Here is a 115,343-nt window from a genome sequence, read left to right on the forward strand (position 1 = left end):
CGTTGCCCCCATCATGGCTACGGTGGCGGAGCCAACCGCAGCATGCAGAATCAAGGCCACCAACCACGCTAATAAAATCGGATGCATGTCCAGATTCGATAAAATCACCGCCAACGCATCGGCTAACCCGCTGGCTTTTAATATTCCGTTAAATGCGCCACCAGCCCCGATAATTAACAGGATATTGGCAATAGAAGAAAAGCTCTCTTCTGTTTTCGCCAGTAGCGTACTCATTCCCATATTTTGCCGGATACCCAGCGTGTAATAGGCAACAAATGCGGCAATAAACATGGCGGTAATAGGGTTACCGATAAACTCTAATAGTAAATAGAGGGTGGTGCCCTTCTCCATATTCAGTTCTGCGGTGGTTTTTGCCAGCATCAGAATAATCGGCAGTAGCACAGTAAATAAGGTTGCTCCCAATGAGGGTAATTCATCCTCATTACGTACTTTGATTTCAGAGAATGCTTCCGGTACGGTTTTAAATGGCAGGCGTTTACCCACAATACGCAGGAACAATGGCCCACCAATTAATGATGCCGCTAACCCGACGAGTAATCCGTAAACAATCACTTTGCCAATATCAGCACCCAATGCATTGGTGACATACATAGCCGCCGGATGCGGTGGAACCACGCAATGGACCGCCATCAACGCAGTACACAGTGGGATAGCTAATTTCAGCAAAGAAGTATTGGTTTTTTTGGCAATAGAAAATGCCAACGGAATCAATAAGACAACACCAACTTCAACAAAAAGAGTGATACCGCAAATTAACCCGACCAACACCATAGTGACATCCGGTGATAGCCAGCGACAGCGCTGTAAGGTAATACCGATGCGCTCTGCAGCACCGGATATTTCCATCATTTTACCTAAGATTGTCCCCAACCCAATGACGGCGGCCAAGAAGCCTAATGTTCCGCCAATCCCACCTTCAATGGAATTCACCATTTCCAGCGGATTCATGCCCATTAATAATCCGACATAGAAACTGGCTAATAACAGTGCCAGAAAGGGATGTATTTTCAGTTTTACAATGGTGAAAATAATAATAATGATGCTCGTTAATAACGTCCCCACTACCCATATTTGTGAGTCCATAGCCAACCTCTTCTAATAATAAGTTCTGCCCTCATTGAATAAGAATTGGTCGGTACTGACAAATGATAAAAAACCCCTTTCAGATGAGCTGGATTGAATCAAAAGTGCAATATTGGTCAAAGTTTTACTGTTAACTCCGATTTGCATCACATTAGATAACCCTAAATGTCGTATCCGCCCATCATTGCGGTATACTATTTCAACAAAAAAGATTGCCTGAGAAGCCATATGTACCCAGAAAAAAGCTATATCACCCGCAATAAATTGCTAAATGGCTACCAGCTATCGAAACTCTATACTTTTGAAGTTGCCGCACGGCACAGCTCATTTGCGCTAGCGGCTGAGGAGTTATCTATCAGCCCTAGTGCGGTCAGTCACCGGATTAACAGTTTGGAAGAAGAATTAGGCTTTAAACTGTTCCAGCGTTTTCACCGTAAAGTAGAACTCACCACTGAGGGAGAACGAGTATTTTGGGTACTGAAATCGTCATTGGAGTATCTAAATCAGGAAATCTTGGAAATAAAAAATCAGGAGCTGTCTGGCACACTCACCCTCTATTCTCGCCCTTCCATTGCCCAGTGCTGGTTAGTCCCCAAATTGGCCGATTTTGCCCAGCATTACCCCGCCATCAGCTTGAATATTTTGACCGGCAATGAGAATGTCAATTTCCAAGGCGGCGGTATTGATTTAGCGATTTATTTTGATGATAAAACGCCAGAGAAACTCTCTTATCAGCATTTGATGGATGAATCGATGGTTCCGGTCTGTAGCCCAGAATATGCAGAAAAACATCAGCTTAATGGCAACCTCGTCAATCTGCGGCAATGCACCTTGCTGCATGACCGGCAAGCCTGGAGCTATGATTCGGATATTAGTGAATGGAATACTTGGGGCCAACAAGTGGGCTTTGATATTGATCCGACACAACGCAGCATGGGTTTTGACCGCTCAGATTTGGCGATTATCGCAGCTATGAATCATGTCGGTGTTGCCATGGGCCGAAAGAAACTGGTCACCAAACGGCTGGAAAACCAAGAGCTTATTATGCCGTTCCCGGATCTGGAAGTGAGGTGTGAACAGCGCTATTACATCTCAACGCTATCTGACCGACAGTGGCCGAAGATTAATGCCTTTATCCAGTGGCTAAAAAAGAGGGCGGATGAGTCCTAACCAACAGGCGCTTATCTCGTATAAGCGCCTAGAATTGCTGACAAACCCCGTGATTAGGCATAGCCCCCGCGATGCGGCTATGCCCGAATATCTCAGGCGACAAGACCTCGTTGTAAACGACCGCCTGAGAGGATTATGACATTGCGGCGGCTTTTTGCGCCAAGTCACGGCTATACTGACGGCTGGCATCCACCAACATATTTGTATAGGCGGTTTTTTCGCAATCGGTGGTGAGATCTTCGGTATTCAGGGTTTCCAGTATTCTGCCATGTTGCATCACTGCCACGCGGTGACATAGGTGCGCAATGACCCCCAAATCGTGAGTGACCATCAGATAAGTGAGTTTCTCCCGCTGTTGTAACTCTGCCAACAAATTTAGAATTTCTGCTTGCACCGACACATCCAGTGCCGAAGTGGGTTCATCGAGCAGCAAGACACGCGGCTCCAGAATTAGCGCCCGAGCAATTGCCACCCGCTGGCGCTGTCCCCCTGAAAGCTGGTGTGGGTATCGCTGACGAAATAGCCGGTTGAGGCCCACTTTTTCCAAAATGCTGTCAATACGCTGGTCGCGATCCCCCATGCCATGGATGATCAATGGCTCGGAGAGAATATATTCAATCGTATGACGTGGATGCAGTGATCCATAAGGGTCTTGGAACACCATCTGCACATGACGGCAGCGATCGCGTTCAATCCGGTGCGCCAGCGGTATTTGATTCAGCGTGAGTTGCCCACTCCAGTGGTTAAACAGCCCCGCCAGACATTTCAGCACCGTGGTTTTACCTGAACCCGACTCCCCGACTAAACCAAAAATCTCACCGTTGTTAACGGCCAGATTCACATCAAACAGTACCTGATTCTGCTGGCTACCCTCGCCAAAAATAAGGTTAAGGTTATTAATTTCAATCATTGCATTTGCAGACATAGCAAGCTCCTTAACCATTCATCCAAGCCGGGTCTCGCACCATTACTGGCAGACGGTCACGGCGATTATTCAGATCAGGAAGTGCATTGAGTAAGCCGCGAGTATAGGGATGCTGCGCACTCTCAAGATCGCAAGCGGCAATGGATTCCACCACGCGCCCGGCATACATCACCAGCACTCTATCGCAGAAACTGCGCACCAGATTGATATCATGACTGATAAAAATCAGCCCCAAGCCGCGTTCTTGAACTAAATCATCCAGCATCGCCAAGACCTGTAACCGCACAGACACATCCAGTGCCGAGGTGGGTTCATCGGCGATCACCATTTCTGGCCCGGTGATAAGCATCATGGCTATCATAATTCGCTGCCCCTGACCGCCAGATACTTCATGTGGATACAGGCTATACACCCGCTGTGGCTGGCGAATACGTACCACTTCAAACATGGATAGCACCCGCTCCCGTGCCTCCTGACGCGACACTTTATGATGTGCCAGATAGGCTTCCGCTACCTGATCGCCGACACAAACTACCGGGTTTAATGAGTATTTCGGGTCCTGCATAATCATCGACATCCGCTTACCACGCACCTCGCGCATTTTGGCTTCACTGGCGCGCAGTAAATCCACTTCAGCAAAACGCAGAGTGTTGGCATGGATTTGCGCACTGGCAGGATGTAATTTCAGCAGCGCACGTCCTACTGTGGATTTGCCGGAGCCGGACTCACCAACAATTGCCAGTTTTTCTTTGCCCAACGAAAATGAAACGCCGCGTACCGCGTCAGTCACCTGTTTGCCATTAACGAAGCTCACCCGCAGGTCATCTACTTCCAGCAAAGGCACTGATTTATTCTGTTCTGGGATCGAGAATGTCACGTAGGCCATCTCCTAAGAAGTTAAACGCCAGACTGTTCAGCAGGATTGCCAGACCAGGGATAGTCACTAGCCACCAGCACTCCATCATGTAACGACGGCCACTGGAAATCATTGCTCCCCACTCTGGGTCAGGTGGTTGAGCACCCAGACCAAGGAAGCCCAGCCCTGCAGCGGTTAAAATAATACCGGCCATATTCATCGTGATACGGATAATGACTGATGGCAGGCACAGCGGCACAATGTGGCGCAGCAAAATGCGTAGGGGTGATGCGCCCTGCAATTTCACTGCCGAGACAAAATCGGCATTGCGAAGCGAGAGCGTTTCGGCCCGCGCCAAGCGAGCAATCGGCGGCCACGCGGTCAGTGTTATCGCGATAACCACATGCTCTAGACCGGGGCCTAAAGCTGCGACAAATGCCAGCGCCAACACCAAACTGGGGAATGAAATAAAAATGTCGGTAATACGCATCAGGATACTATCGACCTTACCACCGAAATAACCGGCGACCACGCCAAGTAACAACCCGATAGGACCAACCGTTACGGATACCAGAGCCACTATGTACAACGTGGTGCGCGCACCATAAATCAAGCGGCTGTATTGATCCCGGCCAAACTCATCCGTACCAAACCAATGCTGGCTACCGGGAGCCTGTAATGCATTACCGAGGTCCTGTGCCAGCGGGTCATGCGTCGCCAGCCAAGGCGCAAAAAAAGCCACCACTAACAATAATCCAATAATGGAGACACCAATAGCCGTCAGCGGATTTCTCATTAAAGCGTGGAAGAAGTTAAGTACCCGCCGTAGCCCGCGCTTCCAGCCCTGATTTTGCATTTCAGGACGAGCCACAACATTATCGGGTTCAGAGGAAAGCATCATTGATTCGTCCTCGGGTCGAAGATCTGATAGAGCATGTCAGACAGTAAATTCAGTGAGACGAAGATCAGGCCAACCAACAACACGCAGCCCATCACCGCATTCATATCACCGAGTAATAAGCTGCCGGTCAGATAGGAACCAAAACCGGGCCAGGAGAAGACCGTCTCGATCAATACCGCGCCTTCTAATAAGGAACCATATGCGAGCGCGACCACCGTCAGTAATTGCACCAGAATGTTGCGGAACGCATGGCCCCATAACACCTGAAACTCGGACAAACCTTTCACTTTGGCGGTGATGATGTATTCCTGCGACAACTGCGCCAACATAAAACTACGAGTCATACGGCTGATATAAGCCAAAGAGTGAAAACCGAGAATGGTTGCAGGCAGCAGCAAGTGATTAACCGCACTGCGGAACACCTCCCACTCACCGGCCAGCGCCGAGTCAATCAGCAATAAACCAGTACGTCTGTCCACCAAACCGTCATAGGCCATATCAACCCGACCGGCGCCGCCCACCCAGTTTAGCCAAGCATAGAACACTAGCAGCCCCATCATCCCGACCCAGAAAATCGGCGTTGAGTAGCCCGCTAAACTAATGAAACGCACCGCATAATCGGCAAATTTGCCACGGCGTGCCGCCGCCATCACACCCAGTGGAATACCCAGACCGGCCCCCACGATAATGGCCATCGTGGCCAGTTCAATGGTGGCAGGGAACACACGGATAATGTCATCCACCACCGGGCGGCCCGTCAGCAAAGCATTGCCGAGATCACCGTGGATAAGTGAGTTAAAGTAGATAAAGAACTGTGTCCAGAGCGGTTTATCTAGCCCCAGTTGCAGGTATACCTGTTGGTAGGTACTTTGATCCGCATCTTGACCAACTATCGCCAAAACCGGGTCAATCGGCATCACCCGACCAATAATGAACGTCAGGATCAATAAACCGAATAAGGTCACAGCAACCTGTAAAAGGCGCTTTGATAAACGCCGTGCAATACCGTGCGGTGCAAACCAGTCTGAAACCTTCATGCTATCCTCCCGAAACGGGCAAAGCACACTGACACTTTGCCCGGGGTTAGGTTGCGTGCAGTGAGTTATCGCTGCTTATACACCTGTAGCAGGCGGGTAGTGGTTGATGGATGCGGAACGTAATCAACCACGTCTTTGCGCACCACGACAGAATCCACCATTTGTGAGATAGGCAAGATAGCCGGGAATAGCGCGTCATAGCGCTCTTGCACTTCCACGTACATTTGCTTTTGTTTGGCCGGGTCTTTCTCGATTAACGCGTTATCAATTAAGTCATTCAGTTGTTTATCGTAGAAAGAGGTGCGCCAGCCTTGGAAGTTGGTCAATTTAGCGGCATCACTGTTATCCGGGTTATAGGCAACCGAGCGCAGACTGGAGTGAGGATGTGGGTCTACACCGCCACCACCACGGCCCACCAACATGTCGAACTGGCGATCACGCATTGCACCATAGACCTGATTACCCGTGCCGGTTAGGATTTTGGCTTGGATCCCAGCTTGGGCCAATGTGGATTGAACGGACGTGGCAACGTTGATAAAGGGTGGATCAGACAGCACTCGCAATGTGGTGGTGAAACCGTCCGGATAACCGGCCTCTGTGAGCAGCGCTTTGGCTTTCGCTACATCGAGTTTATAGCCGGGATCAGGCAGTGTGACATCCATTCCCTTTTGGATTGGGCGTTGGTGGTAAATACCGTAACCCGGCATGATAGTTTGGTTAATTCCGTCATAATCAATTAAATACCTTACGGCCTCGCGCACTTTAGGATTAGCAAAATGCGGTTCTTTCAGGCTCATGGCAACATAATAAAGGGTGCCACGCTGGACTTCGTCGACTTTAATTTCCGGGCTATTTTTCAGTGCATTGATGTCGGGCACCGACATACCGCTGGCAATATCAATATCCCCTTTTTCAATCATTAACCGCAGTGCTTGTGACTCCGTCATATGGCGGAAGATCACCCGCTTCATTTTGGCGTCACCCTGCCAGTAATTATCCACCCGGCTGATACGCAGCACATCTTTTGCCTGCCACACATCCAGCTTAAACGGGCCTGATCCCGCCTCATTGGTAGTCAACCAGCCATTACCCCAGTCACCGTTTTTCTCGTGTTGCATCACGGTAGCGCGATCAAGAATCGAACCACTGCCCAAGGTTGCCAGTGAATAAATCACCAGTTTGGGGTCGGTTGGTTTAGGTAGTTCAATCTCTACCGTGAGGGGATCTTTGGCACGGATCAATTGCTCGACGTTATCGGCAGTGAAACCGTAAGACTTCCACGTGGTGGCCTGCGCCAAATTCAGATGCATCAGGCGATTCATCGACCAGGTAAAATCGGCGGCAGTCACCGGATTACCAGAGTGGAATTTCATACCGTCACGCAAGGTAAAGGTGATTAACTTGCCGTCATCACTGATTTTCCACTCCGTGGCCGCACCGGGTAAGACTTTACTTGGGGTGTGCGGATCCAGTTCCACCAGCGAGTCATACATATTCACAATGATAGAAACGGCATCATTGCCGGTCATCGCCGCTGGATCAAGTGACAGCAGGTTGTTCATATTCATGCCAACAATCAGTTGGTCATCGGGTGTTTTAGCCATACTGACGCCAGTCGACGTCAGAGTGATCAGTAGGGTAAGGAGGAGTGTTCTTACTATTATTATCGCGTTCATGGACCATCTCCGGTAAGAAAAGGCTAGATCTGAATGCTTGTTTTTATAGGTCGAGTTAATTTTTTAAATCGCGTAGAGAATACCTAAAGTCATTGACGCTACAGGATGGCTATCTGCTCGCACTCACCCAAATCACTGACTCGAGGAATGAGTTAGCGAGCAGTCAACCTGCAACGTCAAGAACGCAAGGTATTAGCTTCGATATAGTCGAAATTAATATCCTCGCCTAATCCCGGCCGGGTGGGTAACGAGACATAACCGTCGCTGTCCATCGGGTCGATGATGCTATTGAGGTAAGCGGCTGGTTCATCATAATCAAGGAATGGATGCAACAACCCACGCTCATACCAGCGGCAGTTACGAATAGCACCGACAACGGCCAGATTTGGTGCACCGTTACCGTGAATTTCACAATCCATGCCAAAAGACTCCGCAAGATGGGCTACTTTCAAACAAGGGGTAATCCCGCCCACGCCCTGCACACCAGCGCGTAAAATATCGCAGGCACCGGCTTTTACCCAATCGGCACGGCTGAAGTATTTTCCTGCCAGACTTTCAGGGCCGATTATGTCTATCTGTAGGTTTTCTCGCAGCCAGCAATACGAAGCCATGCTCTGCTCTTCCATCGGCTCTTCAAACCAACTGAAATTCAGCTTTTGTAGTTCGCGGCCAATATAAAGTGCATCACTGCGGCTGTACCAATGGTAACCATCCAGCATCAACGCAATATCTGGCCCGACGGCTTCGCGTACCGCGGCACAGGCACGAACATCCATTTGTGGGCTTGGTGCAAAAGAGACGGGGGGCATCCAAGTATGCAACTTAATACCCTTATACCCTCTGGCAACCAGTTGCTCGGCAAAGCGGGCGTATTCATCCGGTGTGGAAAGCCCATCGGCTAATTCATCACCGCACATGGTGCTGCCGTAGGCCAACACTTTGTCGCGATACCCTCCAAGCAATTTATAGACCGGCTGACCCAGCTTGCGCCCCAACAAGTCCCAAATAGCCTGCTCGGCAATAGCCAGCGCCCGATCAGTTAACTGATTAGCACTGCCCCGCTGCCAATGGACCAAATCATTCCATAGCCGCTCACGATCAAAAGGGTTCTGCCCGATCAATACCTTTTTAAAGAAGCTGTTAATGATATGCGGACGAATCACTTCTGGTGGTGCAAATGCATAACCACAATCACCTTCATCAGTGGTCAAGGTCAGCATGGCCATTTTTGCCAATGACTCCTCGCCGGGATGCGAATGCCCTGCGGTATCGGAAACACGCCGGGTTGGATAAGAAAATACGGTCACATCTACTGATATTATTTTCACCTGATTACCTGCCTTTAGAGTTCATCTCGTGTTCAAAAGGAACAAGGGGATTTCACTGGTTCCTTCTGACTCCATGGCCGCTATCCCTGCAAGCTACGATGTCTAATCCCTTATTTTTAATAATGATTTGCACAAGCCAATTACTAGAACAACAGATCTTTTAAAATGGAATGATATTTCACTTGCTCAGTATTGAAGATAACACTCCATTAGTCATTAGGAAATTGGCTGCAAAAAAGGCAATAAAGGCGGGGTTTTTTGGGCAAATGCATAAATTGCTGTGAGCGCCATCACGATGAAATGGCGAGAAAGTGTTCGACTTCACAAAATCCTATTTGGCGGTGCAGTGATCCATTCTGAGCGCTAAACAAATAACACCCGATTCATTTGCCTATTTTTCAATCAATAGACAAAGGCTATCTCAACGATAGGCAAAGCTGCCCCACTAGCTTGATAAAGGTCAACCATCGCTCAACGCAGCCCAGAGATAATCCCACTAAATAAATAAGGTTATTGACAGGATAAAAACCCTACACCCAGCGTCATTGGCGTTGCTGACCGGTAATGTCAAATACCAATGGGGATAAATGTGAAAGTGACTCATCACTTTCCACACAACAAAGGAGTGCTGCTGTGATAAGAAAATGGCTAATTGGCGGAGGTATACTCATAGTTGCAGGTTATCTGGCCGTAGCAGGTTATATCTACATGACCGATAACGCGCGCAGTAAGGCATTAATCAGTGAGGAGAAACCATTAAATAACAATGCTGCATCCTCAGTAAGCAACACAAAATTCACGAGTCAACAAATCAGTAATCTGTTTTACCAAAAGGGGTGCGATTATTGCCATACCAGCAGCGCGTCTCTCCCGTTTTATGCCGTTATTCCGGGCGTGAAACAATTAATGGATTACGATATTCAGCAAGGCAGCCAATATTTCTCATTGGAACCGACTTTATCGGCCATTAAAGAAAATCGTGCTGTACCGGAAGCTGATTTGGCGAAAATTGAATCGGCAATTGCCCGCGAACAAATGCCACCACAACGCTTCGAAGTTTTGCATTGGTCTTCCGGCATCAATGCTGATGAACGCAATCAAATACTTGATTGGGTAAAATCACAACGGGCAGAGCATTTCCCGTCCAACAGCAGTAGTGATATGCAGCATCTGACGCTGCAACCTCTCCCTGATGCCCTGCCGGTAGACAGTAAAAAAGTGGCATTAGGATCGCGTCTATTCCACGACCCAAGACTATCCAGCGATAACTCTATCTCTTGTGCCAGCTGCCACTTACTCACGAAAGGTGGGGTCGATAATCTGGCAACATCAACAGGGGTTGACGGCCAAAAAGGTGGCATTAACGCGCCGACAGTCTTCAATGCTGTGTTCAATGTTAATCAATTCTGGGATGGTCGTGCCGTTGATTTACAACAGCAAGCGGGTGGACCTCCGCTTAACCCAGTAGAAATGGCATCGGCCTCATGGGATGACATCATTCATAAACTGCAACAGGATCCGCAGTTAACTCAGGAATTTGTTCAAGTTTATCCGCAAGGTTATTCCGAACAAACCATTACTGACGCTATTGCCGAATTTGAGAAAACACTGACGACCCCAAATAGTCCTTTTGACCGCTATTTAAAAGGGGATGCGACTGCCTTAACGGCCAGCCAGAAAAACGGTCTGGCATTATTCCAGCAAAACAAATGTGATACCTGCCACGTGGGTAAAAATCTGGGTGGGCAGTCTTATGATTTAATGGGATTAAAAGGCAATTACTTCGCTGATCGACCAAGAGAGCTGACTGCCGATGATCATGGGCGCTTTAATGTCACCCAAGATCCTCGCGATATGCACCGTTTTAAAACGCCGGGTTTGCGCAATATTGCACAGACAGCACCTTACTTCCACGATGCTCAGGCCGAAGATCTGACTCAAGCAGTGGAGATGATGTTGAAATATCAAGTGGGAACCCAACTGCCGCCACAGGATGTTAAAGATATCGTCGCCTTCTTGGAAAGCCTGACCGGAGAATATATTCCACATCAGTAACGAGCATTAATATTAAAAAATATCCGCAGTGTCATTTATCTGCGGATATCCTTCCTGCTGATATCATCCCCTCATCGCTCATATTCAGAATGATTAGCCAACGTTTGTCTTACTTAATTTAGAATTGATAGGATTATTCTTGTAAGTGACTGGTAAAAAATGAGTTTACGATAAAATACATTGCCTAAAAATAAGACCTCGGGCTATTCTCCCCCTTACTTATAACGAAATGTAACAGAGATTACCTAAGGAAAATAAGCATGGATCGTCGTACACTTTTAAAATCATCAGGTTTATTACTGGGTGGATTAACGTTAGGTAGCTTTATTCCTAGCGCTCAGGCAAAAAATACTAAAACACCGCCGCAAATACTGATACCCAGCGAACAGCACCCACTATTACTTAATTTTAATGAAAATTCGCTGGGAATGTCGCCTAAAGCACATCAGGCGATTATTGATGCCCTCCCCACTGCATTCCGTTATCCAGATGCTGCTCGCGAAAAATTGATTACCAATATTGCCACTGAATACCAACTCAAAGACGAGAATATTTCTTTAGGAAATGGCTCTTCAGAGACTATTCAGGCGGTAATTCAGGCTGTTATTCGTCAGGCTGAACAAGATAATACGCCGATTCAACTCGTGGTACCGGACCCAACGTTTAACTATGCCGAGCTATATGCCAAGCCTTTTGGTATCCCGATAGAAAAAGTCGTTTTAACTCAAGAAATGGCATTCGACCTGCCAGCAATGCAGAAGAAAGTCGCCGACTTCAATGGCCGCTCGATTGTCTATCTGTGTAATCCTAATAATCCGACCGCTACCATCACACCATCAAACCTTATTGATGATTGGGTTAAAAATGCCACACCAGAAACACTGTTTATTATTGATGAAGCCTATGCAGAGTTTGTGAATGATCCGGCGTTTCACAGTGCCATTGAGTTAGTCCAGGCGGGCCACAAGAATCTATTGGTAACCCGGACATTCTCTAAAATATTTGCGCTGGCGGGTCTAAGAATTGGGTATGGTATTGCGCACTCGCAACTGATTGCGGCAGTAGAAAACTTTGTCTCACTGGATAATACCAATACCGCAGGAGCCGTTGCAGCATTAGCCTCCTTGCAGGATAAACAGTTTGTACAACAAAGCCGTCAGTCTACTGATCAGGCACGCCGCATAGTCACTAAGGCACTGGACCAATTAAAATTGGCTTATCTGCCCTCACAGGCAAACTTCGTCTTTCACCAAATACCTGGCGATGTCAAAACTTATCAACAACGCATGAAGCAATATCATGTATTTGTTGGCCGTGAATTCCCACCCGCTGTTGGTTGGAACCGCCTGACATTAGGGACACCTGAAGAGATGGTGGCGTTTGTCACTGTATTGAAAATGTTCCGTGCTAACGGTTGGGTGTAACCGTCATTATCTCGTGTCATCAATTTATAAAAGGGAGGCCATTCCCTCCCTAAGCCCCTACAAACGCTTTTATAAAAATAATAGGAATAAAAATGAAGATTATCTCTCTGGGCATCATGATCGTGGCATTACTCAGCAGCCAACAAACCTTGGCAAAAAGCTGGCAGGAGATACAACAAAGCGGGGAACTGCGTATTGGTGTTCCTGGTGATTACGCGCCTCTGGCATTTCACGATAAGCAGGGACAGTTGGTCGGTTACGATATTGATATGGCAAAATCCCTCGGCGAGAGTTTGCAACTAAAAGTGAATTTTGTGCCAAGCAGCTGGCCAACACTTTCTGAGGATCTAGCAGCAGATAAATTTGATATTGCTATGGGCGGTGTCACAGAAACACCTGGCCGCGCGGCACAATTTGCCTTATCTAACCCAGTAGTTAAAAACGGTAAAATTGCATTAGCCAACTGCCAGCACGCTAAAAAATTCCCGACACTAGACGCTATCGATAATGAAGCGGTAAAAGTGATTGTGAATCCGGGGGGGACCAACCAATCTTTCGTCGATGCCAACATCAAGAAAGCACAAATTATCCGCACCAAAGATAATGTTGCCAATTTACAGGGTGTGCGAGATCAAAGTGCCGATATTATGTTCACTGATTTGATCGAAGGGGATTATTACCAGAGCAAAGAACCGGGCGTATTTTGTGTTGCGACGCCCGAAATACTCCCCGGTACCGGCAGCTACAAAGTGTATATGATGGCGAAAGATAATCAGCCGCTTCTTAGTGAAGTCAACCAATGGCTGAGTGGTGAGACAAAATCCACCTTAGCGCATAAGTGGAATATTTCCGAATAAGCCTCCATTAATCACCCACTATTTTTATCTTAAAACCATTGGAGCTACAGGTAGGCAGCAAACGAGTTCATCCCGATGAGCTGACCCAAGTCAGTGATTCGGGTGCATGAGAGTCGCTAACCCCCTGTAGCTTCAAGTAATAAAAGTACAACCCAAAGTAATTGGAGCTACAGGTAGGCAGCAAACGAGTTCATCCCGATGAGCTGACCCAAGTCAGTGATTCGGGTGCATGAGAGTCGCTAACACCCCTGTAGCTTCAAGTAATTTGGGTTTAAGCCGTTAATCCGCCATCCAACACTAACGCCTGCCCGGTCATATAACGACTATCATTGCCTATCATAAAAGCACTGACACGAGCGACTTCTTGCGCGTCACCTAAACGTCGTAACGGGATTTGCTTGCGTAATCCTTTTAAGGCTTCAGTCGGCATATTGCGTGTCATGTCGCTATCAATGATCCCCGGCAGCAAACAGTTTACCCGGATACCAAAGCGGCCCATCTCCAGCGCCAATGAGCGGCCCAAACCAATCATCGCGGCTTTACTGGCACCATATGCACTCTGCCCGATATTCCCCTTGATGGCAGTGACTGAAGACATCAGCAACACCGCGCCCTCACCTTGCATCATCATTGGTGGCAAGAGGTGCTTATTCCAGTAAAAAATAGCATTCAGATTGGTATCTATGACGTTACGCCAGTTATCACCATTCTGCTGAATGTGTAAGCCATCTCCTGTAATGCCAGCATTATGGATAACGGCACCAGGCGGGCCATATTTTTCTAACAATTGTGGGGCCAACACATCAACATCAGCTTCATTACTGCCATCGCAGCGATAGCTGGTCACTCGACCGGACAACTCTTCGCAGCTATCGATAACATCGTGGCTCTGTTGTTCACCATGACGCCAAGTAAAAACAACATCCCACTCTTTGGCTAGCTCTTCAACCAAGGCGCGGCCAATGCCACGGCTTCCCCCCGTAATTAACACCCATTGCCTGCTCATAATATTACTTCTTCTGCTCGGCCAGCTTCTGACAAAGCTCGCCTAATGTCATATCCGGGCTGTCCATAAACATCTCAGCGTTTAATGTTGCGCCGAATTCACGCTTTGCTAGCACCATCAACTCAACATAATCCAGGCTGTCGAGTTTTAACTGATGCAGTGGCATTTCAGGTGACAGCTCAGACATCTCCAAGTCTTTGGCGTCACACAACATTTCACATACGGTGTCATAAACGTGTTGATACTTTTCCATGGTCTTATCCTTTTTAATGCGCGGCTAACGGCCACGTTTTTAATGTTACAGCGGTGGTCATTAATGGCCCGATATCAGTTCGGGCCTGAATAGCCGAGCGCAGTACCCAGCCATCATCTGAATTACCGACAATCAGTGTCGGCTCGATGGCATAGTGCAGTGCGCTGCGGACAAATAGTTGTGGGTGGTTGATACGCAGTAAATCAGTACTGAAATGCACATCATGGTGAGTCTGAATAACCGGCACAGACTTAAAGATATCAATCAATGTCTCTGCCTGAATGCCCGGTAATACCTGTTTGGCCATAGCCAGTGTTTCTGGCGCTGCAACCAACAATTTAAACAATAACGCATCGAAAAACCCCCAACACTCAGCGGGTTGCGATACGTCACCCGGAAATTGCTGACTGAGTTGATAAACGTCATCGGCAGATAATGTGGCCCATGGTTCATTGTCAGTCTGTACTAGCGTGGGCGCACTACGCAGCTTGCTGTTAAAGCAATTTTCGCCATTTCCACTGCTCTTCAAATTGCCACTTACCTGCCCCGGCACTTGGCTGAGCTGTAACTGATACGGCGTATGGCACAATACCGGTTGACGTAAGCGCGCGGTAAAACGCAGAAAATCTGCGTCGGGTACGGCGCTTAATAACGCCGTACTGAGCTGATATTTGATATCCAGCATTGCGCGCATACCGTGGACAGTCAGTTGCTCCTGCCCCAGATGTTGTGCGTGCCGGAGATCAAAATGGATCGGGTTGTAATCGCCAGAAAACGCCGCCCAACGTTCTGCGTCACTGAGGCTGTAGTTGTAGTTAAAAACCGTATTAAAACTCATGTTCAATCCAACCCAATAACCAATGCCGCATTCGCCCCACCAAAACCGAAACTCAAGTTCAATGTGTTGCGTAGCACGCCCGACCGATGCCCTTCACTGATATAATCAAGGTCACATTGCGGATCCGCATTTTTCAAATTGCAAGTCGCAGGCATCAACTGATGTTGCAGTGCTTGTAAGCAGATAATGGATTCAAAGCTACCGGCGGCGGCAATCAAATGACCGGAATAGGATTTGGTGCTCGACAGTGGCGTGGTATAGGCCGCCTCACCAAATGCCTGCTTAATGGCTTGCGTTTCGTTCAAATCATTAAGCTGAGTTGAGGTGCCATGCAGGTTAACGTAGTCAATTTCATCCGCACTCAACCCTGCCTGCTGTAAAGCGTGTTGGATAGTTTTCACGCGCGCCACTTTATCTTCTGCAGGTGCAGTGAAATCAAAAGCATCGGAATAGTTACCGTAACCTTTTATCTCGCCAAGAATGTGAGCGCCACGGGCAATAGCGCCTTCCCGCTCTTCCAAACACAACACTGCCGCCCCTTCAGACAGCACAAACCCGTTGCGATCTAAGCTAAATGGGCAACTGGCTTTACTCGCCTCTTCTTGCTCACGCGCCAGCGCTCCCAAAATATCGATATTCCACACTGCGGCATCACTGCGCAGTGATTCACCCGCCCCAGCCAGCATCATTGTGGCTCGTCCACTGCGGATGATTTCAAAAGCATCACCAATGGCAATAGTCCCGGTGGCACAAGCAGCGATCGGTGAATTCTGATAACCGCGTAATCCCCAATACAAACTACACGCCGCAGTACCGGCATTCGGCATCGACAAGAAACAACCGAACGGTGTGCCCAGTCCAGTTTCTAAATAACCTTCATAGTTATCATGAGTTTCATCCTGACCTGCCCAACCACTGCCGATGATGGTGCCGCAATCGAGCAAGTCGTAGTAATCCGCTGGGGACTTTTCAGCAAATGCCATTGCCATGGCTTCTCGTGCTGCGGCCAGCGCTAATCGTGCATAGCGCGGCAAGCGGCGGCGTATTGCAGCAGGCACCGCTTTCAGATTAGGTTCCGCATCCAACAGGCCAAAAAATCGCGATTTGATGCCCTGTTCGGATTTATCGTAATAACGGTAACCCAATTGGTAATCCATAATCGCTGCCCAGCTTTGCTGCGCGGTCATGCCCATTGGCGTCACACTGCCATAACCGGTGACAACAACCCGGCGCTGTTTGATGCTATTTGTCATGATTTAATTCCTTTACTGTCCCGGCTGTTATCAACACCCCCGCCCAAAGCCAACCACAATTTCATGGTCGCGTTCAGGTAGTTATATTGAAGCTCAAGCAAATTGGTTTCACTGGTCAGCAGGGCATCCTGCGCATCCAGTAAGGTCTGAAATGAGACGGCGCCTGCTTGATATTGGCTATTGGTCAGGCTCAGTCGACGTTGACTGAGTTGCAGGTTTTGCCACTGATTTTGTTTTTGTTGCTGATAACTGAGCCGCGCCGTCATCGCGTCGTCGACATCTTTAAGCGCGCTATAGACCTTGCTGCGAAAATTTACCGCAGCCAATTGCACATCCAACTTCGACTGGTCAATAGTGAGCTGCACGGTGTTCCACTGTAAGAAAGGCAGTGCGCTATTAACGCTCAGCGTCCGACTAGGGTTGCTGAACCATTGTGAGAAGACAGCGCTGCCCGCATCCAGCGAGGCCCCCAACGACAGTGTTGGATAGAAATTCAGTTTCGCGACATCCGAACCCGCTAATGCAGCACGTAACCGCCACTCGGCGGCTTGCACATCGGGCCGCTGCGCAATCACCTGTAGCGGCAAACTCTCGGCGATCGGCACCTGTTGTTGTAAATCCAGTGCCTTGCGCTCGGCCTGACGATAATCCGGCGCGCGATTAAACAGTAGCGCCATGGCATTACGCGCAGCTTCCCGCTGCTGTTCAAGATTGTGATACTGGTTTTGACGATCCAGTAATGCCTGTTGTGCCTGCAACAGTTCTATTTCACTGGCATCCCCTGCCGCCAAGCGCGAACGCACGATATTAAGTGTGTCTTGCGAGATAGCCAACGCAGCCTGTTGGTAACCCAACTGCTGATTGAATTTAGTAATCTGCCAGTAGAGATCAGCGGTAGTGCCAATCAATGAAAGTGCGGTTTCCTGACGATCTTGCTCAGTGGCATTGACCAGCCAGGCAGATTGCTCACGCGCACGAGCCAGTTTGCCCCACAAATCCAGCTCGTAACTCAAGCCAAATGAGGTGCTATAACTTTCTCGCGGTTGAGTGTTTTCATTCAATGAGCGAGTATTGCTGCCGGTGCCCGTTAAGGTGACGCTCGGGTGCAAATTGGTATTAGTTAACCCCGCCGTCAAACGTGCCTGTTGTAATTTCAATCCGGCGGCAGCCAGATCGTTATTACTGAGCAACATGCGGTTGATGCTTTCAGACAATTGCGGATCATCGAAATTTTCCCACCAGTGCACACTGTGGTGCAGATAACCGCCACCACTGTCTTTAACTCGCCATTCGTCAGGTACTGACAGCATTGGCCGCTGATAGTCACTTTTCAGTAACGAGCCGCAACCGGTGAGTAGTAGGATAATTATCCCGGCGTTAATTAATTTGATCATTCTCGTGCCAGCGCCTCGGTTGGATGTAAACGCGCGGCATTGCGTGCAGGGAAAAAGCCAAATCCCAAACCGATAAGCGCAGAGAAACTACAGGCCAAGACCAACGGCGGCCAAGTGAAAACCATGGTAAAGGTCTGAGTCACCGAAGAGAAAATCACCCCTGCCAGCGCGGAACCCACAATACCAATCAGGCCACCAAGGGTGCAGATGACCACAGCCTCAATCAAAAACTGGAGCATGATGTCGCTCGGACGTGCACCTACGGACAGACGAATACCAATTTCATGGGTGCGCTCTGTCACGGACACCAACATAATATTCATCACACCTACCCCCCCCACCAGCAGAGAAATTGCCGCTATGGAGGTGATCAGCAGTGTCATGGAGTCAGACGTTTTCTGAATCGCCTTGCTCATCTGGTCATTGTTCAGAATAAAAAAGTCCCGCTGACCATGAGCCTGCTCCAGTAGCTTTTCGACATCATTTTGCACGTCATTAAGGTTGTAACCTTCACGCACCCGCACCGCTATTGACTCCAGTGGAATATCCCCTGAAATACGCTCGGTCAGAGAGGTGTATGGCATCCAGGCAGCCAATAATCCGCCGAATGACGAACCGCCGTGCTTGGCGACCCCCATGACGCGTAATGGAATGCCACCGAGTTGCACGATTTCGCCTATTGGGTTTTCCCCTGCGGCAAATAGTGTGTCACTGAGTTCCGGTTGTAAAATGACCACCGGCTCACGCGCATTTACATGGTGCTGGGTAAAATCTTCACCCACCGTGAAATTCAGTCCTTTCACCTGAAAATAGCCATTGCTAACCCCAGAGAGCGACACCATCACTTGCTTATCACCACGTACTGCCGTCACCATTTTGCTTACCACCGGTGACAAACTATCGACATAGGGTTGGCGGCCTAACAGCTCGACATCTCTTTGCGAAAGTGCACGTTCAAAGTCTGGGCGAGGTTTATCCCAACCCAACCCAGGGCGAATGTCCAGATTACTGGTTCCCAGCTGGCTGATTTCGTTGAGAATTTCCTGTCGCGCACCTTCCCCTACGGCCATTGAGGACACCACCGAAGAGATGCCGATAATAATGCCTAGCATCGATAAAAAAGCACGAATACGGTGCCCCAGTAGTGAGCGCCAGGCCATTTTGATAGCCTCTCTAACACTCAACCACCAGTGCGGGCGACCCGTGGCGACCGTGGCGGGCAGTGCGGCGTTGACCGCCGCCGCGCCGATGGCTTCATTATTGTTATCGGCAATAATTTCACCGTCGCTTATCTCGATAATACGCTGTGCCTGATTGGCGATATTGCGGTCATGGGTCACGATAATAATGGTGTGCCCGGACTGATGCAGGCCGTGCAAAATCCCCATTAGCTCCTGCCCACTGGCACTATCTAGCGCACCGGTCGGCTCATCAGCCAAGATAATACCGGCACCATTCATCAGCGCGCGGGCAATACTGACTCGCTGCTGTTGCCCGCCAGAAAGCTGTGCCGGTTTATGTAGCAAATGTTGACCAAGACCTAAACGGCGCAGCAGATAAGTGGCGCGTTCCTGACGCTCGGCCATACTCATGGCGGTATAAAGCGCGGGGATCACCACATTTTCAGTCGCTGTTAAATACGGCATCAAGTGATAGCGTTGAAAAATAAAACCGATATATTGGCTGCGTAACTGCGCAAGTTGCTCGCTGCTGGCCTGACGCGTCGGGATGTCATGAATCGACATCTCCCCCTGCGTCGGTTTATCTAAGCAACCAATAATATTCATCAGCGTTGATTTACCCGAGCCGGAAGCACCAATAATCGCAACCATTTCACCGCGATGAATCGACAGTGAGATATTCTTGAGCACCGCAACTGACGCAGTACCGGAAGCGAAATGGCGATAAATCCCCTTGAGTTGGATCAACGGGTTACCGTGGATGTCACCGGGATGAACCGTATTAACGTCCATTGCTCACTCCCGATGGCGTGCCCATCAATACCACCTGATCACCTGGTTCTAGCCCCTCTTTGACCTCGGCATACTGCGCATCGCGCAGCCCCAGAGAGACCCAGCGCACCCGCTTCTGTTTGTCTTTGATAATCTGGACTTGATAGCGTTTATTCGCGTTTGGTGCTAAACCAGATTGCGGTGCACCGAGAGCCGACAATGGCACGCGCAGCACATTTTTAGCTTGTGCGGTAATAATGAAGACCTGTGCCGTCATTGATGTGCGCAATAGCCGCTCATGGTTAGCAATGCTGAATATGCCGTTGTAATAAACCGCAGAAGGCTGTTGGTTGTTTGCTTGCCCAGAACTCTCTTCGCGTAAGCTGTCTGCGGACGCTTCCTGAATGGCATCCATCTGGCTTTCGTAGCGACGTTCAGGATCAGCTACCACATAGAACCACAGCGGTTGCCCAGCATGGACTTTGAGTATGTCGGTTTCTGAAATGCGTGTTTGTACCGTCATGGTATCGACATTGGCCAATACCAGAATGGTCGGCGCAGTCTGTGAGGAAACAATAGTTTGCCCCTCTTTGGTGACGATCCCCAGCACTTCACCATCAATCGGTGCCAAAATACGAGTAAAGCCCAGATTGGCTTTTGCGGTTTCCAGTGCCATTTGGCTTTGTACAATTTGAGCGTCGTTAACATGCAATTGTGCTAACTGACTGTCATATTGCGCCTGCGCTTTTTCCAGCGTACTTTTTACACCAGATCCCTCTTTTGCCAGCGTCTGTTGACGACGAAACTCAAGCAGATATTGGCGCAACAATGCCGCCGACGCCTGTTTCTGCGCCTGCGCACTTTGTAATTCAGCCTCTGATTTACGCAATTCGTTTTGCTGCAAGGTCGGGTCAATTTCAGCCAACAACTGACCACGAGTGACGCGGTCGCCCTGTTTGACATACAGCTTGGTTAACTGCCCATTGACCTGTGCGCCCACATTGACCTGCAATGAGGGCTTTAAACTGCCGGTTGCCATAACATTGCGTTCAATATCCCCACGACTAATTGTTTCGGTTAACGGTGGCGTATCTTGCGAACCGCCCGATAACAACAGTGCCGCCAGTGCGCCAATCGCCAGCAAAACGATAACTAATAGGGCGAGTGATAGCCGCTGCTTCTTGTTCAACATGTTAATACGCATCAGTTAACCGCCGCAGGAGTGAGGTGAGCGGAGGCCACAGGTTGAATGCAGCGAACCAGTTGGCCATCATTTAAGCGGAAAACTCGGTCAAACATCGGCAGCACGCTTTCACTGTGAGTGACAGTGATCAATGTTTTTTGGTATTCGCGGCAATGGGCCAATAACGCCTGCATTACCTGCTGGGCGGTATTTTCATCCAGATTGGCGGTGGGTTCATCCAATACCAAAACCGGGCAATCACTGTACATGGCGCGAGCCAGTAGTAGCCGCTGGCGCTGCCCTAAAGAGAGTGCGGCATGGCTTTCACGTACCAACGCACTGAGACCACCGGGTAATTTATCGATGACATGGGCCAATTGCAGCCCTTGCAGCGAACGTTCAATACGCTGGCGTTTGCTGGCGTCTAGATGCCCATCAAACAAAGTGATGTTTTGTAATACCGAGGCGTTGAACAGAATATCTTCCTGACTTTGCAGGAAAAACAGCGAATGAGCCTGCTGGAAATCCACCGGTTCACCATCCACGATCACTTGCCCTTGCTGTGGTGGCATCAATCCGGCCATCACTTTCAGCAAGGTACTTTTTCCAGCACCGGACTCACCGACAATCGCCACGCTTTGTCCACGCGTCAGAGACAGTGACAAGTCACGTAATACCGGCTGACGGGCATCATAGGCAAAGCGAAGATTCTGATAAACCAACTGATGGTTAAACTCCGGTGGTGCTTTGGGTACCGCAGAGCTTTTTTCCGGGGCCGATGACTGCCCTGCGGGGAACAAATCGCGCGCGCGAATATCAATTACGTGCAATTGGTTCTTCTGCAAAATGGCATAGAAGATTTTGGTGATGTAAGAGGTGAAAATTTCACGCACAAAACTGTAGGCAAAAAACTCGCCCAAACTCAATGTGCCTTGCTTTAACAATGGCAACGCCAGCAGCATGAAGAACACCATTTCCAAACTGCCGATGAGCTGATAGAGGCTATTTTTGACCTGGTCGTAGATTTTCTTCTTCTGTAATGCGGTAAATAATGACAGCGCCAAACCGGCGAATACCCCTTGGCGTTGGCTAGATAAACCGGCAGATTTAATGGTGGAAAACCCCTGAATGGTTTCCAGAATAAAATCACTTTGCTCGGCACCTTTCACCTGTAACTGCTGGGTGTAATAGCGGTCACGGTAGATGGCCCAAATACTGATAAGCCCCATCAGCATCACACCAATAGCCGATACCATCGCCAACAATGGACTCATATAACACATCACGGCCAATGCAATCGCGCCGATTATCCAGTCAGTCCGCAGGCCATTATCCAACTCAATTTTTTGTGTCGCGGCCATTTGCCAGTTTGAGAACCGACTGAAGATGTCACCAGGCGCCCGCTTATCAAAGAAGTTAAGCGAGTGACTAAGTAATCGGGAGAAACCCGCCACACTGTTCAGCACCACAAAATGTTTAATATAGCGCTCGGTGATATATCGCACGGCAAAAGCCAGTGACGTCGAAACCACAAAGGCTAAGAGAAAATAGAAATAGGGAAAATCTTTATCGCCAGCGGAGGAAAATACGTCATTAATGGCGCTACTGACCATCGTCGGCATAATAAACAGCGTCAGGGAGATCAAAAATGCCAGCGTCATCAGCCAGTAGATCCCTCGGATATTCGCCGTCTCCTTCAAGCTCATGCAGTCGAGCGCACTGAGTCGTTTACTGTGTTCGATTTTTTTCACCGCGTCTGAGTCTGCTGGCGTGTCAGGATCCAGTACTAACGCATAACCGCTGATTTCTGCTTTTAAAGCATCCATGGGTAGCAGTTGCTGCCCAATCGCGGGGTTCATGACGCAGACATAGTTGCCTTGGCGATAAGCAAGCAGCACATAATGGTTGGCACCATAATGCAAGATAGCCGGCAGCGGTAAAGCCGACAGCTCTTGATGTTCAAACACCACTGGGTAAGCCGGTATGGCCAGCTCAGATAAAATAGTACAAAGCGTGGCCAGAGATGTGCCATGCCCTGAGGCAGGATAACGCTCACGCAAGCTTTCCAGCGGGGCATTGATGCCTTGGGTCTGTGCCAGCATCGAAATACAGGCCAATCCACATTCATTGGTTTCGCTTTGAAAAACGAGCGTTGGGATTATCTTTTCCATTTTCTACTATTCTTCGTAAGTGACATTATTCATTAATAAAAAACAATGAATGTGAGTGCCATAACAGCCAGTCTTGTGGGTGCTGCGTCATTGATATTTCAATCAATTCAGGGAGTCTTTTTTTCACTTCCCGAGCATTAAGCGATGGATAAATATGGATTTTTATTCCTTTGTCGTAATACAGATAATAAAAAACCACTTGCGCTGAAAGTGCTCTGGCAAGACGGATAATGCCACTGTGTAAATTGGCCGGACGACTGAACAGATGACAGGGCATTTTTGCCGTTTCTGTCGTCTGGTTATTGATGGTGTAATCCGGCGTAATATCCGGAAAAATCATAATATTTCGCTTATGCTCTGCGGCTTCCATAATGGCATCCATCAGGTTGCCAGCAATGGCACGGCTATCTGCATGAATAGAGCAATAAGAGATATTCACCCCACCCATTTGCCGAGCCTGCTCTTCATAAGCTTCTGCGCTAGCAGAGACCACCACCGTCGCCTGGCCGGGATACGCGCCTGCGCCCACCATCCCTGCAAGCACATCAGAGACCATATGTAACGGTGCCAAAATAACTGGCGAACCGGCCTCGTGCAGTGCTTTAACGTGACTGTCTAATTGCTCGGTGCATGCAGCCAATTGCGCTAAAACACGCCGATTTTGTCCAAAAGTCGCGGCTAATTCCAATATCTGACGGCGCTGGGCGGTACGGATAAAGTTCCGTGCCGATGGGCTTTTCTGACCGTTCAACAAGCACTGGCTATTGGCCTCGGCCACCAGAGCCAGATTCTTCTGCTGGCGTGACGACAAACCGAAAGCCCGGCGCAAAGCACCGAGCATCAGTAAAAAGCGATAATCACCGTGCCGTAATATCCCGATAGCCAGTTTGGCCTTCAAGCGGGCAAATACCTGCCCACTGAAAGCCAACTTATCCAACTGGTTTCTCCAGGCGAAATAACCCCATACGGCTAACAGTCTCATTATTTCTCCAGCGCCTTGTCGTGCTCGAGTAATGACAAGAGGTGATCCGAGAACGCAGGGAATTCACGATCCTGTAACGCTATCCATTTTTTGCCGACAATGAAGGTTGGCGTCGCATCAACGTTGTAATGGGCGGTCACCGCAGTCATATAAGCAATCAGTTCTTTAACCTGCGCTGACTGACTAACTTGCTGATATTTAGCGACATCAATGCCATTGGCTATCAGCCAAGCTTCAAGCTTGCTGTTATCGCTAAAATCGATGTTGTCTTCGAGTACCGCTTTGTAGGCGCTCGCCCGATGCTGAGATTCAATACCCATCACAGATAAGGTGGCAAACATCGGTGCAAAACGCCCCAAACCGGTCGTCTTATCACTGCTGATATGCAGGCGAACAAAACGAGTACCTTCTGGCATGCGACGTTCTAATTGGGCGACATTATCTTCGTTAATGGCACAGTAATGGCAGCCATAAGAGAAGATTTCGATGATGCTTTTATCATCTTTAATCGGGCTATTTTCGATTTCACTACTACTAATAGAAAACAGGCTTTCCTGCGGATCCTGATTGAGCACGAAATAATGGAAACAGGCCGTTGTTATCAATGAAGAAATAATAATAACTAACAGTGTGTAGCCTATGAAGAATCCCTTACTTCTAAACAGACCTTTTTGGGCAGCCCCATTATTTATAGACATAGTAAGTTGTATTCACAATCAGGGTTCAGGTAAGACATAAACAGGGTCAAATCACCGTTATGTCCGAGAAATAACATCTTTAACATTCATCTAATGCGAAAATTCTTGAATTTAAGCATCGGTGACATAATAAAAAAATAAATCAGGCAAGCACAGCAACTCACCCCGTACTTGCCTGTAGGGTATCGTTAAACATTAATAAAATTAACGAAGGCTTAATTTGCCATGCCCAAAATAAATCGAGTTGCAGGAAAGCGACAAGCTAGATAATTCCGATGAACTTACTGTGGTAAGTGATTCGGATTATTAAGCGTAGCCAACGTACATGCAGCTTGAAATAAGGCGGGTATATCTTAACGGCAATTTGCTACGCTAGTTGGTGCAGCAGTGCGGCTAACAACTTTACCGTGCTTGTCAGTACAAGTAGTAATAGCTTGGCAAGTCAATGTGGTGCTACCAGTCAGCCACTCATAAGTATCTTTACAAGTTTGACCAGTACCGCCAACGATTGTATTGGCATCAGCCATGTTCATTTTTTTCATGAGAAACCCTTTAAAAGAGAATAAAAATTTATAGCCTATTATTTAATAGCCCATTGAAGTATGCGTTTTGAATATTAGGTAAACCCTGACACTCAATTAATCCAACGCAGAGAATTTATACTACATTAACAAAGATAATTACAGCAAAAATAACATTTATTTATTCTATAATTAATGCATAAATAAATACCACGAGGGTTCGCTGCCATATTTAAATAACAGTAAACAAACCTCGCTTTATGAATATAAAAATAATAAAACTAAAACGCTATTTTATATTCATAATAATTATGCACTCAACCGGTGAGTGCATATATATCTGAGTTTAAAGATACGACATAATCACAACTCCACTGCCACTAAACGTACCAGCATCAGGTAATGCTGCCGCGTGAAGTGTTGATTCAATCAAGAAAGAGGTATTCCCGACATTACCCGTGACTGTCACACCATTGGATAAATCTTGCCCAGAAACTTTTAATGTCGATGTGAGATTGCCATTTTGTCCCATAGGGATGCTTTTGCCCCCTACCAAAGTCAACTTCAGCGATGTTGTGGCAGTGCAGTTGATGATTAATGGTTCACTTTTTATTGCACCATCAACAGTTTGTTGGTTAAGCGAACCATAATTGATATAGACATCACCCGTAATATCACAAGTTTCTGGTGTGGGTGGAACTGCACCACAATAAGAGCCTGGGATGGATTGACCGGTAAAGTTAATATCATTACTGCCTTGCCAATACATGACACCAAAGCAAGTGCCCGCCGCGCGCAATTGGTTTGTGGTTGTCGTTGCCCAACTACCGGAGGTGCCATTTTGAGCAATAAATGCCGTTCGCATATCTTGGGCGGTTGCGCCACGAGAAACAATGACACGCGTTGAGGCATAAGAGGGGTTCGCGCACAATTCATCAATATCACTTGAATAGTGACATATTGCGACAGAACAAGATGTGGAATTACAAAGTACCCCGGTTAATTCTTCGCTCGGCCACGAAAAAGTTCCTTGATATTGAGCCCCTACTCGCGTCTGTGTCGAAACCCAAGCACTGGCCTGGCTATAAAGCGGCAATAAGAATAACCCGCAAGCGATTAACCCACCAAAAAGATGACTTAACCGTATAGCCGGCTGCTCTATTTGTTTAAGTTCCATGGTTTATGTCCATATATTAATAGTATCAATCTGCCGCATATTAATAATATTGCAGGTTAAAAGTGGCGACTGCACTGAACTCACCGCGTTTAATTGTGCGTTGAGTTATTGCTTGAGGTTCACCCCGCACATAGGCTTTTAAGGTGATAATATTATTACCCGCAGTCAGCCCAATATCGTCACTGGATTGATTTAATAGCAAAGGCTTACCGGCCAATGTTTCAAGACCAATACCGATACCAACATCATTACCATCGACGGCTAATAACCCCGGCAAATTAGCGTTATCATTACCCGTGAATATGATATTAGCTGTCGTCCCTAAACTGACGTCACAATCAACCAAATGTATTTGAAACTGTTTGCCTAAAGTTCGTTGATTCGAATAAAGATATTTATCGACCACTGTACCAAAGTTCAAACTAATGGCTTCATCACCTGGACGAATCGTGCAAGGTTCAGCGACTAATGCACCATGAAAACGCATATTGTCTACCGCGGATACTGGCAGGGTCCCAATAATATGCAGAACCAATGCGCTTAAAATATAACGTCCATGGCGTGTCAGCAGATTTAAATTAGCCATCATGTTATCCTATTGGTAATCCACTAATAACGTAGCGGTAGCCTCAAAACTCCCTTCACTTAATGTCGCGCCCGTCGCTTGGACAGGAACTGCCTGAAGCGTCGGCGGATTATTTTTGTCATAAGCAATCCGTGTATTCAGTGTGAAAGGGGCGCCATTTCTCAGTATACGAATGCCCAGATCGGGGATATTGGTTTGTATTGCAGAGAGATCAAATGTGGTAACAGATGCACTCACTATCGTCAGACCTAATTCCAAGCTGCTGCTTACCGCTTCGCACGTCACACTGTAAGGCACGGTCTGGGTATAATTAATTCCATCAATTTTCTTCACCCCCAGATTTTCACCAAAGGGCACATCAATGGTATTTCCACCGCTGATGACACAAGGCGGCGGGTTAATTAATGTGCCGGAAAACTGCATATTGTCCGCATGTGCTAACGAACTGCTGAAGGCCAAAAACATAGCGACGGTACAGCACGAAGTGAGTGAATTCATATTCATTACTGGTACTCCACAACCAAGGTCGCTGTGCCGGAAAAATATCCTGTGCTTAACGTCGAATTTATCTGCTTAACCGGTACTGCCTGTAATACAGGGACAGCCGGGTAGGTAAAATTAAATTCGCTATTCAGCGGCAATTCCTGACCACTTCGCATCAATTTGATCCCCAGATTCGCATTACTGGTTCTCAGAACGGCGGTATCAAAACTCGCCCCATTGCCCTTGATGCTCATTTTCAGCGCATTGGTTGCCGCCGCAGTACAGTCCAAGGTGTAGGTCACTGGCTTCATATACTGAATACCATCAATATTTGACGTCAGGAGATCATCACCAAAGTCGACGTTAATGTTGTTATTGCTGTTAATGACGCAAGGTGGCGCTGCAAAAATATTGACCGAGACCGTCACCGTCGCCGTCTTATTTAATGCCCAAACTGGGCTGCTAAATAATGTCGTCGTTGCTACGATGGCCGTCATCCCAATCATGGCTTTCATGACCATCGGGGTCAGCCGGGTAACTATTCCCTTACAAACAACAGCCATCCCATATTCCTTATTGCTATTATGACCCCACGAAAGCTATTGCTATTTGACGCTTTCAACCACAGAACAAGTGCTACCCGTACAGCCAAAGATCAGTTTTGGACGGCCACCGAAATCATTGACATACGTCAACACGGGTTTGCTGCCCAATGCTGCTGCACTCACTTCCAACATGCCTTGTGACTTTGGAGCAATCATCAGTGGTTTGAAGCCCGCAGCGGTTTTCCCGGTTTTGCTCTCACTGGCATCCACCAGCGTGACGTAATATGGCGTCGGGTTATTAACCTGATAACGATCACCCTGACGTGTCAGCTGTAATTTTTCCTGCCAAGGTGTCGACATATCAGCCTTTTGTGGCACGATGCTGGCGGGACGATAAAAAAGTTTGATGCGTGTTTGCAGCGCAATTTGTAGAGTATTGGGTTTGTCCGACCGTGGTGGAATTTCACGCAGGTTAAAATAGAACAGTGTTTCCCGGTCTTGCGCCAACTGACTTACCACCGGCAGTGTTTGTATTTTTAACTGGCTAAGTGCACCTGGCTCAACACGCTGAACCGGTGGGACCACCGTCAATGGCGTATTAATTTTGTTACCCTGCTCATCTTCAATCCAGCCCTGCGCCAGATAAGGCAGTTGCTTATTCTGGTTACTGATATTCAAGCTGATCGACTTATCACCACCATTAATGATCGCTCGGGTTCTGTCCAAAGCGATCGCTGCCGTGGCTTGCTGTGCCATAAGTGCCGCCACCAAAACGGTGGTGATACGCAGTTTGCTAGTCAATTTCATTACCTTTCCCTTCGAATTAATTGTGTTAGAACCTGCCGATAGCGCTCACCATTAATGCTCAAACGGGCAGTTATCCGCAGGCTCTCTTACCAAAATGTTCTACTGTGATACTGGAGGCTTACTCCCCGCCGCTATCGGCTGGCAAGGCAACAGTAAATTCGCCAGCACCGAAGGAGAAAGCATCTTCGGTAGAGTGATGCTGCATTGCGCCTGTCCATTCCAGTTCACAGACATCGTTTCACCGGCTTTGATCCCACTGAGATAAGTCGAACCATCGTCGTTAACAATGCCGGTCTCTTGCTGATTTTCATTCAATACGGTGGCCCCAAATGGAGGGGATGAGCCATCAACCATACGAATCATAGCCATCGCTTTTTCACCTGAAATCACATTAAAGCGGCGATAACCGATGGCCCCTTCAGTCAGGGTAACCTGTGCAACCGTTCCTCTGGCCTCAACATCATCAGCCAAGTTGTCAATATCAATACTGGCTCGGTTGCGGTAATAACTGTTCACATCACCGACCACGGCTTTACCAAAATGGTTGGTCCGTATTGTTGACCCATACCCCTGAACCGGTACGCCAGCCACACCTTGTGTATCCAGCAGTAATCGAGTACCGCCGAGTGTATTCATTCGGTGCAGCGCCCCACCTTCAGCCGTCACCGTTGCACCGCCTTGGATACCGACACCAACGGAGGAATATTGCCCTTCCTGATAACTGGCGTTAGCGGTAACATCCGCGCTATTCCCCATATGGTTGTAATTACCACTCACCAACGCGCCGCTACGTGCGACACCGGTATTGATTTGGTAGCTGTTATGGGCATCAATTCTGTTGGTATACCCAACTCGTTGGCTGTTTTCTCGGCCATTAATCGCCGCGCTATAGCTGATGGTGGCGCTATTGCCAAACGGCATAGACAAGGACAAATACATCCCATCGTCATTATTTTCGTTATAACGGTTGCGATAGGCAGACAGTGTGACACTAACGTTTTTCAGTTCCCCCATATCGAAATAGCGGGATAGTGACAGGTTATACCGGTCATTAGCTGAACGATCCCAATACGTCTGATGGCTATAGTTCAGATATGCACTCAACCCCAAATCACGAAATTGCTGGTTGAAGCTGATGGTATACATCTCTTTATTACCACCGACGTTATCACCACGATAACGGGCATCGAGATATTCACTCATGCTCATAAAGTTACGTTCAGAGAAGCGATAGCCAGCAAAAGTCACCTGACTGCCCGTCTCTTGGAAGTTTTTCGAGTAGTTAATCCGATAAGAACCACCACTTACCGTGCCTTGCTCTGGCAAATTGGCCCAAGATTGGGTCATATCCACCGACACAGCACCAAGCTCCATCAAGTCACGGCCTATCCCCATGGATGCCGCTTGATATTCGTTTTCACCACTGATCCCGCCACCGAACAACGACCAACCGTTATTGATGCCCCAAGAGAATTCCCCAGTTCCAAATACGGGTCCTTCCGTGCTATGGCCGATATCAGAAGGCTTACCAAGAGCAATTCTGTAACGCACCATGCCAGGACGGGTCAGGTAAGGAATACTGGCAGTATTCACTTGAAATTGTTGTACTTGCCCATCAAGTTCTTCCACTCGGACATCCAGTGTCCCGGAAACAAAACTGTTCAAGTTTTGAATTCGAAAAGGCCCGGCCGCCACCAATGTTTCACTCAACACTCGCCCTTGCTGGCTAACAATCACTCGCGCGTTAGTCCGAGCAACCCCGGAAATCTCTGGTGCATAACCACGCAGATTCGGCGGTAACATATTGTCATCCGTCACCAGACTTGCACCGCTAAAACGGAAGCTGTCAAAAATAGCGGAATTTAAAAAGTCTTCCCCTAAAGTCAGCTTCGCGCCTAAATTCGGTATCGCGCGGTAGGCGTAATAGCGACTCCAATCCCATTGACGTTCGGTCGGCGAACCTGAAACCTGATCAACTCGAGTCTGCCAATCCGCACGCAATCGCCAAGCACCTAAGTTGGCTCCGGTCGTCCCGTTACCACTTAAACTGTTGTTACTGGTATTGTTCGTCTCTTGACGGTTCAATTGCCCTAACAGGTTGTAATCGAAAAGCAGCCCAGGGATCCCCTCTTCCCAGCGTGAAGGTGGATCCCAGTCTGGCTCGCTATACTCCAACCACGCTTGCGGCACACTCAGATAAAGTGATGACGTCGCCAAATCACCCTGCACGGTCAAACCGGGCAAGCTGCTCGTATCCAAACATTCCCCGTCACGCCACCACGTTAGTTTCTTGACACTGTCTTCTTTCAGCGCCATCAACTTAACCAACTCAGGTGATAAGCACGCTTCACTTTTTTTAGGATCGTTTTCGGCGGCGTAAAACACTATCGGTAGCTCGCCTATCTCCTGCTTATTCATATTAACCAATAAGTTATAATTCCCCGGCATGATAAAGCCGCGTTGGGAAAATTGGCTCAGGTCAAAATTGGCACGATCCTTAGTATCCAAAACATCGGTATTAAACTGAATATCATCACTGGCAAACACGCCATAAGCATTGCCACTTAACGCAACTGCAATCAAAATGCGCAATAAATCACGACGGGCAATACCGGTGGTGATGGAACGAGCGGATAGCATGGGATATGTCACCTTACTCATTGAAATCAGTAGTAATCCAATGTGAAACGAACGCTAGAATGATAAGTTCCAGCACGCAGCATCTTGCCATTGCCCACTAAACGCAGGGCATAATTGAGTGTCATACCAGCAGGGATAATATTAATTTCCGGTGATGCCACCCCTGGAATAGAAGCATTGCCTTTATCATCAATGATTTGCATTGCAACCCCCTCGGCCTCACCGTACACCGCATAATTATTACCGTCCGCCGCGCCATCAAATGACACGGTAAAATGCTGTCGGTTAGATTTACTTGGATCGGGATGGGCTATCGTGCAATCGAGTAGTCGAATCTCGAATGGATGCTTATTCCCTACCCCGTTTTGTACCAACAAACCTATTGGCATAATCGCCATATCAATGGTCTGTTCCAAACTTCCCGGATCTATCGCACAAGCAGTATCAGTAATACTTCCTTCCATACTCACGCGGCCCCAATCGGTTTTCATGGGGGAGGCCATTGCCGGCAAACTCAGCAGTGACGCTATCAGTAAGGAAGGAGGTACTATCAAAAAAAATGACTTGGACATAAATCACCTAACTCATCCAACACGTATCTTTCTCAAGAGGAAAAGACATGCGGAAAAATCCGCATGTCGAATTAGCAAAGAGAAATACTTATTGGTAAGCCAGCGTGAAGTCTGCAACGCTAGAGAAGGTACCTGGTTTGATTGCGTCAGCTACAGTGCTGCCTTGCAGGTATGCAGAGAATGCCAGGGTGTTGTTACCAGTAACCAGAGTCTGTTCAGCCGTTGCTGTACCCAGAGTAATAACAGAACCAGTACCATCAACGATGGCGATACCAGCGCCTTCAGCTACACCAGTGATACCCAGCAGGCCAGGTACTGCAGCTGATTCTGCACCGCCAAAGGTGGTGGTAACTGTTTTCAGAGTTGTGATGTCACAGTTTTCCAGTTTGATGTCGAAAACACGGGACTGTGATTTGCCGCCGTTCTGCAGCGCAACGTTAGAGATCTGGCCCATTTCAACAGTCTGTGAATCAGAACCAGCAGCGATTGAACATGGCGCATCAATGATAGAACCATTGAAAGTTACAGTACCCTGACCTTGATCAGCAGCGTTAGCCATAGAAGCAAAACCTAATACCAGACCAGCAGCCAAGATAGTTTTATTCAGTTTCATTACGTGATTCCTTTATACACAATTAAAATTTTGCCCGCTGATTTACCTTAATAAAATCAAGGTAAATACCGCTTCGAAGTAGTTTAAAAAATAAAAAACCGTGCAGTTTCTTGTCGCCAAAATACGAGAAGTTTAACTACGAACGACATAGAGCTATAAATCAGACATGAAGGCATTAAAAAACGCCCTCACCTTTCAGTAAACATTTAAATAACGTCAAAGCTCTTTTTGTTCGACGCAGATAATACAAATATAGTGGGATACTTCAAAGCTATTTAATTCAAACAATCAAAATTCAGAGTCTTTAACTTAATTAACTAAATTAACACAATAATCTCGATAACTTTGATCGATAAACATTACACCTTCGACATATAGCACTGCAAAAAGAAGCAAATCGACACATTAGATCGCTAAAAGTCATTTTATCAAAATTAATGATTGCTTATTCCATAAGTGAAATTATAATCGATATTAAATCCTCATGATTTTAACGCCAGAAGCAGAAAAAGCTTAACATTAATACAATAAAACCTTGCTAACTCCTTGAGTCACTTCAGGATAAGCGAGGATTTTTCACATGAAAAAATAACATAACTATTTGAAATTGATGGATTTTATTGAAACAAAAAGAAGCCATCATCTTGATGAAAAATAAAGGAATTTTATTTTATTTGAGAGGGCTAAACTGTATTAAAACAGGATGGCAACCATACCAAACTGTTAATTTTATTGCGATGGGAGTTAATGATTAAAATAAGGATTACAAAAATAATAATAAATAAATAAGAGGACGGTCATTGTTTTGTGTGAATTGTCTTTATTATGGTAGGAAGCTTCCTACAAATGAATAAGAAATATAAATCCTGTATTAGGAATATAAGAAATAAAATATCTTTAAAATATACATTGCATGAGGAATTAAATAATGAAGCCTAAGGATAAACGGAAAGAAGAAGTGATGAGTATATTGGAAGAACATTGTAATGTTCTAAAGGAGCAGTTTACTGAAACTCCACCACCCGTTATCAATTGGCCAAAAACCAGAGAACTTGCTGATAAAGCGCAGTTGGATATTTATACTGCAAGGCTGGTATTAATGAAGCTGGTTGATGAGAATAGAGCGAGAATGTCTGAAACCAAAGTCATGAATTCATTACGCTGGTTTAGTGCTCACCCGATAGAAAAATACACGCAACCGAATGCTATTCGATATTAATAACTAATCACCTAATAGTTAGTTAGCTAGCCAATAACGAATGCCTTGTTAGGATTTAATGTAACAACTTGATAAATATTGATTTTTTATTAAACCCTATAAACCACATTCTATTTTCGCAATAAGTTAACCTTATTATTTTGGTGGTCATGAGTACTGAATCTGTGTCAATGCTGCACTAAGAAGTCAATCGAAGTGGTTCAGGCTGTCATCCAAGTCACGCCATCCACATCGTTTGTGAAAATTTTAGGCCCCTTCAACAAGGGGCCTTTTCGTTTTTTGCAAATAGTCTCAACCATTACCTATGTCAGTTTTCGGGCTGCTGGGCTAGTATATCGGCTGGAAAAAGGACTGATGTACGGTGGCAAGACGTCCGTGTTAACCGTAAAATCATGTGATGTCTAACGATAACAATAAAAATCACAATCAACTTTAAATTCAATGGATTAAAAAAATAACCGCATGAATAACACCGATAAACTCGACTCTCACACGCCGATGATGCAGCAGTATCTACGGCTCAAGGCCCAGCATCCCGAAATACTCTTATTTTATCGGATGGGGGATTTTTATGAGCTGTTCTACAGTGATGCCAAGCGGGCTTCACAACTGCTGGATATCTCACTGACCAAGCGGGGAGCATCTGCCGGCGAACCCATTCCTATGGCCGGTGTTCCCTATCACTCGATAGAAAACTATCTGGCGAAACTGGTGCAATTAGGTGAGTCAGCGGCTATCTGCGAGCAAATCGGTGATCCTGCCACCAGTAAAGGGCCTGTTGAGCGCAAAGTGGTGCGCATCGTGACTCCCGGAACCGTCAGTGATGAAGCATTACTGCAAGAGCGCCAAGATAATCTACTGGCGGCTATCTGGCAGGATGCCCGTGGGTTTGGTTATGCCACTTTGGATATCAGTTCTGGTCGTTTTAGGGTGGCAGAACCTGCGGATCTTGAAACCATGGCCGCGGAGTTACAGCGAACTAACCCCGCAGAATTACTCTATCCAGAAAATTTCGAGCAAATGTCGTTGATTGAACAACGGCATGGCCTGCGCCGCCGTCCATTATGGGAGTTTGAGCTAGAAACTGCCAAACAACAGCTTAATCTACAATTCGGTACTCGCGATTTAATCGGCTTTGGTGTTGAACAAGCCCATCAGGCATTACGGGCTGCGGGTTGCCTGCTGCAATATGTTAAGGATACCCAACGCACTTCTCTGCCCCATATCCGTGGTTTAACCATGGAACGCCAGCAAGATGGCATTGTGATGGATGCTGCCACACGTCGAAACCTCGAACTGACTCAGAATTTATCGGGGGGAACTGAAAATACACTGGCCGCCATTCTTGATTGTAGTGTGACCGCCATGGGTAGCCGCATGCTTAAACGCTGGTTGCATATGCCAATCCGCGACATCAAAGTATTAACCGATCGCCAACAAGCCATTGGTGGTCTGCAAGACATCACAACTGAGCTGCAAACACCATTAAGACAAGTGGGTGATTTGGAGCGTATTCTGGCTCGCTTGGCACTACGCACCGCGCGTCCAAGAGACTTGGCTCGCATGCGTCATGCTTTCCAACAGTTGCCTGAGATCCATCGTTTGCTGCAATCTGTGAATGTCCCTCACGTACAAAATTTGCTGTCACAAGTAGGCCAATTTGATGAATTACAAGATTTACTGGAGCGGGCAATCGTCGAAGCACCGCCAGTATTAGTGCGCGACGGTGGTGTAATCGCGCCGGGATATAATGCGGAGTTAGATGAATGGCGGGCGCTAGCCGATGGCGCGACCGATTATCTGGACAGGTTGGAAATCCGTGAGCGTGAAAAACTGGGCTTAGATACACTCAAAGTCGGTTTTAATGGTGTTCATGGTTATTACATTCAGGTTAGTCGTGGCCAGAGCCATCTGGTGCCTATCCATTATGTTCGCAGACAGACCCTAAAAAATGCCGAGCGCTACATTATTCCTGAACTGAAAGAGTATGAAGATAAAGTTCTGACCTCCAAAGGAAAGGCACTGGCGATTGAAAAAGGACTATACGAAGAGATTTTCGATCTGCTGTTGCCGCATTTATCTGAATTGCAAACCAGCGCCAATGCGCTAGCTGAATTGGATGTATTGGCGAATTTGGCGGAAAGAGCAGAAACACTCAACTACAACTGCCCAACGCTGAGTGATAAGCCGGGAATCAAAATTACCGGTGGTCGCCACCCCGTGGTTGAGCAAGTGCTCAGTGAACCTTTTATTGCTAACCCACTGGCGTTATCACCTCAGCGGCGGATGTTGATCATTACTGGCCCAAACATGGGCGGTAAAAGTACCTATATGCGTCAAACGGCATTAATCGTGTTACTGGCGCACATGGGGAGCTATGTCCCTGCTGATCAGGCAACGATTGGTCCGGTTGATCGTATATTTACCCGCGTCGGGGCGGCAGATGATCTGGCCTCTGGTCGCTCAACCTTCATGGTGGAAATGACGGAAACCGCGAATATTCTGCACAATGCTACTGAGCAAAGCTTAGTATTAATGGATGAAATTGGCCGCGGAACATCTACTTATGATGGTTTATCACTGGCTTGGGCCTGCGCTGAAAATCTGGCCAGTCGCATTAAAGCCATGACTCTTTTTGCCACCCATTACTTTGAACTGACCACTTTGCCGGAAAAAATGGAGGGTGTGGTCAATGTTCATCTTGATGCACTGGAACATGGTGACACCATCGCCTTTATGCACAGTGTGCAAGATGGGGCTGCCAGTAAAAGTTATGGGTTGGCAGTTGCCGCATTGGCGGGTGTACCACGGGATGTGATTAAGCGGGCGCGCCAAAAACTAAAAGAGTTGGAGTCATTGTCAAATAATGCCGCGGCAAGCAAAATTGATGGTTCGCAACTGACATTACTCAATGAGGAAGTCTCACCGGCGGTTGAAGCATTGGAAGCACTGGATCCAGACTCGCTATCACCACGTCAGGCGTTAGAGTGGATTTATCGCCTGAAAAATATGGTGTAGCAGTATCTTTAAACGTTCCAAAACCGCCAGTTACTGACAATGGCAGGCATAAAAAAACGGTGAACATCAGTTCACCGTTTTTTTGTTTTCCAGACAATCTTTATTCGCGGAACAATGCCTCGATGCTCAGGCCCTGCCCTTGCAGGATTTCCCGCAAACGACGCAAACCTTCAACCTGAATCTGGCGAACACGTTCACGTGTCAAACCAATCTCACGGCCAACATCTTCTAGCGTTGCTGCTTCATACCCTAACAAACCAAAACGACGGGCCAGAACTTCGCGCTGTTTGGCATTCAATTCAAACAGCCATTTAACGATACTTTGTTTCATATCGTCATCTTGCGTGGTGTCTTCTGGGCCATTTTCGTTTTCGTCAGACAGAATATCTAACAAAGCTTTCTCTGAGTCGCCGCCTAAAGGAGTATCAACAGAAGTGATACGTTCGTTAAGGCGTAGCATACGGCTCACGTCATCAACCGGTTTGTCGAGCTGCTCGGCAATCTCTTCAGCGCTCGGCTCATGATCCAATTTATGAGAAAGTTCTCGTGCAGTACGCAAATAAACGTTTAGTTCTTTGACGATATGAATAGGCAAACGAATCGTCCGGGTTTGGTTCATGATTGCCCGTTCAATTGTCTGACGTATCCACCAAGTGGCATAAGTGGAGAAACGGAAACCGCGCTCAGGATCAAACTTTTCTACCGCTCTGATCAGACCGAGGTTTCCCTCTTCAATCAGATCCAGCAGCGCCAAGCCGCGATTACTGTAACGACGGGCGATCTTCACCACCAGCCGCAAGTTACTTTCGATCATACGCCGACGTGAAGGCACATCTCCGCGCAATGCACGCCGGGCAAAATAAACCTCTTCTTCTGCGGTCAACAGCGGTGAATAACCAATCTCACCAAGATAGAGCTGTGTCGCATCCAGTACTCGCTGGGTAACGCCTTGCGCCAACAGCTCATCTTCTGCTAACTCGCTTTCAGTAGGTTCATCTTCTACTAATGCTTTTTCGTCGAAAATTTCAGTTTCCGTACTGTTTTCGTCAAACTCAGCATCTTCCTGCAACTCGTTAACTTTCAGCGTATTTTGGCTCATATGCTGCTCCTACCCGTGAATCCGGCGAGCAGAATACAGCGTATTCTGCCCAATCTATCGCTGCGGAAGGTAACGCAGCGGGTTTACGGATTTCCCCTTGTAACGAATTTCAAAGTGCAATCTTACTGAACTGGTTCCGGTGCTACCCATGGTGGCTATTTTTTGACCCGCCTTCACTTCTTCTTGTTCCCGGACCAGCATTGTATCGTTATGAGCGTAGGCGCTCAGGTAATCATCGTTGTGTTTGATGATGATAAGATTACCGTAACCACGCAGTGCGTTCCCAGCATACACAACTCGCCCATTTGCTGTAGCGAAGATTGGTTGCCCACGAGAACCCGCGATATCAATCCCTTTATTGCCTCCTTCGGAAGCAGAGAAACTATCAATCGTTTTACCTTCAGTTGGCCATTTCCAGCTGCTGACTGGACCACCATTACTGGTAGGGTCACTGATGGTACTGCTAGGTGCAGTAACAGGTGCAGTTGTAGCGACAACAGCTCCTGATGCCGGTAACATTTTACCAACATTCTGTTTACCCGAGTTTTCAGAATACGCGCTAGTTGATTGAGAATCAACCATTGTAGTTGTGTTCTGAATATTTGACGGCGGTTTTGCTATTCCGCCTGATGTGGCATCCGTTGCGGCTAGCATTCCGCCACCAGAACCATTACCTAGTTGAATGGATTGCCCCACATTTAGGCTATATGGCTCGGCAATATTATTTTTTGCCGCCAGATCACGGAAATCATTCCCAGTAATCCAGGCGATATAAAACAGCGTGTCACCACGCTTAACGGTATAGGTATTACCGCTATAGCTTCCTTTGGGGATATTGTCGTAGCTACGGTTATAAACGATACGTTCACCCGATGCATTGGTATTCGAGCCACTTAGCATAGTACCTGAACGATCACCACCGACACTGCTGATGGGTGCAGAGGTTGTATTCTCATTGCTACAACCCACTAACCATAAACTCATAACCGTACATGCCGCGACCCGGCGTAATGTAATCATTGGGCTTCCCGTGCTCATGCTTCCCCCATGACAGCAATAATAAGCGATATATCCAAAATACCTTTTACACCGTCGGATAAGTGGTCACTCGTTGATGACAGCAAAACGCTGGTCTGAGGACGACTACACCACTTATTGTCGAGTATTAAAGGTTCCACAGAACGAGCCAAACCCATGCCGTCCCGAACTGAAGAAACAAGATGCAGAAGCGCGCATGCTATCAATACCACGTCTACCACACCATAAAATTTATGTTACTGATTTTTGTCCAATCTTTAGCGCAAAATAGTGTGCTGCGGATACAGGAAAAATAATGACCGATATAAAAAGATTTATTTAAGCCAGTTCCCCTTTTACCAAAGGAACAAAACGCACGGCCTCTACTGTCTCAATTTGGAATTCATTATTGCGACGCTGCACACATTTTAGCGTTTGAGCTTGCTCGCCCACAGGCAAGACTAATATCCCGCCCTCATCCAATTGCTCAAGTAATGCGTTCGGTATTTCTGGTGGCGCGGCTGTCACAATGATCGCATCAAATGGCCCGCGTGATGCCCAACCTAGCCAGCCATCACCGTGGCGGGTTGAGACATTATGCAGATCTAGCTGTTTCAGGCGACGCTTTGCCTGCCACTGTAACCCTTTGATTCGTTCAACTGAGCATACATGTTCGACTAAATGCGCCAAAATGGCGGTCTGATAACCAGAACCGGTTCCTATCTCTAAAACCCGTGAAGTGGGCGTCAATTGCAATAATTCTGTCATTCGCGCCACCATATAAGGCTGAGAAATAGTTTGCCCTGAACCTATCGGTAGGGCTGTATTCTCATACGCCTTATGAGATAACGCTTCATCAACAAAACGCTCGCGCGGCACTGCTTCGATCGCCTGCAACAAGCGCTCGTCTGTAATGCCCTGCTGACGTAACTGCATCAACAATGTTTGCATGCGTTTATTTACCATTCCCCGTCAACCTCGGTATTTACTAACGTCATGTTGGTTAACCAGTTTTCAACCACGTCTTGCGCCGCATAAGCCGTTAAATCAACCTGCAGTGGTGTGATAGAAACATAACCTTGCTCAACTGCAGCAAAATCAGTGTCTTCTGCCACATCAAACTTCTCCCCCGGTGGCCCTATCCAATAGAGATCGTTGCCCCGTGGGTCTTGTTGACAAAATACCTGCTCTGCCGGATGGCGGCTACCACAACGAGTCACCCGAATCCCTTTAATTTCAGATAAGGGTAAGTCAGGTACATTAATATTCAGTATCTTGCCTGTACGCAATGGTTTATGTTGCAGCGCACGCAATATTTGGCAAGTGACCGCTGCCGCCGTCGCATAGTGCTGATGCCCATTGAGCGAAACAGCCAGTGCAGGAAGCCCTAAATGCCGCCCTTCCATCGCTGCCGCCACAGTACCTGAATAGATAACATCATCGCCCAGATTGGGGCCAGCATTGATGCCAGAAACCACAATATCGGGCCGGGGACGCATAAGCGCATTAACCCCCAGATAAACACAATCAGTCGGAGTACCTTGTTGTACCGCGATATCGCCATTGGATAATGTCGTGATGCGCAGAGCACTATCAAGCGTCAATGCATTAGAGGAGCCGCTACGATTACGATCCGGCGCAACCATTTTGACTTCCGCAAATTCCCGCAGTGCGGTAGCAAGCGTCTGGATCCCGGGCGCAGTAATACCGTCGTCGTTACTCAGCAATATCCGCAGCATCAGCATTATCCTGATTCATGATTTCTCGCACCACGCTGGTGGCAAAGCTGCCTGCGGGTAACCAGAAGCTGAGTTCCAAGGTGACGTCATCCCACCAATTCCACGCCATATTCTGTGGTTTTAACAAGATTGCCCGACGCGCACCTTCAACACGTTCACGTTTAATCAACGCCAATAATTCGGTTTGATCCGCCAAACACGCCTGCTCGAAAGCCAATGCTTCAGCCTGTGTCCCCAATTCGCCATCACCCGGTAATGGCGCGGTCACATTCAGTTCACCCGCATCAACACGTTGTTGTAAGGCCGCCAACTCATCGGCTTCAGCCACAAACCAACTACCGCGACCAGAGAGTTGCAATGCATCGCCAGACAGCACTGTTGTTGCTTGCTGTTGCGCCAAACGGCAACTGCTGATCAAGTTGAACATGGCGCTACGACTGGCAGACAAGTAAAAGCTGCGTTTATTGCGTTCTTTTACGCGAATCTCATTATTAGCCCACAACCGAGCCTGCACCAGATTATTACCACCGCGGCCAAATCGTTGGCTGCCAAAATAGTTAGGCACGCCTTGGGCTGCTATTTGCTGCAATCGTTGTTCTACATCCTGATTATCAGTGATATGGCGTAGCACTAAAGTAAAAGCGTTGCCTTTCAGTGAGCCGATACGCAGTTTTCTTTTCTGACGTACAGACTCCAGCACTTCACAGCCTTCCAGCTCAAAAGTGGATAAATCTGGCGCTTCTTTGCCCGGCAGGTGCAAGCAGAACCATTGTTCAGTTACTGCGTGGCGATCCTTCAAGCCCGCATAACTCACCAAACGTGGGTGAACCTTGGCAAAACGCGCCAGATAATCGGCAACAAACTGGGTATTGCAGCCATTTTTACGGATGCGTACCAATAAATGTTCGCCTTCACCGTCAGGTTCAAAACCCAAGTCTTCGACCACCACAAAATCTTCCGGATTGGCTTTTAGAATGCCGCTCGCTTTGGGTTTGCCGTGCAACCAGGTCAGATTTTCCATGTCCATCATTTATGCCTTAACCAATAATTACTGCTTAACCAACAGAGCCACCGCCTCGCAGGCAATACCTTCGCCACGGCCAGTAAAACCGAGCTGTTCGGTCGTGGTGGCTTTTACGTTGATATCATCCATATGACATTGTAGGTCTTCCGCCAAATGAACGCGCATTTGTGGAATATGAGGGGCCATTTTCGGCGCCTGAGCAATAATCGTGATGTCTAGATTTCCAAGCCGGTATCCTTTCGCCAAAATGCGACGATAAGCCTCACGCAATAGGCCACGGCTATCCGCACCTTTAAACGCCGGATCGGTGTCGGGGAATAATTTTCCGATGTCGCCTAAGGCCGCAGCTCCCAGCAATGCATCAGTTGCCGCATGTAATGCGACATCACCATCAGAGTGTGCCAATAGACCCTTTTCATAAGGGATTCGCACGCCACCTATAATCAATGGGCCTTCGCCGCCAAATTTATGAACATCAAAACCATGGCCAATTCGCATTAATGACACTCCAATTAATTTGTGTTGCGTCGTTGAGTTAAATAAAACTCTGCCAGCGCCAGATCTTCTGGACGCGTCACCTTGATATTATCCGAACGACCCGAAACCAGTATCGGATGATAGCCGCAATGTTCTAATGCTGAAGCCTCATCGGTGACTACCGCCCCATCTTGCAGGGCGCGGGATAAGCACATTTTTAATAACTCAAGTGGGAAGAGTTGAGGTGTAAGAGCATGCCATAGCGCTTGACGATCCACCGTATGGGCAATCGCTTGAACGCCCGCCTCACTCCGCTTCATTGTGTCACGAACCGGTGCTGCCAGAATTCCCCCGACTTTGCTGTGCTCAATTATCGATAATAATTTTTCAAGATCATCAGCATGCAAACAGGGACGAGCCGCATCATGCACCAGAACCCACTCGGCCTGACCGGCATATTGTAAGCCAGCCATCACCGAATCAGCGCGCTGTTCACCACCGTGGACAACACTGATGCGTGGATCCTTAGCAATAGGTAACGAAGAAAATTGCTGATCCTGCGGATGTATCACGACGATAATCCGCTGAATCCGAGGATGACTCAGCAAAGAAAAAATAGCGTGTTCAATGATTGTTTTGCCACCAGCCATTAAATACTGTTTAGGGCAATCAGCCTGCATACGGCTGCCAATACCCGCCGCGGGTAATACAGCGACGATGTCAGGAAGGGAAACTGCGAAATTACTCATTATTTATTGTTGTGCGTTATTTTGCGTCGAAGGGATACCCGCATTGCGTCCGGATTGGTCAGGAACCAGACGATAGAAACTTTCGCCGGGTTTAATCATACCCAGTTCGTTACGTGCGCGTTCTTCGATAGCCTCTTGACCACCGTTTAAATCATCAATTTCAGCAAATAGCTGATCGTTTCGGGCCTTAAGTTTACCGTTATTAACCTCTTGAAGAGCAACGTCATCCTTAACCCGAACAAAATCATGAACACCATTCTTGCCCAGCCACAATGAATACTGTAACCAGCCAAGTAAAACCAGTAATAGTAGCGTAAGTTTTCCCATTCCCGCCCCCCGAAAAACTGCCTAATCATCCCACAACTTTTCGTCGGACTCCACTCTGTAACGGAAATAGGCCACAAGGCGTAGATTAAGGACGATTTCCGGCAAAAATACCATGCCAATCTACAAAATGTCATTAAATGCGCGTTTTCAGCCCACATTCATCCAAGCAATAGTTGATGAATGCATCATGCAGAGGTAAACACTAGGAAAGTTGTTTTTGCCGTTAGCTTATACCAATCAATAAAGCAAATATGCATATTTAATGTCGCCATAAATAAATAACCCCTATCACAGTTGAGTTTAGAGGTATAAAAGTTTATTTTTATGCACTCAAACTGCATAAATAGAAAATCACACTTTCATTTACTTTTGCCTATGAACCGGGAGATTTACATGTTTAAACGTTTAATGCTGGTCGGAACTTGCCTGGCAGCCATGCTATCTGCGGGCAGCGTGATTGCTGCCGAACCGACTTATGTGGTGGGTTCCGGTGGTACTTATCGCCCCTTTGAGTATGAGAATAGCCAAAAACAACTGGAAGGTTTTGATATCGATATCATTAAGGCTATCGGTAAGGCCGAAGGTTTTCAGGTCAAACTGGTCAATACACCGTGGGAAGGCATTTTTGCCACCTTAGGTTCAGGTGATCGCGACATCATTATTTCTGGCATCACCATTACCGATAAGCGTAAGCAAATGGTTGATTTCTCAGACCCTTACTTCCCCGCAGAACAAACCATAGTGGTGCCTAAAGACTCTAAAGTGGACTCCATTGCCGCATTGAAAGATCTGAATGTTGGCGTGGTGAACTCCAGCACTGGCGATATCGTGGTATCTGATGTACTGGGTAAAAACAGTACCGCCATCAAGCGCTTTGATAATACCCCGTTGATGTTGCAGGAGTTGTATGAAGATGGCATCGCTGCTGCTGTCGGTGATGTGGGTGTTGCCAAGTTCTACCTGAAAACGCATCCAGAGAAAGCATTTGAGCTGGTGTCTGATGACAAGTTTGAACGCCAATATTTCGGTATCGCGGTCGCGAAAGGCAACGAAGAATTACGCAATAAAATCAATAGCGGTTTACAGAAGATCGTCGCTGACGGCACCTATGCCAAAATCTACGAAAAATGGTTTGATGCACAGGTACCTACACTGCCTGCAGCCACTCAGCCTGCAAAATAATTTTTTAATACACCTTTTTTAGACCTCAAATAATTGACGTTACAGCCGGGCGGTGAATACCGCAGTAACGTCGATTACCAAGGTTTTTTGGATTGGCTTATGTCAGGATTTCGTTGGGAAATCATTCAGGAATACGCGCCACTGTTTATGGACGGTGCCTGGATGACGATAAAGTGCACTATTATCTGTGTGATTTTAGGCACCACTTGGGGCTTAACACTGGGATTGGGACGGTTAGCGCAGGCACCTCATGGTATCTGGAAGCCGGTATTACATTACTTTGTTCAATGGCCAGTGCGTATCTATATCAGCGCCATTCGAGGTACGCCGCTCTTTGTGCAAATCATGGTGGTGCATTTCGCATTGGTGCCGCTATTTATCAATCCACGGGATGGCATTCTAGTCACCAATGGCATTATGTCCTCTGACTTTGCCAGAATGCTGCGTTCTGATTACGGTGCATTTTTATCCTGTGTGGTTGCCATCACACTAAATGCCGGGGCCTATGTCTCTGAGATTTTTCGCGCGGGTATTCAATCCATTGATCGTGGTCAAATGGAAGCCTCCCGCTCGCTGGGGATGAGCTACGGCAAAACCATGCGTAAGGTTATCCTGCCACAGGCTTTCCGCCGTATGCTGCCGCCGTTAGGTAATAATGCCATTGCTATTGTGAAAGACTCATCGCTGGCATCCGCCATTGGGTTGGCTGATTTAGCTTATGCCGCTCGCACTGTGTCTGGCGCCTATGCCACCTATTGGGAACCCTACCTGACCATCTCTCTGGTTTATTGGGTTATTACGTTCTTACTTTCGCTGTTAGTGCGGCATATGGAAAAGAGGTTTGGTAAAAGTGATTCACGTACATAACCTGCAAAAACAATTTGGCGAAACCCATGTATTACGCGGTATTTCCTGTGATATCCAACCCAAAGAGGTGGTTTGCATCATCGGCCCATCCGGTTCAGGAAAAAGCACCTTTTTACGCTGCATTAATGCGCTAGAAACGTTGTCTGGCGGTGAGATAACCGTCAACGGCTTTGAGATCCATAATCCCAAAACGGATCTTAACCGTATGCGCGAAAGTGTCGGCATGGTATTCCAGCGCTTTAATCTGTTCCCCCATATGACGGTGCTGGAAAACCTGATTATGGCACCAATGGATGTCAAAAAACTGCCGCGTGCGCAAGCCATAGAGCGGGCCGAATTGTTACTGCGTAAAGTGGGATTGCTGGACAAGATTGATGCCTATCCGAGCAGTTTATCCGGGGGGCAACAACAGCGCGTCGCCATTGCCAGAGCCTTGGCGATGGAGCCAAAAATTATGCTATTCGACGAGCCAACCTCAGCGCTTGATCCCGAATTGGTAGGCGAAGTGCTGGCAGTGATGAAAGCATTGGCTCTGGAAGGAATGACCATGGTGGTTGTCACCCATGAAATGGGCTTTGCCCGCGATGTCGCTGATCGAGTACTGTTTATCGATCAAGGGGTAATTCAAGAAGAGGGGCAACCGGAAGATATCTTTACAGCCCCTAGTAACCCACGGACACAAGCCTTCCTCAGCAAAGTGCTGTCAGCGCAAGCCTAACTGACGACAGATTAATTTGAGGAAAAACTGATGCGGCTGTTAGCGGGTGAATCCCAAACAGCCTGCTGATTTTACACTCACCAGCCGGTGAGAAATGAAAACAGCATCCAGAACAAGCACACCACCGCAATCCCCGTCCCACCAACCGTGGCTAACAGATTACCGCGCGACAGCATACTCAGCGTAATACCAATCAGTACAGAAACCGGCATCAATGCTAGAAAGAAGGGCCAAGTATAGAGCAGGAAGAAGACCGTATTCGGGCCGTAGACAAAAAATGGGATCGCGAAGGCCAACCAATAGAAAACAAAGCCAGTGACGCCACCGAGAAAGGAGTATGACGGCTCCTCCCGTTCCCGCTGTTCGTCGATAGTAATCTGGGTGACATTCTGCATAAAGATCCCGTAGGTACAGTTTGCCGGCACGTTCTCAGGACGTTTCGCCAGGCAATCATAAGACATATATACCCAACATCATTGGAACTATAGGCGGGCAACAAGCGAACTCATCCCGATGAGCTAACATCAAAGTCAGTGATTCGGGAGAGTTCTTGCAGCGAACAACCTTGTAGTTTTAAGTACGAAGGGGATACGTTTAGGATCTGATAATAGCTCTACCACGCAGCACGTCTAACAATTGTTCAATCAAATTTGTTACTAATTGTTCACCCTGCAAATGCACATCGGCCTGCTCAGGGGATTCATAAACAGCGTCGATACCGGTGAAGTTTTTCAGCTCTCCGGCGCGGGCCTTTTTATACAATCCCTTAGGATCACGAGTCTCGCAAATTGCCAACGGCGTATCCACAAATACCTCAATAAACTGACCCGGAGCCAGCATATCTCGCACCATTTGTCGCTCGGCTCGATGGGGGGAGATAAAGGCCGTCAACACCACAAGACCAGCATCAACCATTAATTTGGCGACTTCCCCAACCCGGCGGATATTTTCCCGCCGGTCAGCATCAGCGAAGCCCAAATCACGGCATAAACCATGGCGCACATTGTCGCCATCAAGTAAGTAAGTGCTGACACCACGGGCAAACAGCGCCTGCTCCAGCGCACCGGCCAAAGTCGATTTTCCCGAACCCGACAAACCGGTAAACCACAGCACCACACCCTGATGCCCATGTTGTTGTTCACGATCGGCCTGGGTCACAGCATGCGGGTGCCAGACAATATTCTCATCAGCAGGCACGCTATTTCCCTCCCAGCAGGTCACGTGCGCCCCAATGCGGGAAGTGGCGACGAACCAGCGCATTCAGTTCCAATTCAAAAGGACTGAATTCGGTCGTTTCTTGATAAACCGACTCGATAGTTTCTCGAATCAAACCGGCACCGACGGTGACATTACTCAAGCGGTCAATAAAGATCATCCCGCCGGTATCCCGATTATGCTGATAACTGTCCAGCACCAACGGCTCATCAAACGCCAGTTCAACCAAGCCGATACCGTTGAGCGGCAGACTTTCAACCACTCGCTGAGTCAGCGAGTTAATCTCAACCTGATATTGAATATTTTCAACTCGTGCACGGGTCTTTTTCCCGGCCACTTTGATGTCATAGCTCTGCCCAACCACCAGTGGCTGTTCGGCCATCCATACCACATCTACCAGCGCATTCTGAGCCGCTTTTAGCGTCTCTCCGGCGTCAACCAACAGATCACCACGGCTGATGTCCACTTCGTCCGCCAACACCAATGTAATTGCTTCACCCGGTGTGGCTTGAGTCAAATCACCATCAAAAGTCACAATGCGTGTCACGGTAGATTCCACACCTGAAGGCAGCACTTTTATTTTTTGTCCGACTCGAACGATACCGGCAGACAAGGTGCCAGCATAACCCCGGAAATCCAAATTGGGCCGGTTAACATACTGCACCGGGAAACGCAGTGGTTGCTGACGGCTGGCATTCACCACATCGACACTTTCCAGCACTTCAAGTAGCGTCGGACCGGAGTACCAGTCCATTTTCTCGCTCGGCGAGGCCACGTTGTCACCATCCAATGCGGACAATGGCACAAATTTGATATTCAAGTCGGTGGGCAATTGTTCGGCAAAACTCAGATAGTTTTCTTTGAACTGCTCGAAAACACTTTCCTGATAGTCCACTAAATCCATCTTGTTCACTGCCACCACTAAATGGCGGATACCCAATAAGGTGGCGATAAAACTGTGGCGACGAGTTTGGTCCAACACCCCTTTACGCGCATCGATCAACAAAATGGCTAGATCACAGGTCGACGCACCGGTGGCCATATTGCGCGTGTATTGCTCATGCCCTGGGGTATCAGCAATGATAAATTTGCGTTTTTCAGTCGAGAAGTAGCGATAAGCCACATCAATAGTAATGCCCTGCTCACGTTCGGCCTGTAAGCCATCCACCAGCAATGCCAGATCCAGCTTTTCGCCCTGTGTCCCCATGCGCTTGCTGTCAGTATGCAGTGTTGTAAGCTGATCTTCGTAGATTTGACGGGTATCGTGCAATAAACGGCCAATCAGGGTACTTTTACCGTCATCCACGCTGCCACAAGTCAGAAAGCGCAGCATGGTTTTGTGTTGCTGTGCATGCAAGTAAGCTTCCACCCCACCCTCATTCGCAATCTGCTGGGCAATCGAGGTGTTCTGTAAAATCATTGACTTGCCTTCTGACACTGCCGGGTTATCAAAAACAGGTTTATTTTGAAATGTTGTGCTCATCGGGCGCTCCTCAGAAATATCCCTGACGCTTTTTAAGCTCCATCGAGCCGGATTGATCACGGTCGATCATGCGACCCTGACGTTCACTAGTAGTCGAGATAAGCATCTCTTCGATAATAGCAGGCAAGGTTTCAGCCTCCGATTCAACGGCACCGGTGAGCGGCCAGCAGCCCAACGTGCGAAAACGCACCATTTTCTGAGTAATGACTTCGCCCGGCTGAAGATCGATACGATCGTCATCCACCATCAGCAACATACCGTCGCGCTCGACCACAGGGCGCGACTTCGCCAGATACAGCGGCACAATGTCGATGTTTTCCAAGAAAATATATTGCCAGATATCCAGCTCGGTCCAGTTGGAAAGCGGGAATACGCGGATACTTTCGCCTTTATTAATCTGGCCGTTGTAGTTATGCCACAGCTCTGGGCGCTGATTTTTGGGATCCCAGCGATGGAAACGGTCACGGAACGAATAGATACGCTCTTTGGCTCGCGATTTTTCTTCATCGCGCCGCGCACCACCAAAGGCTGCATCAAAACCGTACTTATTCAGTGCTTGCTTGAGGCCTTCAGTTTTCATGATATCGGTATGTTTGGCACTGCCGTGAACAAAGGGATTAATCCCCATCGCCACACCTTCAGGATTACGGTGAACCAATAATTCGCAGCCAAAGGCTTTCGCCGTACGGTCACGGAATTCGTACATTTCACGAAATTTCCAGCCGGTATCCACATGCAACAGCGGGAAAGGTAAATGCCCGGGGAAGAATGCCTTGCGTGCCAAATGCAGCATCACTGACGAGTCTTTACCAATGGAATAGAGCATCACTGGGTTACCGAATTCGGCGGCCACTTCACGGATGATATGGATACTCTCCGCCTCCAATTGCCGCAAATGAGTGAGTCGTTTTTCGTCCATAACAGATCCTTTATGCCAAATTCACGACTGAGGGGCTAATTGCCTGTTCAGTCTGCGGTTGTTGCCCAAACCAGGCAATTTGGTGATGTAAATCCACCACTTCACCGATAACCAGCAATGCGGGTGTCGGTGCCTGATGTGCGAGTGACTCTAGTTGCGCCAGAGTGCCCGTCAGCACTTGCTGGTCAGCACGGGTTCCGCGGCCAATTACCGCGACGGGCGTGGTGCTAGCCCGGCCATGGGTCATCAATTGCCGGCTGATTTCAGCCGCTTTCACGGTGCCCATGTAGATAGCTAATGTTTGGCGGCCACGCGCGAGAGCCTGCCAGTCCAGATCATCGCCGTCAGAGCGGCAATGTCCGGTAATAAAAGTCACACTTTGCGCGTGATCACGGTGAGTCAGAGGAATACCAGCATAGGCCGTCGCTCCGGCAGCTGCTGTCACGCCAGGCACCACCTGAAAAGGGATCCCCGCGCGCGCCACAACTTGTAGCTCTTCGCCACCTCGGCCAAAAATAAAAGGATCACCTCCTTTTAGTCTCACCACTCGTTTGCCACGCTGTGCTAATGTGACCAGTAATTGGTTAGTTTCTTCCTGAGCAACCGAATGTGCCCCTGCCCGTTTACCGACACAAATACGCTCGGCATCACGTCGTACCAAATCCAAAACTTCTGGGCTGACTAAATGGTCATACAACACCACATCAGCCTGCTGAATAACTTGTAGACCGCGCAACGTCAGTAAGCCGGGGTCACCGGGACCTGCGCCCACTAAAGCAACCTCACCTAAAGTGCTGCCCTGCCCCTCTAGCGCCAATTGCAGTTCATCTTCTGCCTGTGTTAACTGACCGCGGCTGATCAAATGAGCAAAGCGGCCACTGAAGGCATTTTCCCAAAAACGTCGACGCGCCCTCATCGACGTGATGTGCTGCTTAACTCGCCCACGCCAACGCCCAGCGACTGCCGCCATATCGCTCAAACTATGGGGTAGCAGAGCCTCTAACTTCTCACGGAGTAAACGTGCTAATACAGGGGCCTGACCTGCGGAGGAAATAGCCACCACCAATGGTGAGCGATCAACAATCGATGGGAAGATAAACGAACAGCGCGGTTGGTCATCAACCACGTTCGCCAAAATGTGTCGCTCATCAGCGGCGCTAAAAACGGCTGCATTCAATTCGGTGTCGTTAGTTGCCGCAATGACCAGAAAGACCTCATCCAGCTGTTCAGGCAAGAAATCCAATGCCAGCCAGTGAATATGGCCATCTTGGTGCTGCTGCTCAAGTTCAGATGAAAGAGTCTGTGCCACTACCCGCACCTGTGCGCCAGCGCGGTGGAGTAAGTCAATTTTTCGCGCAGCAACTTCACCGCCGCCAACGACCAATACTGGGCGTCGTTTCAAGTCGGCAAATAGAGGTAGATAGTCCACAACATCCTTCGATTACATGATAAAGCGTAGGGTGACTATAGGGGGGGGTTATGGCCTTATGAAATGACGAAAAGTAATTACAAGTTCCATAATGATATATAGGCGCAATAGTCCGGCTCGCAGCGATGTTAGCCAATGCTCACCGTGAGCTATTTTCTTATTTGCTCACCTATACCCAATAGCTGTCGACTGACAGATAAGTGCCCCGAGGCATTGAGATAACTCAATGAGTTGAGTGGTAAATCTGTCAGGATAAAATTTGAACGTGGCTTGCGGCTGCCTCGCAAAGGCGAGGTCCATGGATGGGTCGAGTCATGATGGTAGCCAGCACCTCCTACGTCTTGAAAGATGACGGGAATAAATATCTGCACTTTAGGAGCCATACAGATTGTCTATTGAGCCTGACGCTTCCATACTAACTGCGTTATCCATACCAGCGACTTTAACAAGGATATTTCGGTATGTTTTCCCGCCGTTGCCTAAAGTGGGCACTTTTCACTCTGAGTTTCAGTACCGTCCTGCCACTTCAGGCAGCGACAACACCCGCTACCGGTCAAATTGCTGAACAGCAAATTCGCCATATTAGCACCTACTTTCCAGGCCGTATGGCTGGTAGCCCAGCCGAGCTACTGGCTGCCGAGTATATTAATCATCGTTTTCAGCAAATGGGCTACCAGAGTAATTTGCGTGGTTTTAATACCCGTTATCTCTATACCAGTAAGAATGGTAAACAAAGCTGGCGCAATGTCAGTGCCACGTCAGTGATTGCAGCGCGTAACGCATCAGCGGAGAAACCTGACGCCCAGAAGCAGATAATCATCATGGCGCATTTTGATACTTACACGCCGCAAAGTGATAATGATTTAGATAAAAATCTTGGCGGGTTAACACTGCAGGGCGTTGATGATAATGCCTCTGGTGTCGGTGTGATGTTGGAACTGGCAGAGCGCCTGAAAACAGCACCTCTACGCTATGAACTGCGTTTTGTGGCCCTTAGCGCTGAAGAGATAGGCGCACAAGGTACTGAAAACTATCTGCAACGTATGAGTCAAGCTGAGAAGGACAACACGTTGTTGGTGATTAATTTAGATAGTCTGATTACCGGTGATCGCCTCTATTTTAATGCCAGCAAGCAACCCTCCGCTATTGCAGCAAGAGATCAAGCGCTCACACTGGCTCGCCGCTATGGTATTACCGCCAGCACGATAAAAAATCAGGTAACCTCTCCGTGTCGGACAGAGAAGAATGTCTTTGATACTGCGGGGATACCGTTGTTATCTGTCAACGCTGGCAACGATACCTTAGGGAAGAAAGATGGCTGCCAGCAGCGAGCTATCAGCAAGCATTTTCCACAGGGCGTCACTCGTCACCAAAGCCAATTAGATAACTTAAATTATCTGGATAAATTTTTACCCAACCGTATCACTAAACGTAGCCGCGACAGCGTAAAAATATTGCTACCCTTGATACAAGAATTGGCGGTGGCTAAAAAATAATGTTCACCTTGCGAGGCATGGCGCAAAATCTACTCACTGCGATTGATAAGTTTATCGCCACCCACAGTGGCTATAAGAATCGCAGCCAGTTTCTGGCAGAACTCGCCCAAGAGCGAATGGCTCGCTAATGGCCACAAAAAAGGGCGCTCTCTGCGCCCTGACGGTTTATTTTGCTGTCACTCAGCCTTCATGCAAACCGCATTCACGTTTCAGGCCAAAGAAACGCGTCTCTTCTTCACTCATACCCGGTTCCCATTTACGGGTGGTATGAGTATCCCCGACAGAGAGATAGCCCTGCTCCCACAACGGGTGATAACTCAGGTCATTTTGTTTCAAATACTGGTAAACCTGCCGGTTATCCCAATCAATGATGGGAAGAACCTTAAAGACACCGCGCGCAATAGCCAGAACAGGCAGTTGTGAACGGCTGCCCGATTGCTCACGACGCAAGCCCGCAAACCACGTCTGGGCACCTAACGTTTCCAGCGCCCGGTTCATTGGCTCAACCTTATTCAGGTCATTATAGCGCTCAATGCCCTCAACACCCTGTTCCCACAATTTGCCGTAGCGGGCCTCTTGCCAGGCTGGGCTTTGCTGGGCACGAAATACTTGCAAATTAAGCTTAAGTTTCTCCGTCAAGTCATCAATAAACTGATAAGTTTCAGGGAACAGATACCCCGTGTCCGTCAAAATCACCGGAATATCGGGATGTTGGCGGGTAACCAGATGCAAACAAACGGCTGCCTGAATACCAAAGCTGGAAGAGAGCACGAACTCTCCGGGCAAGTTTTCTAACGCCCAACTGACGCGCTCTTGAGCGGTGAAATGTTCAAGCTGCCCATTAACCAGCGCCAATGCCGCAGCTTGCTCCGCCTTTGGCAACGCATTCAGTTCGCTCAAATTAAATTGGCTCACACCGCCTCCTGAACGTCATAAAAATCACGGGCAGAATCAATCACCGGAGCAATAACACCAATACGAATGACAAAATCACCGAAACCTTCATTAAGTTGGCGCTCTTTCGCCCAACGCCCGACCAATTGATCAGTGATAGCCAGAATTTCATCTTCGGTAATATTTTCGCGATACATCCGGGGGATACGTGTTCCTTCGCGATTGCCTCCCAGATGCAGGTTATAGCGCCCAACCGCTTTACCCACCAATCCAACCTCAGCCAGCAAAGCACGACCACAACCATTCGGGCAACCGGTCACTCGTAGAACGATATGCTCATCCGCAATACCGTGTTGCTGTAAAATCCCTTCCACCCGCGTCACAAACTCCGGTAGAAAACGTTCTGCCTCCGCCATTGCCAGTGGGCAAGTTGGGAATGAAACACACGCCATCGAATTCTCGCGCTGCGGGCTGACATTGTCATCCATCAGCCCATGCTCACGAGCCAGAGCCTCAATACGCGCTTTGTCTTTTTCCGGGACTCCCGCCACAATCAGATTCTGGTTCGCCGTTAAACGGAAATCACCCTGATGAATTTTAGCAATGGCCGCTACACCACTTTTTAGGCTACGTCCGGGATAATCCAGCAGACGACCATTTTCAATAAATAGCGTCAAATGCCACTTTTTATCGATGCCTTTCACCCAGCCGATACGATCACCACGACCGGTAAATTGATAGGGTTTAATCGCACCAAAACTCACCCCAGCGCGCTTTTCAACTTCAGCTTTAAAGACATCAACACCAACGCGTTCCAACGTATATTTGGTTTTAGCATTTTTACGATCAGTGCGGTTACCCCAATCACGCTGAGTTGTCACTACAGCTTCAGCAATCGCCAACGTATGTTGCAGTGGGATATAACCGAACTCGCTAGCTTTACGTGGGTACGTATTTTTATCACCGTGGGCAATGGATAACCCGCCCCCCACCAGCACGTTGAAGCCCACCAACTTACCTTTCTCGGCGACAGCGACAAAGTTAAGATCATTGGCGTGGAGATCCACATCATTTTGCGGTGGAATAACGACTGTGGTTTTAAATTTACGCGGCAAATATGTCGCACCTAGAATGGGTTCTTCGTCGGTGGTTGCCACTTTCTCCGCATCCAACCAGATTTCAGCATAAGCACGGGTACGCGGCAGCAAATGCTCAGAAATCTTCTTCGCCCACTCATAGGCTTCTTGATGCAGCACCGACTCCACAGGGTTCGAGGTGCAAAGCACATTACGGTTAACATCGTTTGCTGTAGCCAGCGCATCCAAACCTAATTGATTGAGCAATTGGTGAGCTGGTTTCACATTCCCTTTCAGAATGCCATGGAACTGGAATGTCTGGCGGTTAGTGATACGAATGCTGCCGTACAGGGTGTTATCCGCAGCAAACTTATCGATACCCAACCACTGCTGCGGCGTGATGATCCCGCCGGGTAAACGACAGCGCAGCATCATGGCATGGCGTGGTTCCAACTTCTGCTCTGCACGCTCTGCGCGAATATCACGATCATCTTGCTGATACATGCCGTGGAAACGGATCAACAGGAAATTATCGCCGTTGAAGCCACCAGTCAGCCCATCATTCAAGTCTTGTGCAATCGTCCCACGCAGGAAGTTGCTTTGTGACTTCATGCGCTCGCCATCGGACAGTTTTCCCGTCACGACCAGTGGCCCTGGGTGTTTTTCATTCATCAGTACACATCCCGCTGATAACGGCGCGCCAGGCGCAGCTCACTTAAATATTCATCAGCCTGCTCGGTATCCATTGCACCGTGCAGAGCCACCACGTCCAGTAAAACCTGCTCAACGTCTTTAGCCATGCGGTTAGCATCGCCACAGACGTAAATGTGGGCGCCTTGTTGGATCCAGCTCCACAGTTCTGCACCTTGTTCGCGCAGTTTATCTTGTACGTATATTTTATGGGCCTGATCGCGCGACCAAGCCAGATCAATGCGGGTCAGCAAGCCGTCTTTAACGTAGCGCTGCCATTCAACCTGATAGAGAAAATCTTCAGTAAAGTGTGGGTTGCCAAAGAGTAACCAGTTTTTGCCAGTAGCTCCGTCTGCTTCACGTTGCTGCATAAAAGCACGGAATGGCGCGATGCCCGTGCCGGGGCCAATCATGATGACGGGCGTCTCAGGATTCGTCGGTAAACGGAAGTTATCGTTATGTTCGATGAAAATGCGGATATCACCATCGACTTCCAGCCGGTCAGCCAGATAACCCGAAGCTCCCCCCGTTCTTGGACGGCCCTCAATGTCATAGCGCACGACACCGACGGTAATATGCACTTCATTTTCCGTCTCGGCTTGTGATGACGCAATGGAATATAGACGCGGTGTGAGTGGCCGTAACAGCGCAACCAATTGATCAGCATTCAGATCAGAGGGAGCTTGGCGCACCATATCGACAATTGGAGTATTTTTTGCATATTGCTGCAACGCTGGTTTATCGGCCAGTAACCCAATCAGTGTTTCATCACGGGAAAGTGCCGCGTATTTATCCACAATCACCGTGGTATTTTGTGTCAGTTCAAGATGACGACGTAGTGCCTGCGACAATGGCATATTCTGCCCATCGATGCTGACTGACTCATCACCTTTAAGCCACAATAGCGCCAGCAGCTCTTCTACCAGTTCTGGCGAGTTATCAAACCAGACCCCCAGCGCATCGCCCGGCTGATAGCGCAACCCAGAGTCACCGAGATCAATTTCAATATGACGCACATCTTTTTCTGAGTGACGCCCCGTCACTTTTTGCTGAACGGAGAGCTGTGCAGTCAAGGGGGAAGTTTTGCTATAAGGGCTAGAGGTAATCTCATCAACAGCACCACTTGGTGTGATTGCCACTGCTGGCGTAGATTGAGTTGGCACTCTGGCCTGCAATGCAGCAACCACCTGTTGTCGCCATTGCTGTGCTGATACTTGATATTCCACATCAGCATCAACGCGCTCCAATAACCGCTCCGCTCCCAGTTCGGCCAGTTTGTTATCGAAGTCTTTACCCGCCTGACAGAAATGTTCGTATGAGGTATCCCCTAGACCAAATACGGCAAAAGTCGTCTCTGGTAATTTCGGCGCTTTTTTAGAGAATAGGAATTTATGCAGCGCCACGGCTTCTTCCGCAGGTTCCCCTTCCCCTTGAGTGGACGCGACGATGATGAGTAAGCGTTCTTGTGCTATTTGTTTAAACTTATAATCACCGGCATTAACCAAGTTGACGTTAAGTTTGGCCGCCAGAAGATCATCACGTAACTGTTCAGCCAAACGCCGCGCATTGCCGGTTTGTGAAGCAGAAATCAAGGTAATCGTTACCGGCGTAGGGGCCGCCACCGCAGGAGCAACGACTGCACCGGGTTGTTGGTTAACCATGCCCCAGAAGTAGCCAGATAACCATGCCATTTGGGTTGGGGAAAACTCACCAACCGCTGTCTGCAAGCGGGCTAACTGCTCCGGCGATAGCGGGAGTATAGAAGTAGGAGGGGCCTGAGTCGTCATTGCGGTACGAATTCCCTTATGCTTTCACTACCCTTCGTACTTAGCATCTCAGGGGGAGCTGCCCTCACTCGCCCAAATCACTTACTTGTGTAAGTTCATTAGAATGGGTTCGTAGGCTACGTACCTGTAACGTTAATGACTTTGGGATAGCTTTTAGTGCGATTAATTGAAGGCTCGAATGATTTATGCCAAAGATACTCTGAATGTAAGGTTAACCATCCTGATAATAACAATTAAAGAAGCGATGGAAATAATTAATAACCAAAACGACTAAGCGGTTTTTCAGATAATAGATATGAGTTAAAGTGTTCAACTTATTAAAGAAATTGACTCTCGCGGATTACACACACTTGATTTGGCCTGTCTGTATATAAATCAGTAAGCTACGAGGGATAAGCAGGGGCGCGGTAGACCGAATAGTGCTCTCCATTACGCGCATTCATAGCCAGCATCGGTGCTTTCCGGTACTATGCGGCGGTTTTTCGAGTCAATAAGGTCAGAATGATGAGCACCACCCTATTTAAAGATTTTCAGTTTGAAGCCGCTCACCGGCTGCCCCATGTTCCAGAAGGTCACAAATGCGGTCGCTTGCATGGCCATTCATTTATGATCCGCATCGAGGTTACAGGTGAAGTTGATGCTCACTCCGGTTGGGTGATGGATTTTGCTGATCTCAAAGCTGCATTTAAGCCAATTTGGGAACGTCTGGATCACCACTACCTAAACGATATCCCCGGTTTAGAGAACCCTACCAGTGAAGTGCTAGCCAGTTGGATTTGGCAACAGCTTAAGCCGCAATTGCCTGAGCTAAGTGCGGTAATGGTGAAAGAAACCTGTTCAGCAGGCTGTGTCTATCGCGGGTAAGAACTCAGATGACCCCAGCGCCCTTGACGTCACAGCAAGGCGGCAAGTGGACTTATCCCGATGAGCTTACATCAGTAAGTGATTCGGGTAAGGGAGTGCAGCCAACACCGCTGCGGCGTCAAGGGCGCGTGGTCATCAGGCTATATTTAAATATTTATGCGTCTGCATCGACAACCGCCAATTCTTGGCAATGCAGGTTTCAATACAGAGCTTGGTCGCGTCTTCTTTCTGGCTAATTGGCTGTAAAGCAATAACCCGCTTTTTATCATCATCAAGCGTTGCCAGCAGTTCCTCAAGTGCCTCGATATCCCGCAAACGCCCCACCGGATGCTTAATTTCATCGGCGCGTTGCAGTGCCTGCGGCAATACTTTCAGACCACCCCGCATATTCACTTTGGGTGAAACGGTCACCCACGTTGTCGCCGAACACTGCACTTCATGGGTGCCACTGGTTTCAATCTGGCAGCTGTATCCTGCTTGTTCCAGTTGCGAAGTTAAGGGAAAGAGATCGTAAATAGCAGGCTCACCACCGGTTATCACCACATGGCGCGCGGTATACCCTTGCTGGATAAAGATATCCAATAGCTGCTGTTCAGTGGCCGTTCCCCAAGCATCACTTTCCGCTGTTTTCACCATAATGCGCTGCATATCAACTTCCCGATCAGCGTCTTTTTCCCAAGTATGTTTGGTATCGCACCAACTGCAACCCACTGGACAGCCTTGCAAGCGCACAAATATCGCCGGAACACCGGTGAAGTAGCCCTCGCCTTGCAAGGTCTGGAACATTTCATTAATCGGGTACTGCATCAGTATCTCTATCGTCATTCAAACCAATGGGCGATTATCGCAGATTCCGGTTCTGTCACCAAACTGGCAACCCAGTGGCTGCCAGTTTGTTTGTATCAGTCCGTTACTCAATGACACCACAGGCCATTCGTGCCCCACCGCCCCCCAGAGCCATTGGATGGTCAGAATAGTTATCGCCGCCGGCATGAATCATCAACGCATGCTGCTTCACTTCTGATAACGATTTCAGGCGCGGGGCTAACACCTGATAAGTCGCGGTACCATCGGCATTGACCACTAGCCCTGGCAAGTCACCCAAATGCCCTTTATCGCTATAAGGTCCAAGGTGTTCACTGGTTTTTTGCGGATCAAAATGCCCGCCTGCCGCCAGTGCTGCTACCGCTTTGCCCTCTTTCTGCCCCGGAGCACAACTTGGGTTCTCATGCAGATGGAAGCCATGGATACCCGCAGCCAATCCAGTCAAATTAGGGGTAAATAGCAAGCCATAAGGGGTTTCTGTCACAGTCACCGTGCCAAGCGCCTTGCCATTGCCCGCTGGCAGTGCTTCGTTCATGGTGACGATGACATCTGCCGCCAATAAACTGCCAGAGAAAAGTATCGCCGGTAACAGTAAGTATTTCAGTTTCATCGGTTATTTTCCTTTATCGATTATTATTGAATCATACGGGTACTCATTAATGATAACGGCTAGTGAGTTATCTGCACGACAGCAGTGAAATTGAAATAATTCAGATGAGTGATACCGACGAGTTTTAGACTAATACCGGGGAACAACATTAAAAAAGCACAAAGTGATAGGCGGTTGCGTTGAAAAATTTATGCCATAAAAAAACCCGCCGAAGCGGGTTTTATCAATCAACTTTTACAAAAGATAAAGCGCAGTAATTACTGGCCTTTAACTTCTTTCAGACCGTTGAATGGTGCGCGGTCACCCAGCGCTTCTTCGATACGGATCAGTTGGTTGTATTTAGCAACACGGTCAGAACGGCTCATAGAACCTGTTTTGATTTGGCCTGCTGCGGTACCTACTGCCAAGTCGGCAATGGTAGCATCTTCGGTTTCGCCTGAACGGTGAGAGATAACCGCGGTGTAACCTGCATCTTTCGCCATCTTGATAGCAGCCAGAGTTTCGGTCAAAGAACCGATCTGGTTGAATTTAATCAAGATAGAGTTAGCGATACCTTTCTCGATGCCTTCTTTCAGGATCTTGGTATTGGTTACGAACAGGTCATCACCAACCAACTGGATTTTGTCACCCAGAACTTTGGTCTGGTAAGCAAAACCATCCCAGTCAGATTCGTCCAGACCGTCTTCGATAGACACGATTGGGTACTGTTTGGTCAGCTCTTCCAAGAAGTGAGTGAACTCTTCAGAAGTGAAAGCTTTGTTGCCTTCGCCAGCCAGAACATATTTACCGTCTTTGTAGAACTCAGATGCTGCACAGTCCATAGCCAGAGTAACGTCTTTACCCAGCTCGTAACCTGCTGCTTTTACCGCTTCAGCGATAACAGCCAGTGCTTCGGCGTTAGAACCCAGGTTTGGCGCGTAGCCACCTTCGTCACCAACAGCAGTGTTCAGACCTTTAGCTTTCAGAACTTTAGCCAAGTGATGGAACACTTCAGAACCGATGCGAACCGCTTCTTTCAGAGTTTTAGCGCCCACTGGCTGAATCATAAACTCTTGAATATCAACGTTGTTATCTGCGTGCTCACCGCCGTTGATGATGTTCATCATAGGCAATGGCATAGAGAACTTGCCTGGGGTGCCATTCAGTTCAGCAATGTGTTCGTACAAAGGCATGCCTTTAGACGCTGCTGCTGCTTTCGCTGCTGCCAGAGAAACAGCCAGAATGGCGTTAGCGCCAAACTGGGATTTGTTCTCAGTGCCGTCCAGATCGATCATGATTTTATCGATGTTAGCCTGGTCTTTTGCATCTTTACCCAAAACTGCCTGAGCAATTGGGCCATTAACTGCTGCAACGGCTTTCAGAACGCCTTTGCCCAGGAAACGGGATTTGTCACCGTCACGCAGTTCCAGTGCTTCACGGGAACCAGTAGAAGCACCTGATGGTGCCGCAGCCAAACCAACAAAACCGCCTTCCAGATGAACTTCGGCTTCTACAGTTGGATTACCACGGGAGTCGATGATTTCGCGACCGATGACTTTAACGATTTTGGACATTAGATTTTCCTCAGTACAAGTTAAACTAAAACTCCAGACAGAGGGGGCGACATCTCTGCCGCCCCTTCTACCAAATATTTTATTTCACCTGGCGCTTCTGATATTCACCAGCCGCTTTCACAAAGCCGGCAAACAACGGGTGACCATCACGTGGCGTCGAAGTAAATTCCGGATGGAACTGGCAAGCCACAAACCATGGGTGGTTTGGCAGCTCGATAATTTCCACCAGTTTGTTATCCGCAGAAAGCCCTGCTACACGTAACCCGGCGGCTTCAATCTGCTTCAACAACATATTGTTTACTTCATAGCGATGACGATGGCGCTCAACGATGGTCGGTTCGCCGTACATCTGACGAACCAGGCTACCCTCGACCAGGTGACATTGCTGCCCACCCACACGCATGGTACCGCCCAAATCGCTTTCTTCCGTACGGACTTCAACGTTGCCGTTTTCATCACGCCATTCGGTGATTAATGCAACCACCGGATACTTACAGTCTGGCACAAATTCTGTGGAGTTCGCGTTTTCCATCCCCGCAACATTGCGGGCAAACTCCATCAGTGCAACTTGCATACCCAGGCAAATGCCCAGATAAGGAATATTGTGTTCACGAGCGAAACGCGCCGCCAGAACTTTGCCTTCCACACCGCGGTAGCCGAAACCACCTGGAATGAGGATAGCATCCAATCCTTTGAGCATCTCTTCGCCGCGTGTCTCAACATCCTGCGAATCGATAAGCTTGATGTTCACCGTCAGGCGATTTTTCAGCCCACCGTGTTTCAGCGCCTCAATCACAGATTTATAGGCATCCGGCAATTCTACGTATTTGCCAATCATCCCGATGGTGACTTCACCACCCGGATTCGACTCTTCGTATATTACCTGTTCCCACTCGGCAAGATTTGCTTCAGGACAAGTTAAGCTGAATCGTTTACAAATATAATCGTCAAGGCCCTGTGATTTCAAGAGGCCCGGGATTTTATAAATGGAATCAACGTCTTTTAGGGAGATAACCGCTTTTTCTGGCACATTACAGAACAAAGCGATTTTGGCACGTTCATTAGCAGGAACTGCGCGATCAGAACGGCAAATCAGCACATCCGGCTGAATACCGATTGAAAGCAGCTCTTTTACCGAGTGTTGCGTTGGCTTAGTTTTCACTTCACCGGCAGCAGCCAGATAGGGAACCAACGTCAGATGCATGTAAAGTGTGTGCTCGCGGCCAACATCTACTGCCATCTGGCGAATAGCTTCCAAGAATGGCAAGGATTCGATGTCACCTACGGTGCCGCCAATTTCAACCAAAACAACATCGTGGCCTTCACCACCTTCGATGATGCGTTCTTTGATTGCATTGGTGATATGAGGAATAACCTGAATAGTCGCACCCAGATAGTCGCCACGGCGTTCTTTGCGCAGAACTTCAGAATAGATACGGCCAGTGGTGAAGTTGTTACGACGGGTCATTTTAGTGCGAATGAAGCGCTCGTAATGCCCTAAATCCAGATCGGTTTCAGCACCATCTTCGGTGACAAAAACTTCCCCGTGCTGTGTCGGGCTCATGGTGCCCGGATCCACGTTGATGTACGGGTCCAGTTTCATGATGGTAACGTTGAGGCCACGGGCTTCAAGTATAGCCGCCAGGGAGGCTGCGGCAATGCCTTTACCCAGAGAGGATACGACCCCGCCGGTCACAAAAATATAATTAGTTGTCATGCTGAACCTGAGAGTTTAGGTTTAAAGACGATGGAAGAACCAAGACGGGAAAGTAGTATACCCGAACCTTGGTTTCGCTACAAATGATCTCCGCACCAGCGACCGTTTTCACCGCGTTTATCGTACAGAACATCGTCTTGCTATCCGTTATAATTCAATATATTAACGTAATTAAAATTCAACAACCATCCGTCGAATGAATTAAAACACCTTACATTTCAGTTTCTTGCTTTTTAACTTGCTGCCAAGCCATTTCCATCTCATCAAGTGTCGCACTCTCCATAGTCTTACCTGATGCTCTAACTATTTGTTCTACTTGACGAAAACGACGCTCAAACTTACGATTAGCGGCCTGTAAGGCATTTTCGGCTTTGTGACCTAAATGACGGGATAAGTTCACCGTAGCAAACAATAAATCGCCGATTTCCTCGCCCAACTTCTCTTCATCCACGACAGCTTGCCGTGCCTCGAACATAACTTCATCAATCTCTTCGTAAACTTTGTCCAATACTGGCCCTAATGTGTCCCAGTCAAAACCGACGGATGCACAGCGCTTTTGTATTTTATGGGCTTTCATCAACGCAGGCAGTGCATCAGGGATATCATCCAAAGCTGAATAGAGCGCTTTCTCCGCCCTTTCTTCCGCTTTACGTGACTCCCAACCAGCCAGTGCTACCTCACTATCAATCATTCCTTCTGAGGTGTTTTGCGGCGCATCTGGGAACACATGTGGATGGCGGCGAACCAATTTGTCGCTAATCGCATGGCACACATCATCAAACGCAAACAGCCCTTGCTCCTGCCCCATTTGGGCATAAAACACCACTTGGAACAGTAAATCACCCAATTCATCACGAAGATCGTCGAAATCTTTCCGCTGAATCGCGTCAAGCACTTCGTAGGTCTCTTCCAAAGTATAGGGTGCTATGGTGTCAAAAGTCTGCTTACGATCCCACGGACACCCACGCTCCGGGTCTCGCAACTGGCGCATGATATCCAGCAGCCGCTGCAAAGCTAACGCCGTAGAGTCAGATGTGGTTTGATTTTGATTCATTATTTTCACTATATAAGTCAAGGCAAAGAGCCATGGCCAAACTGCCCAGCCCCCCAAATAGCACTCTTAATTGCCGTGGAGCCTACGGGCATCTATCACATCCGGTAACTGATTCAGTTTCGCCAACACCCGCCCCAATACCTGCAAATTGTAAATCTCAATATCCATATCAATGGTTGCCACCATCTTCTTGGTATCGCTGCGGCTAGCAACCCCCAGCACATTGACTTTTTCGTTTGCCAAAATGGTGGTGATATCGCGCAATAAACCACTGCGGTCGTTGGCCGTCACTCGCACCACCAGTGAATAGCCGCTTGAGTAGCTTTCGCCCCAGACAGCATCGACAATTCGCTCAGGTGCATGAGACTGCAATTCAGCTAATTGTTCACAATCTGCGCGGTGAATGGAGATCCCTCGCCCCTGAGTGATAAAGCCAATAATTTCATCACCCGGAATCGGCTGGCAGCATCGGGCAATATGGTGCATCAGATTGCCCACACCTTCGACAACAATACGCCCGCTGTCTTTATTAGCATTGCGTGGTGGCTGCTGAGTTTTATTGTTCAGATGACGTAATGCTTCTAAATCCGCCTCTTCCGCCGTTGGCTTGTTCAGTTTCCCTTGCAGGAAATTCACCATCTGGTTCAGCCGGATATCACCACCACCAATTGCCGCCAACACTTCATCCATAGAGTTCATGTTATAGCGTGGCACCAGCAGTTTCTCGGCCTCTTTTAGGCTGATATCCATGTGCTCTAGTTCATCATCCAGCATCTGCCGACCTGCAAGAATATTCTTGTCTCGGTCTTGTTTCCTAAACCAGTTGTGAATCTTAGAACGCCCGCGGCTGGTGGTGACATAACCGAGGTTAGGATTCAGCCAGTCACGACTTGGATTCGGCTGCTTCTGAGTGATAATCTCAATTTGATCACCCATTTGAAGCTGATAGGTAAAGGGCACGATCCGGCCACTGATTTTAGCCCCGATGCAGCGATGACCAACATCACTGTGGATATGGTAGGCAAAGTCCAGTGGGGTAGAGCCAGCAGGTAAATCAATGACATCGCCTTTCGGGGTAAACACATACACCCGGTCGTCAAATACTTGACTGCGCACCTCATCCAGCATTTCGCCAGAATCGGCCATCTCTTCCTGCCAGGCAATCAATTTACGTAACCAGGCAATCCGGCCTTCATAACCAGAGCGGCCCGCAGCCACTGCACCTTCTTTGTATTTCCAATGCGCCGCCACCCCCAATTCAGCATCTTCATGCATCTGGCGGGTACGGATTTGAATTTCCAGCGTTTTACCACGCGGCCCCAGAACTACCGTATGGATCGACTGATAACCATTGGGCTTAGGGTTGGCAACGTAGTCATCAAATTCATCAGGTAAATGACGGAAATGGGTATGAACAATCCCCAACGCGGCATAACAATCCTGAAGGCGCTCAACTACCACCCGCACAGCGCGCACATCAAACAGTTCATCAAAGGCCAGCGACTTCTTCTGCATTTTGCGCCAGATGCTGTAGATATGCTTAGGGCGACCATAAATATCGGCTTTGATGCCTTCGGCCGCCATCGCTTTATGCAATGTTGCGACGAAATCATCAATGAATTGCTCACGATCGATACGACGTTCATGAAGCAACTTGGCAATTTGTTTGTATTCATCTGGGTGCAGATAGCGGAAGCAGAAGTCTTCCAGTTCCCACTTAATCTGGCCAATCCCCAAGCGGTTAGCCAACGGAGCATAAATATTGGAACACTCTTTGGCGGCCAGCACGCGTTCATCTTCCGGCGCGTCTTTCACTTCGCGCAGATGGGCAATGCGTTCTGCCAATTTGATGACCACGCAGCGGAAATCTTCCACCATCGCCAATAACATCCGGCGCACATTATCCACTTGCTCAGAGCTCATGGAGTCGTTGGTGGTGGCTTTCAATTGACGGATAGCATCCATATCGCGCACACCGTGCACCAAATAGGTAATGCTTTTACCAAATTGTTCGGTCAACGTGGCTTCATCAATCACGTTGGCATCCACCAGCGGGAACAGTAGCGCCGCGCGCATACTGTCATTATCCATACTCAGGGTGGAAAGAATTTCAACCATTTCAAGACCACGCCACAACAACAGCGAGGCATCGGGATGGTTTTGCGTTTGTTGCTCACAGTAACGCCAGGTTTCGGCTAATCGCTCACATGACTGCGGATTGGGAAGCCCCAAGCTGGCGATCCAATCGTCGAGAGCAAACTCGCCCGCCGGATTCAAATGTGCACTTCGTACCGCAACCATAACTTCTCCCTACTTTGCGACCCCTGGCCCCTGAATAAACAGCGCCATAGATTCAAGATGCCCGGTGTGGGGAAACATATCCAACATTCGCACCTGAGCAAGACGGTAACCGGCGGCTAATAACACCTGACTATCTCGTGCCAGCGTAGTGGGATTACACGAAACATACACCACCCGCTTTGGCGCCAGCTTAACTATATGTGACATGACCCCGGGCGCACCTGCGCGGGCGGGATCTAATAATACTTTATCGAACCCTTGAGCAGCCCAAGGCTGACAACTGATATCGGATTCCAAATTTTCATGGAAAAATGACGCATTGGGTAGCGCGTTATTGAGTGCATTATACTGCCCATTCGCTACCAGCGCCGCAACTCCTTCCACACCGACCACTTCTCGCGCCACCTTTGCCAGTGGCAAGGTAAAATTGCCCATACCACAGAACAGATCCAACACCCGCTCATCTGGCTGAACATCCAACCAGGCAATAGCCTGCGCCACCATTTGCTGGTTAATGGCGTCATTGACTTGAATAAAATCTCGCGGATGAAATCCTAAGCGTAGACCCTCTATCTGGTAATAGGGCTCCTCACCGAAGAGTTTTTCCAGATTCTCACTGTCACTGGCCAAATAAACGGCAACTTGTTCTCGTTTTGCAAAATCAGTCAGCGCCACACGATCTACCTCTTTAAGGGTATCAAGGTGACGTAAAACCAGCAACGGCCCATTGTCAGCCAACACTAACTCCGCATGCCCTAAACGACGCACGGCGTGTAAGGTTGATAAACATTGATAAAGCGGCTGTAGCAGGCGCTCCAGCTCAGGCCGCAGCACCGGACAACGCGTCACACTGACTAAGTCGTGAGACTCGGTTTGGTGAAATCCCATCTGCAATCGCTGCCGCTTTGGCTGATAGAGCAGCCCTAACCTTGCCCGCCGTCGATAGCCATACTCAGGCCCACAAATCACAGGGGCCAATTCTGGACAAACACCGGTCTCGCGAACCATTAAGCGCTGGAGCGAATCGGCTTTACTCTGCTGTTGTAATTGGCAACTGGCGTGTTGTTGTTGGCAGCCTCCACAAATTCCAAAGTGGGGGCAAGGGGGAATGACTCTTTCGTTACATTTGTTCAATAAACGTTTAAGTTTACCGCGGCCATACTGGCGTTTTTGTTCAATCAGCTCAATTTCAGCTTGCTCTCCCGGCAGAACTCCCGGAATAAAGATAGTTTTACCTTGGTGGCGCGCGACCCCCTGCCCAAATGGGTCAAGAGAGTCAACTGTCACAGTTATTGTTTGTTTGGTCGTCACACGCCGGTTTGGAGAGTAGAATTGCGCCATATTGATTGATCAAGTATCGGTTTCGTAAGCTGCTAATTCTCCCACATTGGAATACCATGACCAAATACAGTCTTCGCGCGCGCATGATGATTTTAATCTTGGCCCCCACGCTGCTTCTTGGGCTGTTACTCAGTACTTCCTTTATGGTTAACCGCTATAATGAACTGCAAAAACAACTGGTTAATGCAGGTACCAATATTATCGAACCGCTGGCGGTAGCCAGTGAGTACGGAATGACCTTTCGCAATCGCGATACAGTCCGTCAGTTAATTAATCTTCTCCATCGCAGACATTCGAATATTGTCCGGTCAATATCCGTTTTTGACGCAGATAATAATCTTTTTGTCACTTCTAACTATAATTACAATTCCTCACAATTAAGGTTACCCAAGGGTGACGTCATCCCCAGCTCACTGATGCTTTCCTATCGTGGTGACTCCCTAATTATGCGAATGCCGATTGTCTCTGAATCGAATCTCTCCAGTGATAGAACATCAGATTCGGATATCACGAATCGACCATTGGGCTATATTGCGATGGATTTGGATTTACAGTCAGTACGCTTGCAGCAATATAAAGAGATCTTTATTTCAACGCTGTTGCTGTTGTTCTGCATGTGTGTGGCGATTTTGTTTGCTTATCGCCTGATGCGGGATGTCACCGGCCCCATCCGTAACATGGTGAATACCGTTGACCGCATTCGCCGGGGGCAATTAGACAGTCGTGTTGAAGGTCATATGCTTGGCGAATTGAACATTCTGAAAAATGGCATCAACTCGATGGCAATGTCATTGGCCGCTTACCATGAAGAAATGCAGCAAAATATCGACCAAGCCACATCGGATTTGCGTGAAACGCTAGAGCAGATGGAGATTCAAAACGTCGAATTAGGTTTAGCAAAAAAACGAGCGCAGGAAGCGGCACGTATTAAGTCTGAGTTTTTGGCCAATATGTCACATGAATTACGAACCCCGTTGAATGGAGTGATTGGCTTTACCCGCCAAACATTGAAAACCTCGCTGACACCAACACAAACTGACTATTTACAAACCATTCAACGGTCGGCCAATAATCTGTTATGCATCATTAATGACGTTCTGGACTTTTCCAAACTGGAAGCTGAAAAACTGGTTCTTGAGCATATCCCTTTTCCACTTCGAGGTGCGCTGGATGAGGTCATTATTTTACTGGCACACACCGCTCATGAGAAAGGTCTGGAGCTGACACTGCACGTCAATAATGATGTACCTGAGCAGGTGGTTGGGGATGCGATGCGTTTGCAGCAAATCATCACAAACTTGCTGGGTAATGCGATTAAATTCACCGAACAGGGCAATATTGACATTCTGGTGGCCGTTCAGTCCAAAACGGCGCAGCAAGTCACGATTGTGGTAGAAATTCATGATACTGGCATTGGTATCTCTGAATCTCAGCAAGCTCAATTATTCCAAGCATTTCGTCAAGCCGATGCCAGTATTTCACGCCGTCACGGCGGAACGGGGCTTGGATTAGTGATAACCGAAAGATTGGTTAAAGAAATGGGTGGCGATATCAGTTTCCACAGTCAGGTCGATCGCGGTTCTACTTTCAGATTTCATCTCACACTGGATCTCAACGAAGCGATTCTATACCGCTATCCTGATATGTCGCACCTTGAGGGCAAGACGTTAGCTTATGTAGAACGCAATGCCACCGCTGCCAGAGCGACACTGGATATTCTGAGCATTACACCGCTAGAGGTCACTCATAGCCCAACATTGGCTCAGTTGCCCAAGCAGCATTATGATTTTCTGCTGGTCGGAGTGCCTATCCCGTTTCGCAACAATATGGCGGTTCATCAGGATAAGTTGATCACTGCAATGCAAATTTCGGAGCAAGTTATTCTGGCGCTACCGAGTCAATCGCAAATAGAAGCAGAGCAACTGAAACAAATTGGCGCCAAAGCTTGCATGATTAAGCCAATATCCTCTAACCGCCTCATTCCTTTGTTATCATATGAATCAGCCGATTGCGTATTGCCGATGATAGAGCAACCCCACAAGCTCCCGAGATTACCTTTCAAAGTCATGGCTGTTGATGATAACCCCGCTAACCTCAAACTCATTGGTACGCTGTTGGAAGAGTTGGTTGAAGAAACCGTGTTGTGCGACAGCGGGGCGAAAGCCATTGCTTATGCCAGAGAAAACACCTTGGATATCATTTTGATGGATATCCAAATGCCAGAAATCGATGGTATTCGCGCCAGCGAAGTGATTCATCAGATGTCGCATCATCAAGATATTCCTATTATCGCCGTTACTGCTCACGCCGTTCAGGGGCAGCAAGAACAATTATTAAAACTAGGAATGGCCGACTATTTGGCAAAACCCATTGATGAAGCTCGGCTGATACAGGCACTTTCACGTTATCAGCCTGATAATCCCTCACAACTCAAAGAGGAGGCAGACATCCAACCCATCGCACAATCTGAATATGAAGGGTCAATTGACTGGGTATTGGCCGTGAGACAAGCGGCAAATAAAGAGACGCTCGCCAAAGACCTCTTGACCATGTTGCTGGAGTTTATGCCGCAAGTAACAGGCCGAGTGCAGGCTATTCTGGCCGGTGCTCATGATGGAGATATTCTGAATCTAATACATAAATTCCATGGCAGTTGTGCATGCAGCGGTGTGCCGCGATTGAAGCAACTGTGTATGATTATCGAACAACAATTGCGTCAGAAAATTGACTTGCATGAGCTACAACCAGAGTGGCTTGAGTTGCTAGATGAAATGGATAATGTTCGCTATGCCGCCAAAACCTATTTAGGTACAGCCTGATATCAGCAACAGATACGAAAAGGGCACAGCGATAATCGACTGTGCCCTTTTTATGGTATTCATACTGTTAATGCATGAATGCTTGATACTGCGTTAAAGCGGTTACTGCATCAGTAAGTACAGTGAAGTATCACCACGCTGAATATTCAGCGCCAATACCGATGGTTTGGTATCGAGGATTTTACGCAGTTCACCCAGATTCTGGACTGGCTGCTGGTTAATCCCCATGATGATATCGCCCTTTTTCAGACCAATACGTGCAGCAGCGGTGCCAGCTTTCACGCTATCGACCTTCACGCCTTTCTTACCATTAACATCAGAATTGCTCAGTTCAGCACCTTCGATGCCAGTATAGAGATTACCGGAATCAACCTGAGTCTGGCTGCTCTGCTCCAAGGTCACTTCGACATTGATAGGTTTACCGTCACGCAGCAGGCCCAAGGTCATTTTAGTCCCGACAGGCAGAGTACCAATCTCAGCACGGAAACCTGCGAAGCTGTTGATAGCTTTGCCATTCATGCTGACGATCACGTCACCCGCTTTGACCCCAGCTTTAGCTGCGGCAGATTTTGGCAGTACCTGACTGATAAAGGCACCTTTCTGTGCATCTACCTTCATGGCTTTCGCCAGCTCAGAGTTCAGCTCGGTGCCCATGATACCCAATTCACCACGTTTGACTTGACCAAACTCAACCATCTGAGATGTCAGGTTTTTCACCATGTTACTTGGGATAGCAAAACCGATACCGATGTTACCGCCATCGGGTGCCAAGATTGCTGTGTTAATCCCGATCAGTTCACCATTGAGATTGATCAATGCACCACCGGAGTTACCACGGTTAATCGCGGCGTCAGTCTGAATAAAGTTTTCATAGTTTTCCACATTCAAGCCACTACGGCCCAAAGCAGAAACGATACCGGACGTTACAGTTTCGCCCAGACCATATGGGTTACCGATAGCTACGGTATAATCCCCGACACGCAGTTGATCGGAATCTGCAATTTTAATCGCAGTCAGATTTTTAAAGTCTTTCAACTGCAACAGCGCAATATCTGTGCGCGGATCTTTACCGATCACTTTCGCTTCATAGCTACGGCCATCGCTCAGTTTCACATTGATTTTGGTCGCATTATCTACCACGTGGTTATTGGTCACGACATAACCTTTAGCGGCATCAATAATCACACCTGAACCAAGTGCGCGGAAATCCTGTTTGCTTGGTGCCCCACCTTTGCTACCCGGCCCCCCTTGACACATTGGTGAACCCTGGAACGGAGAACCGTCCTGACAGAATGGTGAATCATCACCAAAGAACTGCTGGAATTGTGGCGGTATACCACCCGCTCCGGCATTGCTTACTTGGGTGCTACCCTCCACATTGATACTGACAACCGAAGGCATTACCTTCTCTAGCATTGGCGCCAGGCTAGGGAGCTGCTGGCTGCTGGAAGAAGCGGTCTCTGCCGAAACGGCAGAAGAAACTGGCCCCATGGCTAAACCGATGCTCAATGCCAATGCACTTAACACTAAAGCTGTTTTTTTCATGTATTCTGGCTCTCGCTATACAATTAATAATGAATCAATAAAATGTATGTAACAGACTTATCCCAAGGTCATTGGCGTTGTCGCGGGTTAAAGCGTACAAACCCCGATGGTCAAACTTATATCAGTGATTAGGGTGAGCGCTAACAGCAAACACCACCGCAACGTTAAGCAAAAGGGATATAGTCGTCTTGCATAGTAAGATTAAATATGGGGGATGAAGTTCAGAGAACCAATAATTAGAAAAGTAAAAAATATTGTCCGTCTTTACAAATCTATAGTTAATTAAACGGACAACTTAATTTTATTGCATACTATTCCGCTGCCATTAAACGTCGATATTCATCATAGGCATAAAGATCCGTCATGCCGCTAATATAATCCTGAATTAAGCGAGCGCGATAATAATATTCATATATCTCATGTTGTTCTGGCGATAAATTACGTAGGCGCTCAGTTGATTCGACATACGCTAACCGATGTTTAGTCGACAATTTATGGAACAAACGAGTCTCAATCGGGTACTTACGATGACTGTCTTCCGTTACCAATTGTGTAAATGCAGTTTGCGGCATAGCCAAAAGCGGGCTATAGATGTCAAGCAAGCCACTGATAACTCTATATCCTTGTAATTCAAGCTGTTCTACTTCCGGGTAATTAAATACGTGTTTTACTGCGACCTTTTTAAAAATTTGCAGTAATTTACATGCCGGACTGGAATCTTCTAATAACGCCTGATTAAACGAGCCAGAAAATACAGTAGGGAGGTTTTCAATAAAACGCTGTGCCGCATGGGGAACCAATTTCCCTACCGTATTGACCCGTAAATACATGAAGAATTGATCTTCTGAACTGCGCCGTCCTTGCCCTCGACCTAATTGACGAAATGCACTGCCGACGACTTTATCGAACAAATCGCCATGTGTAATATCGCCCCACTCTTGCACCATGTGCTCATAAAGTTGTTCGACACTGAAAATATTTTTTTCAACCGCATCTTCCAAATCGGCAATGCAATAAGAAATATCATCCGCAGCTTCCATAATATAGGTCAGAGGGAAACGGTTAAACTCCCCCATATTGAGTTCACGGCGTAAATCTTTAACATAATCCTCTTCAGCAAGGTAAAAACCTGGCTTTTTCATCAGATAGTTATGGCTCGCTGGAATATCACCTGACCAATAAGCCGGTTTGGTATATTTAAGAATACAGCCCACTTGGGCGTAGGTCAGATTCAATTTTAATAAGCTATAAACCAGACGAATCGCTTGTGCATTACCTTCAAAATGGCTTAAATCATGGCGAATTTTGCTGCGCAGGATATTGAGTTCCGTTTCTCCTTCCCGCAGCCTTAATGCATTGACCAGACAGAGATCCTTGCCGCGAGGTTCAGTCCCCCCACCGTTGGGATCCATCCGTTTGGTAAACCAATTATTAATGGCTGACTCACCAAAATGACCAAAAGGTGGGTTACCGATGTCATGCATCAGACAAGCCATTTCTACAATGCTTTCAAAAGGATCAAGCAGTTTATCCAACCCATAGGCTGTGACTTTTTTATCCTGCTTAAATCTATTTAAGATCTCTTTCGCAATATAACGACCAACCTGTTGTACTTCCAGTGAATGGGTTAGCCGGCTGCGAACCGCAGCATTACGTTCCAGCGGAAATACTTGCGTCTTCTGCTGTAAACGCCGAATAGCGGCAGAGTTTACAATCCGGCCACGATCACTTTCAAATACCCGGGTAATCTCATACTCATCTTCAGCCGAACTAGGTTTACCAAATGGCCGCTGAAAACTGATTTTCTGCTTAAAGTCGATCCCAGACATTTTTCCCCCTGAGCATTTAAGTATATCCCCGAAATCATTGGTGTTGTGGCAAGCATGGAGGGGATAAGTAGTGATACCCACTCTCGGCGAAAGATGCAATGGATAACGCATGAACTGCGGCGGATTGCGCATTATCTTTGGTGAACTACCCGACTATCTTAGTTACCTGATAAACTATGCAGTTCTCATTACAGATTAATACACTCTAAAATCGGCGGGTCCCCATATGAAAGTAGGCATCATTGGTGCAATGGAAGAAGAAGTTACATTGCTGCGTGACAAAATTGAAAATCGCCAAACCTTCCAACGTGCAGGTTGCGAGATTTACACTGGCAAGCTCAATGGTGTGGATGTTGCATTACTGAAATCCGGTATTGGCAAAGTGTCAGCAGCCATGGGCACGACTCTATTGTTAGAGCATTGCCAACCAGACATTATTATCAATACCGGTTCTGCAGGCGGACTGGCCTCAACCCTGAAAGTGGGTGATATCGTGGTATCGACTGAAGTTCGTTACCACGATGCGGATGTGACTGCTTTTGGCTATGAACCAGGACAAATGGCGGGTTGCCCGGCAGCCTTCGTTGCCGACGCTGACCTCATTGAACTGGCCGAGGGTTGCATCAAAACGTTGAATTTAAATGCCGTACGCGGCCTGATTTGTAGCGGTGATGCTTTTATTAATGGCGCGGCCCCTCTGGCACGCATTCGTGCGACCTTCCCTGCCGTAGCGGCGGTTGAAATGGAAGCAGCGGCTATTGGCCATGTTTGCCACTTATTCGGAACACCGTTTGTGGTGGTACGTGCGATTTCAGATGTCGCTGATCAAGAGTCTCACCTGAGCTTTGAAGAATTCCTCGTCGTCGCGGCGAAACAGTCAACGCTGATGATCGAAGCCATGTTAACCACTCTAGCGCAACGCGGGTAATGATGCGGTTCAGTCTTAACCCCCTACTACGAGCAACAATATTATTGTTGCTCGGTATGTTTATACTGAATTCGTTTATGTCGCAGGCAATCGCGGCAGAGCGGATTATCAGTTTATCACCCAGCACTACCGAACTGGCCTACGCCGCAGGGTTAGGTGATAACCTGGTCGCAGTAAGCGCTTACTCAGACTACCCGGAAGCCGCTAAAAAGCTTGAGCATGTTGCCTCTTGGCAAGGAGTCAACGTAGAACGGATTCTGGCATTAAAACCGGATTTGATCCTCGCTTGGCGGGGTGGCAATCCACAGCGCCCATTAGATCAATTAGCATCCTTTGGCATCCCAATTTTTTATTCTGATCCGGTTAATATTGATCAAATTGCCGATGACTTGGATAAACTGGCCCTACACAGTCCGCATCCTGAACAAGCACATCAGGCTGCGCAGCAATTGCGCGAAGAAGTCGCGGAGTTACGTAACCACCATGCGCGCAGCCAACCAATACGCACTTTCCTGCAATTTGGTACTCACCCACTGTTTACCAGCTCCGGGCATACATTACAGAGTGAAATAATCTCCCTGTGTGGTGGCGAGAATATTTTTGCTGATAGCCGGGTTCCCTGGCCGCAAGTCAGCCGTGAGCAAGTGATAATCCGTCAACCACAAGTGATCGTCGTCAGTGGTGACGAGTCGCAAACAGACAATATCAATGCATTTTGGCGGCCCCAGCTTGCCGTACCAGTAATAGCACTTAATGAGGACTGGTTTAATCGTGCTGGCCCACGTATCCTGCTCGCCGCGAAACAGCTGTGCCAGCAAATGGCCAGCATCTCATCTCCTGTGGTGGAGTCACATTAATGTTGGTCTATTGGCTGGATATTTTAGGTACTGCGGTATTTGCTATCTCCGGTGTGTTGCTGGCGGGAAAGCTGCGTATGGATCCTTTCGGCGTACTGGTTCTTGGGGTAGTGACGGCCGTTGGCGGCGGCACAATACGTGACATGGCCTTAGCCAATGGTCCGGTATTCTGGGTGAAGGATCCCACTGATCTGGTCGTTGCTATGGTGACTTGCTTGGCCACTATTTTGCTGGTGCGGCAACCACGGCGAACGCCGAAATGGATCCTTCCGGTATTGGATGCCATTGGTCTGGCAGTATTCGTCGGTATTGGGGTAAATAAAGCCTTTGCCGCAGACGCCAGCCCACTGGTCGCTATCTGTATGGGGGTCATCACTGGTGTTGGTGGCGGGATTATCCGCGACGTTTTAGCCCGCGAGATCCCAATGATCCTGCGTACTGAAATTTACGCCACTGCTTGTATCATTGGCGGTATCGTTCATGCAACGGCATTTTATACGTTCGGGATGCCATTACAGCAAGCAATGATGCTAGGGATGGTAATAACCCTAGGTATTCGGCTTGCTGCCATTCGCTGGCGCTTAAAACTCCCAACATTTGAAATCGAGCATTAGTGGCCTAATCCCAAAGATTGATTGCCAAACAAAGAATATAATTTGTACAATACGCCTCAGTTTTGAGCTATCCGCTTACATAATGTCTTATTTTCGACTTGGTAATGCCCTTTAAATCTTCAAGTTTTTAAATAATTAGCCGATACCTCGTAGACATCCCCACTTAGCTGACTGAGTGGGACACCGTAAGTTATAGATGCTGTTGATAATTATGAAATACTCATTGCTTTATTTTTGGCTGGTATTTCTTGCCAGTCCGTCGCTCGCCCAGGGGTTGAGCGGCACAATAGATCTAAGCCTGACTATCGTGCCATCTTGTCAGGTGCAATCACCCAATCTAAATGAACACATAGCGAATGCTTCAAAAGTAAATTATCCAAAAATTCAATGTAATAAAGGGAATGGATTGATTACAGAGCCTCGAATCAGCCACTCTTTTATTGCACCAGATGGCGCACTACTTAGCAAAACCAGTACCAGCCCCATGATGCAATTGATTACTGTCGAATGGTAAGATTTAGATGTAAAAAAACCGCAACTCACTAAAGATTGCGGTTTTTTTTATCAAAAATCTGACGATAGATAGATGTATACCCAAAGCCGTTAGTATGGCTATGACTAGAGTGCTGAGGATGAAATCTATTACCCAAAACTATTGGTGCTATAGCATGGCAGCAAACGAATAAATCCCAGTGGGCTGACTGCCATCAGTGGCTCGGGTTAATGGGTGCTGCCAACACAGCTATAGTGCCAAAGATAATGAAGGAGAAATTAGATACTGAAAGAAGAACCGCACCCACAAGTACTCTTCGCATTTGGGTTAGTCACGATAAAACGTGAACCTTCAAGCCCTTCAGTATAATCCACCGCACCACCAACCAGATATTGCAGACTCATTGGATCAACGACCAGTTCAACACCTTGCTTTTCAATGGTCATATCACCATCGTTGATCTGGTCATCAAAAGTAAAGCCATACTGGAACCCGCTGCATCCACCACCGGTAATATAAACCCGCAGTTTCAGATTTGGATTTTCCTCGTCAGAAATCAGCAGTTTAACTTTTTTTGCCGCTGCCTCGGTAAACTGCAGGGGCAGTACTGTTTCGTCGCTCATACTCATTACTCCCAACCGGTGTTCGAGTTGCAGGTTACTACAATGGCAGCCTGATCTGTACCCAATAAACTATAAAAAGATAACGGGCCTATGTATCAATTATCCAATACCTGAGTAATTCATTCAAGTATTGTGGGCTAATGTTACATATTATCTACCTGTTTGAGGCGGTGTTTCAACCACAGGTTGTTGGGTTGCAGCCTCTGCTGCGGCCTGCTCTTGTTTTTGTAATGTGCGGGCTAAGATGGCTGAATACAAGGGTTTTCCCCCCATAAACTGTGCGATTAAGGTCGCCCCCAAGCAAGTCACGATCATCGGCAAAATAAGTTGATAATTATCCGTCATTTCCAGCACCAACACGATCCCGGTTAAAGGCGCACGTACTGAGGCCGCAAACAACGCCCCCATTCCGGCTATTGCAAAAGTACCTGCATCAATACCGTATTGCGGGAAAAAGTGAGCGCAAGATAAACCAAAGGCAGTCCCCAGAATGGTCCCCAAAGCCAACATAGGGGCAAATATCCCCCCCGGCGCACCCGAACCAAAGCACAGTAAGGTAGTAATCACTCTGGCAATAAAAATAAGGAGCAACATACCAATACTGAAATTACCGGCCACCGCAATAGGGATTAATGCAAACCCCCCACCTACCGCTTCGCCATGGATCAAGGCCAATAAACCACACATGCCCCCTAGCAGACCGCCCACCAATACCAGTTTGCGCCAATCACCACCATGGAAACGCATGAACATATCTTGAGTGCGAAATATCAATGCATTGAATACCACTCCGACAACGCCAAAAATAATACCCAGTAACAAAAAGAGCCATAAGGTATCTAGCGAGACATCACTGAGTTTACCCACATCAATAATTGCTCGTTCGCCATTGAAATAGCGGTAAACAATAGTAGAGGTAATAACGCCGACGAACACTGCTTTGATTGAGACGAGGCTGTAGCGGAACTGGGAACGCATTTCTTCAATAACGAACAAAATACCCGCTAGCGGAGCATTAAATGCCGCAGACAGACCCGCCGCCGCACCAGTTGCCAATAGTGAGTGACGCGCTTCCGGGCTACGCAGACGGAAAATATCGACAATCATCCGTCCACTGTTCCCCCCCATTTGCACCATCGGGCCTTCACGACCTAGCACCATCCCAGCCCCTAACGTACCCAGGCCACCAATAAACTTAACCGGAATAACCCGCCACCAGCGAACCGGGCGCATCTCTTCCATCGCCCCTTCTATTTCTGGAATTCCCGAACCTCCAGCCTCTGGAGCAAAGCGGCGCACCAAAAAATAGCCCACCATCGCCAGTAATGCCGACATAATAAATGCCAATGGCCAGACTAAAATTGCGTTATCCGCGACCTTAGCCAAGGTTGCTAGCCTTTGTTGCGTGATCCAATCGACGCCACGATCGAATGCGACGCCCAACAACCCGGTCACAATCCCGACAACACCCGCCATAATAAGGATAACTAAGGGAGTTGTGTCGCGGTTAACCAGTGCATGAATAAAGCGGCCACGTTTAAGCTCTGAAATGCTTTCAGCAGGTATATTTTGCGTTGAATCAGTCATGGTTTATATGCTTATTAGTTAAAGAATAAGTAATACAAATACCCTAGTAACCTGATTCTAGCCTACCCAATCAGAATGCGCCTACTTAAACGCCGATAAAACACGCTGGTTTTAGCAGTAACTTACACCTTGATCTGCGGCACATCGCGCAAGCTAACAGTTAAATATGCCCAATCATTTGATAACCGTAGCCAGTTCTTTAGAATAAGCAGCATTGTTTATTTTCAAGGCCGATGTTAACAACACTAATATCGCCAAGCCTAATTTAGGAGCCAGTTTATGAGTAAATCCGAAAGTCTGTATGCTCAGGCAAAACAGTTGATCCCAGGCGGGGTTAACTCTCCGGTGCGTGCATTCACCGGTGTCGGTGGCGTCCCATTATTTATTGAACGTGCTGATGGCGCTTATCTGTTTGATGTGGATGGTAAAGCCTATATTGATTATGTAGGTTCTTGGGGGCCAATGGTCTTGGGTCATAACCACCCGGCGATTCGCCAAGCCGTGATTGAAGCAGTCGAGCGCGGCCTAAGCTTTGGTGCCCCCACAGAAATGGAAGTCAAAATGGCTGAGTTGGTGACAAATTTAGTGCCAACAATGGATATGGTGCGCATGGTTAACTCTGGCACCGAAGCGACTATGAGTGCGATTCGTCTGGCCCGAGGCTTTACAGGCCGCGATAAAATTATCAAATTTGAAGGCTGCTATCATGGTCACGCTGATTGTCTGTTGGTTAAAGCGGGGTCCGGCGCTTTGACACTTGGTCAACCTAACTCGCCGGGAGTTCCTGCTGATTTTGCCAAGCACACATTGACTTGCACCTATAACGATCTGGCCTCAGTACGCGAAGCTTTTGAGCAATACCCACAAGACGTCGCCTGTATCATCGTTGAGCCTGTCGCCGGTAATATGAATTGCGTTCCACCACTACCAGAATTCTTGCCGGGCTTGCGCGAGTTATGTGATGAGTTTGGTGCCTTGCTGATTATTGATGAAGTAATGACGGGTTTTCGCGTGGCACTGGCTGGCGCACAAGATTATTACGGCGTCGAACCCGATCTGACTTGTCTGGGTAAAATCATCGGCGGTGGTATGCCCGTCGGTGCATTTGGCGGTCGCCGCGAAGTAATGGATGCGCTGGCACCAACAGGCCCGGTTTATCAAGCAGGGACATTGTCCGGTAACCCCATTGCAATGGCCGCCGGTTTTGCCTGCCTGACAGAGGTTGCTCAGGTCGGTATTCATGAAACCCTGACAGAATTGACTGATTCGCTAGCCAGCGGCCTGCTGCACGCAGCAAAAGCTGAGAATATTCCACTGGTCGTTAACCATGTCGGTGGTATGTTCGGTATATTCTTTACCGATGCAGCAACGGTAACATGCTATCAAGATGTAATGGCTTGCAATGTTGAACGCTTCAAACGCTTCTTCCATTTAATGTTAGAGGAAGGCGTTTATCTGGCACCTTCTGCTTTTGAAGCCGGATTTATGTCAGTGGCACACAGCAAAGAAGATATTCAAAAAACTGTAGATGCTGCTCGCCGCTGCTTCGCTCAGCTCTAATATCAAGAAATATGTTAACCATCACCTGAATCTGGGGAGATGGTTAACATACAATTATATTCACTAGAATTGTATATAGTGAATTTGCTATTGATTAATCTTATAGAGTAATTCAGATGTTTCGATAAAGTGTGAACCACTATCACCGCTACCATTCCAACTAGGTCCAAGAGGAACTGTAGGCATATTAACCTCAACTGGACAATAATTTACTATACTATTTATCACAGGCTGAAAAACCTCTGATAAAACAGTAGAATACCCCATTAAGATATTGATGTTAAATAATAGAGTAATAGCTGAAATTAATAAGCCATAAATTGATATAACTTTAATTACTCCATTCTTGCCAACACTATTAAATCTATAATGATTTCTTGTATAATTTAATTCAGTCATATTATCTCCCTCTAATATAATGACTGCGATATAATTCAAGAATTAATACTTTAAAAGAAATTAACAAACAGATTGTTTAGTTTAACGAGAAATAGATCTGAGTAAATATATAGTCAAGTAGATAATGAATATTAAAAATAACCAAGTAAAGATTTATGGTTATTTTTAACATTATCACATAAGAAATTACACACAATAGTTTTCATCAAATGGATGCTGAATTTAAATAACTGATAAATATAGTTAGCTATTTTATTTTTTTACTATTGTGCTTTTATCGAAATGAATTTTAATCCAGTTATTATGAAAAATACCCAACACCTACCCTATTCAACCGGGTAGGCATTTGTTCATAACACGTGCTCACCGCCCTTGTTTACGCAATAAATAAACAAAATACGGTGCACCAATGAAAGTCGCTAACAGGCCTGCGGGGATCTGATTTGGGAATAGCAGCATCCGACCACACCAATCGGCGAATACCATCAGCAAGCCCCCCAAAATAGCGGCGACCAGCAGTTGTGCAATAGCACGACGAAAGCCCAACATACGGGCCATATGCGGTGCCATCAGACCGACGAAACTTAATGGCCCCACCGTCAATGTCGCTGCAGCCGTCATTGTAGCCGCTAATAACAAGATAGCTAACCGACTCGGGGCGAGCGCCATGCCTAATGCTCTGGCTGTCACGCTGCCTAATGGTAAAATCGCTAACCAGCGACGGCACAGTGGGGTCAACGCGATCAACACTAAAGCAATTAAGCCAGTACTCAGGGCTTGTGGGCCATCCACTGCGTAAGTCGAACCTGAAATCCATGCCAGTAAGCCACGCATACGGGGATCACCACTGGCTAGCAACATAGTAATCACGGTTGTAAAAGCCGTACTCAACGCGATCCCTGCCAATAACATTCTGCCAGGAGAGAAACCGCCCCGTCCGGCAACCACCAAAATCAGCAGCAGCGTGACGGCCGCACCAAGGCTCCCGGCAGGTAATAACCATGCCAGCGCGTTACCGGGCACAATGAACATCATGATAACAACACCAAAAGAGGCACCGGAGCTTATCCCTAAAACTTCAGGGCTGGCCATCGGGTTACCCGTCAGCTTTTGGATTAATGTTCCGGCAACAGCCAGCATCATACCTGCGGCCAGTGCCGCTAATACTCGCGGCCAGCGCCAGTGCAATAAAGCCTGAAGCTCATCGCCAGAAATCCAGTTCCAACCATGACTATCACGACCAAACATCAGCGCCAGTGTTAATCCAGCCAGCAGTAATAGGAGGCCACCACTCACCCACAATGCTAAATGCTGCCGCTCCGCTGGCACATTGTCGCCAAAATCCATGCTTGGAGCCGTTGCGCTGTGCAAGCGCGGCAACAACCACAATAACAGCGGTGCTCCAATCAGAGCCGTTGCAGCGCCCGTTGGGATTTCTCGCCAAACGTTAGTCAGCCACAGAATACTTTGATCCGTAACCCAGAGCAGTAAAGCCCCTAATATCGGAGCCAAAATTAAGCGCTGTGATAGCCGTCTGGCGCCCAAAATTTTTGCCAGCAGCGGGGCAAACAAGCCGATAAAGCCAATCACACCGACCGCATTAACCAACATGGCGCTGAAGATAATTGCCACACCGAGTGCGCCCAGACGAGCTAATGACAATCCTAATCCCAGATTGCGGGCTACGCCGTCATCCAGCCCCAATAAGGTCAGTGGACGAATCAATAATGCAGCCAATACGCCCGTAATAATTAAGCGGGGCAGTAAAAATTGTACGGTACTCCAATCCTGCTGGTTTAGCGCACCACTGCTCCACAGGAACAATCCTTGTAGCTGATCATAATTAAATAGCGCCAGCAAATTACTGACCGCGCTACAGTAAAGACCAAGCACCAGCCCCGCCAGAATCAGGGTAACAGGTGACATCCGTTTGCCCCAAGCCACACCAAAGACCAGCGCACCAATAGTGATACCACCTGCCATCGCCGCCAACTGCCGGGTCAACTCACCACCGGGTAACATCCACAATGTCGCGATGCTCAGACCCAATTGAGCTCCAGCTGCCACCCCCAGCGTAGCGGGTTCGGCCAATGGATTACGCAATACTTGCTGAAACAAAACGCCCACCAACCCCAACCCAGCTCCCGTGAGCAAGGCCACAACCAACCGAGGAAGTTGGCTGTAATGGAATAACATTTGGCGCACATCATCGCTGTCAGGTTGCCATAAAGCAGCCCCCCAGAACGAAGCAGGCAATACTTGGTTAAAATTATGCAGCGTCAGTAGCACGGCAAGCAGCCACAGCAAGCTAAGTAAGCTGGCGGGTAATAGCCAACTTTTGCGTAACGTCTTTGCCATCATGAAGTTTTACCCCAAACCGACTCCAGAAGACGAACAAAGCGCATGGCGGATAATGTCGCGCCATAGAACCATGCTGCGGGTAGTATCTGTAATTGGTTTTGGCGCACAAACGACATGGATTGCCACAATGGTGTATGGCTAACCTGCTGTAACATTTCACTATTACCATGGACAAAACAAATAGCTCGCCTCGGTTTTATGGTGGCTAAACGCTCAATACCCACCACGGTGCTCCCCCAAAGATTGGTCTCACCCTGCCAAGCATTCTTAATGTTCAATTCGTTTAAGACATCCTGGAACAAACTCCCCTGACCAATAACCAGCGCATGGCGAGTATCCAACAGCGAGAACATCAATAACGATGTCTGAGCGTCACCCAAGAAGCGTTGACGAGCAGCTTGCATAAAGTGGTTAAAATCGGCGATGTGCTGCTCTGCTGCGGCTTCCAACCCCAAACGTTGCCCCAATACACGTAACGAGTTTTTCCCCGACGCCAGCGGTGAACTGCCCTCTTGATTAAAAGCAAAACTCATTGAAGGGGCGATAGGTGCCAGTTTTTCCGCAGGTGGGCCAAAGCCTTCAGACATCAGAATCAGTGATGGCGCCATTTGCTGAAGCAACTCCAAATTGGGTTCTGTGCGCAGCCCGACATCAATCACACTGGCGGGCAGTTCTGGCTCTTGCACCCATAACCGATAAGTATGTATATCCGCCACACCATAGGGTGTTACCCCCAAGGCCATCAATAACTCAACGGGCATCCATTCCAGTGCCACCACCCGGTGGCTATCAACTTTAGCTGGATTTGCCGCCCATCCAGGTAATGAATACAACAATGGCGAGAGTGCCAATGCCGTGAGTAGTCTACGCCGAGAATGATCGGGCGCGGTCAAATGGGACTGTTCCATTGATAAATAGGTTTTCATTAATAAACGAAGCTTACCGGCGCACCACCGGCCGGATGCGGTAATATGCCCATCGGAATACCATAAATTTGTTCCAGTATCTCAGATTGCATCAGGCTGTCAGCCGGGCCTTGAGCTATCATCTCACCGCCCCGTAATGCCACTAAATAGTCGCAATAACGGGCTGCCATATTAATATCATGCAGTACCGCAATGACTGTCAGCCCGCGCTCATGACTGAGGCGCTGAATCAGCCCCAACACCTCAACCTGATGAGCAATATCCAGCGCGGAGGTAGGTTCATCAAGCAACAGACAACGGCTGTTTTGTGCGACCATCATTGCCAACCAAGCCCGCTGGCGCTCGCCACCGGACAAACTGTCCACCAGCCGATTTGCCAACGGCTTTAAATCCACCAGTGCAATAGCCTCTTCGACTTGCTCACGGTCTTGCTGACGAAAACGCCCTAACGCGCCGTGCCACGGGTAACGACCAATCGCCACCAACTCACGCACCGTCATCCCTTCCGCAGCGGGCAATTGCTGTGGCAAATAAGCCACTTCACGAGCAAAAGCTTTGCTATCCCATAAGGCTAATGGCACATCATTGAGCAAAGCCTCACCACTAGAAGGTGGTTGATGGCGGCCCAGCATTTTCAAGAGTGTCGATTTACCGGAACCGTTATGCCCGATAAGTCCGCAGACTTTTCCCTGTGGGAAGGTCAATGACAACGGTTGCAATAAGGTTCTGCCGGGAACCGAAAAACTCAGCTCACGGAGTGTAAATATGCTGGATTGGCTTGCCTGTTGGTCCAAGATGGTGCCCTGCGATTAAAATTTAATGGGTGTCGTTGTTAACGAATGCTGTCGTTATTGCAACCCAAACGTTATCGGTAAATAACGAGAAAGTGAATCGAAACGAGAATAATTATCAAAGCAAGTAGTTTATGCGTAACCCACAGCGAACTGCAAGCGCAAAGCCTGCTGATTTCATGGGAGGGAATCGCTAAGACCGAAGCGGAAAGGCACTTATTTTGATGGGCGCAGTAAAGGTTACTGCGCCCAGTGAAACAATATTACTGGCCGAACATATCTTTGATCCAACCCGCGACACCATCGCCATCAGGTTGGCCTTGCTGTGCCGGTTGGGCCGCCTGACACAATCCTTGTGGATTCTCAGTCCAGACCGGAATCGAGCGCATTCCGCCTGCGTCACCACAGACAAAGTTCCCAGCCGAATCAATATTCATCTGGCTGATACCCTCTGGTGGCTGTAATACCAAAGGCAATGGCGTTTGATTTTCAAGATAGCGACGATACAAGGTCAGCGCACCATTGGCACCGGTCAGTTTAGCAGGGCCATTGTTATCACGCCCAACCCAAGCGATCGCCACTTCTTTGCCATCAATACCGGCAAACCAGCTATCACGCAGGTCATTGGTTGTACCGGTTTTCGCCGCTAGATTGTATTTGGAGAATTTCACTGACAGTGAACGCGAGGTCCCACGAGCAACCCCTTGTTGCATAGCATACAGTGTCAGATAAGCCGCCTGCGCAGGCACCATGCGTTCTGCTTGAGGGAAACTCTGATACAGCACAGTACCATCTTCAGCAATCACCGAGCGCACAGCAGATAATGGCGCACGGTTCCCACCACTAGCGATAGTTTGGTATTCCTGTGCCACTTCAACCGGCGTCAGATCGATCGCCCCCAGCAACATCGCTGGAACCGGGTTGATAACGGTTTTAGGGATACCAAGACGTTGTAGCATGGCACTGATTTGATCCAGCCCTACTGACATTCCCAAGTTGACCGTCGGTACGTTCAGCGAGTTCGCCAACGCATCTACCAGCATGACCTGACCACGGAATTGGCGATCGTAGTTTTTCGGTTGCCACGATGAACCATTCGGTAATTTGATTGACAATGGTTGGTCCGACAACCAAGTATTGAGGCGATATTTATCCGGCTCACTCAACGCGGTCAGATAAGTCGGCGGCTTGGCAAGTGACCCCACCAAACGACGTGCCTGCATGGCACGGTTAAAGCCAGCAAATTGCGGCTGCGCCCCTCCGACCATGGCACGAACTTCACCACTGAAGCGGTCGACAATCACCATCGCGGCTTCTAAATCATCCAGATGACGAGCGGCTTTCAACGCCGGAACCCCATCTTCAATGGCTTTTTCTGCCGCATCTTGTGACACCGGGTCTAACGTGGTGAAAATTTTCACACCGGACAAGTCGTTAATCTTGTCACCCAACTTCTGCTGTAGCTCTTGGCGCACCATCTGCATAAAAGCAGGCTGAGGTGTGATAACACCGCCTTTCGGCTGCACACCCAATGGTCGAGCACTGAGCATGGTGTAGAGTTCACCGTCAATCACGCCCTGATTCTGTAACAGACGCAGTACCAGATTACGCCGCTCAAGGGCCAGATTAGGGTTACGCCATGGGTTATACAGTGACGCCCCTTTCACCATCCCCACCAGCATGGCTTGTTGGTCGAGGCTCAGTTCATTCACCGGGCGGCCAAAGTAATACAAACTTGCCAACGGGAAACCGCGAATCTGGTCACTGCCACTTTGCCCAAGATACACTTCGTTCAGGTACAGCTCCAAAATCCGGTCTTTGCTGTAACGATAATCCACCAACAGCGCCATATAGGCTTCGTTAAGTTTACGCCACAGCGAACGCTCGTTGGTCAAAAACAGGTTTTTGACCAGTTGTTGAGTCAGTGTACTGCCCCCCTGCACCGCTTTACCGGCAGTCAGGTTAGCGACCACGGCACGCCCAATAGAATATGGGCTAATACCGTCGTGTTCGTAAAAATGGCGGTCTTCTGTTGCCAGCAAAGTATCAACCAGCAAATCAGGGAAACCGGCTCGCGGCACAAACAGTCGCTGCTCACCATTAGGTGATTGCAGCATAGTGATAAGCTTAGGATCGAGGCGTAAGAAACCGAAATCACGCTGATTATCTAGATTTTGGATCCGCGCCAGTCGATCATCTTTGAAGATCAATCGCGCACGGATCTGGCCCTCTTTAGCATCAGGGAAATCAAACGGTCGGCGCAAGATATCGATACTATCGCCCTGCACTGTGAATTCACCCGGGCGGGTCATCCGTGTCACTTGCCGGTACTGCATCCCCTCCAGCAGGTCTATCATCTCTTTCTTGCTGTAAGACATTCCCGGTTCAAGGTTCACCATGCGGCCATATACGGCGGCGGGGAGTTGCCAAACTTTGCCATCAATGCGGCTGCGAATTTGTGAATCGAGGTATACGCCATAAATAGCCAATACCACCGCACCGACTAGAAACAGTTTGATAAATAAACCAAGCCAACGGCGTTTTTTGCGGGGTGGACGTGATGCTACCTTTCTTGGCATCGGTTCTTCCTCGTCGTCATAGTCATCATCGTCTTGGTCTTCATCATCTAAATAATCTTCGTCTTCGTATTCATCTTCATCACGCCGCCGGCGCAATGGCCGTTTTGGTGCAGCTTTGGGTTGGGCTTTCTTGCCCTTGCGCCCTATTGGCTCGCGGTCATCCCCAGACATGTCTTTCTCTCCACGCGCATTGGCGATTATTGCGGCTTAATGTGTCCCCCTATTTACCGAATAGAAAGGGGAAACATCTGAAATTATTGACTCTTAATCCTACGTATCACTTATCCTGATACTTCTTGGTTCTACGAGTCGGTTTGGTATTGGCGGGATCATCCGGCCAAACATGTTTGGGATAGCGCCCTTTCATCTCTTTTTGCACTTCGCGATATGCTCCCTGCCAGAAAGCGGCTAAATCGCCGGTAATCTGTAATGGGCGATGGGCCGGGGAAAGCAGCTCAAGCACCACAGCTACCCGCCCACTGGCGAGCATTGGGCTTCGCTGCTCACCAAAAACCTCTTGCAAGCGCACCGCCAGCACGGGGGGCCGGTCAACATAATAACGAATGGGCAGGCGGCTCCCCGTCGGCACAGTGTAATGAGTTGGCAGCTCAGTATCCAGCCGTTGACGTAATGACCAGCTTAACAAGCGAGTCAATGCTTCTGAGAGATTGACTTGCCGCAATCCGCGTAAATCCCGCACTCCGGACAACGATGGCTGCAACCACTGTTCAAGTTTACTCAGTAAATTATCGTCATCGACCGCGGGCCATTGCTCTTCAGATAGCCAAAGGCTGGCACAGTGCAGCCGGGTGCGGAGCTGTTCGGCGTGCTCATCCCAATTGAGCACCTGCAACCCTTGCTCGCGAACCCAGTTCAATAGGGCGGATTGCAATGCCTCATCACTCGGTTTTGCCAAAGGCTGTGCTCGCAGAGTCAACCGCCCGATTTGCCAGCGCCGCCAAGCGCGTAATGTGCCTTTGTCCTCATCCCACTCCACCACAGTTTTTTCTTCAACCAGATGAGGTAATTGCTGCGCCAACTGCTCAACATCAATGGGCAGTGCCAATAAAATGCGCGCATCCGGCCCGCTATTGCTTTGTAATAAGCTGGCTGCCACTAACCAAGGCGTACGTGATAGCGCCTCGTCCTGTGCCATTGCAGCCCCCATACCGTTAGCCAATAGATAACGACCATCCTGCCCTCGTGCATTCGCGATACGATCCGGATAAGCCAGCGCCAGTAATTGAGCGGCGAGATAGCTATCAACGCCCCCGACGCGGGCATTAACTCTTTGCGCCAGTTGCTTTGCTCGCCGCTGCCAATGAGGCTGGGGGCGACAGAGCCAATCGTGCAGATCAATCTGACCTGAGCGTGGTGGCTCTTCCAGAATGGCCGCTAACAACGCCGCCGTCGCCAGGGCTTCTGGGCTTTGATCAACAGCAAAGCACAACATGGCGGCCAGACGTGGTTCACACCCTAAACTGGCCATTGCACGCCCTGTGCTGGTGAGCTGACCATTCGAATCGATAGCCCCCAACCGCAGCAATAAATCGCGGGCAACGCAGAGTGCGGCCTGCGGCGGTTGATCCAGCCAACTAAGCTGGCTCGCATCCTGACATCCCCAATTCAGCAGTTCCAACCACAGGCTACATAAATCACTGTTAAGAATTTCAGGTTCGCTGTACTCCGCCGCTCGTTCGGCTTGCTCTTTAGCAAACAGATGCCAGCAAATACCCGGTTCTAACCGCCCGGCACGCCCGGCGCGCTGTGCCATTGAAGCTTGGCTTATCCGCTGGGTCACCAAACGGGTTAGGCCGTTTTTGACATCAAATCGTGCCACCCGTTCCAATCCACTGTCGACCACCAGCCGAATCCCCTCAATCGTCAAACTGGTTTCGGCAATATTGGTCGCCAGCACCACCTTGCGCCGCCCGCTAGGGGCCGGTTGAATGGCTTTCTGCTGTTCGCTGAGTGGCAAAGCGCCGTACAACGGGCAGAGATCCGTGTCGCTGGTGAGCGCCCCCTGTAGCCGCTCCATGACCCGATGAATTTCACCGACGCCGGGCAAAAATAGCAACAAAGAGCCTGAGTGTTCATTCAGCAAACGCTTCACCCGGTTAGCCACTCCATCCTCCAGTCGCTCATGGCTAGATAAAGGTTGAAAGCTACGTTCAACAGGGAAGCTGCGACCAGTGGAAATAATCGCCGGTGCAGATGGCAGCAGTGCAGAAAGGCGTTGGTTATCCAGCGTTGCAGACATTATCAGTAGTTTGAGATCATCACGTAGCCCTTGCTGCACATCCAGTAATAACGCCAATGCTAAGTCAGCCTGCAAACTGCGCTCGTGAAACTCATCGAGAATAACCAAAGATACCCCAGCAAGCTCCGCATCTTGTTGGAGCATCCGCGTGAGGATGCCCTCGGTGACCACTTCCAGTCGTGTATTCGGCCCGCTTTTACTTTCTGCCCGCATGCGATAGCCCACTGTCTGACCCGGTTGTTCACCAAGTTGTTGTGCCAGACGGTGCGCCACATTTTTTGCCGCCAGTCGCCGAGGCTCCAGCATGATAATTCGACCCGTTAGAAACTTGGCATAGTGTAAGATTTGTAGCGGTAACCACGTCGATTTACCGGCACCGGTAGGGGCATGGAGCAACACTTGCGGTGAGGTTTGCAAGGCAGACAATATCTCACTAAGCACTTCACCTACCGGTAAAGCGGCCATCTGCGCCTCACTTTCTCTCTGACTCACCACCACATTCTTCTCCATGCTCTCTACTTTCATCGTCAGCCATTGTAACATCATGGCCGTATAGCGTATTTAGCCGAGTGATTATGCCAATCTGATGATTAATGTCGTTGATAAAAATACCGTTAATAAAACGAAGCCACGCCGCCTATTCTTTGCACTGGCGCTGCCTGAAGACATGCAACAAAACATTGTGCAATGGCGAGCAGATAACTTCCCGCCGGAGGCGGGTCGCCCTATCGCAGCGGCTAATCTTCACCTAACGCTGGCATTTCTTGGGGAGGTCAGTGCGGCTAAAGCGCAGGTATTGCAGCAACTGGCAGGCCGTATAAGTCAGCCTGGTTTTAACATAACGCTGGATGATATAGGCCACTGGCCCGGATCTGGGGTGATATGGCTTGGGTGCAAAAACCCTCCGCGTGGACTATTACAGTTGGCACAGTTGCTACGTTCTCAGGCAGCACGTAGCGGCTGCTACCAAACTCCTCTGCCATTTCACCCTCATGTAACCTTGTTGCGTGGCGCTGTTCGCCCGGTGGCCATACCGGCCAAAACCGCAAATGAAAGTTTCCATGCTAGCCATTTTTCGCTGTATGAATCCGTCTTCGCGCGGGGCCGTACCCGTTATCATCTCGTGCAAAGCTGGCCAATGGCTAGTAGTGAAAGGACATCAGATGCCCTCTAACCCCTTGTTGCTTTCTCATCCTCAATTGCTGTCTTTTCATCCTCGGTTACAACCCGCCACACTTATCCTGCGGTATAAACGCTTTTTAGCTGATATTGTGACGCCCGCCGGAGAAACATTAACTATTCATTGCGCTAATACTGGGGCGATGACCGGTTGCGCCACACCGGGAGATACCGTTTGGTATTCGACCTCGGATAATCCGAAGCGTAAGTATCCCCACAGTTGGGAGTTAACACAGACCCAAACCGGTGATTGGATATGCGTAAATACCTTACGCGCCAATGAGTTAGTCGGATCTGCGATAGAGAATAACCATATAGTTGAATTATCTGGTTACACTTCTGTCAAAAGAGAGATTAAATATGGGGATGAGAACAGCCGTATAGACTTGTTATTGCAGGCAGAAAATAGGTCTAACTGCTATATTGAAGTCAAGTCGGTTACCTTATTACAGCAACAGTGTGGGTATTTCCCGGATGCCGTCACCCTGCGGGGTCAGAAGCATCTCAGGGAGTTACAAAGCATGGTTGCCCACGGTCACCGGGCGGTACTTTTTTTTGCCGTATTGCATACGGGCATCAAGCAAGTCGCTGCGGCCCGACACATTGACAATCGCTATGCCCAATTGCTGTCCCAGGCACAGCAAGCAGGAGTGGAGGTGATTTGCTACGGTTTTCAACTATCGCCTGACGGTATCGCGCTGGACGCTCGTTTACCGTTATTACTGGACGAAACGCTTCATCCATAACGCTTAATAAAGAAGCAACTATTGGGTAAAGCCGCTCGCCAAATACGCCTTCCTTCACACCATTGTCAAGCAGGCGACAGGAATAATTGCCAACCTACCTTCCTTCTGTTATTTATAGCGGCCTGATTTTTCCCCGTATTGGGGATTTCGATAGTGCGTATGAATGTAGGAGAAGCATCATGCAAGAAGGGCAAAAACGTAAAACCTCGTCCTTGAGCATTCTCGCCATCGCTGGGGTAGAGCCGTACCAAGAGAAGCCAGGCGAAGAGTATATGAATGCCGCCCAGCTGTCGCATTTCAAGCTGATTCTTGAAGCATGGCGCAATCAGCTCAGGGATGAAGTGGATCGTACTGTATCGCACATGCAAGACGAAGCTGCTAATTTCCCCGATCCGGTTGACCGTGCCGCGCAGGAAGAAGAGTTTAGTCTTGAACTTCGTAACCGCGACCGTGAGCGTAAACTGATTAAAAAGATCGAGAAGACACTGAAAAAAGTTGAAGATGACGATTTCGGTTTCTGCGAATCTTGTGGCGTCGAGATAGGCATCCGCCGTCTGGAAGCACGACCAACTGCAGATTTGTGCATTGACTGTAAAACTCTAGCCGAAATCCGCGAAAAGCAGATGGCAGGCTAATACAGCAATAATACGGTGCCAGAGTTATTTCTGGTGCCGTATTTTACACGCTGAACTTCCCTTCTCTTTATGTCCAAAAATATCAATACTCATCAAACTGCACATGGGCAGACCCAATATGTGGGCCGTTTTGCGCCGTCACCGTCAGGTGATTTACATTTCGGATCACTGATTGCCGCGCTAGGAAGTTACTTGCAAGCTCGCGCTCAAGGCGGTCGTTGGCTGGTTCGCATCGAAGATATTGACCCTCCCCGCGAAATCCCAGGTGCGGCTGCCCGTATTTTAGCGGCACTAGAGCACTATGGCCTGCATTGGGATGGCCCAGTTGTTTATCAGTCTCAACGTCATGACGCGTATCGCGCCACCTTAGATTGGCTGAAACAACAAGGTCTGAGTTACTACTGCACCTGCACGCGCAGCCGTATTCAGCAGATTGGTGGGTTATACGACGGTTACTGCCGCGAGCGCCATCTCCCCGCGACAGGTGCTGCTATCCGTTTACGACAGACTCAACCGGTTTATTCCTTTTATGATAAATTATTGGGTGAGCTGTATGCCGTGCCAGCCCTAGCAGAAGAAGATTTTATTATTCGTAGGCGGGATGGCCTGTTTGCCTATAATCTTGCTGTAGTGGTTGATGATGCTTTTCAGGGCGTAACCGAGATTGTTCGCGGAGCCGATTTAATTGAACCAACCGTGCGACAGATAGCCCTTTACCAGCAGTTACAGCAACCCGTGCCCGGTTATTTGCATTTGCCACTGGCACTAAACCCGGATGGTAATAAGTTATCTAAGCAAAACCATGCACCGCCACTGCCAAATGGCGATCCGCGGCCCGTTTTGATCGCGGCATTGAAGTTTTTACATCAACCCCTGCCAGAATGCTGGCAAGATCTTGATTTGCCGTTATTATTACGTTTTGCAGTCGAACATTGGACATTGGCTGCAATTCCACTTCAGGGGGCCATCGCTGCCACTGAGAACATAACGGCATTCTCAAAGGAAGCACGGTGAGCTATGATTAGCCGCTGTTTTTCTGTTGTTCTGTTAAATATTGCCACTATCGAGGTGTACCATTTTTACCCGAGTAGCTAATTTCTGCCGTAAGGTACTGATTCGCGATGATAAATCTGCGCGCGATGGCAAAGCTGTCCGTGATGAGACGGCCCGTGATGGTAGTGCCCGTAAAGATAAAGTGCCCGGTGAAGATAACGTGGCCCGCAAAGAAAGAAGGCCTGCCAGAGCGAATTCTGGCCGCAAGAATCAAGCGGGGCCTGCTTCGGAACAAAGTCCAATGACGATTATTCCGCGAGATCAGCACAATATTTCCCGTAGAGATATCAGCGATAATGCGCTGAAGGTTCTCTATCGCCTGAATAAATCAGGTTATGAAGCTTATCTGGTTGGCGGTGGTGTCCGTGACCTATTGCTGGGCAAAAAGCCGAAAGATTTTGATATCACCACCAGCGCTACTCCAGAACAAGTGCGAAAGTTATTCCGTAACTGTCGTCTGGTGGGCCGCCGTTTCCGTCTGGCACACGTCATGTTTGGCCCAGAAATCATTGAAGTGGCGACGTTCCGGGGTCATCACGAACAACAACAAGCGGAAGATAGCGACAAAAACTCTTCCCAGCAGGCACAAAATGGCATGCTGCTGCGTGACAACATTTTCGGCACAATTGAAGATGATGCCCAGCGCCGTGATTTCACTATTAACAGCCTCTACTACGGTATTTCTGATTTTGCGCTGCGCGACTACACCGGCGGTTTACGTGATCTGAAAGAAGGGATTATTCGCCTAATTGGTGATCCTGAAACCCGCTATCGTGAAGATCCCGTGCGGATGCTACGCGCCGTGCGCTTTGCCGCTAAATTGGATATGACGATAAGCCCAGAAACCGCAGAACCGATCCCGCGTCTGGCTTCACTGCTGCACGAGATCCCGCCCGCTCGGCTGTTCGAAGAGTCGCTCAAACTCTTGCAATCAGGTTATGGCTATAAAACTTATTTAAAGTTGTGTGAATACCAGCTTTTCCAACCATTATTTCCGCTGATTGCTCGCAATTTTACAGAGCATCATGACTCACCAATGGAACGCATTCTGGTTCAGGTTCTGAAAAATACTGACCATCGTTTGCATAATGATAAGCGCGTCAATCCAGCATTTTTATTTGCCGCTATGCTTTGGTATCCGTTGATTGAACATGCGCAGAAACTGACGCAAGAAAGTGGCCTGGCTTATTACGATGCTTTTGCATTGGCAATGAATGATGTCCTGGATGAAGAGTGTCGTTCACTGGCCATTCCAAAACGCATTACGTCGTTGGTACGAGATATCTGGCTGCTACAGTTACGCTTGTCACGTCGCCAAGGTAAACGCGCCCACAAGCTGATGGAGCATCCGAAATTCCGTGCCGCTTATGACTTGCTAGTGCTGCGTGCCGAAGTGGAAAATAACCATGAATTGCAACGTCTAGCCCAATGGTGGGGCGAGTTCCAAGAAGCAACGCCACTACAGCAAAAAAATATGTTGAATACGTTAGGAGCGGATCCTGCGCCGCGTCGTTCTCGTCCTCGCCGCCCGCGTAAACCAGCACCACGTAAAGAAGGGGCATAATTCATACCATGATCCGGGTCTATATCGCGTTGGGCAGTAATCAATCTATGCCACTGCAACAGGTTAAGACGGCACTGGAAGCGCTGGAGCATCTGCCGCGCACCCGGTTAGTGGCATGTTCACCTTTTTATCGCACTAAGCCACTCGGCCCACAAGATCAACCCGATTTCCTCAATGCGGTGGTGGCGTTGGATACAGCGCTTCCACCTGAGCAACTGCTAGACTGCACCCAAGCCATTGAACGTAATCAGGGGCGAGTAAGAAAAGAGCAGCGCTGGGGCCCACGGACACTGGATCTGGATATTATGTTGTATGGTGATCAACTGATAAAAACCGATCGCCTGACGGTGCCGCATTATGGTCTGAAAGAGCGCGAGTTTATGCTCTATCCATTGGCTGATATCGCCCCAGACCTGATTTTCCCTGATGGTGAGGCATTATCAGAGCGCCTTAAGCGGGTAGATAAAAATGGTTTGGTGCCTTGGTAACGAATGCCACCAGCACTAACCTGTTCCCTCCTGATATTTCTATTCTCCTTAATTCTTTATTCTGTGCTGCATTCTTAACCCCCCACCGAAGATAGAACCTCTATCCATATGATTGAATGCATAAAATAGCACCACTCGCCGTTGTACTATGGTTACAGTAGAATGGTTTTATTAAACTGACGACTTCAGGAGATAGAGTGATGAAAGCCACTACCATGAGCCATTTACGCCAATGGAAACAAGAGCAGCGTAAGTTCGCTACACTGACCGCCTATGATGCCAGCTTTGCTCAATTATTTGCCGAGCAGGGGATTGGGGTTCTGTTGGTGGGTGATTCGCTCGGTATGACGCTACAAGGCTTCGATTCAACCCTACCCGTCACCGTTGCAGATGTGGCTTATCACACCCGTGCAGTCCGCCGTGGCGCGCCTCATTGCCTGTTATTGGCCGATATGCCCTTCATGAGTTATGCCACGCCAGAACAAACATTTACCAACGCGGCAGAATTGATGCGAGCCGGGGCCAATATGGTCAAACTGGAAGGCGGCAGTTGGTTGTGCGACACCGTTCGCATGCTGGCAGAACGTGCGGTGCCCGTTTGTGGTCACTTGGGGCTAACACCACAGTCAGTCAATATCTTCGGCGGTTACAAAGTACAGGGCCGAGAAGAAGTCGCGGCCAACCAACTGATGAAAGATGCTCAGGCACTGGAAAATGCCGGTATACAACTGCTCGTTCTGGAATGTGTTCCGGTAGAATTAGCCCAACGAGTCACCGAAGCGCTATCTATTCCGGTGATTGGTATTGGGGCTGGCAATGTCACCGATGGGCAAATTCTGGTGATGCATGATGCATTGGGAATTACTGGCGGTCATACCCCTAAATTTAGCAAAAATTTCCTGGCGCAGAGTGCTGGCGATATTCGTGCTGCTATTACGCTTTATATTCAAGAAGTTGAGAGCGGTGCTTATCCGGCTGAAGAACATACATTCCAGTAAATTTTTACTGCTTAAATATTGCAATTACACCCTATTGATTTCGATATGCAGGAAGGCGGCAAGCAAGAAAATCCCGATGAACTGGCATCAGTAAGTGATTCGGATGAGCGAGTGCAGCCAATACACCTGCTACTTGAAAGATGACGGGTATACCGGAGAAAAGGATGCTAATTATTGAAACCTTGCCAATGTTGCGCCAGCAGATCCGTCGCTGGCGTCAAGAGGGTAAGCGAGTCGCGCTAGTACCGACCATGGGTAATCTACACGACGGGCATATGACATTGGTGGAAGATGCCAAAACCCGTGCCGATATCGTGGTTGTGAGTATTTTTGTCAATCCACTGCAATTTGAGCGCCCAGATGATTTGGCCCGCTATCCACGCACCCTGCAAGAAGATTGCGAGAAACTGACGCGCCACGGTGTTGACTTAGTGTTTGCTCCAGCGGCTGCCGATGTTTACCCGGCAGGATTAGAAGCTCAGACTTATGTTGATGTCCCTGCCCTGTCCACCATTTTGGAAGGTGCCAGTCGCCCCGGCCATTTTCGTGGTGTATCGACAATTGTCAGTAAACTGTTCAATCTGGTTCAACCCGATGTCGCTTGTTTTGGCGAAAAGGATTATCAGCAACTGGCGCTCATCCGCAAAATGGTGGCAGACATGGGCTATGATATCCATGTCGTTGGCGTGCCGATTGTCCGCGCCAAAGATGGCTTGGCACTGAGTTCTCGCAATGGTTATCTAACAGCGGAAGAGCGTAAAATTGCGCCGCAGCTCTATAAAATAATGCAGGCGTTAGCGGAGAAACTGACGTTGGGCGAGCGCCAGATTGATGATTTACTGGCGGATACTGCAGAGCAATTACGCCATGCTGGTTTTACACCTGATGAACTCTTTATCCGCGATGCCCAAACCTTACAGCCACTGACGGTCGAGAGTAAACAAGCTGTTATCTTGATGGCCGCCTGGCTAGGTAAAGCGCGCCTGATCGATAACCAACAGGTTGATTTGCATAGCTGATTAGTTTGTCACTAAAAATGACTGATTGCGCTGCATGTTTTGTCATCACGTCAGTCATAGACAAGTAAGATAAAATCAGCAAAACTGGGGGCTTCTTCCTGAATCAATCGATGAAAGGATCAGTTGCCAGACTTTTTCTGGGCAATAACCGGGGTCAAAGGTAAGAGTTATGATACGCACTATGTTGCAAGGCAAACTGCATCGGGTCAAAGTCACTCAAGCTGATTTGCACTATGAAGGTTCCTGCGCTATTGATCAGGATTTTCTGGAAGCGGCGGGTATTCTGGAATATGAAGCCATCGATATTTATAACGTTGACAACGGTCAGCGTTTCTCGACCTACGCAATTGCCGCCGAACGCGGTTCGCGGATAATTTCTGTCAATGGTGCGGCTGCACGCTGTGCTTGCGTTGGCGATAAACTGATTATCTGCTCGTATGTTCAGATGTCTGATGCTGATGCTCGCCTGCACCACCCTAAAGTGGCGTATTTTGAAGGTGAGAATCAGTTGCAGCGTAAAGCGAAAGCAGTGCCAGTTCAGGTCGCTTAATTCCCATTACCGCTTGAAAACACACAAAAAAGGCGCTTATTTAAGCGCCTTTCCTCATATTTAACCCTCATGCCCTATAACGACTAATCAGACTCCATCACCAAAGGTTCTGCCGGAATATGTGCTTTGCCCGGTTCATTAGCAATACGCTCTGCCATCGTTGGGATTGAGTCGGTACGCAGAATATAAAGCCGCTTAAGTGTGTAAGGATTATCGCCCGGTTTGACCTTGCCGCGCACGGTTGTCACGGCTAAATGGAAACCTGCACTTTTTGCAGCATCAATTGCGGTTTGATTAAAGCCGCCAAAGGGGTATGACAGAAAAATCACATGCGGATTAAACTGAGATAACGCGCGACGTGAATGCTCAAAATCAAAAACAATATTGTGATAAGAACGACTCAATAAAATCGGATTACGTTTATTGTCGGTCCGATGTAAAAAATGCGTATGAGACTGCACATCAAATACATCCTGAATCTCTTTCAATTCAGAAATACTCATAAACTGTAGTGCGTCAGGATTCCATTTTTGTGGGTGACGTTTAATACGTGATGAGATGATAAATGCTGTTGCCCGGAAGCCTTTTTCTTTCAGAATTGGATACGCATAGCGATGAACTGATTTAAGGCCATCATCAAATGTCAGCACCACAACTTTTGCGGGTAAGTTAATCTTATTATTGAGATACCCCTCTAACTGATAGAGGGAGATAGTGTCGTAACCGGCCTCTTTGAGATAGGTCATTTGGTTGCTAAATGCCGCATCAGAAGTCGTGGTTGACGTATTCAGGAAACGTTTGTTTTCCTCATTTCTCAACATATGGTGATAAGTCAGAATCGGGATACCGTTATCTATCTCGGCATCAACACTACTGACATACCCTAAGCGATCACCAATATTGATCTGATACCAAGTATTCCCCAACCGATCTTTCAATTTGCCTACGATTGGGTAGCGCAAATTCTCAGTTAACGTCGCGAATTGTTCACTGTCTAAATCAGCTGCCAGATAAACCGACGTTTCACGCTGTATTAAGATATTTTGGTTCGGTAACGGCTTATTCAAATCACCCAAGATATCATTACTTTTTATCTCTTTTTTTATATCACGCAAATCATCTTTATCAATAAAACCAATGCCGTTACCAAATTTAAATTCATAGTACTCTGCCGCCGCAGGTAAAATCTGAAGAAGTTGATCTTCTTTGATCTCCCCGACAGGAATGACTTTCTCGCCAACCAACGAATATATTTCACTATCACGGTCTGCAACCATGAATTTAGGGGTAAGAGTCGCTTCATCAGGCAAGAGATCTGCATGGGTTGCCGGTAGCATTACCGACATGACAACACCGAGTAGCATCCCAATAGCTATTCTGTTTTTATGCCACATTATCGTTCTACTTATGCGCATTCGGCGCTGAATTTGAAAGGGGAAAATCTGGTGCGCCAGCATAACACGAGACGCTTTGAGTTGAGAAAGACGATATTCGACGAGGACATTATTTATTACGATTAAATTCCAGCATTAACAACAATTAACTAACTAATAATTTACTAGCATACTTAATAACGTCAGCCATGACCAAAGTCACTGACGTTGCAAAAAGTAGCAACGTCAAGACTGAGGAGAGTGTTAGGTACGTAGGCCGCGACCACGTTCAATTAAATACCAAGCCCAAGCATAAAATACCGCGATAAAGACCACCAACACCCCAATGGTATAGACCAGAGGAACATCAGTAATGCCAAGGAAACCGTAACGGAATCCACTGATCATATACACGATAGGGTTGAGCTTCGATACTGCCTGCCAGAAAGGTGGCAGTAAAGCCAACGAGTAAAATACCCCGCCCAAATACGTCAACGGTGTCAGCACAAAAGTAGGCACTAGACTGATATCATCGAATGTTTTAGCAAATACAGCATTCAATAACCCACCAAGAGAGAACAGGATTGCCGTCAACATTAATGTCAATGCAATCATTGACCAAGAATGGACATGCAGAGGGACAAAGAACAGGGAAATAATCGTCACCAAGATGCCGACACAAATCCCACGAGCTACGCCACCGCCAACATAACCGACAATAACAATATGGGTAGGCACCGGGGCCACCAGCAACTCTTCAATACTGCGCTGGAATTTTGCACCAAAGAATGAAGCCGCCACATTGGCATAGGAGTTAGTAATCACCGCCATCATAATCAGGCCGGGAACAATAAACTGCATATAATCAAAACCGCCCATATCACCAATTCGCGACCCAATCAGGTTGCCAAAAATAACGAAATAGAGCGACATGGTAATGACCGGTGGCACCAGAGTTTGAATCCAGATACGGGCAAAACGCGTAATCTCTTTGATCCAAATACTTTGTAATGCTACCCAATACAGACGGGTCATGCTTTTTCTCCCCCGTTACCATTAACCAAAGTGACAAATAGCTCTTCCAGACGGTTAGCTTTGTTGCGCATACTTTGCACCTGAATGCCCTGGGCACTTAATTGACTGAATAGACCATTTAGACCCTGTTCGCGTTTTACATCCACTTCCAGCGTTGAAGTATCCGTCAGCCGATAACTGTACCCTTCCAACTTCGGTAATGGACTTTTTATTGCCAAATCAAAAATAAAGGTTTCGGATTCAAGTTTGCTCAGTAGTTGCTTCATGGTGGTATTTTCGACCAATTCACCATTCTGAATAATGCCAATGTTGCGACACAGCATTTCCGCTTCTTCCAGATAATGGGTAGTCAGAATAATTGTGGTTCCCTGCGCATTCAGCTCTTTCAAGAACCCCCACATAGAGCGACGAAGTTCAATATCTACTCCAGCCGTGGGTTCATCCAGAATCAGTAATTTAGGTTCATGCATCAGGGCGCGAGCAATCATTAAACGGCGCTTCATCCCACCGGATAGGCGAATAGCGCGCTCATTACGTTTGCTCCATAAATCTAACTGGCTGAGATATTTTTCTGCCCGTTGCAGGGCTTCGCGCCGCGTTACCCCGTAATATCCCGCTTGGGTAATCACAATCTGTAATACCGTCTCAAACGGGTTGAAGTTAAATTCTTGTGGCACTAATCCGAGTTGACGTTTGGCATTAACAATATCTTGATCAATGTCGTAACCAAAGACTTTCACCTTGCCAGAGGTTTTATTCACCAATGAACTGATAATGCCGATGGTGGTGGATTTGCCTGCCCCATTAGGCCCGAGCAAAGCATAAAAATCGCCTGCCTCTACGTGCAGATCAATACCACGCAGTGCCTGAACGCCACCCACATAGGTTTTGGTCAGTTGCGTTATTTCCAGTGCATATGTCATAAGTAAAAAAGAACCTTATTCTATGAGTTCCCGGCCGTTACAGTCTGCCCATGCCTGACTTAACCCACCCTTATCAGGGTAAGTTCGGGGCAAAAGGGAGCCTGGGTAGATACCGAGAAGATGTTACGCAGACAACAGTGCGCTTCCAACGGAACAACTGTTCCGATTTCAAAATCGTCATCCTTGCCGTATATTATCCTACCGCAATTCGTTTATTACAGGCTATTTACATTCATGAAAGAAATAGAGAAGCTCATCGCCAATAATCGGACTTGGTCAAAAGCTATCAGTGAAGATGACCCCGGTTTTTTTGAGCACTTGGCGCTAGCCCAGAAACCACGTTTCCTGTGGATTGGCTGTTCAGATAGCCGAGTTCCAGCTGAAGAATTGACTGGCCTGAAAGCGGGTGAGTTATTTGTCCACCGTAACGTTGCCAATCTGGTTATTCATACCGATTTAAACTGTCTGTCCGTAGTGCAATACGCCATCGATGTTTTGCAGGTTGAGCATATCATTATCTGCGGCCACCTTGGCTGTGGTGGTGTTGAAGCCGCAACGAAAAAAGACCTGGAATTAGGGCTGATTGATAACTGGCTGCTGCATATCAGGGATCTTTGGTTTAAACATAGCTCACTGCTGGGTAGATTACCTGCTGAAGAACGCAGCGATATGTTATGCAAACTCAACGTCGTAGAGCAAGTGTACAACCTTGGACATTCAACTATTGTCCGTTCTGCCTGGAAACGCGGGCAGAAAGCCATGATTCACGGCTGGGTTTACGGTATCGAAGATGGCCTGCTGACGGATTTAGAAGTCTCAGCGACCAGCATGGAAGCGCTTGAACAAGTCTACCGCAAAGCGATGGCCGAGTTATTACCTAAAGAACCGAAAGAAGACTAAGTCAGTCGTTATGGGAGGGTACGTTCATACGCACCCTCTCCCATTAATCACTTCCGCAGAAGCAGCCCAAACTTCAAGTGCCCAAACGCAGTCATACTTTATATTCAAGATGTCGCGAGCGGCAGCAATTTGTGTGCAACCTGCGCGCAGTAACCTGTCACCCAATTACTCATCCAACATCACAACCTTACCGACATAAGGCAAATGTCTATAACGCTGTGCATAATCAATACCATAGCCCACAACAAATTCATCTGGGATGGCGAAACCAACCCACTCAACTGGCACCTGCACTTCGCGGCGCTGTGGTTTATCCAGCAGCGTACAGATAGCTAATGATTTTGGTCCACGCAATTGTAAAATTTCGCGAACTTTGCTTAATGTATTACCCGAATCGATAATATCTTCGACAATTAGCACATCTTTGCCACGGATATCTTCATCCAGATCTTTTAGGATTTTTACATCACGGGTGGTGCTCATGCCATTGCCGTAGCTAGAGGCCGTCATAAAATCGACTTCATGGGAAACATCAATGGCGCGACATAAGTCAGCCATAAACATAAATGAACCACGGAGCAACCCGACCAGCACCATTTCACTGCCGCTGTCGCGATAATGTTCAGAAATTTGGTGGCCTAATTCGGCGATTCGGGTTTTGACTTCCTGTTCGGAAATCATGACTTCTACAGTGTGTTTCATAGGTATTAACGTCGCTTTTTTACGTTGCTTGCCGGAAGAAAGCCGCTGAGTTTACCATAGCCGGCACCATGTTGCGACGGCCTCTCCCGTCACTCACTGTGCCCAAAGAAGTTGGCATTACAGGGGAGTGAGTACTCCCGCTGTAACTTCAAATGGTTAGGCGCTGACGGTAAAGCCCAGCATCATCCCCGTATCTTCATGCTCTAGCAGATGGCAGTGGGCCATGTAAGGCATGCTAGTTGGCGCCAAATGGTTAAACCGCACCAATATTTCACTGCGCGCTCCTTCTACCCGCACGGTATCTTTCCAACCACGACGATGCTCTGCTGGCGGCTGGCCATTTTCGGTCAAAATACGGAACTGCGTGCCGTGGACATGGAATGGATGCAACATCATGTCGCCTTCCCCCGAAATGGTCCATTTCTCGTATTTACCCAGCTTGGCATCAAATGCCGGTTCGGTCATCGAGAATGCTTTGCCATTAATCATATTGGCATGGCTGAAATCAAAGTCAGATGCGGCTTTCGTCGTACCGTGGTGCATGCCACTCATATGTCCATTATCCATACCGGCCATATGACCACCGTCCATCCCTTGCATCGCACCGTGGTTCATACTCATGCCTGCCATGGCTTGCATGCCATAGCGACTCATCAGTGCCTGCATTCCCAACATATCCAGTTTGGGATCCATCATCAATTGGAACCAGCGCTCTTGCAGGCCCGAGGCATCAGCCAGTGCAGGAACAACCACCAAGGTATCAGGCAAAGTTTTACTGCCAACGGCCAGTGATGGTTGAATGCGTAAGACCGGTAAAGGTTTATCAAATGGCGCTAATGTCATCCCCATTTGTTTTACGGGCAAGGTCACCAAATCAAACGCTTTACCGTCTGAGGTATCCACCAGCACCTCAAAACGCTCCCCCATTAATATCGGTAATTCACGCACCGCGACTGGCTCTGACAGTAAACCACCATCGCTCCCAATGACATACATTGGGCGACCATCGCTAAGAGCTAGATTTAGCGAGCGTGCATTGCAACCATTGAGTAGTCGCAAACGTACCCAACCACGCGGGGTAATTTGCTGTGGGTAACTCGCCCCATTGGTGAACATTCGGTCACCAAACCAGCCAACAGCCGCTGTCATCACATCCAATTGGTAATCAATTTGACCATCGTTGCCCAAGAGTTTGTCTTGCAAAATGACCGGGATATCATCGACACCCCACTGTTTTGGTAGGGGCAATTTCTCGCTATCACTGTCATCAATTAATACCAAGCCCCCCAACCCCATCGCTACTTGATGACCGGTTTTGCCGTGGGTATGAGGATGGAACCAGCAGGTGGCTGCCGGTTGCTCTACCGTAAATGCAACCTGACGTTTTTCGCCTGGCTGAATCAATGCTTGTGGCCCACCATCGACTTCCCCGGGGATTTCTAAACCATGCCAATGCACCGTTGTGGCTTCCAGCAAAGAATTTGTCACATTAATGGTGACTGGCTTGCCACGCTGCAACCGAATCGCCGGCCCCAGCAAATTGCCGTTATAGCCCCAAGTCTGGGTCGCCGCAGAGGGCAACCAAGCCATAGTACCTGTTTGAATATTCACATTAATATTGCCACTGGCATCGGGTTGAAGTAATGGCGGGATAGGTAGAGGTGAAAAATCTGCGGCGAAAGCCGTGCGGCTCCATAGAGGCAGTGAAGTGGCGGCTCCAAGAGCTGCCGTTAACTTAATGAAATCACGGCGATGCATGGTCGTCTCCATTCTTGATTGTTGGTAGATACCCATCGGTAAATACCCAAAGAGTGCCCGCTTGGCACAAAAAATACTGTGCGGTCAGCATAGACCCTCCCCTAAAGGGAAGGTCAAGACACAATCAATCACTCTGTGAATCAATCCAGCATATACCCAGCCATCACAGTGTGATAACGTCGGTAAACAATGAACAAGCCTGTTTCCGCGATGAAAAGAACAACGTTAGTTATGCTGCTGCTTACTCTGTGCGGATTCTCGTCTGCCAGTTCTGCATTAAGTGAATCTGAAGCAGAAGATCTTGCCGATCTGACTGCGGTATTCGTCTATCTGAAGAACGACTGTGGTTATAGCGAATTGCCCAATAATGAAATCAAACGGGCAATTGTCTATTTTGCTCAACAAAATCGCTGGGATCTGCGCAACTACAATAGCTTTAATATGAAAGCGTTGGGTGAAGAGAGCTATCGTGATCTGCGTGGTATTGCGATCCCCGTTCCTACCAAATGCAAATCTTTGGCTCGTGACTCTTTGAGTTTATTGGCCTACGCTAACTAGCGATCCCACATTTTCCCTTTCAGCCTGAAATTCTGCCGTGCAACCTCTGGCAGAGTTGGCTATTATGTTGCCCCCATTTTTCATGGCTGTTACTGCGAAGGAGAAGCCCCGAACATGTCACAGAAAGAACTATGGTATGAAACATTACATGCCAATTTCGGCCAGTATTTTTCAGTCGAAAATATACTGTACCGCGAAAAAACCGAGCATCAGGATCTGGTTATTTTTGAAAACCCTGTGCTGGGTCGGGTCATGGCTCTGGATGGCGTGGTGCAAACCACCGAGCGTGATGAGTTTATCTATCACGAAATGATGACGCATGTTCCTTTGCTGGCCCACGGTCAAGCGAAGAAGGTGCTTATCATCGGCGGCGGCGATGGTGCGATGCTGCGTGAAGTGAGCCGCCACAAAAATATTGAGCAGATCACCATGGTAGAAATTGATGCCGGTGTCGTTGAGTTCTGCCGCCAATATCTCCCCAACCACAGCGCGGGTGCCTATGACGATCCCCGCTTCAAGTTAGTGATTGCTGATGGTGTCGACTTCGTTAATCAAACCACTGAAAAATTTGATGTCATTATCTCCGACTGTACCGATCCCATCGGCCCGGGAGAAAGCCTGTTCACATCGGCTTTCTACGAGGGATGTGCTCGTAGCCTGAACGAAGGCGGTATCTTTGTGGCACAAAACGGAGTGTGCTTCTTGCAACAAGATGAAGCCGTCGATAGCCATAACAAGCTTAGTCATTATTTCGAGGATGTCAGTTTTTATCAGGCCGCCATTCCGACATATTACGGTGGTATCATGACCTTCGCCTGGGCGACTCAAAACCCACAGTTGCGTCAATTGGATATTGCCACACTGCAACAACGTTTTACTGAAGCGGGCCTGGCTTGCCGCTACTATAACCCAGCGATTCATGTCGGTAGCTTTGCCTTGCCACAGTATCTGCTGGATGCCTTAACGACCACCCGTTGAGCATAATCCGTAAGGAGGTGAACTAAATTGTCCAAGCTTAAACTACACGGCTTCAACAACCTGACCAAAAGCCTGAGTTTTTGTATTTACGATATTTGTTATGCCAAGACCGCAGACGATCGCGATGGCTATATCGCCTACATTGACGAACAGTATAACGCCAACCGCCTCACCGAGATCTTGAGCGAAACCTGCTCGATCATTGGCGCTAATATTTTAAATATCGCACGTCAGGATTATGATCCTCAGGGTGCCAGTGTCACTATTTTGGTCAGCGAAGAACCCGTTGATCCGCGTGATGTCGATACCTCCGAGCACCCTGGCCCATTACCGAATGCGGTAGTTGCTCATCTGGACAAGAGCCATATCTGCGTCCATACCTACCCGGAAAGCCACCCAGAAGAGGGGCTATGTACTTTCCGTGCAGATATTGAAGTGTCTACCTGCGGTGTTATTTCTCCGCTGAAAGCACTGAATTACCTGATCCATCAGTTGGAATCCGATATCGTCACCATGGATTACCGCGTACGTGGTTTTACCCGTGATATTAACGGTGTTAAGCACTTCATCGATCACAAAATAAACTCGATTCAAAACTTTATGTCTGACGATATGAAGTCGCTTTACCACATGATGGATGTGAATGTTTATCAAGAAAATATCTTCCATACCAAGATGATGCTGAAAGATTTCGATTTGAAGCATTACCTGTTTAATGCCAAACCAGAAGAACTCAGCCCGGAAGAAAGAGAGCGTATTACCCGCCTGTTATATAAAGAAATGCAAGAAATCTACTATGGCCGTAATATGCCAGAAGTGTGATGTGGTGTAGGTGATATTCAACTTTAAATCCCGGTTTTTAGCCGGGATTTTGGGTTAAGGTAGCTGGGCAAGTAGGGTGCTAACTTTAGCGCTATCCTCAGGGTGAAGTTGCAGATACTTTTCACAGGCTAATCTGACATAGTCGAAACCCACTGATTCAGGAACAACAATTTCATCCTCACAAACACCAAACATTATTCCCTCAAAGTGCCATTCAGGATCATAGTTATTCAAGTCAGGAAAATGACAATACATCTCATTTATTACAAACCCAGTTCTGTTGATTATATTACTTACACTTTCAAGTAATTTTTCAGAAAGATTAAGTGAGTTAAAAAAACTTTTTATTACCCAATATGTATCATTATCACAATCTATTTTGTTAAAAATATATTCGTTCATCATTTAATTACCGGAAAAAAGTTAATCACAGTGCCAGAGTGTTGATCTAAAAAAATTTGAAATTTTATACCATTAGATTCCGCTCTATACTCTCTAGCACCTAAATCTCTAGCTGAATGATAACCATTTGCTGCTGCTTGTTGCCCAAGCTTTAACATCTTCTCATCAGAAAAAACCTTAGGATCATAGATGGTTTTTTCAAATATATCAGCTTTGTATCCAACCGTATTTCCTACTCTATCTTTTGCTGGGATTTGATATTTGACATGAGTAATACCTTTTACTTGCCCAAATGCTCGGTTGATTACCTTTACTCCGTTAACAGATACCGCCTGATTAAAAGCATTGGCATTGTGCGTTCCGTGAATACCTTTTCTCTGAGAGAACCCATCAAACTTAGCTAAGTGGTTCTTCAGGTTTATATTAAAGCTAATTCCAGCTGGATAAACCGACGCTCTCTGCTCAAATCTTTTTCCCCGTAATGATGCTGCCAGAGACGCTGACAAACCAAGGGCTTCAATCGTCTCTTCAGACCAACCAGTGATCTTACCAGCTTCCTCAACCCACTGATTTTTGGCGAAAATTTGACTATCAGAAAGTGTATCTACATCAGTATAAGTAAATAACTGGACTTGTTCAAAACCCGTGAGAGCAGGGTAATTGCCAAAACGCTGTTTTTCTTTTTGTATCCAATAACGTGCCAGAATACTGTCTTCTTCTGGTGTTTCGGGATACTTCACCATTAGCGCCTCAGCCCGAATACGCTCACTGGAATTGAGCGACTCCTGCGCACTACAGTTTACCTGACGGCAGGATGCGGCCATAAAGCGTTCTTGCTTAATATTGTTACCCTGAGCCAGTTCATTAATCGCCTTGATTTCTTCCTGATGCAACTGGCGGTTAAATCTTTCGACGACTTCGGCGGCATCCGCGCCACTATATGCACCCTCAGCTTTACTACTAGCTAGTGCTCCGGCTAGAGCCCCGGCCACACGGCTAAGTTGCGCTTGCTGCTCTTGCCAGTGCTGCGTGCCAATCAGGTTATCACCCAGCACCGCACCGGCCAACTCTGCTGCTAGTGCACCCGCCGCTGCACCTTCCTTATTACCACCACTAATTTCAGCAGCGATACCTGCCACTAATGCATGGCTTAGGGCTTTGCCCGGAGCGCCTAATACACGCCCATTGTTGCCGATAACATGCGCCCCTTCGGCATGCAACTGAGCACCCGTATTGGCGAGTAATGCAGTAGTAAAATTATCTTTAAAACTCCCGCCATTGATGCCGGTATTAAGGCTGGAGCTGATAATGGATTGACCGGCTACTCGCTGAACAACTTTATTCCAGTCACCGTTGCTCAACTGGGGTAATTGTGCAGCGTTGACACTATCAGCAGCGCTCCCCACCCCCATCGCAGCGTCAAACCCGCTCAATGCCCCCCCAACTGCCATTGAGGTTACCAGCGATTTTACTGATGATTTACTACCTAACTCCCTGAATGTTTTTGATATATCACCTTCATTATTGACCAGCGATACTGCCGCCTGCGAAGCCAGAGAGGATATCCCGGCAGTTACCGCGCCTCCAGCCATGCCGCCACCTGCCGCCGTACCTGCCGTGACAGCCAGCCCCGATCCTGCCGTTGCTGCCGCCACGGCAATCGCAATCACCACCGCCACCACCGGATTCAGTTGTTGGCTGCGGTGATCCCAACGGTGGTAAGCATCCATCACTTTTTGCCACTGCACATCGTCGCGTAGATTGAGCGTTTTCAGCCACTCATTGCCGGGAGTATTGCCCAATGCGATCACCGCATCATGCAATGACTGCTCATTTCGAACTTTTATATCAGCACTAACCCCTTGAGCAGCATCAATGGTTAATTCACCACCAGTATGAATAATGGGTAAAATCCATTTTTCGTCCTGATACCCTTTGTCGGTGTGCTTGATGTAAAAGCCTTTCGACACCGTCGTCTTTTGCTCAAACGAGCTATCTTTAACGGCTTCAAAATTCACCCTGCCGTGAGTACTGGTTAATCTAGCGTTCTGATCTGCGGCAATTTTGCTAGCCTGATAAGTGCTATCATCACGACTTAGCAGGTTGATATTGTCATCAGCCGTAAACTCTGTGACTTTATTCGTGGCGACATGCTGGACATTATGGTGTGATTTTCTTCGTCCCCACCATTTACGGGTATTCCAACGCTCTTCGGCATGGCTGGTTTCCTCCATCGCTTGAGCAAATAAATAGCCACCTTCAGCGGCAATATCCATGACTTTTTTGGCGGCTAACTGGGTTGCCTGAAACAAAATACTGCCGTTTGAAATCAGCGTCAGTATGCCACCGCTCTTAAGTTGAGTCGGTTGCTGGAGCTTGTTATAGCTAAAATTATCACCACCGCCCTGATGCTGCTCATTGAGCAGCGACTCAAAGCGCATATTATCACCAGAGGTCAGCATCATATCGCCGCCAGAAGAAAGCTCTGCCCCCTGAGCGAGTAGTTGATGACCTGACACCGCATTCAGTGCATTTCCCGCCAGCAAGCGTGTCATCACATGGCGATCCTGACGTTGATTCCCCTCTGGGTTATCAAGGCCTGAATAAAGTGATGCCGTCAGCCGAATATCCCTACCTGCCAATAAATTAAGATTATTGCCAACGGTTATCTTGCTGGCCTGACTCAAAATATCGCGGCCCGCATTGATTAAGAGATTACCTTTGGCATTTATCTGAGTGCTCAATTCAGGGGTGCGTGATGATGGGAAGAATAGCTGGAGATCATCATATGGAAAGGATGAATAAGGATCCAACAGTGAATCAAATGTAAATGTGATATCACGTGGTGACAGCTCAATATCACGAGCAGCATGCAAGTTAATATCCTGTTCTGACTCTAACGTGACGCCATGTAAGGTCAGGTTATTACCCGCACTAAATGTGATATCCTGATGACTTTTTAGCTTACCCGGTAAATAAAACAACCGGTTAATATGTTGTATACTTTGTTCTCGGTTGAGAATTTCCCCACCATTTATTTCATCGATTAAATTTTTACTGTGTTTGACATTAATATCATGATTTGCTGATAAGAAAATATTATTGGCGGGGTGAATTAGGGTGTCAGTTAAATTAATATTCTTACCCGCAATGACAGTGAAATCTCCCTTTGCATTTACTTCGCTGATTATTCTCTGGTGTGAGGGTTGAAGATAATATTCACTATGATACTCCGGTTCAAATAGAACATCCCCTTGCCGACTCAGCAACGTAATATCTCGACCTAAAAATTTACCATGCACTGAATTAATGTCATTGAGTGCAGAAAATGATATATCTCGACCTTGAAGAGTTGTATTATTTAAATGAATAGTGTCATCAGCAACAAATGTTATATCGCCACGAGCCTGAATCAAATAATTGCTGGTAATGGACTTTGCATGCAGTAATATATTATGACCTAACACAACGGGTTGTGTTGGTTTTTTCAACTCGAAACCGAAGCCAAATTGTGAATGGGGCCACGATAACAATGGTTGTAACTGAATACTATTATTAAAATCAAGGACGACATTCCTGCCCGAAGAAATAGTGCCATTGTTTTTATCCAATTCAGTCCATCGTATATACCATCGTCTTCTCTGGCATGATTTCGGTGATGCATTCCCTCCTGAACGTTATAATTAACGAACGTATCCTCTCTCCAATCGCTATGACTGTTATTGAGAAATTCATTTCCAGTCAGGAAAATATCCTTTGGGGCGCTGATATTACTGACCGAATTAGTTAGCTGACTGGCATTAATATATAGATTATTACCTGAATGTATTGTTGCAGCAGGCGTCGTGGCTGTTATCTGATACAGCTTCCGCTCAGTATTAATTTTATATAAAAACCATTTTGCTCGCTCATTAATAAGCCTAACATCTGCGGTGTCAAACCACTCCGTAGGGAACTCAGCAGGAAATTGTTCTGCTGATAATTCGATGGTTTTTCTAACCGGTGGATAATAAATATTTTCATAATCATAAATGTAGGCATGGATAGAATCTGGTGTTAACTCCTGCCACCCCACATTAAATACCTGACGAGAATTATCTAGTTTATCCGTACGAATAATCAAATCACCAAGATTAGTTTTAATACTGCCAGACTTATTCTCAACTAACTTATTCTTATTTCCCTCCGCATCTTTTTGGATCCACATATGATGGCGGGCATGTAGTTCAGCTGATGGGCCAACATTATGAACTTTATCGCTAAAAATACGCACATCACCTACGGCCTTAACTTTGCTGAAGTTATTTAATTCAGTTGTTACCAGCGTGACATCCCCACCACTAAGTAATTCGCTATCCACAGTAATAGTGGTATTTCCACCGAGTATATTGAGATCTTTTTTTGCCAGAATATTTCCGAGTGTTATATTCCCTGCAATATCAAACGTCACATTGCCTTCAGCACCAAAAATATTTTTGAGGTCAGCACCTGCACCCTTTTCCTTTGATACCAAACGAATACGATCAGCATACATACCACCCAATGCACGAGTATCTATCGCCAACGCAGGTGTGGCCCCCATGACTGACAAAGGTTCAATATGACCATTCTGATAATCAATCTTATTCGTCCCCAAAATGATATCAAGCTGCTTCGCATCAACTTCTCCATTAAGGTTCAGCTGACGGCTGATGAAGACGGTATCTTTTTGAGAAAGGGCAGTGAGTCCTTTATTGCCCACAGTAATTGTGCCCCCCTGCACATTGAGCCACTCCAGCTCACCTAACCGATTCAATACCGGTGTCCCTGTGGTTAATGTAATAGCGCCCACATTGTTAAACCAACAACCATTGCAACTTATGCCATTGGGATTGGCGATAATCACATTGGCCTTTTCACCGAAGATGTTGAGCATGCCTTCCAGTGAAGAGTGATGACGGCTGGTAACTTCATTAATAATCAACTGCGCGCTATTACCCCCTAAATTGGGATTAGCCGCCAAATGTCCTACTGCCCATGTTGAGTACCCCGCAGTTTTCGCGTTATTTAATATCGCGCCTATGGGGGAGACATTAAAGTCATGATAGCGATTATGAGATACTCCAGCGGCATTCGGCCGGGCAATATTCACCACAGGGATCTGACCGTGTACTCTGACTTGAGTTTGGGCGTTATCGGGCTGGATACCAGCAGCAATAGCCGGATGTAAAGGTTGTACACTAGTGAGGTAAATCAGCAGCCAACTGACGATAGGCGTGGGTCGATAAGCAAATCCTTCCATAAAATCACCATCCTGGTGTTGTGTTGGAGTAACGACTGATTCGCAGCTTACTTGTCTACCGGCAAAATAATGAGTCAGCCAGAGAAAGCAACTCACTGGATAGCCTACGCAATTCAATAGCGGATTCTAGTGTGGTTTATCTGATTAACTAACTTAACCAATTGTTTATTAAACTAATATTCCTTAATGGTTAGCCAAAATATATTCATCACGCTTTAACTCGACTGCCCAGCAAGATATGGAGCAACAAAAAATCATCTCCAATCCCTACCCTGAGTTATCAATAATTACACTTCGCTATTCCCATCTTCCTAATTGACGATGTATAAGAGGATCCTATTTTTCTGTCTCATGTTGCTCAAGGAAGATGCCCCGTTCATGAACCGCCTCCCTACCCTGTATGGCGTTATTGCAATCCTGCTTTGGAGCATGAGTGTTGCCTTGACTCGCGGATTGTCTGAAACACTGGGGCCATTTGGCGCGGGTGCCGCCATTTATACTGTCAGTGGGATTTTGGTGTGGTTGGTGGACGGTAAACCGACATTGCGCGGGCAACACCCCGCTTACCTGTATGGCTGTGGTTTTCTGTTTGTAGTCTATATGGTGTCCTTTGCTCTGGCCGTCGGCATGGCCAATGACCGCCAGCAAACACTTGAAATTGGGCTGATTAACTATCTGTGGCCAAGTCTGACCCTGCTGTTAGCGGTGCCATTACTTAAACTCCGACCACGTTGGTGGCTCTGGCCGGGAGCCGCTTTGGCGCTGTTCGGGGTTATCTGGGTAGTCAGTGGTGGTGATGGGCTGGATGTTAATGTTCTGCGCACCAATGTTAGCAGCAATCCGCTGGCCTACAGCCTGGCACTGATTGCCGCTTTTACCTGGGCGGGTTATTCCAATTTAGTGCGTTTATACAGTCGAGGGCCGGGGGCATTGCCACTATTTTTACTCGCCTGTGCCCTGTGCTTGTGGGTGATGTTCTTTGTGCTGACACCCGGTAAGTTACACTTCACCTCACGTGCCACTTTTGAACTGTTACTAATGGGTGCAAATACAGCGCTGGCCTACTTATGCTGGGATATTGCCATGAAAAAAGGCAACGCCACACTGGTCGCCGCCCTCTCTTACTTCACACCTTTGTTGTCGATATTGATTGCCAGTTTATGGCTCAATACCCTGCCCTCAGCCGCATTCTGGCCGGGTGTTGCCATGGTGGTGGTCGGCTCTTTACTGTGCTGGTCTGCCAGCCGCAATCCCCTCTAACTCTTTTTACAAATACATACCCAAAAAAATTGGAGTTGCAGGTAGGCAGCAAGCAAACGAATCCCGATGAGCTTACACAAGTAAGTGATTCGGGTGAATGAGCGCAGCTAACACCCCTGTAGCTTCAAGTTTGAAGGGTAAAATCGCGATAGCCTTTCAGGACTAACAGAAAATCCTCTAAACCACACAGGCAAAGGCTCTCTTCATCATAGTAATTCATGCCTTCTTCCATCTCATCGCCTTCCAGATCCAGTTGATTGGCACGTACCATGACTTCTTCACCGTCCAGCCACAAGGTGTATTCGTGGCCCATGAGTTGCCACTGACGCTCACTGCCTTTCACTTCATTGGCGGCAGCTTCAATTTGGTCCAGTTTTGCCAAATCACCTTTAATTTCTTCATTGAGCCAATGGCCAATCACTTCATGCCCCATGGAGAATCTGACCAGCACTTGCCCTGTTAAATCACGCAAGAATTCATAGTCCATAGCACGTCCTCCTAATGCTCTTCTAATGAGTTTAATCGTTATTGGCAGCCTGACTCGGCGCAAACTCGCAAAGCCGGTAAATACCTGCAAAATTCTAATCAAAACTATTTTTTAAATAAAAAAAGGAGGCCAATGGCCTCCTTTTTTAGCAGGTGCGAAATATAGCGATTTACACGGCGGTTTGGAAGATCACGCCATCGGCTTTATCGGTATATTGGCTTAACTGATCAAAATTCAGATAGCGGTATGTATCTTCCGCAGTCTTATCAACCTGAGCCATATACGTTTGATATTCATCAGGAGTCGGCAGACGCCCAAGCAGTGATGCTATCGCTGCCAGTTCAGCCGAAGCCAGATAAACATTCGCCCCAGTCCCTAAGCGGTTCGGGAAGTTACGGGTTGAGGTAGAGACAACCGTCGCACCGTCCGCAACTCGCGCTTGGTTACCCATGCACAATGAACACCCGGGGATCTCGATACGCGCACCACTCTTACCAAAGACGCTGTAATAGCCTTCTTCAGTCAGTTGTGCAGCATCCATTTTAGTTGGTGGTGCAACCCACAGACGAGTCGGTAACTGGCCTTTATGTTGATCCAGCAATTTACCTGCGGCACGGAAGTGGCCAATGTTGGTCATGCATGAACCGATAAAGACTTCATCGATTTTGCTGTTGGCAACATCAGACAACAAACGAGCGTCGTCAGGATCGTTTGGTGCGCACAGAATGGGCTGAGTTATCTCTGCCAGATCAATTTCGATCACT

Annotated in this window: 98 protein-coding genes and 2 pseudogenes (2 of these 100 running past the window's edge); 32 read left to right on the forward strand and 68 right to left on the reverse strand. The window is 47.9% G+C overall.

Annotated features, from left to right (window positions below):
- Positions 1–1,104 carry the 5' portion of a D-serine transporter DsdX gene (dsdX, locus tag ACIOG0_RS17445; RefSeq protein ID WP_050100290.1) on the reverse strand. 234 nt of this gene lie to the left of the window's left edge, so 1,104 of the gene's 1,338 nt are visible here — the first part of the coding sequence; the start codon lies at positions 1,102–1,104; the stop codon falls past the left edge of the window.
- 228 nt (positions 1,105–1,332) lie between these two features.
- Here dsdX and dsdC point away from each other — a divergent pair, with 228 nt between their 5' ends.
- A complete protein-coding gene (gene dsdC, locus ACIOG0_RS17450) occupies positions 1,333–2,274 on the forward strand; it encodes a DNA-binding transcriptional regulator DsdC (RefSeq protein ID WP_050295860.1) in 942 nt (313 codons plus the stop codon).
- A 133-nt stretch (positions 2,275–2,407) separates the two neighbouring features.
- Here dsdC and ACIOG0_RS17455 read toward each other — a convergent pair whose 3' ends face one another.
- The 6 genes from ACIOG0_RS17455 to ACIOG0_RS17480 form a co-directional block, all read right to left on the reverse strand.
- Positions 2,408–3,184, reverse strand: coding sequence for an ABC transporter ATP-binding protein (locus ACIOG0_RS17455; protein ID WP_050100520.1), 777 nt, complete (start codon positions 3,182–3,184; stop codon positions 2,408–2,410).
- A 25-nt stretch (positions 3,185–3,209) separates the two neighbouring features.
- The gene (locus tag ACIOG0_RS17460; protein WP_072086660.1) at positions 3,210–4,085 is read right to left on the reverse strand and encodes an ABC transporter ATP-binding protein; all 876 of its coding nucleotides are present in this window, start codon (positions 4,083–4,085) and stop codon (positions 3,210–3,212) included.
- Positions 4,048–4,911: an ABC transporter permease gene (locus ACIOG0_RS17465; RefSeq protein WP_050140579.1), complete on the reverse strand. Its 864-nt coding sequence runs from the start codon at positions 4,909–4,911 to the stop codon at positions 4,048–4,050. Before ACIOG0_RS17465 ends, ACIOG0_RS17460 begins: the two co-directional genes overlap by 38 nt.
- A 41-nt stretch (positions 4,912–4,952) precedes the next feature.
- Positions 4,953–5,993, reverse strand: coding sequence for an ABC transporter permease (locus ACIOG0_RS17470; RefSeq protein ID WP_050100298.1), 1,041 nt, complete (start codon positions 5,991–5,993; stop codon positions 4,953–4,955).
- 65 nt (positions 5,994–6,058) lie between these two features.
- Positions 6,059–7,597, reverse strand: a complete 1,539-nt coding sequence (locus tag ACIOG0_RS17475) for an ABC transporter substrate-binding protein (RefSeq protein ID WP_404704880.1) — start codon at positions 7,595–7,597, stop codon at positions 6,059–6,061.
- A 248-nt stretch (positions 7,598–7,845) separates the two neighbouring features.
- Positions 7,846–8,997, reverse strand: a complete 1,152-nt coding sequence (locus tag ACIOG0_RS17480; protein ID WP_050100301.1) for a mandelate racemase family protein — start codon at positions 8,995–8,997, stop codon at positions 7,846–7,848.
- 633 nt (positions 8,998–9,630) lie between these two features.
- Here ACIOG0_RS17480 and ACIOG0_RS17485 point away from each other — a divergent pair.
- The 3 genes from ACIOG0_RS17485 (at position 9,631) to ACIOG0_RS17495 (ending at position 13,333) form a co-directional block, all read left to right on the forward strand.
- Positions 9,631–11,052, forward strand: a complete 1,422-nt coding sequence (locus ACIOG0_RS17485) for a cytochrome c peroxidase (protein WP_050100303.1) — start codon at positions 9,631–9,633, stop codon at positions 11,050–11,052.
- A gap of 260 nt (positions 11,053–11,312) precedes the next feature.
- Positions 11,313–12,476: a histidinol-phosphate transaminase gene (locus ACIOG0_RS17490; RefSeq protein ID WP_050140521.1), complete on the forward strand. Its 1,164-nt coding sequence runs from the start codon at positions 11,313–11,315 to the stop codon at positions 12,474–12,476.
- Between the two features lie 92 nt (positions 12,477–12,568).
- Complete coding sequence (locus ACIOG0_RS17495; protein WP_050100306.1) at positions 12,569–13,333, forward strand: transporter substrate-binding domain-containing protein; 765 nt, start codon at positions 12,569–12,571, stop codon at positions 13,331–13,333.
- A gap of 271 nt (positions 13,334–13,604) precedes the next feature.
- Here ACIOG0_RS17495 and ACIOG0_RS17500 read toward each other — a convergent pair whose 3' ends face one another.
- The 19 genes from ACIOG0_RS17500 to ACIOG0_RS17590 all read right to left on the reverse strand — a co-directional run bounded on the left by ACIOG0_RS17500 (position 13,605) and on the right by ACIOG0_RS17590 (position 33,007).
- A complete protein-coding gene (locus ACIOG0_RS17500; protein ID WP_050140517.1) occupies positions 13,605–14,339 on the reverse strand; it encodes an SDR family NAD(P)-dependent oxidoreductase in 735 nt (244 codons plus the stop codon).
- Positions 14,340–14,343: 4 nt separating this feature from the next.
- Positions 14,344–14,592: an acyl carrier protein gene (locus tag ACIOG0_RS17505; protein WP_050100310.1), complete on the reverse strand. Its 249-nt coding sequence runs from the start codon at positions 14,590–14,592 to the stop codon at positions 14,344–14,346.
- Positions 14,593–14,605: 13 nt separating this feature from the next.
- On the reverse strand, positions 14,606–15,430 hold the full coding sequence (locus ACIOG0_RS17510; RefSeq protein ID WP_050100312.1) for a MaoC/PaaZ C-terminal domain-containing protein: 825 nt from the start codon (positions 15,428–15,430) through the stop codon (positions 14,606–14,608).
- Between the two features lie 2 nt (positions 15,431–15,432).
- Positions 15,433–16,683, reverse strand: a complete 1,251-nt coding sequence (locus ACIOG0_RS17515; protein ID WP_050100313.1) for a beta-ketoacyl-[acyl-carrier-protein] synthase family protein — start codon at positions 16,681–16,683, stop codon at positions 15,433–15,435.
- Positions 16,680–18,077, reverse strand: coding sequence for an efflux transporter outer membrane subunit (locus ACIOG0_RS17520; protein WP_050100314.1), 1,398 nt, complete (start codon positions 18,075–18,077; stop codon positions 16,680–16,682). Before ACIOG0_RS17520 ends, ACIOG0_RS17515 begins: the two co-directional genes overlap by 4 nt.
- Complete coding sequence (locus ACIOG0_RS17525) at positions 18,074–20,050, reverse strand: ABC transporter permease (RefSeq protein WP_128451261.1); 1,977 nt, start codon at positions 20,048–20,050, stop codon at positions 18,074–18,076. Before ACIOG0_RS17525 ends, ACIOG0_RS17520 begins: the two co-directional genes overlap by 4 nt.
- Positions 20,040–21,233: an efflux RND transporter periplasmic adaptor subunit gene (locus ACIOG0_RS17530; protein ID WP_050140510.1), complete on the reverse strand. Its 1,194-nt coding sequence runs from the start codon at positions 21,231–21,233 to the stop codon at positions 20,040–20,042. The genes ACIOG0_RS17525 and ACIOG0_RS17530 overlap by 11 nt, the downstream gene beginning before the upstream one ends.
- Positions 21,233–23,383 carry a peptidase domain-containing ABC transporter gene (locus tag ACIOG0_RS17535; RefSeq protein ID WP_050100316.1) on the reverse strand — a complete coding sequence of 717 codons (2,151 nt, stop codon included), beginning with the start codon at positions 23,381–23,383 and terminating at the stop codon, positions 21,233–21,235. The genes ACIOG0_RS17530 and ACIOG0_RS17535 overlap by 1 nt, the downstream gene beginning before the upstream one ends.
- A gap of 25 nt (positions 23,384–23,408) precedes the next feature.
- Positions 23,409–24,365 carry an ABC transporter gene (locus ACIOG0_RS17540; RefSeq protein ID WP_128451262.1) on the reverse strand — a complete coding sequence of 319 codons (957 nt, stop codon included), beginning with the start codon at positions 24,363–24,365 and terminating at the stop codon, positions 23,409–23,411.
- Positions 24,365–25,063 carry a DsbA family protein gene (locus ACIOG0_RS17545; RefSeq protein WP_080985795.1) on the reverse strand — a complete coding sequence of 233 codons (699 nt, stop codon included), beginning with the start codon at positions 25,061–25,063 and terminating at the stop codon, positions 24,365–24,367. Before ACIOG0_RS17545 ends, ACIOG0_RS17540 begins: the two co-directional genes overlap by 1 nt.
- A gap of 353 nt (positions 25,064–25,416) precedes the next feature.
- Complete coding sequence (locus ACIOG0_RS17550; protein WP_050100319.1) at positions 25,417–25,605, reverse strand: DUF4762 family protein; 189 nt, start codon at positions 25,603–25,605, stop codon at positions 25,417–25,419.
- A gap of 325 nt (positions 25,606–25,930) precedes the next feature.
- The gene (locus ACIOG0_RS17555) at positions 25,931–26,761 is read right to left on the reverse strand and encodes a hypothetical protein (protein ID WP_050100321.1); all 831 of its coding nucleotides are present in this window, start codon (positions 26,759–26,761) and stop codon (positions 25,931–25,933) included.
- A gap of 40 nt (positions 26,762–26,801) precedes the next feature.
- Complete coding sequence (locus tag ACIOG0_RS17560) at positions 26,802–27,347, reverse strand: fimbrial protein (RefSeq protein ID WP_050295864.1); 546 nt, start codon at positions 27,345–27,347, stop codon at positions 26,802–26,804.
- A gap of 9 nt (positions 27,348–27,356) precedes the next feature.
- A complete protein-coding gene (locus ACIOG0_RS17565; RefSeq protein WP_128451263.1) occupies positions 27,357–27,851 on the reverse strand; it encodes a fimbrial protein in 495 nt (164 codons plus the stop codon).
- Positions 27,851–28,393 carry a fimbrial protein gene (locus tag ACIOG0_RS17570; RefSeq protein ID WP_050100327.1) on the reverse strand — a complete coding sequence of 181 codons (543 nt, stop codon included), beginning with the start codon at positions 28,391–28,393 and terminating at the stop codon, positions 27,851–27,853. The genes ACIOG0_RS17565 and ACIOG0_RS17570 overlap by 1 nt, the downstream gene beginning before the upstream one ends.
- 42 nt (positions 28,394–28,435) lie before the next feature.
- A complete protein-coding gene (locus ACIOG0_RS17575) occupies positions 28,436–29,182 on the reverse strand; it encodes a fimbria/pilus periplasmic chaperone (RefSeq protein ID WP_164908343.1) in 747 nt (248 codons plus the stop codon).
- Positions 29,183–29,281: 99 nt separating this feature from the next.
- Entirely contained in the window at positions 29,282–31,822 is a 2,541-nt protein-coding gene (locus ACIOG0_RS17580; RefSeq protein ID WP_050100330.1) for an outer membrane usher protein, read from the reverse strand.
- A gap of 26 nt (positions 31,823–31,848) precedes the next feature.
- Positions 31,849–32,352 (reverse strand): fimbrial protein, encoded by a 504-nt coding sequence (locus tag ACIOG0_RS17585; RefSeq protein ID WP_174846802.1) that lies wholly within the window; start codon positions 32,350–32,352, stop codon positions 31,849–31,851.
- 130 nt (positions 32,353–32,482) lie between these two features.
- Complete coding sequence (locus ACIOG0_RS17590) at positions 32,483–33,007, reverse strand: fimbrial protein (protein ID WP_050100332.1); 525 nt, start codon at positions 33,005–33,007, stop codon at positions 32,483–32,485.
- Positions 33,008–33,935: 928 nt separating this feature from the next.
- Between ACIOG0_RS17590 and ACIOG0_RS17595 the strand changes: the two genes are divergently transcribed.
- Positions 33,936–34,226, forward strand: coding sequence for a faeA-like family protein (locus tag ACIOG0_RS17595; RefSeq protein ID WP_404704881.1), 291 nt, complete (start codon positions 33,936–33,938; stop codon positions 34,224–34,226).
- A 462-nt stretch (positions 34,227–34,688) separates the two neighbouring features.
- The gene (gene mutS, locus ACIOG0_RS17600) at positions 34,689–37,244 is read left to right on the forward strand and encodes a DNA mismatch repair protein MutS (protein ID WP_050140503.1); all 2,556 of its coding nucleotides are present in this window, start codon (positions 34,689–34,691) and stop codon (positions 37,242–37,244) included.
- 100 nt (positions 37,245–37,344) lie between these two features.
- On the opposite strand, the gene rpoS is transcribed toward mutS, so the two are convergent.
- The 8 genes from rpoS to ftsB form a co-directional block, all read right to left on the reverse strand.
- Positions 37,345–38,343, reverse strand: a complete 999-nt coding sequence (rpoS, locus tag ACIOG0_RS17605; RefSeq protein WP_004714173.1) for an RNA polymerase sigma factor RpoS — start codon at positions 38,341–38,343, stop codon at positions 37,345–37,347.
- 54 nt (positions 38,344–38,397) lie between these two features.
- On the reverse strand, positions 38,398–39,363 hold the full coding sequence (gene nlpD, locus ACIOG0_RS17610; RefSeq protein WP_050100342.1) for a murein hydrolase activator NlpD: 966 nt from the start codon (positions 39,361–39,363) through the stop codon (positions 38,398–38,400).
- Between the two features lie 336 nt (positions 39,364–39,699).
- On the reverse strand, positions 39,700–40,326 hold the full coding sequence (locus ACIOG0_RS17615; RefSeq protein WP_050100344.1) for a protein-L-isoaspartate(D-aspartate) O-methyltransferase: 627 nt from the start codon (positions 40,324–40,326) through the stop codon (positions 39,700–39,702).
- A complete protein-coding gene (gene surE, locus ACIOG0_RS17620; RefSeq protein WP_050100346.1) occupies positions 40,320–41,099 on the reverse strand; it encodes a 5'/3'-nucleotidase SurE in 780 nt (259 codons plus the stop codon). Before surE ends, ACIOG0_RS17615 begins: the two co-directional genes overlap by 7 nt.
- On the reverse strand, positions 41,077–42,126 hold the full coding sequence (gene truD / locus ACIOG0_RS17625; RefSeq protein WP_128451265.1) for a tRNA pseudouridine(13) synthase TruD: 1,050 nt from the start codon (positions 42,124–42,126) through the stop codon (positions 41,077–41,079). Before truD ends, surE begins: the two co-directional genes overlap by 23 nt.
- Positions 42,127–42,147: 21 nt before the next feature.
- Complete coding sequence (ispF, locus tag ACIOG0_RS17630) at positions 42,148–42,621, reverse strand: 2-C-methyl-D-erythritol 2,4-cyclodiphosphate synthase (protein WP_050100349.1); 474 nt, start codon at positions 42,619–42,621, stop codon at positions 42,148–42,150.
- A 14-nt stretch (positions 42,622–42,635) separates the two neighbouring features.
- Positions 42,636–43,349, reverse strand: coding sequence for a 2-C-methyl-D-erythritol 4-phosphate cytidylyltransferase (ispD, locus tag ACIOG0_RS17635; RefSeq protein ID WP_050100351.1), 714 nt, complete (start codon positions 43,347–43,349; stop codon positions 42,636–42,638).
- A gap of 3 nt (positions 43,350–43,352) precedes the next feature.
- Entirely contained in the window at positions 43,353–43,676 is a 324-nt protein-coding gene (gene ftsB, locus ACIOG0_RS17640; protein ID WP_050100352.1) for a cell division protein FtsB, read from the reverse strand.
- 393 nt (positions 43,677–44,069) lie between these two features.
- On the opposite strand from ftsB, the gene ACIOG0_RS17645 reads away from it, so the two are divergent.
- The 3 genes from ACIOG0_RS17645 to ACIOG0_RS17655 all read left to right on the forward strand — a co-directional run bounded on the left by ACIOG0_RS17645 (position 44,070) and on the right by ACIOG0_RS17655 (position 46,443).
- Positions 44,070–44,858: a basic amino acid ABC transporter substrate-binding protein gene (locus ACIOG0_RS17645; protein WP_050140497.1), complete on the forward strand. Its 789-nt coding sequence runs from the start codon at positions 44,070–44,072 to the stop codon at positions 44,856–44,858.
- Between the two features lie 99 nt (positions 44,859–44,957).
- Entirely contained in the window at positions 44,958–45,725 is a 768-nt protein-coding gene (locus ACIOG0_RS17650; RefSeq protein WP_050100355.1) for an amino acid ABC transporter permease, read from the forward strand.
- Positions 45,709–46,443, forward strand: coding sequence for an amino acid ABC transporter ATP-binding protein (locus ACIOG0_RS17655; RefSeq protein ID WP_050100356.1), 735 nt, complete (start codon positions 45,709–45,711; stop codon positions 46,441–46,443). Before ACIOG0_RS17650 ends, ACIOG0_RS17655 begins: the two co-directional genes overlap by 17 nt.
- A gap of 77 nt (positions 46,444–46,520) precedes the next feature.
- Here the strand turns inward: ACIOG0_RS17655 and ACIOG0_RS17660 are convergent, their stop codons facing one another.
- The 5 genes from ACIOG0_RS17660 to cysG all read right to left on the reverse strand — a co-directional run bounded on the left by ACIOG0_RS17660 (position 46,521) and on the right by cysG (position 51,489).
- A complete protein-coding gene (locus ACIOG0_RS17660) occupies positions 46,521–46,838 on the reverse strand; it encodes a DUF3561 family protein (protein ID WP_050100526.1) in 318 nt (105 codons plus the stop codon).
- Between the two features lie 199 nt (positions 46,839–47,037).
- Complete coding sequence (cysC, locus tag ACIOG0_RS17665; protein WP_164908344.1) at positions 47,038–47,703, reverse strand: adenylyl-sulfate kinase; 666 nt, start codon at positions 47,701–47,703, stop codon at positions 47,038–47,040.
- On the reverse strand, positions 47,642–49,141 hold the full coding sequence (gene cysN, locus ACIOG0_RS17670) for a sulfate adenylyltransferase subunit CysN (RefSeq protein ID WP_174846797.1): 1,500 nt from the start codon (positions 49,139–49,141) through the stop codon (positions 47,642–47,644). Before cysN ends, cysC begins: the two co-directional genes overlap by 62 nt.
- A 10-nt stretch (positions 49,142–49,151) precedes the next feature.
- On the reverse strand, positions 49,152–50,060 hold the full coding sequence (gene cysD / locus ACIOG0_RS17675) for a sulfate adenylyltransferase subunit CysD (protein WP_050100357.1): 909 nt from the start codon (positions 50,058–50,060) through the stop codon (positions 49,152–49,154).
- 10 nt (positions 50,061–50,070) lie between these two features.
- The gene (gene cysG / locus ACIOG0_RS17680) at positions 50,071–51,489 is read right to left on the reverse strand and encodes a siroheme synthase CysG (protein WP_128451267.1); all 1,419 of its coding nucleotides are present in this window, start codon (positions 51,487–51,489) and stop codon (positions 50,071–50,073) included.
- Between the two features lie 461 nt (positions 51,490–51,950).
- Between cysG and ACIOG0_RS17685 the strand changes: the two genes are divergently transcribed.
- Positions 51,951–52,985 (forward strand): aminopeptidase, encoded by a 1,035-nt coding sequence (locus ACIOG0_RS17685; RefSeq protein WP_050140495.1) that lies wholly within the window; start codon positions 51,951–51,953, stop codon positions 52,983–52,985.
- 17 nt (positions 52,986–53,002) lie between these two features.
- A pseudogene (locus ACIOG0_RS17690) lies at positions 53,003–53,113 on the forward strand (HicB family protein); the annotation flags it as partial.
- Positions 53,114–53,165: 52 nt separating this feature from the next.
- Here the strand turns inward: ACIOG0_RS17690 and ACIOG0_RS17695 are convergent.
- From ACIOG0_RS17695 to cysJ, 3 genes are read right to left on the reverse strand one after another with little or no spacing between them, the layout of a single operon-like run.
- Positions 53,166–53,900 carry a phosphoadenylyl-sulfate reductase gene (locus ACIOG0_RS17695; RefSeq protein ID WP_050100362.1) on the reverse strand — a complete coding sequence of 245 codons (735 nt, stop codon included), beginning with the start codon at positions 53,898–53,900 and terminating at the stop codon, positions 53,166–53,168.
- The gene (gene cysI / locus ACIOG0_RS17700) at positions 53,897–55,627 is read right to left on the reverse strand and encodes an assimilatory sulfite reductase (NADPH) hemoprotein subunit (protein ID WP_050140493.1); all 1,731 of its coding nucleotides are present in this window, start codon (positions 55,625–55,627) and stop codon (positions 53,897–53,899) included. Before cysI ends, ACIOG0_RS17695 begins: the two co-directional genes overlap by 4 nt.
- Positions 55,627–57,432 carry an NADPH-dependent assimilatory sulfite reductase flavoprotein subunit gene (gene cysJ / locus ACIOG0_RS17705; protein WP_050100366.1) on the reverse strand — a complete coding sequence of 602 codons (1,806 nt, stop codon included), beginning with the start codon at positions 57,430–57,432 and terminating at the stop codon, positions 55,627–55,629. The genes cysI and cysJ overlap by 1 nt, the downstream gene beginning before the upstream one ends.
- A gap of 504 nt (positions 57,433–57,936) precedes the next feature.
- Here cysJ and queD point away from each other — a divergent pair.
- Positions 57,937–58,296 carry a 6-carboxytetrahydropterin synthase QueD gene (gene queD / locus ACIOG0_RS17710; protein WP_004706268.1) on the forward strand — a complete coding sequence of 120 codons (360 nt, stop codon included), beginning with the start codon at positions 57,937–57,939 and terminating at the stop codon, positions 58,294–58,296.
- A 135-nt stretch (positions 58,297–58,431) separates the two neighbouring features.
- Here the strand turns inward: queD and queE are convergent, their stop codons facing one another.
- The 7 genes from queE to rlmD form a co-directional block, all read right to left on the reverse strand.
- Entirely contained in the window at positions 58,432–59,103 is a 672-nt protein-coding gene (queE, locus tag ACIOG0_RS17715; protein ID WP_050100367.1) for a 7-carboxy-7-deazaguanine synthase QueE, read from the reverse strand.
- A 103-nt stretch (positions 59,104–59,206) separates the two neighbouring features.
- Positions 59,207–59,731: a superoxide dismutase family protein gene (sodC, locus tag ACIOG0_RS17720; protein ID WP_050100369.1), complete on the reverse strand. Its 525-nt coding sequence runs from the start codon at positions 59,729–59,731 to the stop codon at positions 59,207–59,209.
- A gap of 257 nt (positions 59,732–59,988) precedes the next feature.
- Positions 59,989–61,284 (reverse strand): phosphopyruvate hydratase, encoded by a 1,296-nt coding sequence (eno, locus tag ACIOG0_RS17725; protein ID WP_050100371.1) that lies wholly within the window; start codon positions 61,282–61,284, stop codon positions 59,989–59,991.
- A gap of 79 nt (positions 61,285–61,363) precedes the next feature.
- Positions 61,364–63,001 carry a glutamine hydrolyzing CTP synthase gene (gene pyrG / locus ACIOG0_RS17730; protein ID WP_050100373.1) on the reverse strand — a complete coding sequence of 546 codons (1,638 nt, stop codon included), beginning with the start codon at positions 62,999–63,001 and terminating at the stop codon, positions 61,364–61,366.
- Positions 63,002–63,212: 211 nt separating this feature from the next.
- Entirely contained in the window at positions 63,213–64,055 is an 843-nt protein-coding gene (gene mazG / locus ACIOG0_RS17735; RefSeq protein ID WP_128451268.1) for a nucleoside triphosphate pyrophosphohydrolase, read from the reverse strand.
- Positions 64,056–64,121: 66 nt separating this feature from the next.
- Complete coding sequence (gene relA, locus ACIOG0_RS17740) at positions 64,122–66,356, reverse strand: GTP diphosphokinase (RefSeq protein WP_050100375.1); 2,235 nt, start codon at positions 66,354–66,356, stop codon at positions 64,122–64,124.
- A gap of 9 nt (positions 66,357–66,365) precedes the next feature.
- Positions 66,366–67,697 (reverse strand): 23S rRNA (uracil(1939)-C(5))-methyltransferase RlmD, encoded by a 1,332-nt coding sequence (gene rlmD, locus ACIOG0_RS17745; RefSeq protein WP_050100384.1) that lies wholly within the window; start codon positions 67,695–67,697, stop codon positions 66,366–66,368.
- A 56-nt stretch (positions 67,698–67,753) separates the two neighbouring features.
- Between rlmD and barA the strand changes: the two genes are divergently transcribed.
- A complete protein-coding gene (gene barA, locus ACIOG0_RS17750) occupies positions 67,754–70,516 on the forward strand; it encodes a two-component sensor histidine kinase BarA (RefSeq protein WP_050100385.1) in 2,763 nt (920 codons plus the stop codon).
- Positions 70,517–70,618: 102 nt separating this feature from the next.
- On the opposite strand, the gene degP is transcribed toward barA, so the two are convergent.
- Together degP and dgt are read right to left on the reverse strand one after the other, a co-directional pair.
- Positions 70,619–72,061: a serine endoprotease DegP gene (gene degP / locus ACIOG0_RS17755; RefSeq protein WP_050100387.1), complete on the reverse strand. Its 1,443-nt coding sequence runs from the start codon at positions 72,059–72,061 to the stop codon at positions 70,619–70,621.
- A 311-nt stretch (positions 72,062–72,372) separates the two neighbouring features.
- Positions 72,373–73,890, reverse strand: coding sequence for a dGTPase (dgt, locus tag ACIOG0_RS17760; protein WP_050295868.1), 1,518 nt, complete (start codon positions 73,888–73,890; stop codon positions 72,373–72,375).
- Positions 73,891–74,116: 226 nt separating this feature from the next.
- On the opposite strand from dgt, the gene mtnN reads away from it, so the two are divergent.
- The 4 genes from mtnN to ACIOG0_RS17780 all read left to right on the forward strand — a co-directional run bounded on the left by mtnN (position 74,117) and on the right by ACIOG0_RS17780 (position 76,803).
- On the forward strand, positions 74,117–74,818 hold the full coding sequence (mtnN, locus tag ACIOG0_RS17765) for a 5'-methylthioadenosine/S-adenosylhomocysteine nucleosidase (protein WP_050140485.1): 702 nt from the start codon (positions 74,117–74,119) through the stop codon (positions 74,816–74,818).
- Positions 74,818–75,675, forward strand: coding sequence for a vitamin B12 ABC transporter substrate-binding protein BtuF (gene btuF / locus ACIOG0_RS17770; RefSeq protein ID WP_050140483.1), 858 nt, complete (start codon positions 74,818–74,820; stop codon positions 75,673–75,675). The genes mtnN and btuF overlap by 1 nt, the downstream gene beginning before the upstream one ends.
- The gene (locus ACIOG0_RS17775) at positions 75,675–76,289 is read left to right on the forward strand and encodes a TRIC cation channel family protein (protein ID WP_025379458.1); all 615 of its coding nucleotides are present in this window, start codon (positions 75,675–75,677) and stop codon (positions 76,287–76,289) included. Before btuF ends, ACIOG0_RS17775 begins: the two co-directional genes overlap by 1 nt.
- A gap of 211 nt (positions 76,290–76,500) precedes the next feature.
- A complete protein-coding gene (locus ACIOG0_RS17780; RefSeq protein WP_050100534.1) occupies positions 76,501–76,803 on the forward strand; it encodes a hypothetical protein in 303 nt (100 codons plus the stop codon).
- 257 nt (positions 76,804–77,060) lie between these two features.
- Here the strand turns inward: ACIOG0_RS17780 and erpA are convergent, their stop codons facing one another.
- Positions 77,061–77,405: an iron-sulfur cluster insertion protein ErpA gene (gene erpA, locus ACIOG0_RS17785; protein WP_004706254.1), complete on the reverse strand. Its 345-nt coding sequence runs from the start codon at positions 77,403–77,405 to the stop codon at positions 77,061–77,063.
- A 150-nt stretch (positions 77,406–77,555) separates the two neighbouring features.
- Positions 77,556–78,992, reverse strand: coding sequence for a H(+)/Cl(-) exchange transporter ClcA (clcA, locus tag ACIOG0_RS17790; protein WP_050100395.1), 1,437 nt, complete (start codon positions 78,990–78,992; stop codon positions 77,556–77,558).
- 279 nt (positions 78,993–79,271) lie between these two features.
- On the opposite strand from clcA, the gene hemL reads away from it, so the two are divergent.
- A complete protein-coding gene (hemL, locus tag ACIOG0_RS17795; protein ID WP_050100397.1) occupies positions 79,272–80,552 on the forward strand; it encodes a glutamate-1-semialdehyde 2,1-aminomutase in 1,281 nt (426 codons plus the stop codon).
- Between the two features lie 87 nt (positions 80,553–80,639).
- Here hemL and ACIOG0_RS17800 read toward each other — a convergent pair whose 3' ends face one another.
- The 6 genes from ACIOG0_RS17800 to hrpB all read right to left on the reverse strand — a co-directional run bounded on the left by ACIOG0_RS17800 (position 80,640) and on the right by hrpB (position 90,411).
- Entirely contained in the window at positions 80,640–80,951 is a 312-nt protein-coding gene (locus ACIOG0_RS17800) for a hypothetical protein (protein ID WP_072087722.1), read from the reverse strand.
- Positions 80,952–81,314: 363 nt separating this feature from the next.
- Positions 81,315–83,312: a Fe(3+)-hydroxamate ABC transporter permease FhuB gene (fhuB, locus tag ACIOG0_RS17805; protein ID WP_072086667.1), complete on the reverse strand. Its 1,998-nt coding sequence runs from the start codon at positions 83,310–83,312 to the stop codon at positions 81,315–81,317.
- On the reverse strand, positions 83,309–84,220 hold the full coding sequence (fhuD, locus tag ACIOG0_RS17810) for a Fe(3+)-hydroxamate ABC transporter substrate-binding protein FhuD (protein WP_404704882.1): 912 nt from the start codon (positions 84,218–84,220) through the stop codon (positions 83,309–83,311). The genes fhuB and fhuD overlap by 4 nt, the downstream gene beginning before the upstream one ends.
- A gap of 17 nt (positions 84,221–84,237) precedes the next feature.
- Complete coding sequence (fhuC, locus tag ACIOG0_RS17815; protein WP_050100400.1) at positions 84,238–85,032, reverse strand: Fe3+-hydroxamate ABC transporter ATP-binding protein FhuC; 795 nt, start codon at positions 85,030–85,032, stop codon at positions 84,238–84,240.
- Positions 85,033–85,292: 260 nt separating this feature from the next.
- Entirely contained in the window at positions 85,293–87,779 is a 2,487-nt protein-coding gene (gene mrcB, locus ACIOG0_RS17820; RefSeq protein ID WP_050100402.1) for a bifunctional glycosyl transferase/transpeptidase, read from the reverse strand.
- Between the two features lie 106 nt (positions 87,780–87,885).
- On the reverse strand, positions 87,886–90,411 hold the full coding sequence (gene hrpB, locus ACIOG0_RS17825; RefSeq protein ID WP_050100404.1) for an ATP-dependent helicase HrpB: 2,526 nt from the start codon (positions 90,409–90,411) through the stop codon (positions 87,886–87,888).
- Between the two features lie 43 nt (positions 90,412–90,454).
- On the opposite strand from hrpB, the gene thpR reads away from it, so the two are divergent.
- The 9 genes from thpR to panD all read left to right on the forward strand — a co-directional run bounded on the left by thpR (position 90,455) and on the right by panD (position 98,100).
- Positions 90,455–91,042, forward strand: a complete 588-nt coding sequence (gene thpR / locus ACIOG0_RS17830; RefSeq protein ID WP_050100406.1) for an RNA 2',3'-cyclic phosphodiesterase — start codon at positions 90,455–90,457, stop codon at positions 91,040–91,042.
- Positions 91,032–91,793, forward strand: a complete 762-nt coding sequence (gene sfsA, locus ACIOG0_RS17835; RefSeq protein WP_050100408.1) for a DNA/RNA nuclease SfsA — start codon at positions 91,032–91,034, stop codon at positions 91,791–91,793. The genes thpR and sfsA overlap by 11 nt, the downstream gene beginning before the upstream one ends.
- Before the next feature lie 179 nt (positions 91,794–91,972).
- The gene (dksA, locus tag ACIOG0_RS17840; RefSeq protein WP_002209354.1) at positions 91,973–92,428 is read left to right on the forward strand and encodes an RNA polymerase-binding protein DksA; all 456 of its coding nucleotides are present in this window, start codon (positions 91,973–91,975) and stop codon (positions 92,426–92,428) included.
- A gap of 69 nt (positions 92,429–92,497) precedes the next feature.
- Positions 92,498–93,442 (forward strand): tRNA glutamyl-Q(34) synthetase GluQRS, encoded by a 945-nt coding sequence (gene gluQRS / locus ACIOG0_RS17845; protein WP_050100410.1) that lies wholly within the window; start codon positions 92,498–92,500, stop codon positions 93,440–93,442.
- Positions 93,443–93,503: 61 nt separating this feature from the next.
- Positions 93,504–95,045, forward strand: a complete 1,542-nt coding sequence (pcnB, locus tag ACIOG0_RS17850) for a polynucleotide adenylyltransferase PcnB (protein WP_072086678.1) — start codon at positions 93,504–93,506, stop codon at positions 95,043–95,045.
- An 8-nt stretch (positions 95,046–95,053) separates the two neighbouring features.
- Positions 95,054–95,533: a 2-amino-4-hydroxy-6-hydroxymethyldihydropteridine diphosphokinase gene (gene folK / locus ACIOG0_RS17855; RefSeq protein ID WP_050100412.1), complete on the forward strand. Its 480-nt coding sequence runs from the start codon at positions 95,054–95,056 to the stop codon at positions 95,531–95,533.
- A 200-nt stretch (positions 95,534–95,733) separates the two neighbouring features.
- On the forward strand, positions 95,734–96,531 hold the full coding sequence (gene panB, locus ACIOG0_RS17860; RefSeq protein WP_050100413.1) for a 3-methyl-2-oxobutanoate hydroxymethyltransferase: 798 nt from the start codon (positions 95,734–95,736) through the stop codon (positions 96,529–96,531).
- Positions 96,532–96,695: 164 nt separating this feature from the next.
- Positions 96,696–97,550: a pantoate--beta-alanine ligase gene (gene panC / locus ACIOG0_RS17865; RefSeq protein WP_050100414.1), complete on the forward strand. Its 855-nt coding sequence runs from the start codon at positions 96,696–96,698 to the stop codon at positions 97,548–97,550.
- Between the two features lie 169 nt (positions 97,551–97,719).
- Positions 97,720–98,100, forward strand: a complete 381-nt coding sequence (panD, locus tag ACIOG0_RS17870) for an aspartate 1-decarboxylase (RefSeq protein ID WP_005156780.1) — start codon at positions 97,720–97,722, stop codon at positions 98,098–98,100.
- A gap of 83 nt (positions 98,101–98,183) precedes the next feature.
- On the opposite strand, the gene ACIOG0_RS17875 is transcribed toward panD, so the two are convergent.
- The 3 genes from ACIOG0_RS17875 to ACIOG0_RS17885 all read right to left on the reverse strand — a co-directional run bounded on the left by ACIOG0_RS17875 (position 98,184) and on the right by ACIOG0_RS17885 (position 101,431).
- The gene (locus ACIOG0_RS17875; protein WP_050100416.1) at positions 98,184–99,494 is read right to left on the reverse strand and encodes a polysaccharide deacetylase family protein; all 1,311 of its coding nucleotides are present in this window, start codon (positions 99,492–99,494) and stop codon (positions 98,184–98,186) included.
- Positions 99,495–99,737: 243 nt separating this feature from the next.
- Positions 99,738–100,508 carry an ABC transporter permease gene (locus ACIOG0_RS17880; protein ID WP_050100418.1) on the reverse strand — a complete coding sequence of 257 codons (771 nt, stop codon included), beginning with the start codon at positions 100,506–100,508 and terminating at the stop codon, positions 99,738–99,740.
- Positions 100,505–101,431, reverse strand: a complete 927-nt coding sequence (locus tag ACIOG0_RS17885) for an ABC transporter ATP-binding protein (RefSeq protein ID WP_050100419.1) — start codon at positions 101,429–101,431, stop codon at positions 100,505–100,507. Before ACIOG0_RS17885 ends, ACIOG0_RS17880 begins: the two co-directional genes overlap by 4 nt.
- A gap of 234 nt (positions 101,432–101,665) precedes the next feature.
- Between ACIOG0_RS17885 and can the strand changes: the two genes are divergently transcribed.
- Positions 101,666–102,331, forward strand: a complete 666-nt coding sequence (can, locus tag ACIOG0_RS17890) for a carbonate dehydratase (RefSeq protein WP_050100421.1) — start codon at positions 101,666–101,668, stop codon at positions 102,329–102,331.
- Between the two features lie 165 nt (positions 102,332–102,496).
- On the opposite strand, the gene hpt is transcribed toward can, so the two are convergent.
- Both hpt and cueO read right to left on the reverse strand, forming a co-directional pair.
- Positions 102,497–103,033, reverse strand: a complete 537-nt coding sequence (gene hpt / locus ACIOG0_RS17895; RefSeq protein ID WP_050100423.1) for a hypoxanthine phosphoribosyltransferase — start codon at positions 103,031–103,033, stop codon at positions 102,497–102,499.
- A gap of 156 nt (positions 103,034–103,189) precedes the next feature.
- A complete protein-coding gene (gene cueO / locus ACIOG0_RS17900) occupies positions 103,190–104,791 on the reverse strand; it encodes a multicopper oxidase CueO (protein ID WP_145581831.1) in 1,602 nt (533 codons plus the stop codon).
- 210 nt (positions 104,792–105,001) lie between these two features.
- Here cueO and ACIOG0_RS17905 point away from each other — a divergent pair, with 210 nt between their 5' ends.
- The 3 genes from ACIOG0_RS17905 (at position 105,002) to speD (ending at position 107,149) form a co-directional block, all read left to right on the forward strand.
- Positions 105,002–105,349 carry a YacC family pilotin-like protein gene (locus ACIOG0_RS17905; RefSeq protein WP_050100428.1) on the forward strand — a complete coding sequence of 116 codons (348 nt, stop codon included), beginning with the start codon at positions 105,002–105,004 and terminating at the stop codon, positions 105,347–105,349.
- Between the two features lie 114 nt (positions 105,350–105,463).
- Positions 105,464–106,327 (forward strand): polyamine aminopropyltransferase, encoded by an 864-nt coding sequence (gene speE, locus ACIOG0_RS17910; protein WP_050100430.1) that lies wholly within the window; start codon positions 105,464–105,466, stop codon positions 106,325–106,327.
- Between the two features lie 27 nt (positions 106,328–106,354).
- On the forward strand, positions 106,355–107,149 hold the full coding sequence (gene speD, locus ACIOG0_RS17915) for an adenosylmethionine decarboxylase (RefSeq protein WP_050100434.1): 795 nt from the start codon (positions 106,355–106,357) through the stop codon (positions 107,147–107,149).
- A gap of 54 nt (positions 107,150–107,203) precedes the next feature.
- Here speD and cdiI read toward each other — a convergent pair whose 3' ends face one another.
- Entirely contained in the window at positions 107,204–107,554 is a 351-nt protein-coding gene (gene cdiI, locus ACIOG0_RS17920) for a ribonuclease toxin immunity protein CdiI (protein ID WP_404704883.1), read from the reverse strand.
- Positions 107,551–112,832: pseudogene (cdiA, locus tag ACIOG0_RS17925) on the reverse strand (contact-dependent inhibition toxin CdiA). Before cdiA ends, cdiI begins: the two are co-directional and overlap by 4 nt.
- A gap of 378 nt (positions 112,833–113,210) precedes the next feature.
- On the opposite strand from cdiA, the gene yddG reads away from it, so the two are divergent.
- Positions 113,211–114,092, forward strand: a complete 882-nt coding sequence (gene yddG, locus ACIOG0_RS17930; protein ID WP_050100437.1) for an aromatic amino acid DMT transporter YddG — start codon at positions 113,211–113,213, stop codon at positions 114,090–114,092.
- Between the two features lie 124 nt (positions 114,093–114,216).
- Here yddG and yacL read toward each other — a convergent pair whose 3' ends face one another.
- Both yacL and acnB read right to left on the reverse strand, forming a co-directional pair.
- The gene (yacL, locus tag ACIOG0_RS17935; protein WP_128451274.1) at positions 114,217–114,579 is read right to left on the reverse strand and encodes a protein YacL; all 363 of its coding nucleotides are present in this window, start codon (positions 114,577–114,579) and stop codon (positions 114,217–114,219) included.
- Between the two features lie 169 nt (positions 114,580–114,748).
- Positions 114,749–115,343, reverse strand: the final stretch of a protein-coding gene (gene acnB / locus ACIOG0_RS17940) for a bifunctional aconitate hydratase 2/2-methylisocitrate dehydratase (RefSeq protein WP_128451275.1). Its footprint extends 2,003 nt past the window's final position; only the last 595 of its 2,598 coding nucleotides appear in the window; its start codon lies off the right edge, out of view — the gene reads right to left on this strand; the stop codon is at positions 114,749–114,751.

The organism is Yersinia vastinensis (assembly GCF_044905075.1).
Classification (GTDB): Bacteria; Pseudomonadota; Gammaproteobacteria; order Enterobacterales; family Enterobacteriaceae; genus Yersinia; species Yersinia vastinensis.

Bases quoted from the DNA above. Each gene is read 5' to 3' on its own strand.
- degP (WP_050100387.1), bottom strand. From the start codon at position 72,061: ATGAAAAAAACAGCTTTAGTGTTAAGTGCATTGGCATTGAGCATCGGT.
- ACIOG0_RS17885 (WP_050100419.1), bottom strand. From the start codon at position 101,431: ATGACATATGCACTGGAAATAACGCAACTGACCAAAACCTATGTGGGT.
- cysC (WP_164908344.1), bottom strand. From the start codon at position 47,703: ATGCGCTGGTTCGTCGCCACTTCCCGCATTGGGGCGCACGTGACCTGC.
- cysN (WP_174846797.1), bottom strand. From the start codon at position 49,141: ATGAGCACAACATTTCAAAATAAACCTGTTTTTGATAACCCGGCAGTG.
- ftsB (WP_050100352.1), bottom strand. From the start codon at position 43,676: ATGGGAAAACTTACGCTACTATTACTGGTTTTACTTGGCTGGTTACAG.
- ACIOG0_RS17495 (WP_050100306.1), top strand. From the start codon at position 12,569: ATGAAGATTATCTCTCTGGGCATCATGATCGTGGCATTACTCAGCAGC.
- ispD (WP_050100351.1), bottom strand. From the start codon at position 43,349: ATGAGTAATTTCGCAGTTTCCCTTCCTGACATCGTCGCTGTATTACCC.
- mutS (WP_050140503.1), top strand. From the start codon at position 34,689: ATGAATAACACCGATAAACTCGACTCTCACACGCCGATGATGCAGCAG.
- mazG (WP_128451268.1), bottom strand. From the start codon at position 64,055: ATGAATCAAAATCAAACCACATCTGACTCTACGGCGTTAGCTTTGCAG.
- ACIOG0_RS17465 (WP_050140579.1), bottom strand. From the start codon at position 4,911: ATGCAAAATCAGGGCTGGAAGCGCGGGCTACGGCGGGTACTTAACTTC.
- cdiI (WP_404704883.1), bottom strand. From the start codon at position 107,554: ATGATGAACGAATATATTTTTAACAAAATAGATTGTGATAATGATACA.
- eno (WP_050100371.1), bottom strand. From the start codon at position 61,284: ATGTCCAAAATCGTTAAAGTCATCGGTCGCGAAATCATCGACTCCCGT.
- pyrG (WP_050100373.1), bottom strand. From the start codon at position 63,001: ATGACAACTAATTATATTTTTGTGACCGGCGGGGTCGTATCCTCTCTG.
- ACIOG0_RS17800 (WP_072087722.1), bottom strand. From the start codon at position 80,951: ATGACTGAATTAAATTATACAAGAAATCATTATAGATTTAATAGTGTT.
- rlmD (WP_050100384.1), bottom strand. From the start codon at position 67,697: ATGGCGCAATTCTACTCTCCAAACCGGCGTGTGACGACCAAACAAACA.
- dgt (WP_050295868.1), bottom strand. From the start codon at position 73,890: ATGTCTGGGATCGACTTTAAGCAGAAAATCAGTTTTCAGCGGCCATTT.
- cysI (WP_050140493.1), bottom strand. From the start codon at position 55,627: ATGAATGAAAAACACCCAGGGCCACTGGTCGTGACGGGAAAACTGTCC.
- ACIOG0_RS17645 (WP_050140497.1), top strand. From the start codon at position 44,070: ATGTTTAAACGTTTAATGCTGGTCGGAACTTGCCTGGCAGCCATGCTA.
- ACIOG0_RS17510 (WP_050100312.1), bottom strand. From the start codon at position 15,430: ATGAGTTTTAATACGGTTTTTAACTACAACTACAGCCTCAGTGACGCA.
- ACIOG0_RS17880 (WP_050100418.1), bottom strand. From the start codon at position 100,508: ATGACCCGTCTGTATTGGGTAGCATTACAAAGTATTTGGATCAAAGAG.
- panC (WP_050100414.1), top strand. From the start codon at position 96,696: ATGCTAATTATTGAAACCTTGCCAATGTTGCGCCAGCAGATCCGTCGC.
- surE (WP_050100346.1), bottom strand. From the start codon at position 41,099: ATGCTGCGGATATTGCTGAGTAACGACGACGGTATTACTGCGCCCGGG.
- relA (WP_050100375.1), bottom strand. From the start codon at position 66,356: ATGGTTGCGGTACGAAGTGCACATTTGAATCCGGCGGGCGAGTTTGCT.
- yddG (WP_050100437.1), top strand. From the start codon at position 113,211: ATGAACCGCCTCCCTACCCTGTATGGCGTTATTGCAATCCTGCTTTGG.
- yacL (WP_128451274.1), bottom strand. From the start codon at position 114,579: ATGGACTATGAATTCTTGCGTGATTTAACAGGGCAAGTGCTGGTCAGA.
- ACIOG0_RS17565 (WP_128451263.1), bottom strand. From the start codon at position 27,851: ATGAATATGAATTCACTCACTTCGTGCTGTACCGTCGCTATGTTTTTG.
- ACIOG0_RS17660 (WP_050100526.1), bottom strand. From the start codon at position 46,838: ATGCAGAATGTCACCCAGATTACTATCGACGAACAGCGGGAACGGGAG.
- ACIOG0_RS17545 (WP_080985795.1), bottom strand. From the start codon at position 25,063: ATGTCTATAAATAATGGGGCTGCCCAAAAAGGTCTGTTTAGAAGTAAG.
- cueO (WP_145581831.1), bottom strand. From the start codon at position 104,791: ATGCATCGCCGTGATTTCATTAAGTTAACGGCAGCTCTTGGAGCCGCC.
- queE (WP_050100367.1), bottom strand. From the start codon at position 59,103: ATGCAGTACCCGATTAATGAAATGTTCCAGACCTTGCAAGGCGAGGGC.
- ACIOG0_RS17475 (WP_404704880.1), bottom strand. From the start codon at position 7,597: ATGGCTAAAACACCCGATGACCAACTGATTGTTGGCATGAATATGAAC.
- ACIOG0_RS17525 (WP_128451261.1), bottom strand. From the start codon at position 20,050: ATGGACGTTAATACGGTTCATCCCGGTGACATCCACGGTAACCCGTTG.
- truD (WP_128451265.1), bottom strand. From the start codon at position 42,126: ATGGACATGGAAAATCTGACCTGGTTGCACGGCAAACCCAAAGCGAGC.
- ACIOG0_RS17550 (WP_050100319.1), bottom strand. From the start codon at position 25,605: ATGAAAAAAATGAACATGGCTGATGCCAATACAATCGTTGGCGGTACT.
- cysD (WP_050100357.1), bottom strand. From the start codon at position 50,060: ATGGACGAAAAACGACTCACTCATTTGCGGCAATTGGAGGCGGAGAGT.
- ACIOG0_RS17500 (WP_050140517.1), bottom strand. From the start codon at position 14,339: ATGAGCAGGCAATGGGTGTTAATTACGGGGGGAAGCCGTGGCATTGGC.
- ACIOG0_RS17540 (WP_128451262.1), bottom strand. From the start codon at position 24,365: ATGAGACTGTTAGCCGTATGGGGTTATTTCGCCTGGAGAAACCAGTTG.
- ACIOG0_RS17905 (WP_050100428.1), top strand. From the start codon at position 105,002: ATGAAAAGAACAACGTTAGTTATGCTGCTGCTTACTCTGTGCGGATTC.
- ACIOG0_RS17780 (WP_050100534.1), top strand. From the start codon at position 76,501: ATGAAATACTCATTGCTTTATTTTTGGCTGGTATTTCTTGCCAGTCCG.
- btuF (WP_050140483.1), top strand. From the start codon at position 74,818: ATGATGCGGTTCAGTCTTAACCCCCTACTACGAGCAACAATATTATTG.
- ispF (WP_050100349.1), bottom strand. From the start codon at position 42,621: ATGCGAATTGGCCATGGTTTTGATGTTCATAAATTTGGCGGCGAAGGC.
- ACIOG0_RS17580 (WP_050100330.1), bottom strand. From the start codon at position 31,822: ATGCTATCCGCTCGTTCCATCACCACCGGTATTGCCCGTCGTGATTTA.
- ACIOG0_RS17535 (WP_050100316.1), bottom strand. From the start codon at position 23,383: ATGGAAAAGATAATCCCAACGCTCGTTTTTCAAAGCGAAACCAATGAA.
- barA (WP_050100385.1), top strand. From the start codon at position 67,754: ATGACCAAATACAGTCTTCGCGCGCGCATGATGATTTTAATCTTGGCC.
- sodC (WP_050100369.1), bottom strand. From the start codon at position 59,731: ATGAAACTGAAATACTTACTGTTACCGGCGATACTTTTCTCTGGCAGT.
- ACIOG0_RS17520 (WP_050100314.1), bottom strand. From the start codon at position 18,077: ATGATCAAATTAATTAACGCCGGGATAATTATCCTACTACTCACCGGT.
- can (WP_050100421.1), top strand. From the start codon at position 101,666: ATGAAAGAAATAGAGAAGCTCATCGCCAATAATCGGACTTGGTCAAAA.
- ACIOG0_RS17590 (WP_050100332.1), bottom strand. From the start codon at position 33,007: ATGAAACTGAATAAAACTATCTTGGCTGCTGGTCTGGTATTAGGTTTT.
- ACIOG0_RS17490 (WP_050140521.1), top strand. From the start codon at position 11,313: ATGGATCGTCGTACACTTTTAAAATCATCAGGTTTATTACTGGGTGGA.
- ACIOG0_RS17575 (WP_164908343.1), bottom strand. From the start codon at position 29,182: ATGAAATTGACTAGCAAACTGCGTATCACCACCGTTTTGGTGGCGGCA.
- nlpD (WP_050100342.1), bottom strand. From the start codon at position 39,363: ATGATTACATTACGCCGGGTCGCGGCATGTACGGTTATGAGTTTATGG.
- erpA (WP_004706254.1), bottom strand. From the start codon at position 77,405: ATGAGCGACGAAACAGTACTGCCCCTGCAGTTTACCGAGGCAGCGGCA.
- clcA (WP_050100395.1), bottom strand. From the start codon at position 78,992: ATGACTGATTCAACGCAAAATATACCTGCTGAAAGCATTTCAGAGCTT.
- ACIOG0_RS17505 (WP_050100310.1), bottom strand. From the start codon at position 14,592: ATGGAAAAGTATCAACACGTTTATGACACCGTATGTGAAATGTTGTGT.
- hrpB (WP_050100404.1), bottom strand. From the start codon at position 90,411: ATGTTACAATGGCTGACGATGAAAGTAGAGAGCATGGAGAAGAATGTG.
- ACIOG0_RS17460 (WP_072086660.1), bottom strand. From the start codon at position 4,085: ATGGCCTACGTGACATTCTCGATCCCAGAACAGAATAAATCAGTGCCT.
- ACIOG0_RS17570 (WP_050100327.1), bottom strand. From the start codon at position 28,393: ATGGCTGTTGTTTGTAAGGGAATAGTTACCCGGCTGACCCCGATGGTC.
- fhuB (WP_072086667.1), bottom strand. From the start codon at position 83,312: ATGATGGCAAAGACGTTACGCAAAAGTTGGCTATTACCCGCCAGCTTA.
- gluQRS (WP_050100410.1), top strand. From the start codon at position 92,498: ATGTCCAAAAATATCAATACTCATCAAACTGCACATGGGCAGACCCAA.
- thpR (WP_050100406.1), top strand. From the start codon at position 90,455: ATGATTAATGTCGTTGATAAAAATACCGTTAATAAAACGAAGCCACGC.
- rpoS (WP_004714173.1), bottom strand. From the start codon at position 38,343: ATGAGCCAAAATACGCTGAAAGTTAACGAGTTGCAGGAAGATGCTGAG.
- ACIOG0_RS17775 (WP_025379458.1), top strand. From the start codon at position 75,675: ATGTTGGTCTATTGGCTGGATATTTTAGGTACTGCGGTATTTGCTATC.
- sfsA (WP_050100408.1), top strand. From the start codon at position 91,032: ATGCCCTCTAACCCCTTGTTGCTTTCTCATCCTCAATTGCTGTCTTTT.
- hpt (WP_050100423.1), bottom strand. From the start codon at position 103,033: ATGAAACACACTGTAGAAGTCATGATTTCCGAACAGGAAGTCAAAACC.
- ACIOG0_RS17455 (WP_050100520.1), bottom strand. From the start codon at position 3,184: ATGATTGAAATTAATAACCTTAACCTTATTTTTGGCGAGGGTAGCCAG.
- ACIOG0_RS17615 (WP_050100344.1), bottom strand. From the start codon at position 40,326: ATGGTAAATAAACGCATGCAAACATTGTTGATGCAGTTACGTCAGCAG.
- ACIOG0_RS17875 (WP_050100416.1), bottom strand. From the start codon at position 99,494: ATGTGGCATAAAAACAGAATAGCTATTGGGATGCTACTCGGTGTTGTC.
- speE (WP_050100430.1), top strand. From the start codon at position 105,464: ATGTCACAGAAAGAACTATGGTATGAAACATTACATGCCAATTTCGGC.
- panB (WP_050100413.1), top strand. From the start codon at position 95,734: ATGAAAGCCACTACCATGAGCCATTTACGCCAATGGAAACAAGAGCAG.
- ACIOG0_RS17555 (WP_050100321.1), bottom strand. From the start codon at position 26,761: ATGGAACTTAAACAAATAGAGCAGCCGGCTATACGGTTAAGTCATCTT.
- hemL (WP_050100397.1), top strand. From the start codon at position 79,272: ATGAGTAAATCCGAAAGTCTGTATGCTCAGGCAAAACAGTTGATCCCA.
- dsdC (WP_050295860.1), top strand. From the start codon at position 1,333: ATGTACCCAGAAAAAAGCTATATCACCCGCAATAAATTGCTAAATGGC.
- ACIOG0_RS17470 (WP_050100298.1), bottom strand. From the start codon at position 5,993: ATGAAGGTTTCAGACTGGTTTGCACCGCACGGTATTGCACGGCGTTTA.
- fhuD (WP_404704882.1), bottom strand. From the start codon at position 84,220: ATGGAACAGTCCCATTTGACCGCGCCCGATCATTCTCGGCGTAGACTA.
- mrcB (WP_050100402.1), bottom strand. From the start codon at position 87,779: ATGTCTGGGGATGACCGCGAGCCAATAGGGCGCAAGGGCAAGAAAGCC.
- ACIOG0_RS17515 (WP_050100313.1), bottom strand. From the start codon at position 16,683: ATGACAAATAGCATCAAACAGCGCCGGGTTGTTGTCACCGGTTATGGC.
- ACIOG0_RS17560 (WP_050295864.1), bottom strand. From the start codon at position 27,347: ATGGCTAATTTAAATCTGCTGACACGCCATGGACGTTATATTTTAAGC.
- ACIOG0_RS17685 (WP_050140495.1), top strand. From the start codon at position 51,951: ATGTTTTCCCGCCGTTGCCTAAAGTGGGCACTTTTCACTCTGAGTTTC.
- ACIOG0_RS17650 (WP_050100355.1), top strand. From the start codon at position 44,958: ATGTCAGGATTTCGTTGGGAAATCATTCAGGAATACGCGCCACTGTTT.
- ACIOG0_RS17595 (WP_404704881.1), top strand. From the start codon at position 33,936: ATGAAGCCTAAGGATAAACGGAAAGAAGAAGTGATGAGTATATTGGAA.
- queD (WP_004706268.1), top strand. From the start codon at position 57,937: ATGAGCACCACCCTATTTAAAGATTTTCAGTTTGAAGCCGCTCACCGG.
- cysJ (WP_050100366.1), bottom strand. From the start codon at position 57,432: ATGACGACTCAGGCCCCTCCTACTTCTATACTCCCGCTATCGCCGGAG.
- dksA (WP_002209354.1), top strand. From the start codon at position 91,973: ATGCAAGAAGGGCAAAAACGTAAAACCTCGTCCTTGAGCATTCTCGCC.
- panD (WP_005156780.1), top strand. From the start codon at position 97,720: ATGATACGCACTATGTTGCAAGGCAAACTGCATCGGGTCAAAGTCACT.
- mtnN (WP_050140485.1), top strand. From the start codon at position 74,117: ATGAAAGTAGGCATCATTGGTGCAATGGAAGAAGAAGTTACATTGCTG.
- folK (WP_050100412.1), top strand. From the start codon at position 95,054: ATGATCCGGGTCTATATCGCGTTGGGCAGTAATCAATCTATGCCACTG.
- ACIOG0_RS17530 (WP_050140510.1), bottom strand. From the start codon at position 21,233: ATGCGTATTAACATGTTGAACAAGAAGCAGCGGCTATCACTCGCCCTA.